Consider the following 115,343-nt stretch of genomic DNA (forward strand, 5'->3'; position numbering starts at 1 on the left):
TATGTAAACATTTGTTCTGTTGTTTAGTAAAAAAATTTGCGCGTCTAACTCATCACTGAAAGTAACGAGAATGCGACGCGCAGTTATTCAATATAATTCCCGTTACTGTTGCAATGGCAGCTCCGGCTGCATCCATATGAAGTCCCGCTGCCAGCACCAGATTTCCGATCACATTTAGAATAATTCTGAAATTTGTCAACCACCAAAATTACTATTGAACCGTAACCTGGAAAGTTCTATAATGAGTTCCGATATCAGAACTCGGAAAAGATAAATTGTTTCCGATGACGGAAATTTAAAAAATACAAGGTGGAAATTACAATGAATATTACCGTTTATCTTGGAGCTTTGGAGGGAAATGATCCGGCACTTGGAGATGCTGTCCGGGAACTTGGTACATGGATTGGAGAAAGCGGAAATTCTTTGATATATGGTGGATCGAAGTCCGGCCTTATGGGACAGATAGCAGAAAGTGTGCTGAATGCCGGAGGAAAAGTAACAGGCGTGGAACCACAGTTTTTTATAGATTCTGAACTGCAGTATGATGAGATCACAGAACTGATCGTTACGAAAAATATGGCTGAAAGAAAAGCAAAAATGATTGAACTTGGTGATGCATTTATTGCATTTCCGGGAGGCACCGGTACTCTGGAGGAAATCACAGAAGTTATGTCCATGGTTTCCCTCAAACACCTGGATGCCCCCTGTATTCTGTATAATCTGAATGGATATTATGACAGCCTGAAGCAGCTTCTTAACCATATGATCAAGATGGAGCTGTCCTCAGAAAATCGTCAACAGGGAATTTATTTTGCTGATGATCTGGAAGATATCAAAACATATCTGACTGCAGTAACCAGCCCGAAATAAAATTCAATATCAAAGTAACTGGTCGGTATGTTGACAGCAGACTTCTGAACAGTTACGTGTCAGATGACAAATAAAGGTGCACAAACCTCCGCGCAATGCACATCTAAAAACTCATAAAAAAGTACTTCGTCCACAGGAAGTACTTTTTTATACCTTTATACCGAAAAGAAAATATTTTAGTAGCCTGATTCAGTTAATTATGAAAGTACCGCATCCACCAGTCTTCGCGTATATTCTTCCTTTGGTTCATTAATGATATCATCGGGAATTCCGCTTTCCACTACTTTTCCCTCATACAGTACCAGGACCCTGTCGCAGAACATCTGGACAAGAGCCAGATTATGGCAGATAAAGATAAAAGACAGCCCCTTCTTCTCTTTCAAGTCTTTCAGAAGCTCCATGATCTGTTTCTGTATGGTTACATCCAGGGCACTGGTTGCCTCATCACAGATCAGAACTTTTGGTTCCACTGCCAGGGCTCTTGCGATCGCAGCCCGCTGACACTGTCCGCCACTTACCTCATGAGGATATCTTTTTGCATATTCCTTCTCAAGACCGCACTGCTCAAGCAATTCTGCTACTCTTTTCTCTACATCAGCCTTTTTCATTCCACGGTTGCGGAGGCTCTCACCGATCCCGTCACCCAGTGTCCTTCTGGGATCAAAAGAACCCACCGGATTCTGAAAAACCATCTGTATATCTCCATATACCTTTTTCAGCTGACTTTGCTTCAGTCTTGTAATATCTTTTCCTTCAAATTTCAGTGTGCCCTCTGTGATATCAGTCAGCCGGGTGATCAGCTTTGCTATGGTACTTTTCCCACTGCCGGATTCTCCTACGATTCCCAGCGTTTCTCCTCTTTCCAGTATAAAGCTTACATCATTTACTGCTTTAAAAGGATTTTTTCCTCTCTGGGTAAATGTTTTTGTTAAATGTTCTGCCTCTAAAAGTATGCTCATACTCTGACCTTCCTTTGCAGCTTTGGTACAGCCTCCAGCAATTTCCTGGTATAGGGATCCTGGGGATAATCCAGTACACGGTCTGCTGTGCCATATTCTATTGTTTTACCATTTTTCAAAACCAACACAGTATCTGCCATTGCCCGGACTACTCCGATATCATGTGTCACGATCACGATTGCAGTTCCAAACAACTCTCTTAACTTAAGCATTTCCTTTACAACCTGACGCTGTACAGACACATCCAGAGCACTGGTCGGCTCATCTGCAAATAAGATAGGCGGATTCATAAGCATGGCGATTGCAATACCTGCTCTCTGATTCATTCCGCCAGACAGTTCAAATGGATAACTGTCCCACACGCGCTGGCTGTCCTTAAAATTCAGTTTGTCAAACAGATCCATTGCTCTGGTTTTGGCCTCACTTCTTGTTATCTTCGTATGCGCACGCATACTTTCATAAATCTGTTCTCCAATGGTGCGTATCGGACACAGAGAGGCACCTGCGTCCTGAAAGATCATTCCGATTTTTGCACCTCTGATCTTTCTTTTTTCTTTCTCCGGTATATCCAGGATATTCTGATCCATATATCGGATATCTCCTCTTGTCACAAGACCATCCGATCCCAGAAGTCCCATTGCAGCTTTGATCAGAGTGCTTTTTCCACTGCCTGATTCCCCCACAAGACCAAGTATTTCTCCATGTTCAAGGGAGAAGCTCACATTATGAACCACCGCTTTCCCGCCAAATGATATCTCTACGGAATCGTAGGTCAGTATTTTTCTATCCATCTGCAAACCATCCTTGTTAATCCTTACCAAATCAGGGGCAAAATAGTTACTGTTCACTCCGTTCTCAGTAACGTAGCCAAAATTCATTCCAGATTGCCTGCGGCAATGGAATTTTGGCTTGTATGTCTCGGGATTTTGGCATATTCATGTCAAAACACCTCGCGGAATAGTGATATGTGAACAGTAACGCAAAATATCATCTGACCCTGAAATATCATCGTTCAAATGTTCTTCATTTATTCTTACAGTTTAGTTGATATCCAGATCTGCAGTCAGTTCATAATAATCACATGGATGTGCAATCAGTCCTGTTACATTAGACTGCATGATCATACTCATTCTCAGGTGAGAACAGAATACATAGGCATTATCATCCAGGATTGTCTGCTGCATCTGAATCGCCAGATCTGAACGCTTGTCTGCATCAAATTCTTTCTTCATCTGTTTTTCCAGATCTTCCAGTTGATCACTATGATAGTGTCCGTTATTGCTTGCAGATTCATCCAGTGTACAGGAAGTGAAGAAATACTCCGGATCTCCTGTAGGTGCAGTTACCATGGCACTTGCATATACATCCCATAATGTAGGGTCTTTACGGATAGTATTATTATCAGAGGTACAATTTATCTGAACATCCATGCCGATTTCTTTCAAAGTTGCCTGTGCAGACTCTGCAAGAAGCGGGAGCTCCTGACGGCTGGGATAAGTAAGCCAGCGGATCTCCAGTTTCTGTCCGTCTTTTTCACGGATACCGTCACCATCATAATCCACCCATCCTGCTTCCTCCAGAACCTTCTTTGCCCCATCAGGATCATAGCTCTCTGTTGTCAGATTCTGTCCGCCAAAAGAAAAGCTATCCGGGAAAACACCCACTGCAGGATATCCGTATCCTTTCAGGAGCACAGATACAAAGCTTTCCTTATCAATACCCATGGCAATTGCTTTGCGCACTGCAGGGTCAGATGTTACAGGACTTTCAAAGTTCATCCATGCATAGAATGCACGGCTTGTAGCTGTACTGGTAAATGTAAAATCATCATTTTCAAATAAGGGATAGCTTGCATATGCCATACCATAGGCAGCATTGATCTCCCCTGCCTGAAGAGCCATTGCCAGTGTATCACCGTCAGAAATTGTGCGGACAGTGATCTCGTCCACATTTACATCTCCGTTCCAGTAATTTTCATTTTTTGCAAGATTAACATGATCATCTGTCACCAGTTCAGTTGCCACATAAGGGCCTGTACCGATCACAATCCCATCATCACTGATCCCGGCCTGCATATCAATAATGCATCCATAAGGATCACTGAGATAATTGATAAGTGCAGGCTTCGGTTCTGTAGTCTTTATGGTAACAGTATTTCCATCTGCCTCGATGGTATCAATGCAGAGATCTCCTGCTGCACGCTCATGATTGGCAACCAGAGCCTCCAGGCTTTCCTTTACTGCCTCTCCGTCACAGGCACGTCCATTGGAGAACACAACTCCGTCATTCAGTGTGATCTTCCAGGTCAGCTCGTCAATATTTTCATACTCTTTTGCGATCCATGGCTCTATTTCCATTGCATCGGAATAACGGAAAAGCGTTTCCCCTACTCCATAACGGATACACGCCCATCCTGCATATGTATTTTGTGGATTAATATCTGCCTCTTCATTTTCCGCATTAAAGGTGGTATCGCCAAATACAAATGTCTTTTTATCTGCAGCCAGTGTTGGCATAACAGTCATTCCTACAGCCAGCCCCAGGGCAATTGCCATTGCCAGAAATTTCTTTGCTCTCATTTTCTTTTCTCCTTGTGTTTTCAATATTACTTATCATAAACGACTGTTCTTCGGATCCAGATAGTCACGGACTGTATCACCTAATAGATTGAAAATTGCCACAGATATAAAAATTGCAATTCCAGGTGATAATACTACCCATGGATATGTCTGGATCATACTTCGTCCGCTGCTCATCATACTTCCCCACTCAGCCATGGGAATCTGTGCTCCCAGTCCAAGAAATGACAGACCTGCAAGCTCCATCATCATAGTACCGATATCAAGCATGGCTGTTACCAGAACAGGCCCCAGCATATTGGGAAGAATATGCCTGAGCATAATCTGACCTGAGCTGTCACCTGCCAGTATGGCAGCATGAATATAGGGTTCCTCTTTTAATGCCAGAGTCTGCCCTCTGGCAATACGTGAATATTTCGGCCAGCTTACTACTGCCAGTGCTATAACAGCATTCTGAATGCCTCCCCCAAGAATAGCCGCAATCGCCATGGCAAATACAAGCCCAGGGAAAGCAAGACATACATCTGAAATCCTCATCATAACAGCATCTGCAGCTCCGCCAAAATATCCGCAGCATACACCCACAGCTGTTCCCAGCACAAAAATCACAGCAACCAGAATAAAGGTAGAGAAAATACTGGCTCTTGCACCACTTATCACTCTGGACAGCATATCTCTCCCATATGTATCTGTTCCCATAGGATGCTGAAGACTGGGAGGCTGAAGTGCACTTGCCAGATCCTGTGCATAAGGGTCATATGGACAGAGATGCTCTGAAAAAATTGCAAGTATTACAAGCCCTATTGCCAGAATAAGAAAAAAGATCAGCTTTTGTTTTATATGGTTTTTCTTAATCTTCTGTACACGCACTGTCACATTTTTATTCTGCTTTTCACTCATTGTTTCACACCTCCCAGACGGATTCTCGGATCCAGGAACCGGTATGACAGATCTGTAAGCAGATTTACTACAACATAGATGATCGCCATCCACATAACATATGCCTGAATAATAGGATAATCACGCATGGAGATGGCATCTACTGCCATCTTCCCAACTCCATCCCACAGAAAGATGGATTCTACGATTGCAGTTCCTCCCAGCAGATTTCCCACTGACAGCATCAGCAAGGTAATGATGGTTACCAGCGAAGCCTTCATAATACTTTTCCAAAGAGTGACAGAAAACTTTACTCCTCTTGCTTTCGCTCCTGCCACATAGTCTTTGCTTAATTCGTCCAGCACAGTTGCACGGACCTGTCGCAGATACTTGGCTGACATGGCAATTGCCAGAGTGATCGCCGGCATTGCCACACTCTTTAAACTTACATCTTTGGATATAACCGGAAAAATCCTCAGCCTGATTGCAAGAAAATACATCAACAGCAATGATACAAAAAAATTAGGAAGACTGTTTCCTATAAAGCTGCATAAACGGATCAGATAATCCGTTATCGTATTCTGTTTTACTGCTGACAGAATCCCCAGAGGGATTGATATGATGATGGTCAGCAAAATAGATGTCACTGTAAGAAGCAGCGTTGCCGGAAGCTTCGATATGAACGTATCAAAAACCGGAAGACTGGATACATAGCTGTTTCCCATATCTCCATGAAGCAGTTTCCCAAGCCACACAAAATACTGGGTCAGAAATGGTTTGTCCAGTCCCAGCTGTTCTCTGGCTGCATTTAACTTATCTTCTGACAGGATCTGTCCTGTATTTTCCATTTTTTGTGTTACTACATCACTTCCCGCAATCCGCATCATGCCATAAGAGAGAAAAGTAATCGCAAACAAAATGGGAATCAGCTGAAGCAGTCGTCTGAATGCGTATTTTTTCATTTGAATATCTCCATTTTATAATTTTTCAAAATTATACTCCTAATTAGCCACCATTCAGTTTAACAAAAGCAAAAATAGCCCACAACCCACCCTGGGGGTTATAAGCTATTCTTAATTTGAATATCTATCTTTGTTTTTGGAATACCTATGATCATTTAATGCTTTGGCAATCTATTCTTTAAAAATCCCACAAGTTCAGCCACACTCTCGTCCATCTCTTCTCCTTTGTGGAGTATAAAGCCAAAAATCACTTTACTGTCTCCAAGATCCAAAGGAATTCCCGGTGTAGTTCCTTCTTTGTTTTCTGACAGGTAACTTCCGCTTATATTTGCCACCTTACTGTTCTTCAGCATTTTTTCCATAATATAATCACTGTTGGTCAGCACGGAAATGTCAATGTCCTTCCATTGGAATGCATCTTCTTTTACAGCACCGATGTCAAAAAATTCATCCTGATAATTCTGTATAAAACGGATTCCTTCCAGGTCTTCCAGTTCTGCCCTCTCTTTGCCGGAATTGTAAAGCTCTGTCAGCCCTCCCGGATACAGCATTACATCTGTTTCATAGATAGGTTCGAAATACATTTTGTTTTTTGACAGTTCATACAGGAAATTTTCCTTCTGCTGACTGAGGATATATACAAAACCAATGTCATCCATATAATCCCGTACCCTTTCCATTACACTTTTTACGCCTGCTGTTGTTACCTGGAAATGGTACTTTTTTTCATAGGTTTCATTATAAAAGTCTACAAACTGATTTGCAAACCAGGAGCTGGGATTTAAAGATATCCGGATCCATTTTGTCATTCCGCTGGAAGCCATATTTTCCAGAACATTTACTTCATTTATAATTTTCGACGCATATTCATAAATCTTGTGTCCCTGCACTGTCAGTCTGATTCCTCTTGGCAACCGTTCAAAAAGCTGCATTCCCAGAGTATCTTCCAGTCCCTTGATCACCTTGCTGACACTGGGCTGTGTAGAATACAGATTTTTCGCAGCATCACTGAATGAACCAGTCTGTGCACATACTACGAAATACTGTAATTGTTTTAAATCCATAAAGATTTTGTCTCTCTTTCTGTTTTTATCCGCCATTAAATCTTTTTTCTGTTTTGAATTTTATCTCTGTACATTCTGTGATCTGCCATAATACGGATATCGCCAACCTCAGGGCTGTGCTCCGGATAAATAGCATAGCCACAGCTTGTATCCACATGCAGTATATGTCCTTCTATCACAAAGGGCGCATCAATTGCATTCTTTATTCTTCTGACCATCATTTCACAGAATTCATCATTTATATTGCCCTCCTCAATGATCAGTGAAAACTCATCTCCCCCGATCCGGAAAGCATAATCTGTATTTCGTATACATTTACGCAGTCTCTGGGAAACCGCCTTCAGTAATTTGTCTCCCATATCATGTCCATACGTATCATTAACCGGTTTAAACCTGTCCAGATCCAGATAAAACATTGCGAATTTTTTATGGAATTTACCATTTTGTTTTAATTTTGTGGAAAGATAACGCTCATTGTAAAGTCCGGTCAGTCCATCTGTATTTGCCAGCTTCTCAAGTTCATGCTTCTGACCAATATCCTGAACGATCAGCATAACTTTCGACAGTACGCTTCCTTTCCATTCCACAGGAATCACTGACATTACTTTGTAAGAAGACTTATCAAAATTACAATATTCAAACGTGTACAAATCCTCTTCCGACAAAATAACCTTTCTTAGATGTTCCGGCGAAAGCAGATATTCCATCTGTGCATTGATTGATTCCGTAATAACCACATATTTTTGAGACATATAATGAATAAATTTCAGATAATCTCCTGTAGGCTGATAAACTGCGTCATTGTTCATTTCATAATAGTCATACCGTCCACTGTCCAGATCACAGACAGCAAAGCGCTCCACAATTCTGGTAACACCCTGGAGAAGCTGATCCATGGCAATATTCTGCCTCAGCATCTTTCTGCGCTCTTTTTCCGCATTCTTCGAATCTGTCACATCACGTAAAAAGATCATGGCATGTTTGGGATTTCCATTCTCATCTGTATCCCCTGCCATCACTACATTTCTGGCAATACGCTGTTCTCCGTTAATCATCACCTTACATTCCTGGCTTAATTCTCCTTTAATCTTGCCCAGTTCCTTTATAATATATTCCCTGTTATAAATTTGTGCGACTGCCACTTTACTCTCCGGACAGACATAATTATCAAGAAACCTCTGTATCAGCTCATCCCATGTCTGACTGTTTCTGAAAATTTCCAGAAGTGGATTCTCTACTTTCATGGATTCAAAAGTATTTTCCTGAAGATCGACATAATATTCACACATATTCAAATCAGTAAAAGCACGATGAAAAGCTTCTTCTCTTGCTTCCTGTTCTGATGCTTTCTTACGTTTATCAATGTTAACAATAACCCCCACCAACTGACTGAGAGAACCATTCATACGCCGGACAGCCCTGCAATTTGTATTAAACCACTGATAGTTTCCATCCCGCATTAAAATTCTGTATTCTCCCTCATATTTTTCATGCTGAAAATCGCCAGGAACTCTTTCCATAAATTCAATGATTTCAGAACGGTCATCCGGATGTATTCTGCCCAATACAGCTTCTGCAGTGTTCGGTATTTCACTATTATCTTTAAATCCCAGCATATGGCAGAACGTGTCACTCAATGTCACCTTTGATATTGTTTCTTCCTGATCATAATCTATACTCCATAAACCATTCTCCACCATTTCATTGATCAGTTCCAGATTCTGAGTTGAACGGTCAGACCTGGCAGATAACACCCATACCGGCCGTCCTTCATTATCCTCAGCATCTGTTTTTACGATCCTGACTAATATGGGGGAGCCTTTGCTGTCCATAAGATACATTGTATAGAATCCATGCAGATTCCTGAATTCTTCAGCAGAAAGGAAACACTCCTGATCATTGCAGATCACATTGCTCAAATAGCCACCGGATACTTCCATAAATTCATTAAGTTCATATCCTAAAATCTGCAGAAAAAAATTGCTTATCGTCCAGATACTAAGTTTTTCATCATAATAACCGGCAACTGTCCCTACAGGGTCATTCTGAGTCAGTACATATTTAAAAGCTTCCTGAGCAGAAGCATTGATATCTGTATCCATATCCGCATCTTTATTTGCCATATATATTTCGATGTTATTCATTTTCCCAAGCATACTTTCATGCTCTGACATAATATTCTCAACCTCTCTCCAACATACAAAAAAAGAATAATGTGCAGCTTTGCGCCACAGCCTTTCGACTGCTTTGCCTATACTGAATCCTGAAACAGTATCTCTGTTTTATATCTTCATGAACTCAATATACTATCCTTTTTAATTTTTTATTACTTTTTGCCTTCTAAAGCAAATTAATATTTTGGGGAATTGCAATAGATTATTATCACATATTCTTATAATAATATCAACCGCCTTTTTTCTATTTTACATTATTATTTCATAAGAAAACAAATCCGACATCTTACAAATAAAGATGCCGGATCCGTCTTGTTATTACTATTCAATTTATCATCCTGCCAGATGCAATACTTCTAATAAAAGTACCCAACTCAAACCATAATATGTCACAACTGCCACAAGGTCATTGATCGTAGTGATCAGCGGACCGGATGCAACTGCAGGGTCAATCTTTATCTTCTTAAAAAACAGCGGAATACATGTACCAACTGCACTGGAGATCAGCATTGCCAGCAGCAGTGCTGCGCCAATACATCCTGATACTGCATAGGAAAACAGAAGTGTTTTCCCCTTAAACAGATAGATATACAATCCTATCAGTATAAAGGACAGGAATCCAAGAAGACTGCCGTTACACAAGCCTATCCTCATTTCCTTCCATACCAGTTCCAATTTCTGCTTTCCTGTCAGTGATTCATCCATGAGAACACGAATTGTTACAGCCAGTGACTGTGTACCGACGTTACCTGCCATATCCAGGATCAGTGACTGGAAGCACATAATAATCGGAAGTGCAGTTACTACTTTTTCAAAAATTCCTACCACAGAGGAAACAACCATACCAAGTCCCAGAAGAATGATCAGCCATGGCATACGTTTCTTCATACTCTCTTTCAGCGGCTCTTTCAGATCCTCTTCTGCAGTCAGACCGGCCAGCTTCGCATAGTCATCACCCATCTCATCATCAACCAGGTCAATGATACTGGCAGATGTGATAACCCCCAGAAGCTGATTATCATTGTCAAGAACCGGAATTGAATCCTCAGAATAATCCTTCAGTTCTTCAATACAGTCATCAATGCTTTCCTCCGCGTATACATACGGATAAGAAGTCACCACCAGATTCTCAAGCAGATCATCCCGTCTTGCAATGATCAGTTCTTTCAGGTTGATCGCCCCATAAAATTTCTGCTGCTCTGTCACTACAAAAATAGTAGAAATATTGTCATTTTTTGCAGCCTGCTCGATCAGACTGCTCATTGCCTGCTTAACTGTCAGTTTATCTGTGATCACAATATAATTTGTTGTCATGCGGCTTCCGATCTCATCCTCATCAAAGGATGCGATCATCTCCACATCACGTCGAACCTCAGGTTCAAGCAGATCGATCAGTATTTTTTTCTTTGTTTTTTCAACTTTATTTAATACATCTGCAAGAGCATCTGTCTCCATTCTGGATAAAATGGCTGCTGCTTTTTTCACATCCATTTCATTCAGATACTCTGCTGCATTCTCCTCATCTGTATATTCAAAAATATCAGAAAGCATATCTGTGTCCAGAATACGGTACAGTTTGTATCGCTCCTGTACAGTCAGAACCGGTAATACATCAGCCAGGTCATTCTCATGATAATCCTGCAGTCTGGCTACCATAACAGCCGGAGATGTGTTGCTGCGGATAATCTTCAGAATTTCTTTTGAATAATCCTGTACTCTTTTTTCCATTACTTTTTCCTCCGTTATTTACATAAAAGTACACAAAAAGAAAGCAGTCTGTTACACTTGTTATGTTTACTGCTACCTTCTCTATACATTTTCCAGCACAACAAATGAGTAAGTTCTGTCATCACTTACTCTTGTCCTCTGTCAAATATGTAATTGCATGATTCGGGAGATTTCATAATACAGGATAAGATATAAAAAGACGTGGTAATATATGACTACAGCAGAACAGAAGGGCTGCTATACTCATATACTCTTTTTATTTCAGATCCTGTGCTACTACTTCGCCCATGAGAATCGCAATTATCCATTCTGTTCCACCTGCCTTTTCTGTCAAGCGGATATTCGCAATCCGCTTCGCTACTTGCTCATAACCGAATAACTGCTCCGCAGTTTATTCGGTTAAATTTTCAAATTATCAATTTGTTCAAAACTGAAATGCACTGTTATTGTAACCGCCCCACACTGAAAAAGCAACCCTGTTTTACTATTTTTTACATTAAATTTTGTTAATATTAACGTAATGACAGGTTTGCTTCTTTTGCAGACAAATGTTACAATAAAATCACTTTATCAACACTATATTTCACATATTTACAGGAGAATATTTTTTATGTCATTTATCAGTGCTTTTGATGTAATGGGGCCGAACATGATCGGCCCTTCCAGCTCACATACCGCAGGTGCGGCACGTATTTCCTATCTTGCCCAAAAGATGCTTGAAGGTCCCTTAAAAAGAGCTGATTTTATTTTGTACGGTTCCTTTGCCAGAACCTACCACGGACACGGCACAGACCGTGCTCTGCTTGGGGGCATCATGGGTTTTTCCACAGATGATATGCGCATCCGGTATTCTTATGAGCTTGCACACGAAAATGGTCTGGAATTTTCTTTTACTCCAAATGAAACAGAAACAGATATCCATCCAAATACTGTAGATATCTGTATGGAAAATGAAAAGGGCCAGAAAATGACTGTCCGTGGAGAATCTCTGGGCGGCGGCAAGGTCCGCATCGTGGAGATCAACCATGTACAGGTAGATTTTACAGGCGAATACAGTGCTGTGATCGTGATTCATCAGGATACCCCGGGGGTTGCGGCTTATATCACAAAATGTCTCAGTGACCGCAGGATCAACATTGCATTTATGCGCCTCTTCCGCGAGGGAAAAGGTGATATTGCCTACACCATCGTAGAATCTGACGGCAGACTTCCGGAGGACATTGTCCCCGTGATCCGTGAAAACCCTAATATTCACGAAGTTATGATCGTACAGATGTAGAAAAAGGAGGATTTTTATTATGGATTTTAAAAATGCACAGGAACTGCTCACACTCTGTGAAGAAAAAAATCTTCCTATTTCAGAGATCATGCGAATCCGCGAAATCGAACTTGGGGAAACAACAGCTGAGACTGTGAAAGAAAAAATGACCCGGGTACTGGAAATTATGAAAGAGGCCGCACGTTCTCCCATCCACAAGCCGGTAACATCCATGGGTGGTCTGATCGGTGGTGAATCCAGAAAACTAAGTCTGCATGCACAACAAAAAAAGGAGCTCTGTGGTGATCTCCTTCAAAAGGCAATTACTTATGCCATGGCAACACTGGAAACCAACGCTTCCATGGGTCTGATCGTAGCCTCTCCCACTGCCGGTTCTGCCGGAATCGTTCCCGGACTGATGCTTGCAATGCAGGAGCATTATCATTTCTCTGATGCCACGATTATCCAGGCATTATTTAATGCAAGTGCTATCGGATACCTGGCAATGCGCAATGCCACAGTCGCAGGTGCTGTAGGCGGATGCCAGGCTGAGGTTGGTGTTGCTTCTGCCATGGCAGCTTCTGCTGCTGTGGAACTGATGGGCGGTACCCCAAAAGAATGTACTTATGCCGCATCTACTGTTCTTATGAATATGCTGGGCCTGGTCTGTGATCCGGTAGGCGGTCTGGTAGAATATCCTTGCCAGAACAGAAATGCAGCAGGTGTGGCCAATGCGGTGATCGCTGCTGAAATGGCTCTCGCCGGAATCCGCCAGCTGATTCCTCTGGATGAAATGATACAGACTATGTTTGCAGTAGGCAGGAAGCTTCCTGCTGAACTGCGTGAAACTGCAATGGGTGGATGCGCCGTCACCCCATCTGCGTGTGAAGCATGTCATATATGCAGATAATCTGTTTCATCATTTATGCTTTCTATTCTGGCAAGTGTAATTGCCTATTACATTTGCAAATGGCTGGATAGAAAATAGCAGCTGGTAGTCAGCCTAGGGAATAAGCCACCCTGCCAAAACGGAATAGAAAATCCCCAGAGTTCGCACCTCCGGGGCTTTTTGCTGTGTTACTAATGAATTAGTTTCATCATTTCGCCTATCGGCATTATTACATATGCAGATTTTGAAATCAATATGCATATGACTCAGTTCTTCAATAAAACCAATTTTCTTCATCCGTCTTAAGCAATGCACTCTTCGCCAGCTGATCTGCCTCTTCATTGTAGTGATTGCCTGTATGGGCTGCTATTTTACAAAAAGAAATCTTTACTTTCTTTCCTGCTTCCTGCATATAGGCTGCGTATTTGCTGGTCAGTGGTGTTTTGGCTCTCCATACACCTGTTACCCATTTCTCTACCCCTTCATAATCATAGCGGATTTCCACAGCCGGATATTTGTTTTCTATGGCCCAGTTTACTGCAGTCATGGAACCAAGCATCTCTCCTGCCACATTTCGGATGGCAACTCCTGCAGGGTCACTGCCACTTCCGGATTTGCGGATTTCCTGTCCGTCCGGTGTAAGGATCACACAGCCAAAAGCATATCTGCCAATGCTTTTCTCAAAGCTTCCGTCCACATAGGCAATGACCATATTTTCAGGTACCTCCACGATTCCTGCTGCTTCTTTTGCTTTATCACCGGACACATTTCCTGCTGTCTCCATGTTCAGAAAAGCCAGTGCTTCCTCTTTTTCTGTAAATCCCCGAAACTCAGCTCCTGAATATCCGCTTACTGCCTTCTGGCACTCCGCCCATGTAGCAAAAAGTCCTGTTTTATGTCCCTTGCGTACTGCATATATTTTCTTCTTTGCCATAAAATCCTCCTGAACAATCAATATTTTGACTCACATTACTTTACTATATTTTGATTAATACTATATAATCTTTCTTTCTATCAGGCAAGTTATACAATGGAAATTTCTCAAAAAAACGTGCAGATACATTTTTAAATCGAGATAAACTTTCAAGCCTGAAGTTATCTGTCGACTTCAATGTTTCTGCACGTTTTTTATAATAACAGATATTTTTAATCAATACCTTCTGTTAATCTGTAGCAATTACATAAAATACTGCATTCCTCTTTATCTGAATTTATAAAGCCTTATGATACAATTCCACAATATCCTGTTTCCTGGAGGATCTTGGATTTACTACAATATTTCCGCTCTTCATAGCATCATCCGCCATGGCATCAATCTTGCTTTCAATCTCCTCATCAGAAAGCTTTTCTCCCTTCTTCGCCTGGCGGATGGCTGTAGTCAGGTCTTCCGGGATTCCGATATCTTCGTTTAATTCCCGGATGGCATCCACCAGCATCAGCGGTTCAAACTCGTCCTCATATGCCGGGATCGGACTGATATAATTGTAAATCTTCAGATATCTGCCCTGATCTGCCAGCGCATTATATTCTGCAATCACAGGGAGAAGAACTGCATTTGCCACTCCATGTGCCACATTAAAGAAAGCACTTACCGGATGACTCATGGCATGAACATTTCCAAGTCTTGCAAAGGAAAAGGCGATTCCTGCAAAAAGAGATCCCGTAAGCATTGCCTCTGCAGCCTCCAGATCTGTACGTCTTGCCACAAAACGGCGGATATTTCCACCGATCAGCTCCATTGCTTTCTCTGCCATTGCGTCAGAAAACGGAGATGCTGCTGTGGAAACATAAGCCTCCTCCGCATGGATAAATGCATCGATTCCGCATGCTGCTGCCACAGATGCCGGAGCAGAGGTGAGAAGCTCAGGATCCAGGATCGCATATGCAGGAAGAAGTTCATAACTGAATACCGTCAGCTTATAATCTCTGCTGTGGTCAGTGATAACAGAAAATGCCGTAACCTCTGAGCCGGTTCCCGCAGTAGTCGGGATTGCGATCAGCGGAACAATTTTTCCGGGAACCTTATGTGCCCCCTCATATTCTGTAATGCTTCCGCCATATTTAGCCGTAACTCCCACTGCTTTTGCCACATCCATAGGAGAACCACCGCCCAGCGCAACGATAAAATCTGCGCCGGAATCCTTATACGCTTCTGTCGCTTTTTCCACTGTGGTAACAGATGGGTTTGCTTCCACATCTGTAAAAATATCCACTGCCATTCCGGCGTCTTTCAGATAATCCGTCGCCTTATCCACAACTCCCATTTTCCGGAGAGTTGGTCCGGAGATCAGCATTGCATGAGAGCCCCCAAGCTTTTTGGCACATTCCGGAAGCTTTGCCAGAGTACCAGCACCGACTGTAATATTCTGAGGAATAAAAAATTCAAATGGATTCATTAATTTCTGCCTCTTTTCCTGTGATTTTTCAATATCATTTAATTATATCTTTATGCCATAGAGGAAAGCACCCTGTCAATAGCCGCATCGATTACCACATCAAGCTCTTCATCATCAGCCTCCGGCATAAGACTTGCTGCATCCTCATCAGAGATCAGTTCAATAAGTTTACCAAAGTCTTCTTTATATTTACGTTTACAGATCGCATAAAATACAACTCCAAGTAAGCTCCAGCCGCCTACCATGATCCATTCCTGAAATACCAGACTTCCACCGGAACCCGGAATACAGTAAACCAGAAGCATCAGCCCTGACATGACTACTGCCATAAAGCCTACAAATTTGTAGTGACCTACTTTGTAAGGTCTTGCCATATCCGGTTCCTTTTTACGAAGGATCAGGAAAGATATAGAGACCATACAGTATGCAAGGCAGCATCCGAAGTTACCTGCATCACAGATCCAGACCATCATCGTCCTTCCTGCAAAAGGAGCCAGCATAGTCAGGGCACCGATCAGATACAGAGAATTAACCGGAGTTTTGTGCTTCGGATGAAGCTTTGCAAAAAACGGAGGAATCATGTAGGATTCTGCCATAGAGTACATGGCACGGGAACCGCCAAGGAGGAAGGAGTTCCATGATGTAATAATACCACACATTCCACCTACAATGATAACCTTGGCCATAACCTTTGTCCCGAAAGCCTTGGCCATGGCATCTGCCGTTACAAGTCCTGTTCCCTGCTGAGACTCAATGATCTCTGCCGGATTCAGGATAAAACCTACTGCAAGAATCACCAGTGAGTAAAATACAACTGCCAGCACAACAGAGAGGATCATCATTTTACCGATTTTTTTCAGCGGAACATTGATTTCCTCTGCTGCCTGTGGGATAACGTCAAAACCAATAAAGAAAAACGGAGTGATAACTGCAACCTTAATAATACTTTTCATTGCTTCGCCGGTACCGTTTCCAACAAACATCTGTCCCTGAAGATTATCCACACTTCCTGTAACCACAGAAGCCACGATCAGAATAATTCCGGCACCGCCGATAATACAGGTAAGAACAGTCTGCAGAACTGCCGCAGTCTTTGCTCCATTAATGTTAATTATCATAATAAGAAAAGCAATCACAATCGCCACGATCAGCCAGGATGCATAAACATCAAAGCCTGCAACTGTATAGAGATATCCTTTCAGGAACCCCGGCCACAGATAAGTGATGATTGTGGGAAATGCACATGCCTCAAAGCAGGCAACACTTACATATCCAAGAATGATCGCCCAGGTGCAGATAAAAGAACCTGTAGAACCCATTGCCCTGTAGCTGAATACATGCTCACCACCACACTGAGGCATGGCTGCTGTAAGCTCTGCATAGGTCAGACCTACGAAGAAGATCATGATTCCACCGATTGCAAATGCAATAGCTGCACCAAGCACACCACCGGATTCAATCCAGTTACCTGAGGAAACTACCCAGCCCCAGCCGATCATGGCACCAAATGCAATTACAAGTATGTCCCATGCACCAAGTACTTTGTCAAATTCTGATGTTTTCTGTTCCATAGATCAGACCTCCTTTTTCCCATATTTTTTTGCAATCAGGTCTTCCAGATATTCTGCTGTTCCCTGAATTCCCAGAAAATCACTGTTAATAAGAATATCCCTGTTATGTCTGTCACCACGGTTACTTCCTGTCAGTGCCAGATGTCTCTTATGATAACGTTTATCCTTCTCATCCAGCAGAAGCTTTGCATCCTTTTCCGAGAGATTATGGCTTTCCATAATGTTGTGGACGCGAACATTGTTAGGTGCATAGATAAATGCTCTCACAAGCTGGATTCCTTCTGTATCTTTCAGAATATAATCTGCAGACCGTCCGATAATCACGCAGGCTTCTTTCTGCGCCAGCTTCCGGATGATCTGCTTCTGTACATGAATGGCGCGGTCTGTCAGATCCGCATATTTGGAAAAGGAACCTCTCACATCTCCCTGTGCACCTTTACCTGCGATGGTTCCGCCTTCCTCTACTCTGTCCATAATGTCTGTAGGGATGCCTACCTCTTTAATGATCTCATCCACAAGATCCCGGTCGTAAAATTTAATGCCCAAATCCTGTGCGATCTTCTTACCGATGGCATTGCCCTTGGCTCCGTATTCACAGCCAATCGTAATTACCAGATGCTTCATGCTTTTCCCTCTCACACTCAAATTTTTATAAAGATGTTAGAGTCAAAAGTCTTATCGTGCAAGCACGAACCACTTCTTGATCTTTTGACTCTGATATCACAAAAGGGCGCACGAATATAATTCGTGACGCCCTTGTCCTTTTACTGTATCACTCCGTTGCCGGATTTTTATTTTTCCAGAGATTTAATTGTATCTTCGATGATTTCTACAGCTTTGTCGCACTCTTCTTCTGTAACAATAAGCGGTGGGATCATACGGATGATATGCGCTCCGATAGCTGTGATCAGAAGATGTCTGTCAAGACAGCCATGTTTTACATCCACTCCGCCGATAGTATCATCAAATTCCACACCTACCAGAAGTCCCTGATGTCTTACTTCTTTTACATGAGGAAGCTTCTCAAGCTTAGCTGCAAAGTAATCGCCAACCTTCTTTGCATTTCCAGCCAGATCTCTGTCCAGAAGCTCATTCACCTCAGCCAGTGCAGCTGCACAGCTTACCGGATGTCCGCCGAATGTAGTTCCATGGGAACCAGCTGTGAAAGCTTTGGCAACCTCTGCTGTTGCACAGATGGCACCGATTGGCATTCCACCGCCCAGAGCCTTTGCCATAGATACAATATCCGGTTTGATACCATAATTCATATAGGACATAACAGCACCTGTTCTGCACCATCCTGTCTGTACTTCATCGATCAGAAGAAGCATATCGTTCTCATCACAGAATTTACGAAGTCCCTGCATGAATTCCATTGTTGCAGGATGTACACCACCCTCGCCCTGTACAGGCTCAACCATAATGGCAATTGTGTTCTCTGTACATGCATCCTTGAAAGCCTGAAGGTCATTGTACGGTGCATAGGAGAAACCATAAGTCATAGGTCCGAATCCAACCTGGCATCCATTACCCGGCTGACCTGTTGCAGACATGGCACCAAAGGTTCTTCCATGGAATCCCATCTTTGCAGTTACGATATGATAACGGTTTGGACCATACTTTTCAATACCATATTTACGGGCCATTTTGATCATTGCCTCGTTAGCCTCTGTACCTGAGTTCTGATAGAAAATCTTGTCCATTCCGATTGTCTCGCAGACCTTCTCAGCAAGCAGCGCCTGCGGGATTGTGTATGGATAGTTGAATGTATGCATAATATCATCTAACTGATCCTTTGCAGCAGCTACAACCTTAGGGTTACAGTTTCCTGCGCTGTTTACTGCAATACCGGCGTAAAAATCAAGATATGGGGTTTTATTCTCATCATAAATGTACATGCCTTCTGCTGTCTCTGCAAGGAAATCAAATCTCTCATAAGTCTCGATCATGTACTTGTTTACTTTGTCCTTAATGTCCTGAAAAGTTAATCCTGTGTCTTTTAATTTCATAGCTGTGTCCTCCTGCATCCTTAAGATAATAAAAAAAGCAAAGACAAACTGACCCGTATGGGTAAGCGCCTTTGCTTAACTTTTTCTGTGTATTATTTTGTACATCCTTACAATATCACTGCCCTTATGATTTGTCAACATGTTTTTTTGAACATTTACATTTTTTTACAAAAAGCTCTGTATTCTCCTTATTGTACATCCAATATTTCCTGCATATTCGTGGGATATTATAAAGGTTTCTCAACAATTCATAACGACACAGCCTCTTCATGAAATGGCAGACTGACAAACCATTACATACATTCTTTCTTTTCAGATGTTCATTTCCAGGTGTATCTTTTTTATCGTTTTCGTACATTATATTGCACATTTTACACTCATACTTCGGATAAACTCACCTGCTCCACTTTAGCAACAGAATCCCTCATACAACTGCATCAATGATAATCCAGAAAGAAACAGGTACAGCAGGCTTTCTCCTTCCCTGTGTTCCGATAGACATGCTCCTGATCTGTTTCAAACTTAAACACCTGATCTCTGTTGATTTCATACTTCTCACCATGACATTCCAGAGTAAGCACCCCCTCCATAACAGCCAGATATTCTCTTGTCTTCTCCCCATGGCTGCCACTGATATAAACACCCCCCGGTTCCACCTCGATCCGGTACACCTCCACCAGACGGGTATCCTCATAAGGCAGACAGGTCCATACCCTGTACTGTCCTGCTACCTCCTTGGTAGGAACCAGTTCTGCCGGCGTCACCAGACAACAGTCCACCCTCGGCGGCTGAATCAGCTCCTGAAACTCTATCCTCAAACCACTGGTAATCTTCCCCAGCACACCCAGAGAAGGATTGGCAGTCCCTCTCTCAATCTGAGCCAGCATGCTCTTACTCACCCCCGTCTGCTCAGACACCTGATCCAGACTCATACTCTTGGATTTCCGAATCCTCTTCAGATTCACCGCCACATTATTCGATAAATAATCCATATGTTCCCTCCTTGTCAAGCGGATATTCGCAATCCGCTTCGCTACTTGCTCATAACCGAATAACTGTACTATTTCTTTTTTATATCAGCAATATAGAAATCTGTCAATTCCATTACTGTTTACCCCGTTCTCTGCAACGTATCCCAAATTCATTCCAGAGCACAAATTTTATAGCAATTATCCAAAACCCCGTTGACAACTTCCTCTCTCCAAATGTATAATGTAACCCAAGAAAACAATTGTCCACCCTATCCGGACAATAAATATCTCTATCTATCAGCCAAATGCCATGACAGGGAGGAGTACACAACCCCGGAAAGCACAGAGAGGAAGCGGTCGGTGCGAGCTTCCGCAAACGAGTTGTAGAAGTAGCCCTCGAGCAGTGAACCCAACCGCATATTCAGTCTGATGCTCCATAGATCCGGACAGATATGCCAAGTAGGCTTCAACGTCAGTTCCACGTTACAGGAACACAGTATATCAGTACTGACAAAGTGCAGAGCCAGACTCTGAATACAGGTGGTACCGCGGAAGATTATTTTTCGCCCTGGGCAAACAAGCCCAGGGCGTTTTTTACTATATTTTATTTATCATTTATCACAATAAACTATTTACACTCACAGCCAAGCGGATATTCGCAATCCGCTTCGCTACTTGCTCAGCAGAATCAGCGCAGCGCCATTCTGCCCCACCCTGTATTGGCCAATACACAGCTCAGAAATTTATTTGTTTGGTGTGCATTTGCAGGAGTCGTGTAGATCTTAGTGCCTGGAAATCTGCGTTGTTCAGAAAAATCTCACTGTCTGAGCGCAGCGAGTTTGAGATTTTTCTGAACGCTTTTAGCAGATTTTCAGACACTTAGATCTACTAGGCTCCGAAACCGCACACCAAACAAATAAATTTCTGAGCGTCCCCATCCACATACACAAAGGAGGTTTACCCAAATATGAAACAAATATCCGGCAACAAACTCTTAGTCAAAGCCTTAAAAGAAGAAGGCGTAGAATACCTCTTCGGCTATCCCGGAGCCTGTACCATCGACATCAGTGACGAACTCTACAAACAGGACGACGTGAAAATCATCCTCCCCCGTCACGAACAGGCCCTTGTCCACGAAGCAGACGCCTATGCCAGAACCACCGGCAAAGTCGGCGTATGTCTGGTAACCAGCGGTCCCGGCGCAACCAACCTTGTAACAGGACTTGCAACAGCCAACTATGACAGTGTTCCCCTTGTATGCTTCACCGGCCAGGTAGCCCGCCACCTGATCGGTAACGATGCATTCCAGGAAGTAGACATCGTAGGAATCACCAGAAGCATCACCAAATACGGCGTTACTGTCCGCAGACGTGAAGACCTTGGCAGAATTATCAAAGAAGCCTTCTATATTGCCCGCACCGGCCGTCCGGGACCTGTCCTCATCGACCTTCCAAAGGACGTCATGGCAGAACTTGGCAGCGCAGAATATCCTAAAAATGTAAACATCCGCGGTTACAAACCAAACACAGATGTCCACATCGGCCAGCTCAAACGTGCCATCAAACTTTTAAATAAAGCAAAACGTCCCTTATTCCTGGCCGGCGGCGGTGTAGTAATCTCCCGCGCCCACGAAATCTTCCGTGAAGTAGTAGAAAAAACAAAGGTACCAGTTGTCACAACTGTAATGGGAAAAGGCTCCCTCCCTACAGACCACCCGCTCTATATCGGAAATCTTGGTATGCATGGTGCCTATGCATCAAACATGGCAGTCAGCAACTGCGATGTGCTTTTCTCCATCGGAACCCGATTCAATGACCGAATCACCGGAAAGCTTCATGAATTTGCACCACATGCCCAGATTATCCACATTGACATTGATACTGCATCCATTTCCAGAAATATTCAGGTGGATATCCCCATTGTTGCTGATGCAAAAGAAGCTATCACAAAGATGAGTGAATATGTACAGGAATGTCCTACCGGCAAATGGCTTGAGCAAATCCAGGCATGGAAAGAAGAACATCCATTGAAAATGCGTCCAAACGATGTGTTAAGTCCCATGGATATTCTGAAAGAGATCAATGAACAGTTTGAAAACAGTATTATCGTAACAGATGTAGGACAGCATCAGATGCTTGTTTCCCAGTATGCTGAAATCACAGAGGGTAAGCAGATGATCATGTCTGGTGGTCTGGGAACCATGGGCTATGGTCTTCCGGGCGGTATCGGAGCCAAAATCGGGAATCCTGACAGACCGGTCATCGTTATCTCAGGTGACGGCGGTGTACAGATGAACATCCAGGAGCTTGCAACTGCAGTTCTGGAAGAGCTTCCTGTTATACTGTGTATCTTTAACAATGAATATCTTGGAATGGTACGCCAGTGGCAGAAGCTTTTCTACGGCAAGCGCTATGCCATGACCAACCTGCGTGCAGGAGCACTTTCCCGCCGCACTGAAGGTATGGAATATCCACAGTACACCCCGGATTTCATTAAACTTGCAGAGAGCTACAGAGCAAAGGGAATCCGTGTCACAAAGAAAGAGGAAATTGGGGCAGCCTTTGAGGAAGCCAAAAAGAATACAAAGGCACCTACAGTAATCGAATTCATCATTGACCCTGAGGAAATGGTTTATCCTATGATCAAACCAGGCGGAACTCTGGAAGATATGATTATGGACTGTTGATCAGGAGGAATATTATTATGGATAAAGGAATGAAAAAAAGATGGATTTCTCTCTATGTTGAGAACCAGGTAGGTGTTCTGTCCAAAATTTCCGGTCTTTTTTCCGGAAAATGTTATAACCTGGACAGTCTTACAGTAGGAACAACAGAAGACCCTACCGTATCCCGAATGACGATCGCAACTGTCAGTGATGATGAGACTTTTGAGCAGATTAAAAAGCAGTTAAACCGTATGATTGAGGTGATTAAGGTTATTGACTTCACCGACGTATTTGTCCGCATGAAGGAGATTCTGTATATTAAGGTTTTCAACTGCTCCAAAGAAGATAAGGTTGAGCTATTTCAGATTGCCGAAACCTTCAAAGCAAAGGTCATTGACTACGGCAAAGACAGCCTGCTTCTGGAATTTGTCCAGACAGCAACCAAGAATGATGCAGTAGTGAAACTAATCAAGGAAGAATTCCACAGAATTGAAGTGGTGCGTGGAGGAAGTGTAGGAATTGAGTCTATCAGTATGATGGAACGTTAAATCTCACTATCAATCATTTCTTACAGGATATAGAGTTACTGTTCACTCCGTTCACAGTAACTCTATATCCTGTATTTATTTTCAAACATGCTATAAAACATTGCAGTTTTTTATCAAATGTGTTATTGTTTACGGGAGCGTTATTCGGAAGAAAATGCATCTGTTTTCCACATCTGGCAGTCTGGTGGAGCAAATCATCCACTTCGCAGTCTGGTTAAATTTGTGAGGCGACCTGTAAGGCGTCTACACACTGGAAATTTTTACCGGAAGATATTTCTTATTTCATATCTTTTTATTCTGATGCAGATTTTTCAAAACGCTTAATCCCCATACTCTAAACTGTCTGAAAAGCAGGGGACGCATTGCGCCGTTTTATCAGACCAAAAGGAGAATTTATATGAACGCAACAACTACAACAACAAACGTAGCAAAAAAGAGTAACACTCTTTACATGGTAGAACTGGCTATGATGATTGCCATTATTCTGCTCATGTCCTTTACCCCGCTGGGTTACCTTCGTACTCCCGGCTTATCCATCACTCTTCTCACCATCCCGGTAGCTGTAGGTGCCATTATTCTTGGACCGAAGGGCGGAGCTGTATGTGGATTTACTTTCGGTGCAACCAGCTTCTATATGGCTGTTACAGGAAGTTCTGCTTTCGCAGCTGCACTTTTTAATATCAGCCCGGCAGCAACCTTTATTGTATGTATCGTGGCACGTGTACTGGAAGGATGGATCACTGGACTTATTTTTGCAGCATTACATAAATCACCGGCGAAGAAATTTTCCTATTACATTGCTTCACTGGCATGTCCGTTACTGAATACCTTCTTCTTCATGGGCTTTTTATGTCTCTTCTTCTACAACACTGATTATATTCAGGGTATTGTTTCCACCCTTGGTGTAAGTAATCCGATTGTCTTTGTGGCAGCCTTTGTAGGAGTTCAGGGACTGATTGAGGCAGGTTTCTGCTTTGTAGTGGGAAGTATTGTTTCCAAGGCACTTTCTGTAGCACTGAAACGTGCATAATATTTAACCGAATCAAGTAAGTCCCCTGCTTCAATTGCGAAAAGCAATAAGCAGTGGGTGGGGACTTGCTTGTATCAGGAGGAGTGCAAGCTCCTTCTGATAAACTGCGGAGCAGTTATTCGGTTATGAGCAAGTAGCGAAGCGGATTGCGAATATCCGCTTGACTAAAAAGTCCCTGATTACATTGTCACTGTAGTCAGGGATTTTTTATCAGAAGGAGATTTTTATGTCATTACTAAAAGAGATTTCTATTACAGAGTTTACAAATTTACGCATCGGTCATGCCTCGAATCATGACGGGCAGACCGGTGTAACTGTTCTTTACTTTCCACAGGGAGCAAAGGTGGGGTGTGATATCAGCGGCGGTGGTCCTGCCTCCAGGGAAACACCTCTCACCTCTCCTGTCACCGCCGACAATCCCATCAACGCTATTGTATTATCCGGCGGATCTGCCTATGGACTGGCTGCCGCTGACGGTGTGATGAACTATCTGGAATCACAGAATATAGGTTATAACACCGGTGCAGCGCTGGTTCCCCTTGTGTGTCAATCCTGCATCTATGACCTTTCCTACGGAAACCCTAAAGTACGCCCAACTGCAAAAATGGGCGAGGAAGCCTGCCGTCAGGCATTTTCCGGAACAGATACCAGAACCGGAAATATCGGTGCAGGTACCGGTGCAACTGTGGGAAAACTCTACGGCATGAAACAATCCATGAAATCCGGGCTTGGGATTGCCGCTGTATCTGCCGGTGATTTCCAGATGGCTGCAGTGGTAATTGTCAATGCAATAGGGGATATTTTTAATCCGAAAAATGGCCAGAAAATTGCCGGACTAAAAACACCTGACAGAAAAGACTTTCTGGACAGTGTCCAGGAATTATACCGTTTTATGACACCTCACGATCAGTTTACCGGCAACACCACCATCGGGGCAGTGATCACCAATGGGGCATTTTCAAAATCTGAGCTGAACAAAATTGCCTCTATGACCCGCTGTGCCTATGCCAGATGCATCAATCCTGTAGCAACTATGGCAGATGGCGATTCCATCTATGCAGCAAGCATTGGTGATGTTTCTGTGGATATTAACATGGCCGGAACCCTTGCTGCAGAAGTCATGGCACAGGCTATCCAGAATGCCATCCATACCTCTCAGATTCCGGATGAAGAATTTCTGAAATATGTATAGCAATCCACTATAAAAGCGCAGAGATTATACTTTTTTCTCTGCGCTTCTATTATTATTCTTTCCTGTCTTCATTTTTCATTTGTGCTTTTGCCTTTCGCCCGATCCGTGCACTGCTGTTCATAATACTGGCTCGGGTAATCTTATCATTTCCAAATTTCATACGTATCTCATCCATGGCTGCATCCAGCTTTCTGCGGCGTTCTTTTGTTTCTGTATCTTCAAACAGTGACATCTGTTCAAAGGAACCGTCCGTGAGACCGGTCAGTGACACACCGATCAGGCGCAGTGGCTGTCCTTTCCAGAATTCTGTAAAAAGTCTGGTCGCATTTGCATAAATTTCATCTGTAAGATCTGTAGCATTTTCCAGCTTTGCCTGATGAGAACGGTTTCGGAAATCTAATGTCCGGAAAGTAACAGAAATACAGCTACACTTCTTTCCTTTCCTGCGCATTCTGGTGGCCAGAACATCACACTGTTCCAACAAAATGGGCAACACCTGTTCTGTGGAAGTAATATCATCGTTAAAAGTAGTTTCTACACTGAAGCCCTTTGCCTCATCCGGTACTGCCTTTACAGTTGAATGATCGATGCCTCTGGCATATTGCCAGAGCTGGTGTCCCGGCTTTTCCCCCAGCCAGCACTGCACATTGGCTTCCCGTTCTCTCGCCAGATCACCGATAGTACGGATTCCCTGATTCAGAAGCTTCTGCTCGGAAGCTTTTCCCAGAAACAACAGGTTACGAATAGGAAGGGGCCACATTTTCTCCGAAATTTCATCCGGGAACAAAGTGTGTACTCTGTCCGGCTTCTGAAAATCCGATGCCATCTTTGCCAGCAGCTTATTGGTAGAAATTCCCACATTTACTGTAAATCCCAGTTCTCTGTGAATCTTGTCTTTCAGCTCATAAGCTGCAGCTACAGGGTCAGGATAGATCAGAGAAGTGCCTGTCATATCCAGAAATACCTCATCAATGGAAAAGGATTCCATTACAGGCGCAAAGGAAGCACAGATTGCTTTAAATGCCCGAGAACATTTATCATATAATTCAAAATCACTGGGAACGATTACCAGATTGGGGCATTTCCGAAGAGCCATAGCCACAGGCTCGCCGGTCTGGATCCCGTATTTTTTTGCAGGGATAGATTTGGCAACCACGATACCTGTCCGTTTCTTTGGATCTCCTCCTACGCAGGAGGGAATTTCCCTGAGATCCGGCAGTCCCTGGCTCACCCTTCTGGCTGATTCCCAGGAAAGAAATGCGCTGTTTACATCTATATGAAAAATTAGCCGTTCCGTACTTTTCACAGTTCTGCCTCCTCTGCTCCTGCCGCTTAATCATAAGTCAAACGGATATTGGCAACCCGCTTCGCTACTTACTTTTATCTTAACACAAACGCAAAGGCAGAACAACCAATTGCCGAAATCATCAGAATGATTGTTACTTTACCGTAAATCTGCAAAACTGCGCACAGCCTGTACTCTGTTTCTGTTCAGAGTGTACATACATTCCCACTGTACAGCCGGTAAAACCGCCTGCCGCTTCTGTACACATATGGCTGATATCCACCTCCCTGATTATACATTGCGATTTTTCTTCCGTCTCAGGCCGAATCAGCCATACCTGTGCCAGGCTTTGGTCTACGCTCAATCTCAGGGTCTGCATACCTCTTTTCTCTGTTTTCTTTTCTGCAAGTATTTTCTCTGTTCCATTGATACATACTGTGACATAGATATAGCCGTCTGCCCCTACTTCTCCATATTCTGCCAGAAGATAATTCTGAGAATTCTGAAGATAGGCAATTCCGGCTCTGTCACCTTTTTCTCCTGCTTTTAACAAAAACTCCGTCTCTGCCTGAAATCTATGGTGCTTTTGTCTCACCGCAACATACGAAGGACTCCCATTATCCCCAATTGCCACAGCTTTTGCAGGAAGTTTTAAACATTCTTCCTGTTCATCTATTGTATAAGCATTCGGCTGGGGATTTCTGAGCATCATAAAATCCGGTGGAAGCTTTTTATCTGTCATATTTTTGAAACTGTAATTTCTGACTTCATTCAGCTCTCCGGGCATAGAGTTATCCTTCTCACCAGGCAGACAGATTTCCTTTTCCAGCATTCCTACTCCCGGGTTTACCACCGGCCAGTCATCCTCCCACTCTACCTTTGCCAGAAAAGTCTCTCTTCCCAGAAATGTCTTTCCGTCCACAGGTCTGCAGCCCAGAACAACCATAAACCAGTTTCCCTGTCCATCCTCAGTCAGATCGCAATGTCCTACACAGTTAATCTCCGCATTTTTTCCCAAATGTCTGTGCGTCAGGATCGGATTTGTCCCTGCATATTCATAGGGACCAAAAATATTTTTACTCCTGGCCACCATTTCACTGTGATGCTCCGCTGTTCCACCTTCTGCATGAAAAATATAGTAATAACCATTTCTTTTATAAAGATGAGGACCCTCCGGCCAGATTGCATTTCTCTGGAATCCATATAAAACAGGATGCGCCTCCCCTTCTAGCCTGAAAGTCTGCAAATCCAGCTTCTGTATCCATATTTCGCAATCACCATTGTACCTGCCGCCACGGGAATTTTCTCTCTGTCCGATATAATAACAGGTTCCATCCTCATCAAAGAATAAGCTAGGGTCGATTCCCCTGGCATTTTCCAAAAAATGAGGTTCTGACCATGGACCCTGGGGATTTTTTGCAGTTACTATAAAATTTCCGCCGCCAGATACATTGGTAGTGATCAGATAAAAAGTTCCCTTATGCCACCGAAGTGTAGGAGCATAAATCCCCTCATTATGTTCACAGCCCTGTAAGGGCAGCTGGCTCTCCCGTGTCAATATATTGCCGATCTGCTCCCATTGTGCCAGATTTCTGCTGCGAAATACAGGAATTCCCGGAAAATATGCAAAAGTAGATGTAACCAGATAAAACCACTCTCCCACCCTGCATATGGACGGATCCGGATAAAAGCCACTTAAAATCGGATTTTTACAAGTTATCATTGATCATTTCCTCCCGTAAATCAAATATGAAGTCTGTAGACTCTCTTATATGCTTTTCAGAAAACCCTATATCAGTGAATGCCAGATTATAAGATCTGGCACTCTCCATTTATTTTACAATATATTTTTATTTTTGATAAATTTTCTACATAGGTACATTCTGCATTGAATATCAGGTTTCTGGCTGCATTCATATAATTCACATAATCTATATTAGTGGTATACCACACATTCTCATGGCCTGAAATCTTTCTGCAGAAGCTTTCCATTTGCTCCCATGTCTGTTCCCGGTCAAACTCAAAGCTGTGTCCCCATACATAGAGAAGAGGAAGCTTCTGATAATCCGGTTTGTGCAAAAACTTTTCTGCAATTCCTCTGAATGCATCATTGTGATGACAGGACGGAGTCCACCTCATAAAATCCTCCGGAATGCGGAAATTTTCTGTAGACTCCACAGTCCTGCTGTATGCAAACCCAAGATTCTTCAGGGTATTGATGACCCTTTCGTCATATTCTCCAAATGCATAAGAACATCCCCTGATAATCCTTCCCGTTTCTCTCTCCAGACTGCATCTGTCCTGATAAAATTCCTGAACCAGTCTTTCCTGCGAAAGATGTGTGGGATACTCATGTGCAACACCATGACAGGCAATTTCATGTCCCTGATATAAGCTTTTCAGTTCTTGTGTTTTTATAAATCCTTCTGTATCCAAAGTCCCTGAGTTCAGATGAAATGTTGCTTTCAGATTATATTTATTAAAAATATCAACCAGTCTTCTATCAAAAATCTGGCCATCATCATAGCTGAATGTAACTGCCCGGTCTTTCCACTGCGGATAAAACAATTCAAATTTCATAAGCTCAGTCTTCTTTCTCCCAGATTACCTTTACAGGTTCTGTTCCGGTAAGCTCTATACTTCTTTCATCCGGCTGGCTGCAGCCTGCAAAAATCTCATATTTCCTGCCATCCTCTACGCGTTCTCCATTTTCATCTACCACTGTAAATGCCTTTTCCCAGACAGGAACCATAACTTTTCTGCGTTCTCCTGCTTTTATAAAAATTCTCTGGAATCCTCCCAGTGCAGGATTTGGAATTGCATTTTTACTGTCAAGATTTTTTACATAAATCTGGACAACTTCCTCAGTATCTACATTACCCTTATTATATACTTCTGCCTCTACTGTTATCTGCCGTCCGCACTGTCTTACCTCTGCATTTTCTACTTTTACATTACTGTAGGTAAGTCCATATCCAAAGGGGAACTGTGCTTTTCCTTCCATATAACGATAGGTTCTGCCTTTCATGGAATAATCTGTAAATTCCGGAAGTTCTTCAAGGCTCTCGTAAAAGGTAACCGGAAGTTTGCCGGATGGGGAGTTTTCCCCAAACAGAATTTTTGCTGCCGCTTTTCCGCCCTGGCTTCCCGGATACCACAGAACCATAACTGCATCAAATTTCTCTGCTGCATAGCTCATATCAATATCACTTCCTGCCATCAGACAGAGAACCACCGGTTTTCCGGAACCAGCCATTGCTTCCATTAAATCAATCTGGGACTGAGGAAGCTTCAGGCTCTCTTTATCTCCGGATGCATAGCTGTTTCCGGTATCTCCTTCTTCACCCTCCAGTGTCTCATCCAGACCTACACAAAGAATCACCACATCACTGTTTTCTGCAACGATCTTAGCTTCCGCAAGACGATCTCTGCTGAATGCCAGAGGTTCTGTTCTGTCTCTAAACAACTCGCTTCCTACAGAGCTAAGAATTCTCACATCCTCACCTACATAATCCTGGATTCCCTCCTGGATTGTAATATATCTGGATGCAGTTCCATGATAATTTCCAATCAAAGCCTTTCTGCTGTCTGCATTAGGTCCCACAATTCCGATTGTTTTGATATTCTCTTTTTTTAATGGAAGAATTCCATTATTCTTCAAAAGTACAAAACTCTTCGCTGCTGCTTTCTCTGCTGCTGCCAGATGTTCTGCTGATTCTACTTCCCTATAGGAAATATTATCATATTCACTGCCATCAAATAACCCAAGAAGATATCTGGTAGTAAAAAGTCTTACTGCTGATTCTGTAATCCTTTCCTCTGTGACAAGCCCCTTTTCATATGCTTTCATAATATGAAGATATGTATTTCCACAGTTCAGATCGCATCCATTATTGATAGCAAGTGCTGCTGACTCATAAGCCGTATTAGTCACCATATGATGTTCATGGAAATCTCTGATCGCCCAGCAGTCTGATACAAAATGTCCCTGGAACTTCCAGTCTCCCCTGAGCTTTTTCTGCAGTGCCGGGCTTCCGCAGCATGGTTCTCCGTTTGTACGGTTATATGCTCCCATAACTGCTTCCACATCCGCTTCCTCCACCAGACTTTCAAATGCAGGCAGATACGTTTCTTCCATATCTTTTGCAGATGCCTTTGCATCAAACTCATGTCTGATCGCTTCCGGTCCGGAATGCACTGCAAAATGCTTTGCACATGCCGCAGCTTTCATAGTTTCTCCATTACCCTGAAGTGCCTTTACAAAAGCCACTCCCAGTTCCTTTGTCAGATATGGATCTTCTCCATAAGTTTCATGCCCTCTGCCCCATCTGGGATCACGGAAAATATTTACGTTGGGAGACCAGAATGTCAGTCCTTTATAGATATCTCTGTCCTCTTCGCTGGAATATGCATTATACTTTGCACGCCCTTCTGTCGCTACAATATCTGCCATCTCAGCTACACAGTCTCTGTCAAATGTAGCAGCCATTCCGATTGCCTGAGGAAAAACAGTTGCCTGTCCTGCTCTGGCCACGCCATGAAGTCCCTCATTCCACCAGTTATATGCCGGGATTCCAAGTCTTTTTATGGCCGGCGCATCATATCTTAACTGACTGGCTTTTTCTTCCAGTGTCATTTTGGATACCAGTTCCTGTGCTTTTTTTCTTGCCTCGTCTCTGTTCATACAAGCCTCCTAATTTTATGCATTGTTTTTATGCATCATCCTTTTACTGCACCTGTAGTCAGGCCTTCTACAATCTGGTTACTGAACAGGCAGTATACAATAACGGTTGGTGCGATTGCGATAATGATTGCTGCGAACATCTGTACATAGTTTGTGGCATATGGTCCTACGAAATATGTAAGTGTTACAGGCAGTGTTTTCTTTACCGGATCTGAGACAAATACCATAGCCAGCAACAGCTCATTCCAGTTACCTACGAATGTCATAAGACCTGAAACAAAGAATCCTGTTCTGCAAAGGGGAAGTGCGATCCTGAAAAAGCATCCATAAATTCCACATCCGTCAATGGATGCTGCCTCAAATAATTCTCCAGGCATAGATTTGAAAAATCCTGTCAGAAGGAAAATAGTCATCGGAAGAGAAAACGTAATATACGGGATCATCAGACCTACTCTTGAGTTAGTCAATCCCATCCCTGCAAAACGTACGAACAGCGGAATCAGGATACAATGTACCGGAACCATCATTCCGATCAGGAAAAATGTGTGTGCTGCTTCTGATAATTTCCAACGCATTCTTGCAATGGCAAATGCTGCCATTGCTCCAAAAAACAGACTGACTACAAGTGTGATCCCACAGACCAGTACTGAGTTTACAAGTGCAGTTCCAAGCTTACCCATTGTCCATGCCTGCTGGTAATTTTCCCAGTGAAATACTTCCGGCAGGGCAAATGGAGCTGCCATTACGCCTGCATTATCTTTTAATGAAACACTTAACATCCATAACAGCGGAGCCACATAAATCACAGCAAGTGCAATAAGAAATATATAAAGAATTACTGTAACAGGCTTTACCGGTTTTCTTGATTTTTTTGTCTGCATCTCTGTTACCTCCTAGCCCTCGTAAGTTTCAACTTTAATTACTTTTTTAACCAATAATGTTACGATCAGACACATAACCAGTAAGACTACAGAAATCGCACTGGCATAACCATATTTAAAATAGTTAAAACCTTCTGCATAAAGTTCTGTCGCAAGCACCTCGGTTCTGTGGTTCGGTCCACCCTGAGTCATGTTATACACAAGGTCAAAGAATTTAAGAGAACCGATACAGTTCAATGAAAGTGAAGTTACCATCATTGGTTTAATCAACGGAAGTGTAATGTAACGGAATGACTGTGTCTTTGATGCGCCGTCTATATAAGAAGCTTCATATATGTCTCTGGAAATTCCTGTAATCTGAGCCATATAAAGCATCATATTCTGTCCAACATACTGCCATAAGGCAACAAACGCAATCACCCACATGGGAAGTACAATAAAACCTTTGGAATCCATCAGCCAAAGAGGGCCTTTGATTCCGAACTGTGCCAGCAGATTATTGATACCGATCTTTGGGTTAAACATAAATGCCCATAAAAGACCTAAGGCTGCTGAGGAAAGAACGGATGGAAGATAATAAATATTTTTGAAAAGGTTTCTGCCTTTCTTAATATTGGTAAGCATAACTGCAAGACCAAGGCCGATCACCTGCTGAGTGATAGCAGAAAAGATCATAAAGAAAATAGAGTTTTTTAACGCAATTTTAAATGTAGAATCTTGAAAAAATAGCTTTTTATAGTTTGCAAGTCCGGTAAATTTGGGCGGTGTCAATGCCGCATAATCGCATAAAGAATAATAAACCATCTGCACCATAGGGATAACCAGTACCAGGACAAACATGATCAGTGCCGGTGCGATAAATATGAAAATAGCCTTCTTATTACGTAAAATTTTATCCATAATTGCCTCCATTTAAAAACTGCTGCGGAACTTTTTTCTTCCGCAGCAGCCATGTAAATTCTGTACTATCTATCCACAATTATTTCCAGACGTTTTCTTCATAGAAATCCTGTACTGTCTGGAAGGCTTCTTCCGGAGTCTGGTTTCCAAGGAATATATCAACCATTGCATTGTCGAAGCAGTCACCTGCTTCTACAGATGCCAGAGATTCATTGTAGAATCCAAAAGTACCAGTTGCTTTGTCCATAATATCCTGAACATATTTCAGCTGTGCAGGAGCTTTGTCATAGTCAATGTCAAGATCTTTAATGATCGGGAATTTTCCTCCTATTTCTGCTGTATATTTCTGTGCTTCTTCATCTGTAAACATCTTCATCAGTGCAATTGCTGCATCCTGATGCTCTGTTGTAGAGCTCATCAGTAAGTTGTCTGTTTTAACGATCATACGGTTCGGATCATTCGCTCCTTCGATTTCAGGGAACTGGAATACACCGCATTTGCCCTGGAAATCAGGATTATTGCCATTGATCTGAGCCATAGCCCATGATCCCTGTACCAGCATTGCTGCATCTCCATTGTAGAAGTTTGCTGTAGCCTGATCATTGGAGTCACCAGCTGCTGTTTCCTGGAAATACTGAGATAACTCTTTTAATTTCTCACCTGCAGCAATACAGTTATCGTCTGTCCAGTTTGCTGTATGATCTGCGATTGCCTGAAGATCTACACCTGAACGGTCGCAAAGATAACCTGCGATCATTGACAGGCACCATGCAGTTCCTGCGGAACAGGAGATTGGTGTAATACCAGCATCCTGCAGTTTCTTACATACATCGATCAGTTCATCATAGGTAGTCGGAACTTCTACTCCGGCCTTCTCAAAAAGCTCTGTGTTATAGTATACACAGGCAGCTGCGAAGTTTGTAGGAACTGCCATAATCTTTCCATCATAAGTCAGTCTGTCAAAGATTCCATCTGTAAATGTTGCGTACCAGTCTTTTTCCTGATTCTCAAGAATATCTGTCAGATCTGCTGCTGCTCCTGCATTTACATATACATCCATGTTGGGTCCCGGGTTACAAATGTATACATCCGGTGTCTGTCCTGCTGCGATCAGGGCATTTAATTTTCCGTCATATTCTTCCAGATTTGTTGTGATCGGTGTTACATGGTATTTCCCTTCATATTCTGTATTGAAGCGATCAATAACATCTTTGTATCCTTTGGAAACCAGATCCTCTGTAGCTTCCAGGTCATCCCAGAACATCCATGTGATTTCCTCTGTGTCATCTGCATATGCAGGCACTGCTACTGCCATGGTTCCCGCTACCATAGCTGCTGAAAGTAATACTGAAAGTAATCTCTTCTTGTTCATTTTTTTAATCCTCCTTTTGATTCATTACCTCGTTTCTTGATGGTTCTACTATATCAGAATGTCCTGTGATTGGCTCCATAATTCTTGTCATTTTGCTATCAATTCTTGCTATTTATCCGCTACTATTTTCTTCAATATGTCAATTTTAATAGATTTTTACATTCTTTTTTATGTATTTTGACATATGTTTTTATTATTTCAATTTTTCCAATGTTATATATTGCCATTTACACATGTTTTTGATACATTATATACACAAACATCAAAAAGCAATATTTGCTATCAAAAGCAATAATTAGATGTGAAAGGAGTCCATATGATCCATAATTTACAGGGAATTCATGAAACCGTTGATTACAAAGCAGATACCCAGATCTGTCTTTATTACAATGAGGAAGCCGAAAACTATCCGCCTCACTGGCATCCCTCATTCGAAGTAATCATGCCTGTTATTAATGACTACCGGGTTGTCTGCGGTCATAACGATTATCATATCAAAGAAGGAGAAATTCTTGTTATATGTCCCTGTATGCTTCACGAGCTCTTTGCTCCGGCTACAGGAGAAAGGATTATTTTTCAGCCCGGCCTGAGCCACATCAAGCTAAAAGAGCTAGATCTGATCACACCACTCCTCAGTCCCGCCATTCTGGTCACCAAGGAAGAATATCCACAGATCTATGAACACATCCACCGTCTTATGTTGGAAATCAAGGATGAATATATGAATTTCACCACCTATTCTGAACTTTCCATCATTGCAAAATTCCTGGAAATCCTTGTGGATATTGGCAGAAATCACAAAGCTTTTCATCAGCAGGACGGAGACCGTGATATTCATCATCAGAAAGAATATATGGAGAAATTTCTGTTTATCACCGACTATATCAGCAACCACTTTTCTGAAAACCTTACTCTGGAGGAGGTTGCCAGTCTGGCAGGCTATAGTAAATATCACTTTGCCCGCCTTTTTAAACAATATACTAATTCCTCCTTCTACAAATTTCTGAACCAGAAAAGAATTGAATACGCAAAATCTCTTTTGCTGGATCCGGAGCTTGCTGTTACCGAAGTGGCAACACAATCAGGCTTTTCCAGCCTGTCCGCCTTTTTACGTATGTTCAAACAATTAAACCTGTGCACTCCCACAGAATTCCGAAATATGTATGATTCACAATTCCAAAAAACACCTGCTTCCGGGAAAAAGTAATCCCGGAAGCAGGTGTCTGTATTTTCTGCTTTGCAGAAAATTCACCCCAGATATTCACTGATAACTACATTTCGCAGTTTTCTGGTCAGAGGAAAGGTTCCTGCATCTTTTTTTTGCATACCCATGAGAATGGTCATGTCTTCCTTGGGGAAATTGGCAAAATACATGCCAAGCCAGCCATCCCAGCCGTATTCACCTTCCCTGGCAAACATAACAGCCTGTGACGGATTTTTGCAGACACGCATCAGGTTGCCATAGCTGAAACCATCCAGTCCGATCCACTGATCAAAATCCTGTTGTCCCACAGGCAAGAGCTGTCCGCTGCACATATAGCGCAGGGTTTCAGGCTTAAGGATCTCATGTGTGCCTGTTTTTCCCCCATTTCTCAGCATTCTGGCAAATTTCATATAATCATCCAATGTGGACACCAGTCCTGCACCGCCGGCCTCGTATGCCGGTGGTTTTGCCATATCATTTCTCACAGCCAGATTATTACCTGTATAAAGCTGCATGCCTTTACTTCCATCCTCAGCTGTGACTGTCTCATAAGCCTTTGCCAGACGGCTTTGTTTTTCAGCAGGCACCCAGAATGCAGTGTCCTTCATTTCCAGAGGAGCAAAGAGCTCATCCTGCATAAATTCCGACAGTTTTTTCCCTGAAATCACTTCGATCACAGCCCCCAGAACATCTGCGGAGGTTCCATATCTCCATCCGGTCCCCGGTTCAAAGGCCAGTGGACACCGGGCCAGTCTGTCTGCCAGTTCCCGGGTAGTCATAGGTCTCTCTGTATCCAGACGGTCGCAGGCTTCTGCAAATACCTTATCCACTGCTTTTCCCGGTTCCGTACAATCATCCGGATAAACCATCCCTGATGTCATATTCAGCAGGTCGATGATCCTGAGAGGCTGCTTTGCAGGGCTGGTTCCATGAATATCTGCTGTTTTCAATTCCGAATATGAAGGCAGATACTCGGATACAAACTCCCCTGGATCCAAAAGTCCTCTTTCCATCAGGATCATAGCACATGCTGCTGTCACAGGCTTTGTCTGAGAATAGAGACGGAATATGGTATCTCTGGAAATTAATCTGCGATTTTCTCTGTCAGCCATCCCCTCCTCGCAATAGAGGAGCTCTTCTCCTCCTTTTTCTACCAGAAGATTCACTCCCATCACTTCACAATGATCCACCGCCTGTTTCATTACCTTACTGATCTTCTCTTTTATATCCATGTCATAATACCTCGTTTCTGATTTTTATGGTTCACTTTTTTCTTGTATTCAGATATTTTTTCTTCTGTTACAGTCTTACCTGTGCCTGCTGCCTGTTTTCCTCCCTGAATGCCCTGGGAGTCATATGATATCTTTCCTTGAATACCCTGTGAAAATAACTGTTATTCTCGTATCCCACTGCTGCAATAATGTCACTGATGGCCAGATCTGTGTCACACATCAGCTCTACGGATTTATTCAGACGTTTCCTTTGAAGCAGTTCCTTGAAATTAAAGCCTGTGGTTTTCTTGATCATCTTGCTGAGCACATGCATGGGCAGATGAAGCAGTTCACACAGCTCAGTGAGAGTTGCAGTTTTGTATTTCTGTTCTATGTAATCCAAGGTTGTCATGGAAATCATGTTTTCGTACTGATTTGGCACACGCATTTCCACATACTGTACAGAATCCACCAGATACAGAAAAATCAGTCCCATAGTTGTCTGATTAATCCGGTTATTTTCCCCTTTTCCTGTCACCAGAGAATAGATCATATTCTCCAGCAGATTCTGGATCTGCAGAACCTCTGAGACTTTAAAATATAGATATTGCCCCCTCTCCTCATCCTGCCGGAGAATATTTACCAGAAAATCTGCCAGCACATTGTTTCGCCCTGTCATGGAATAAGCCACATCAAAAAATTCCGGAAGGATCATAAAATTAATGGCAATATCATTCTCCCCTGCAGGCAAAAGCTCATGTCTGGTATACTGGTTGAGAAACAAAAGTTCACCTTTTCCAACCACTACTTTCTTGCCGTCTATTATATTGGTAACAGAGCCTTCACATACATAAAGCACCTCAATAAAATTATGTCTGTGAACAGGAAAATGAACAAACCGGGTATGGGTACGCACAGTGATCAGCTTGCCCTCATCCAGCATCTTTCTGCTGTCTACAATGAAATCCCTGCCTGAGGTATATAGCTCCTTATCCACCTCTGCGCTGCCATCCAGAATTTTCTGTTCTTCCTCTGTAATTTTCTTTAAATGATCTAATAATTCCTGCTGCATGGATTCCACCTTCCGTATGTTTCACAATAATCTGTAAATTCTGTTCCTCACTGCAATTCACAGATATCAGGTCAGGAACAACATATCTTTTTTCAAACACACTCTAACTTCATTATATACGATTCATTTTTTTCATACAACCACAAAAAGAAACGGAGCTAATGCCCCGTTCCCTTTTGTATTTTTATGGAATTTATCAGGTTATCTGATTAGTACAGTTTAGCCATCTCTTCGATGTTTTCTGTGTTGAACTGTAATGGCTCGCCAAGAACGATTTCTGTGCCGCCGTCATCAGCTTCTGTGATTGTGTAATCACCAAGGTCACCAGCTGTGAATGTTTCATCCAGTGCGCCTGTGATGTCGCCGTTGATCAGAGCTGCTGTTGCATATGCGCTGAGTTTACCAAGGCCCTGCATATCCCACAGATAGAAGTATGGGCAGGAATGAGCATCATCATCACCTGTGTACTCCTGCATTTCAGAAGGAAGTCCAAGTCCTGTCAGTTTGCAAGCAGAATCATTATCCTGAAGATATTTAGCTGCTGCTGCGATACCAACTGTTGTAGGTGCACAGATAACTTTCAGATCCGGATATTTCTCAAGAAGAGCTGCTGTCTGGTCTGTAGATTTCTGAGGTTCGTCATCACCATAAGCAACCTCTACCAATTCCAGTTTGCTGTATTTGTCATCGCCTTCCATAATGGATTTCATTGCATCGATCCATGCATTCTGGTTAGCAGCCTGGGAAGTAGCAGAAAGAACTGCCCACTGTCCTTCTCCACCGGAGATATCAAGAACTGCATCCAGAAGAGCCTGTCCAACCTGTTTTGTACCAGCCTGGTTTACGAATATCTGACGGCTGTCTTTATTTGGTGCGGAGTCGAAAGAGGATACTTTGATTCCAGCATCCATAGCTTCTTCCAGTTTAGCCTGAAGAGCATTAACGTCATTTGCAGAGATGCAGATTGCATCCGGTTTCTGGGAAATCAGGTTATCCAGAACTTTGATCTGAGCATCAGCTGTTGCAGCTTCCGGATAAACAACATCTACTGTGCCACCTTCTGCCTCTACAGTTTCCTTAAAAGAGTTTGCTGCGATCTCAAAGAATGCGTTACCAGCGGATTTACCAACCAGTGCGATTTTTTTGCCGTCTGCTGCTCCACCGTCTGCCATTACAGGTGTAGCTGCTGCGAGAACCATTGCTCCACAAAGAATTGCGCTTACTAATTTTTTGTTCATGTTTTTTTCCTCCCTTGGATGAATAAAATATTATATAGCTTTTATTTGCAACTGCCCTTCATCCATTACCCCAAAGGGCAGCTACTGACTGAGTATTTCTGTCCGGATCCCACTCTGCAGATCCTGACTGCTTTATTTTTTTACTGCTCTTTTCACATTTTCAATAATATTCGGAAGTGCTACTGCACAGATCAGAAGTACACCGATGATCAGCAGAATTACCTGTGCATGTACGTTTCTCTGTCCAAGACCAACTCGCAGACATACAATAATGAATGCGGAGATCAGACCGCCTGCCAGGTTACCTTTTCCACCTGTGGAAGAAATTCCTCCGAATACTGCCATTGCGATGGCATCCATTTCAAATCCATTACCTGTGGTGGTGTTGGCACCATAGGATGATGCTACCAGAAACAGAGCACACAGTCCACAGAAAGTTCCCATAACTGTGTAGATAATAAAGCGGATCTTTTTTACATGGATTCCTGAGTAATATGCTGTGAGACGGTTTGTACCAATGGCATATACCCTGCGTCCGAAGGTGGACTTTCCAAGGATCACTGCAAAGATTACTGCAAGGATCAGAACCAGGAACAGAATGTATGGTATTTTTCCTACTTTTCCACCAATAAGACGGAAACCATCTGTATTGGATGCTGAGATACTTCCACCACTTCCCAGTACGATCTCGGCAATACCACGGAAGATAATCTGTGTTGCCAATGTTACGATCATCGGAGGCAGCTCCTCAAACTTTGTAAGGATAAAACCATTGACTGCACCGCAGACAGTTCCCACGATCAGTGCTGTAAGAATTACTACGATAAATGGTGCTCCTGTATTACACATCATACAGCTTAATGTAGCAGACAGACACACGGTTGCACCTACGGAAATATCAATCTCTCCCAGTACCAGGATGTATGCCATAGGGATCATCAAGAATACCTCAGCAAGATATACCGGCATCTGACGGAGCAGATTCTCTAAATTATAATACTCTGAAAAGCCTTTACAGAAAATGTTAATCAGGATAAACAGGACTACCAGGATGCCTTCCCAGCTGAATATCATATGTTTGATCGGACTTTCCGGCACATTGTTAATACTTCTTCCAGATTTTCCAGCCATGAATTACATCTCCCTTCCTTTTAATGCATTTCTGTCAGCAATTCGCTGTAATACTACGTTCACTACAACTACCACCAGGATCAGTACACCCTTGATCGTATTCTGCCACAGAGCACCGATTCCTACCAGAGGAAGTGCCTTGGCAATGGTTGCCAGGATCAGGGAACCTAAGAGAGCTCCCACTACAGTACCGCGGCCACCGCTCATGCTTACACCACCGATTACGCAGGCTGCGATAACATCCATCTCACCGCCGTACTGCATGTCCGGCATGGCTGATGCATAGATGGAAACCTGAAGGGCTCCGCCCAGACCTGCCAGAATACCCATGATGGTGTAAACCAGTAAATTAATATTTTTTACATTAATACCGGAAACCTCTGCTGCACTGGGATTACTTCCTACTGCATAAATCTTACGTCCTGTTCTTGTCCATTTCATGAACCAGAAGAAGAATACATAGCAGAGGATGATGATCCAGATAACACAGTTCAGTCCCAGAAATTTAGATGTTGCAAAATTTTTGAAGCTTCCAAGTGCTGCTGCACCTGCCCATTCACCACCGTGGGATACCAGATATCCCATAGCACGGAATACATACATAAAGCCCATGGTTGCAATAATCGGAGGTACCGCTGCTCTGGAGATTACCAGACCAACAACTGCTCCGCAGGCTGCACCGATAGCAATGGCGATTACAAATGCCAGGAAAGTATTGGAAATATGTCCGTATTTCAATAACATACCAATGGACATACCGGACAGTGCCAGGGTTGACATGATAGAAATATCAATACCGCCAACCAGCATAACACATAACATACCAAGTGACATAACCAGTGTGACTGCGTTATTTTTCAGAAGCTCTATGATTGATTTCGGTGTCAGGAAGGATGGACTGATTGCTGTGACTACCAGACACAGAAGGATCAGGATCACTGCCAGCAACGCTTCACGAGAGCCTGTAATTTTCTTCATGATGGATTTCTTTTCCATTATTTAGCTGCCCCCTCTCCTGCATTCTGGCTTTTCTCCATAGCCAGTTCAAGAATTCTCTCCTGTGTTGCCTCGTTTCTGTCCAGTTCACCGGTTTTACGTCCATTACACATAACGATGATTCTGTCTGCCATTCCCAGGATCTCAGGCATTTCTGAAGAAATCAGGATGATGGCATAGCCTTTCTTTGCCAGATCTCCCATAATCGCATAGATCTCAGCCTTTGCACCAACGTCAACACCCTTGGTAGGCTCATCCATGATTACGACCTTCATTTCCTGGCTCAGAGCCTTGGCAACAACTACCTTCTGCTGATTACCGCCGGAAAGTGAGCTTGCAGGCTGGAAAATATCCACAGCCTTGGTATCCACTTCCTCCAGAAGCTTCTTTGCCAGATCTCTCTCTGTCTTTTCATCATTTAAGCCGTTCTTTGCATATTTACTGATTGTTGGAAGAGTAACATTTCTTCCCAGTCCCCAGCTCATGATCAGACCCTCTTTCTGACGGTCCTCAGGAAGAAGGATAATTCCCTTTTCCATTGCATCTGAAGGCTGTTTGATGTGGACTTCCTGACCTTCCAGGTATATCTTACCTTCATCCGGTCTGGTAATTCCACAGACACTTTCAACTACCTCTGTACGTCCTGCACCTACCAGACCGGTAAGTCCTACGATTTCTCCTGCATGAACGTTAAAGGATACATTTTTATAATAACCGGTTCTGGAAAGTCCTTCTATACGAAGCATTTCCTCTCCGATCTCTACCTCTGGTTTAGGGAACAGATCCTTGATCTCACGGCCAACCATAGCTTTGATCAGATCTGCATTGGTAATTCCATCTACATCGTAAGTTCCGATATACTGGGAATCACGGAATACGGTAACTCTGGAAGCCAGACGGTACATATCTTCAAATCTGTGAGAAATAAAGATAATGGAAACGCCCTCTTCTTTCAGCTGATCTACGATCCTGTAAAGCTCCTCAGACTCTCTTCTTGTCAGTGATGCAGTGGGCTCATCCAGAATAACGATCTTAGCATGTGTGGAAAGAGCCTTGGCAATCTCTACCATCTGCTGCTGTGCCACACTTAAGGTACCCATCTCAGCCGTAGCATCAAAATCTGCATTCAGCTGTTTCAGAAGCTTGTTGGCTTCTTCATTCATGGCTTTCCACTGAATCATCTTATGTTTGATGATCTCATGACCCATAAAAATATTTTCTGCTACAGACAGATGTGGATAAGATGTGGGGTGCTGATAAACGGCTGCGATTCCTGCTGCCTGCGCATCCTTCGGTCCCTTGAAGTCTACCTTCTCACCGAAGAGATACATCTCTCCCTCTTCTGCTTTATGTACACCGGTAATAACCTTGATAAACGTAGATTTACCTGCACCGTTTTCGCCCATCAGTGCATGAACTTCACCGGGTTTTAATTGAAACTGAACATTGTTCAATGCCTTCACGCCCGGAAAAATCTTAGTGATGCCTTTTAACTCAAGAACATAATCAGACACGGTTATTGATTCCTCCCTCTTTCTTAATGTAGCTTTATCATAGCATCACGTTTCTTTTTGGGTAATGGGAAAATATTTAGAATCAGGGTAAAATATTTTCCTGTTGGTATTGTAAGATTATACAAAAGAAGTTTTTTAACAGGTCGTATTTTATACCTTTTTATGGTAAAATAGTTATGAAAAATGTGGTCATCCCGTTTCTATGACCATAAGGAGCAAAAACTTCTACACATATATAATGGAGAAATGATATGAAATTACTGATCGTAGATGACGAGGAGCTAACCCGTACCGGTGTGATCTCCTCTATTGACTGGAAAGCATTGGGGATTGGGGAAGTCCTCCAGGCTGACGATGGAATAAATGGTCTGGAAATGGCAAAGCGACACCGCCCGGAGATTATCCTCTGTGATGTGCGGATGCCCCGCATGACCGGTATTGCCATGCTGGAACGGCTGGAAAAAATCCTGCCGGATACCATCCCTATTTTTATGAGTGGATATTCCGATAAAGACTATCTGAAAGCCGCCATCAAATTAAAGGCTGTAAACTATATCGAAAAGCCACTGAATCCAGCTGAAATCCGTGAGGCTGTGCTGGAAGCCATAGAGCTTTATACAAAGAAGATCCGCTCACACAGAGGCGAAACTCTGCAGTCTATGGAAAACGCCTCCCGCCTGGCCCAGCTTCTCACCACTCCGGGAATAGATTCCCTTCAGGCTGCAGAGCAGCTGGCAGAAGAGCTCGCTCTCCCCTATGGATCAGGTACCCAGGTTACATGCGTGATCATCCGTCTGCGCACCGCCCCTGAATTTGTACAACCTTCCCCGGAAGAGATTTACCATGGTTTCCATAATCTGCTTCAGCATTATCACAGTGACTGTGTGTATGTGGCAAAAAAGCTTCAATTTCTGGTATATTTTATCTTCAGCCCGGATTCTTTTTCTTCACTTATGGCATCAGATATTCAGAATTTTCTGGAAGAACAGTTTGGCTCCTATGAAGATCATTTTATTGCTATGGGCGAAAGCTACCATGGGTTTTCCAAGGCATATCAGGCTTATACCTCTGCCGTGATCCTGCTGGAAAGCAGCTTTTTCTTTCCGGCAAACTCCTATCTTACACCAGAGATTTCCCAAAATTCTTCCAGTGCAAAATCTGCCCCCGGCTTTGCTCCGGAATCGCTTCTGTCAGAAGCTCTTTCTTCTCAGGACTCTGACAAATGCGGACAGATTTTAAAAGACCTTGAAGAACAGTATTTCCGGAATACACAGGTTCTGCCTGACCAGACCAAGGATCTGTACTATAAGCTTTTTCTTTCTCTGGAAAATGCCCGCAGACAGCAAAAGCTGCCCTTACATTCCTCAAATTCCGGAAGCATGATGTCCCTTTTGGAAAACTGTTTTACCTTTCAGGAGCTTCATAATACTTTGTGCAGCCAGGTGGACAACTATTTTTCTGATCTGCAGGATGCTGTCCCTGAGAATTCCACCATTTTCCTTATCCGGGACTATATCAGCAAAAATTACGGGAATGAGACCTTATCCGTCAAGGATATCAGCGATCATGTGTTTTTGTCTGCCTCCTATGTATGTACCTTTTTCAAAAATGAAACCGGGCAGACTCTCAATCAGTATCTGACCGAATTCCGAATGGAAAAGGCTAAGGCTCTTTTGGCAGATCCCCGATATAAAATTGCAGACATCTCTTCCAGAGTCGGTTACAGTGACGGAAATTATTTCGGAAAAAGTTTCCGCAAATATACCGGACTGTCGCCTTCTGAATACAGAGAAAAATCAAACAGATAGGGGGATCAAAATGACACAGAAAAATCCCCGGGGATTCCGGGCGTGGTATGGAGATCTAAAGCTTCAGAGCAAATTCACCCTTGCCCTCACTCTGATTGTTGTAGTGCCTGCTATTCTGGTTGCTGTATTTTTTTATCACCAGCTTTATGACATGGTGGTTTCCAACACAATCCGCAAAGAACAGATCAGTTCTGCCAAAACTGCACCTCTTATTGAAGACACTGTGGATGATGTAACTGCTGCCTATGATGATCTGGCATCCATTCCTTTTTTTAAAACCATCTTTCACAATCCGGTAAGCACTCCCCTGGGATATGTGACCCACGGGGAACAGGCAGAAGAATTTAAAGAAAAAGTCAGCGCAGTCTGCGACAGTCACCAGATCAAGGGAATCCGAATTTATGTGGATACCCCGGCAGACCAGAACAGTCTTCTGGTCAGTGAGAATACCTGTGATCTATTTCTGCCGATTTCCCAGGCAAGGGGAACCTACTGGTATGGCATTTTTCAGGGCAGTCATATGACAGAGCTTTACTGTCCTCCCTTTTATCTGGGCGCAAAGGAAAAAGAGAGCTATGGGGATCTGGCCTATATCCGTAAGATCTCGGTTAATTATTACAATACAGTCTACGATGCCTATGTTGCTGTTTATTATTCCAGTTCCACTTTCGAAAAAATACTTTCAGAAAATCTGGCTCTTGAGGGAAGTGTATCCTATATTATTAATGACCGTAACAGTGCTGTGGCTTCCTCTGATGACTCCCTCTCCGGTATTTACTGGCTGGACTATGATACCATCAAGGACTCCTTTATGTCCTCTAATAATTTCATCGAGCAGAATATTCTGGGGGAAACTGTATACGCAGGCTTCTACAGCATTACTGTTCCTAACTGGTACATGGTAACAATCCTTCCTTCCAGACCATTGATCACCCAGAGTAATCAGCTGATCTTTCAGCTGCTGTTTATCTACCTGGCAATCCTGGTCTTTGCCATTATACTGGCCAGCCTTTTGTCCCGTTCTATCACCAGCCGCCTTTCCTCCGTGATCCGGCAGATGAAAAAAGTACGGCAGGGACCACCGGTACCTATGGATAGTCCTGTTTATCACGATGAAGTAGGTGATCTCATTGACACCTATAACTATATGACCCGAAAAATGAATGAACTGATCCAGAAACAGGCAAAAGCTTCTGAAGACCTGCGCATCGCAGAATTCAATTCCCTACAGGCCCAGATCAACCCACATTTTCTGTATAATACTATGGATATGATCAACTGGCAGGCCTTGCAGGGACATACGGAGGAGGTCAGCACAGCTGTACAGAATCTGTCCCGGTTCTATAAGCTCACCCTGAGCCGCAAGAAGGGAATCTCCACCATAGCCCATGAGGAAGAGCATGTTTCCATTTATATAAGTCTGCAGAATATGCGATATCATGACAGCATTGACCTGATCTCTGATATTCCTGATGAGCTGATGGAATATCAGATTCCCAAGCTGACCCTGCAGCCTGTAGTAGAAAATTCAATTCTCCATGGTATTCTGGAAAAAGAAAGCAAATCCGGCACTATCGTACTCACCGGATGGCTGGAGGATCAGGATGTGGTTCTGCTGATCTCCGATGATGGTGTGGGAATTTCTCCGGAGAAAATGCCTACAATTCTTTCCGGCACAGGCCACAGCCGCACCGGCGGTACCAATATTGCTATTTACAACACGCACCGAAGGCTGCAGATCCTGTATGGACCAAAATACGGACTTACCTACACAAGCAAGCCCGGACAGGGCACTGAAGTACAAATCCGTATTCCTGCAAAAAAAGAAACCTGACAATCTGCCGGGTTTCTTTCTTTTTGAATATGTGTTTTATATGATTCCACTTTCATGGAGAAATCTTACTATTTTATTATCTTGTAACAATATCTACCGGTACATTGAAAATCTTTGCAACCTTCAGAATTGTATCGATATGTCTTCCTGTAGCAGCTGCCATATGATGTGTTGGGCCAGCTTCACTCCAACGGTTAACAAATTCTCTTGCACCGCAGGTGAAACGTGTTCTCATATTTGTATCACCAAAGGAAAGAATCTTACCTTCTTCATTTACACCTTCAGCGACAACAAATTTGAAGTGTCCGTCTGCATCCTGTGTGATTGCCAGATAAGTAACAGGACCTGTGTATGGATAGAACTGTGTCAGATATCCGCCGCCTGTCTTACCGTGGAATACTTTTACGATCTTCATGGTTGGCTTCTTATCAGAGATATCAGCATCACCGCTTCCGGAATGACCGATAATACAGATATCATCATTGAAGTCAATGGAGTACATCTCAGAAAGCTGTCCTGTTCCTGAAATGGTCTTTAAGATACTCATTGCCATGGCAACCTTCATATCCCCTTCTACAGCGCAGGCTGTACCCTGTTTGATCAGCATGGAAAATGCCGGGATCAGCATACTGTCCAGAACTCCTGCTTTACCCTGTGCAAATCCATCATAATGGGAAGCGATCATTCCAAGATGCTCGTCCTTTACCCATTTCTCAAAGGCTACCACATATTTTGCCATATCCCATACTTTCTCAATGGTTCCGCCGCCTTCGATCTCAAAGGTATCCAGGATTTCCTGCGCTTTTGCACGGATAGTATCTTCATCTGTAATATCATCAGCAATAGCCCACATTTTCTCCCAGTCAAACTGTTTGGTATACAGGAACATTCTGTTGTACAGATTTGTCTCATCAATATAGAGATCCATCATACCCGGATATGGTCTTCCGATCTGTGCGATATTGGTATCACGGAATCTTCTTCTTACCTGAGCAGCCTTACACCAGTCTTCGATCTCTGCCTGAACTCCAGGATCTCCACCTTCTACAACACCTGTGATCACCGCATGTCTCTTGCCTGCTCTCTCCAGGTCTGCTACAGCTTCGCCTACTGCACCGCATGCATACCCCTCTCCTAACCAGGAGGCAATATCGGTATGGTCATAATCCAGGGCTTTCAGCTTCTGCACATTCACCAGAACAACCGGTACATCCAAGTCACGGACTGCCGGAAGCATGTTATAGGATGTGGCATAGGTAAGCATCTGAAGAAATACCAGATCAACATCAGCTGCACGGAACTTGTCCCCTGCTTCCATTGCCTGTTCCTTTGTAGTTACCATTCCACCGTCAATAATCTCTACTGTATCCGGGATTGTTTTCTTGAATGCTGCATACTGTGACTCAAATTCCGGTACCAGTGACGGGAACTGAGGCAGATATGCACCTAAAGCGATAGAAAATACACCAACTTTTGCCTTTGTGTTTACTAACATAATATGATTCCTCCTGTTTTCAGAGCGGGGATTCATTATGCATTATGCAGTCTGCATTCCTGCTCTTTTATTATTTATAAACTTTTACACCAAAGGACTCATGAATGATAGTACGAGCCTCTTCGATTGTTTTAAACTCTTCTGCTTTCAGCATCTGTGCTGTGATATTTCCGATTGCAGTAGCCTCTCCTGGGCCTGCATGAATTTCTTTCTTTGTTGCCTTTGCAGTCAGCTCATTGAGATATCCTGCGTTGGAGCCGCCGCCTACGATATGGATACGGCTGTAAGTTCTGCCTGTCATCTCTTCAAGCTCTTTTGCTGTTTTTGCATAGCATTCTGCAAGGCTTGTATAGATAACTGTTGCGATCTCTCCCAGAGTTTCCGGAACCTTCTGTCCTGTTCTGCGGCAGTAATCCTTAACTTCCTCTGTCATATTGTCAGGAGAAAGGAAGCACTCATCATTTGCCTCTACTCTTGACGGGAAATCCTTTGCTTCCTCTGCCATTGCACATATCTCTGCAAAGCTGTATGCATCATTTACTTCATGACGTACAGACTGGATCATCCAGAGTCCCATGATATTCTTCAGATAACGGAAACGGCCTGCATAACCACCTTCATTTGTGAAGTTCATCTCACAGCTCTTCTCTGAACAGTCTGCTTCTTTTCTTTCAATGCCCATCAGTGACCATGTTCCGGAACTGATATAGATAAAGTCATCATCATTTGCAGGAACTGCCAGTACAGCGGATCCTGTATCATGTGTTGCAGGTGCAACTACTTCCAGATCAAATCCCACTTCTTCTCTGATCTTATCTGACAAATGTCCAATGCTTGTGCCAGGCATGATCAGTTTCTGGAACATTTTTCTCGGATAACCGAGCATATCGATCAGTTCATAATCCCAGTCCTTGGTGATCGGGCTTACAAGCTGTCCTGTTGTAGCCTCTGTGTACTCACAGGTTTTCTGTCCTGTAAGAAGGAAATGGAAGTAATCCGGCACATGAAGAAGTGTCTCTGCCTGCTCCAGATATTCCGGATGTTTCTTTTTCACTGCCATCAGCTGATAGATGGTATTATAATCAGCTTTCTGGATACCTGTTCTTGCATAGAGATCTTTCAGGGAAATAGCCTTATAAACTTCTTTATCCATTCCCTCTGTACGGTGATCACGATATCCTACTGTATTTCCAAGAACTTTGTCATCTTTGTCAAGCAGTACGAAGTCAACACCCCAGGTATCCACGCCCATGCTTACCGGAATCTTACCGATTTCTTTACATTTTTTCAGCCCATTTACAACCTCTTTAAAAAGACGGTCAAATTCCCAGCAAAGTTCTCCGTCTTTCTTTACCATTCCATTTTCAAAACGGTAAATCTCTTCCAGAACCATTTTTCCGTTTTCCATATGTCCAAGAATATGACGTCCGCTGGATGCTCCGATATCTACTGCTAAATAATATGTTGCCATTTTAAATCCTCCTCAATATGTAAGATCATTGTAATTGGAACAGTTATTGTTTGCCCGTAAACAATAACCAAAAACACTCTCTCCATACTTGATAATACCATTTTAAACTATTTCCAGCCCCAGTTTAAGAACCTGGTTTGTTTAAAAAAGAGTCCTTATTTGCTAACTCCCGGCTTATCTTTCATATGAAGCGCTTTATTGCTTAACTTTTTCTATTTTTCAGACTTTTCTTTTCTTACTTTTTCGCGCTGCTTTGTAAGATCATAGTAATCATCTGTAATAAAACCATGTCTGCGCATTGCATCAAATACTCTCTGCTGTTCAGCGGTCATCTTCATTCCTATGGAGTTATTGTAATCTGTCAGGACACAGCCGGTCTTCTCGATCAGCCAGAATAATGGGGAATCATCCTCCGGGATCAGCTTCCAGATTTCATCCTCGGTCTGTGGCAAAAGCTCCATCAGCCTGTGAAGATGTCCCCCCTTACTGATAGGACGATAGTCTCCGTCCGGAAGAATAATTCCGTCAGAAAAATTAAGATCTGTCTTTTTCTTTTCCTTCAGCAGTTCTTCTGTCACCTTCATTTTATCGTCTCCCAGTAACCAGTAACGCCGCACAGCCATGGGCAGTGCGGCGTTATTTTAACTATTTACCGTTCTTTCATTATCACTAATTAAAAATTAGTCATAAAGGTTAGGAGCGATGGTTTCATCTTCCATGTTAGTGGAATCATACCAGTAACCAGCTGTAGGAACATCTTCAAGCTCCTGTCCGTTAGCTGCTGCTGTCAGAGCGTAGATTGCATAGTATCCCATCATCAGAGGAGACTGTGTAACTGCACCAAGAAGTGTACCATCCTGTACAGCTGTTTTGATTGTTGTACCAGCATCGAAACCAACACCGATTACATCACCGTTTGCTGCGTCAGATCCAAGAACGTTCAGGTTGTTGTTTGCTGCAAGAACACCTTCTGCAGAAACCTGGTTGGAACCGAAAACTGCGATACAGTTTTCCTGGGAAAGGATTGCCTGAGCCTCTGTGGAGCAAAGCTCTACAGTTGTCTGTGCAGGAACACCTACCTGGATAACAACATCTGCATCAGCTTCTTCAGCGTCAGCGCCTTCTGCTGCGTTTACATAGAAATCATTACCTTTAACTGCTACTGTTTTGCCATCAGCTTTAACAAGTTCGATCATTTTGTTAATGAAACCTGTACCACGCTGCTGGATGTTCTGAGCTGTAGCATCCTGGTTAACTTCACCGATGATAACCTGTCCCTCAGCGTTTGCAATAACGTCTTTGATCGCATCATACATATGCTCAGCTGCTACAGAACCAGCCTGTGCATTGTCTGTACAAACTTCACAAACAACAGATCCTTCCGGAGCATCAGCAATACCTGTATCGAATGTTACAACCGGGATTCCCTTTTCAACGCAAGTATTCAGAGCGTCCTGTACAGAAGATGTATCGCATGCTGCAATACCGATTCCTTTAGGATTGGAAGCGATTGCTGTGTTGATCATGTTAACCTGGTCAGCAATATCAGATTCACTGTTTGGTCCCTGTGCTGTATATGTAACGCCAAGTTCTTCAGCTGCTTTCTTCATACCTTCCTGAGCTGCATCCCAGTATGTAGACTGGAAAGATTTAACCATCATCGGGAATTCATAAGCTTCAGCTGCTTTCAGATCTTTGAACTGCTCTGGCATATCATCTGCTGCCATAACACATGTAGCTGACATTCCTGCTACCATTGTTGCACACATAACTAATGCGATCACTTTCTTTGCTTTCATTTAATACTTCCTCCTTTTAAGAAAAAATTATATAGTTTTTATGATGATACCCCAGAAGAACTACTGCCTTTCACTACTCTTATCCCTATTTTCATGAAAAGCAGCCTTGCTCCTCCGTTGTTTCATTATCCCTTACATTTCTGCGATTCCTATCGCAGTATGGCTACCCGGCTATTAGTGGGAGCCTTTCTTTTCTTTCATAATATCGATCAGGACTGCTACGATCAGAACGATACCTGTGATGATCTGCTGCCAGTTTGCCTGCAGGCCGATGTATGGAAGACCTGTCTTTAAGAGCATGATGACAAAGATACCAACAAATGTACCGATTACGGAACCGTAACCACCTGTTGCTGCAACACCACCTACGAATACACCGCCGATGGCGTCCATCTCAAGTCCGGCACCTGTACCAGGCTGTACAGTAGGTGTAACTGCTGCATATGCGATAGCTGCAAGACCTGTAAACAGACCACAGACTACATATACCATTACATGGTAGAATTTAACGTTGATTCCTGAAAGAGCTGCTGCTTCTTTGTTGGAACCGATTGCAATGGTGTAACGTCCGAATTTTGTCTTATTCAGTACGAACTCCATTACCAGAACCAGGATAACCATCCACAGAAAACCGATTGGATAACGGGAAGCGCTTCTTCCTGTACCAACTGTAATTTTGAAGATTGTGTGGAACCATCCACCATCCTGTGATAATGCCGGCCATGGTGTAGCACTGCAAAGAGAACCAGCACCACGGGTAATCATACAGGTACAAAGGGTAGCAAGGAATGGAGGCAGGTTCATAACACCAATCAGCACACCATTTGCTGCTCCTACAATAAGTCCAAGTACAATGCAAAGTAACATTGCTGCTGCAACCGGAAGGTTGTTATTTCTTATCAGAGATCCTGAAATCAATGCGTAACATACCATACCAGTACCAATTGACAGGTCTACACCTCCGGTAATAAGCGGGAATGTAACACCTATTGCCATCAGAAGGTCATAGTATGAGAAATCCAGCATACTGAGAAGTGTAGTGTATTTTCTGAACTCAGCACTTCTGAAAGAGAAGAATGCGGCCAGTACAATGATAACCAGCAATACAATAAATCTCTGATCACTTAAAATACTTTTTTTCTTCTTAGTCATGACTTTCCTCCTTAATCAATATTTCGTGTAGCCTTACTCATAATGTGTTCCTGTGTAGCTTCGGAAATATCAATATTTCCAGTTACTTTACCTTCACACATGATGATGATTCGGTCACTCATTCGGAGAACTTCTGTCATTTCAGAAGAAATCATAATAATGGATTTACCTTCTGCAGCCAGTTTGTTCATTAATTTGTAAATTTCATTTTTGGCACCAACGTCGATACCTCTGGTGGGCTCATCGAAAATAAGGATCTCACTGTCTCGTGTCAGCCATTTTGCGATAACCACCTTCTGCTGGTTACCACCGGAAAGATTGACTACCAACTGATCGCAGCTTGGAGTTTTAGTTGCCAGTTCTTTTACATATCTCTCTGCAACTTCTTTTTCTTTCGCCTTATTGATCAAAAGACCACTGGTAAATTCTTCCATAGTTGCCAGTGTCGTATTCTCTGTTACAGATTTCTGTACAACACAACCATATCTTCTTCTGTCCTCTGACAGATAACCGATACCGTATTTAACCGCATCCTGTGGACTGTTGATGGTAACCTCATGAAGCTGTCCGTCCTTGCCCATAATGGAAATCTTTCCACTCTGTTTCGGGTCAGCTCCGAATAATGCTCTGGCAGTCTCTGTACGTCCTGCACCCATCAGTCCTGAGAAACCAAGGATTTCTCCTTTACGAAGCTCAAAGCTTACATCCTGAACCATCTTACCTGCATTCAGATGTTCTACTTTCAGAACAACCGGTGCATCCGGTGCAACCATGCTGTGTTCCTTCGGATCTTCGTAAATAACACGACCAACCATCATGTTGATGATATCTTCTTTTGTACTTTCTGCTGTAACCAGTGTTCCCACATAACCACCGTCTCGCATGACTGTTACACGGTCTGTAATCACCTTGATCTCATCCATACGGTGTGAGATATAAACAATTCCCAAATTTTTCTTACGCAGGTCACGGATAATCTCAAATAAATCAGCGATTTCCTTCTCTGTCAGTGCAGCGGAAGGCTCATCGAAAACAATAACCTCCGCTTTATGGGAAATTGCCTTGGCGATCTCGCACATCTGCTGCTTACCTACTGTAAGGTTTTTCATCTTTTCTCTTGGATTGATTTCAATATTCAGATCCTTGAAAAGCTTCTTAGAATCTTCGATCATTTTCTTGTCATCAATACGTAATCCCTTCTTTGGCTCACGTCCGATGAAAATATTCTGGGCAACTGTCAGGTCACCTACCATGTTCAGCTCCTGATGCACGATTACAACGCCTGCATCCTGTGCTTCTCTGGTACTGTGAAACTCTGTTTCCTTACCCTTATATGTAATACTGCCTGAATCTTTCTGATAAATACCGGTAAGAACCTTCATCAGTGTAGATTTACCGGCACCGTTTTCTCCCATAAGTGCATGTACTTCGCCGCGTTTCACCTCGAAATTAACGTGATCAAGGGCATGAACTCCAGGAAAGGACTTATCAATGTCCTTCATAGTTAAAATAACTTCACCCATTGTTACATCCTCCCTTCCGATCAGTTCTTTCTGCGTCTTGCAGATACGTCGACGTAAACTGCTGCGATTACAATGAGACCTGTGATGATCATCTGCTGTCCTTTACCAAGGCCAAATGCCATGATTCCCTGCTGAAGAAGTGAGATGATAAACACACCGATTACTGTACCGCCGATAGAAGCAAGTCCACCAACCATGGAAGTACCACCCATTACACAACCTGCAATTGCTTCGTTGTTGTACTGGTCGCCGTATCCAGGCTGAACAGTTGTATAAGCTCCTACGAAGAACAGTCCTGCGATTCCAACCAGAACACCGCAGATTACATAAGCAAGCATCTTCCATTTTCTGGTATTAACACCGGAAAGGCGAACCGCTTCGCTGTTAGAACCAAGACAAAGGATATAACGTCCCGGTTTTGTGTTGTAAAGAATAATACCGCAAAGCACAGCTGCAATCAGGAAAATTACAAGTCCTACAGGGAAGCCCTTGTAAGAAATGATATTTCTGAACCATCCATTTACAGGATCTGAAGACTGTGGCCAGCTTACAGACTGAGTTTTGGTAAATACAGATGCAAGACCTTTTGCAATGTTCATAGACGCCATGGAAATAATAAACGCCGGAACTGACATGTAAGATACCATAAAACCATTAAACATACCAAAGGCAAATCCGATCAGCACACAGATCACCATTGCCAGGGCACATGGTACATGGTAAGCTGTCATGCAGTATCCTGAGATCAGGGCACAACAGAACATTACCGGTCCAATGGAGAAATCAATTCCTCCGGTTGCAATTACGAATGTTACTCCAAGTGACAGGAAGCCAAGGAAGTATACATAGTTCAAAGTAGATTTAATACTGTCAGACACAGGGAATTTACTTCCCAGAACTACTTTGAAAACAATGAACATAAGAATCAGAATACAGACAAGCAGGATTCTGTTCAGTCCAAGCTTCTTAACCACTGGATTTTGTTTCAACTTTTCCAAGTTATACACCCTCCTTACATTTTATCTCTCTTGTTGTTGAGTCTATCTTACCTTAATACCAGGATAATTGTAATGGAATATCTTCCAAAAAAAGGTTAAATATTTCCTGTCTGTGCATAGGAAATATTTAACCTTTTCTGTAACATAATAACCATTTACTTTTACATTTGTCTGATATATATAATAAGAAGTTTTTTAGTAAAAAGGGAAGATCAGCCGCTCAATATCACTGTCATACATATTGTCCGGTGTCACCAGTTCACAGCCGGAATCAATATTTTTCGCCACAGAGTCTCCGTTCAGCATATGGATTGTCTCCTCCACTCCCATATATCCCATACGGAAAGCCTTCTGAACAATAATCCCCTTGTAAACTCCCATTTCCATCAGATTAATGGCCTCCTGGGAGCAATCCACACCGACTACTGTAATCCTGTCCTTTGCCCCTGCATCACTGACTGCACGTCCCACGCCTACAGCAGAATATTCATTCATTCCTGCGATCATTTCCAGATCTGGATATTTCTTCATCAATTCATTGGTCAGCTCATAGGATTTTTCAAAAAGGGAGTTACAGTAAACCACCTCTACAATATTTTTTGCATAATCCCCCAGGCCCTCTCTGAAGCCCTGTTCTCTTTCCACTGCAGTAGAAACCCCTTTTACATGACTGACTATGGCAAGCCTGGAATCCTTATCCAGCAGGGTTCTGGCATATTCCCCCAGACGTCTGCCTGCCTCCACATTATCTGTGGCAACAGTAAGATCCTGAAGCTCTTCCTCTGTATAAGAGTCAATATAGGTAATGCGGATTCCCTTTTCCTTTGCCTTTTTCAGCAGTTTATCTGACGCACTCATACTGGAAGGAGAGAACAGGATGGCATCCGGTTCCTTTTCAATGGCTGCCTTAAGCAGACGATTCTGTTCTTCAATATTTTCCTCTTTGTCCGGTGCCATAATCTCCAGTTTTGAGCCATATTCCTCTGCAGCCATTTTACATCCGGAAATCAATGATGACCAGAAATCATTGGCATCATCCTTAATCTTTGGAATATAGATCAGAGAACACTCTCTGGTTTGCGTCACTCCGGGAGACATCAGCCCTGTCACAGCCACCAGAAGTGCAGCCATAAGGATTATTATAATGATAATCACTTTTCTATATTTTCTCATGGACATCCTCCTGCCTTTTGGGGATCACAACAGTAGCTGTAGTTCCCTTTCCTTTTTCACTGTGATAGATAATTCCATATTCCTTTCCATAATAAAGGACCAGACGCTGCTGTACATTGTATACTCCCACTCCGTTTGAGTGGTAATTGACCTTATGCTTATCATAGATATGCTTCAGTGTTTCCTCATCCATGCCTACGCCGTCATCTGTAATATCAATAATAATCCGTTCTCCCAGTTCATAGCCATGAACCTTGAGCATTCCCTTGCTCTCTTTGTATTTCAGGCCATGATAAATAGCATTCTCCACAATGGGCTGCAGCACCAGACGGATGATCTGTGCATGGGTGATCCGTGGATCCACATTGATCTCAAATTCCAGCTTATCCTTATATCGCATTTTCTGAATCGTAAGATAACTTCTTACATACTCGATTTCCTGCCCAATGGTCACCAGTTCATTTTCAATACTGATACTTTGCCTGAGAAGCCGCGCCAGAGAAGCAGTCATAAGTACTACCTCTTCATTCTTTTTTCCTTCTGCCATCCAGATAATAGAATCCAGTGTATTATATAAGAAATGAGGATTGATCTGGGACTGAAGTGCTTTCAGTTCAATTTTTCGTTTCTGCTCCTGCTCCTGAATGTTCTGAGCCATCAGATCCTGGATCTTGTGAGTCATCACATTAAAAGACCGGGTCAGGCTTCCGATCTCATTATCCGAATACACCTCAATTTCCGCTGCAGAAAAATCTCCCTTCTGCACTCTTTTCATAGAATCGCGTAGCTTCTGGATCGGGAAGGTAATATTTCTGGCAATCTCGCTGGAAATCACCAGGGCTACTGCGATCAGTCCCAGAGCTACCAGCACATAAATGCTTCTGGCTTTTCTGCTGTTTTTCAAATGCTCAGACATATTCATACAGCCTACAATGGTCCATCCGGTTGTCTCAGAATGGGACAGAGCATATATTTTCTCATCATCACCCTTTCCTGCTGTAACCACATCTGTTTTGGCATTCATAATCAGGGAAATATTTTCCGTCTGCAGTTCATTATAAAGCTGTTGCTGCTGTGGATGATACACAATATTCCCATCCTGGTCCAGAATAAACACATAGCCTTTGGTTCCCACACTGTTCTGCGTACACAACTCACTGATGGCACTGTAGTTCAGGTCAATAAAAACTACTCCATCACTGTCTCCTTCTCCTGTATAATTACGGATTCCTCGGCTGAGAGTGATTACCCAGGGGCGCTCCCCACTGATCACATTCTGCACATGGGAAGAGGTCAGGTTATAATGATCATATTTTCCCACAGCATCTGCATACCAGTGCTGAGTATCAAGCTTCAGGTTCTGATTACGGGTAGACATCCCGTTATTAAACAGGGATGAACTTCCATTTTCTCTGCGCACAATTCCAATGTTGCGGATGTCAGACCTGCCCTTCAGTATGGTCTTAAACTGTTCTGTCAGACGCTGTCTGCACTGATTATACTCCTTCAGAGAGAGAGCATCTATTCCGCTTTCACTGTACAGATATTTATAGGCATCTCCGCTTCCAGCTACCAGGGACGCAATATTATCCATATAGCTGATATAGGAATCTATATTCTGATTCAGTTGCCCGATAATTTTCTGTGTATACATAACGGAGTTCTCATAAATGGAGGAATTGGTATATCTCAGAGAAACAACAGTCACTACCAGCACTGCACTTAACACCAGAATTGAAACTGCACAGAATATTGAGTTCTGAATACTCTTAAATTTCACAGGAAGCCTTGCAGCTATTCCTTTTTTCTTCATCGGCGTTTCTCCCTTGCATATTCAGTAGGTGTTTTCCCTGTTATCTTTTTAAAGGAAATTCCAAAATAATGAGGGTCTGAGAAGCCTACCTTTTCTGCGATCTCATAATTTTTCATAGTGGTATTCTCCAGAAGTTCCTTGGCTTTCTCCATCCTGACCCTGGTCAGCACTTCAATAAAAGTCTCTCCTGTCATTTCCTTAAATATGGTACTGAAATAGCTGGTGCTGATATTCAGATAAGAACAGATACTGTTCAGGCTCAGGCCCGGATCCATATAATTTTTCTGTATATAATCCATTGCCAGCATTCCCTGTCTCTGTCCGCTGGAGCTGTTCAGCTCCTGCAGTTCGTCAAATACCTCCTGTGCATACTTCTCCACCAGGGCCGCTGCCTGAGAGAACATTCTCTGCTCTGTAACTGCTTTCAAAAGAGTCTCTCTCTGGGCTATAATCTTTTCCGGCTCCTCACTGAGAGACTGACAGGTATTTCCAATTGCACGGATCACCTGCTGCAGATAAATGCAGGCATAACTTTTTTCCACTAATGCGGATTTAATCTCTGTCTCAATCTGTCCCAGTGTTTCTTCCATAAGCCTTCGGTCTCCGGACTTGATTGCCTCTGTAAGTGTTTCCAGATCATTTATCAGGAAAATAGAATTGTCTGTTTTTTTCTCTTCCATATCAAAAAGCAGATTTCCACCCAAAAGATAACGGTAATCAATGGCTTTGGCAGCCAGCCTGTAGGAATAGATCAGCTCATAAGGCGACCGCACCCAGCTTCCGATTCCAATGGAGGTCTCAAGCCCGATTACCTCCTTTACCTTCTTCTGGATTTCATGGCAGATTCTGTGGATGCTCTCAGAAAATTCCTTTGTCCTGTTTCCGGCAAAGATGATACACACACGGTTGTTTCCCTCCTGGTATACCACTCCCGCCTTCTCCCGTACCACAATCTCATCACCTACATTAAACAGCACAAAAGCCATAAGTGCACTCTCCTGCTGCTTATCCATATCCATCTGGTACATTTCCGAATACGTATCTATATCAAACACTGCCACTCTGTAGCTGGCAGCCTGGAAAGTAATTCCCATTCTCTCCAGCTCATCCAGGCTGACCTGTACTTCTCTGGTACATTTCACCAGACAGTCCAGCGCCTTAGAACGGATTACATTTGCATTCTTATGATAATCCTGGGAAACCTGAGTCAGAGACTCCATCTTCCTCTGTTCCTTTTTCCTGGAATCCAGTTTTTCCTTCATATTTTCAATAACCTTGGTCAGCTCCATGGCAGTAACCGGCTTCAGCATATATTCGCTTACATTATACTGTATTGCTTTTTTTGCATACTCGAACTCACCGAAACCGCTGAAGATCACGATCAGAATATCCGGATAATTATCATGGAGAAAATGGCTCAGTTCCATTCCATCCATATAAGGCATGAGAATATCTGTGAGAACAATATCTACCTCATGTGTTTTTACAAACTCCACAGCCTGTTTACCGTTCTCACAGTCTCCTATCAGTTCACAATCCAGCTTTCCCCAGTCAATGTTCTCCCTGATGGCATCCCTGACAAGGATTTCATCATCCACCAATAAAATTTTGTACATAGAATTATATCTTCCCCCATAATATCGTTATCCCGCAAACATTTGCCATATGCCGTTCATAAATCATGCCTATGGTATCTCATAGTTCATTACATGTAAAATATCATACCATATTTTGACGGTTTTTACAATTTTATGTATCTGGTTTTTAGCAAACTTTGCTCATTCCACAAAATATTTCACAGATATCATCTGTAAATATTAACAATTCCTGATCAGCATAAAAAAATAAACATTTTACGGAAAATATTGCCTTGAATAATCTGCCCGAAGCCTGTAAACTGATGAGTAGTAATAAGCGTGTACTGTGTTGTTATATGCAGACAACATATAACAACGCAGTAACTATGAATGTATTGTTGAAAGGGGAAAAATTATGTTAAAAGGTATTCCTGAAATTTTATCACCAGAATTATTAAAAGTATTATGTGAAATGGGACATAGTGATCGTCTTGTCATCGCAGACGGCAACTTTCCTGTAGAATCTATGGGCAAGAATGCAATTACAATCCGCTGTGACGGACATGGCGTGCCGGAGCTCCTGGATGCCATCCTTCAGCTCTTCCCACTGGATACTTATGTAGAGAAACCTGTAAATCTTATGGAAGTTATGCCTGGAGATACTGTAGAAACACCAATCTGGGATACTTACAAAGAAATCGTAGCAAAACATGATGACCGCGGTGCAAAAGCAATCGGAAATATTGAACGTTTTGAATTCTACGAGCAGGCAAAGACAGCATACTGCATCATCTCTACCGGTGAGAAAGCTCTGTACGCAAATGTTATGCTTCAGAAGGGTGTTGTTATCAATAAATAATTCTGAATAACAAACACTTCTTACTTAATGATCAATACTCCAGGCAATCGGAGTGCTCCTCTGAACTGTCTCAATTATACACATACACACACATTTTCCTAAAAAAAGAACAGCTGCACACAATGTGCACTGTTCTTTTTATGTTGCATTATTTTTTCTTTTTCAGGAAGTAAAACAATAATCCTGCAAGGAAAACCGCCCCTGCAATACTGATACAAATTCCGGCAACATTTCCACCCAGGGAAGCGCTTATATTCCCGGAAGATGCTTTCTCTGCCTTTTCTGTGGGAGCTACCTCTGTTGTCGGGGTTGCCTCCACAGTGGGGGTTGCTTCTGTAGTCGGAGTCACTTCCACAGTAGGGGTTGCTTCTGTAGTTGGGGTTGCTTCTACTGTGGGGGTTGCCTCCGCCGTTGGGGTTGCTTCTACTGTCGGAGTTGCTTCTACTGTAGGAGTCGCCTCTGCTGTTGGGGTTGCTTCTACTGTTGGAGTTACCTTTGCTGTAGGAGTTGCTTCCGGTGTAGCAGCTCCGTTCTCAGCAGAAGCAGCTTCCGGTACGGTCGTCATATCACCAGAAGCTGCCGGCTTATAATCTGTGCCCTTATCCAGATTCAGCCATCCCTCTGTGCTGCTTCCTTCTTTGTCATCTATGGATGTCTTTCCCCAGCTGCTGCCATCTTCGCTCTCTACATACTGGGAAATATGGACAGAAGTACCATTTGCAATTTCTCCTGTGCCAGACACCTCTCCAAACTTTTCTCCAGGTCCGTTATAGAGTACAGCAGCTTTATCCTGGCTGTTTATCTTTACATCAAAATCTGCATCCTGTCCGCCAAGTACCTTATATTCTGATTTTACAGCCTCAGACCGGGACACAGGATCCAGGTTATCCATAGGTACATAGCCATTCATTCCATGATACTGGGTATATCCCCATTTTTTATTATCTGTTCCGGTTTTCTCTCCCTGGATTCGGATTGCTATCCCATTAGGGATAAGTTCACCATTAAGCTTTGTGCTCTGAGGATCTGCCTCTGAATAGATATCAATTCCTCCCTCCGGGCTCTCCACAAGCATGTAATAATCAGTCACATAATCCGGATTCTGGCTGGTACCCTCATCTGCCCATACACATACTGTCATGGTAAATATACATATCAAAAACCCCAAAAGTGTTCTCAATGTTTTCTTCCTTGTCTTTTTCTTCATGATTATTTCCTTCAATTTTCATCCTTCAGCACTTTATATACGATGATCCCGTATACCTGCTGTATACCTTGCCATAGGGTTCCTTTACATACGCTTTTACTGCATAGGAATATAATACACCTTTTTGGGCTTTCTTGTCCAGATAAGAAGTAGAAGTTCCTTTAGAAATTGTCGCAAGTAATTTGTATTTTTCGCCCTTCTTCTTTCTGTATATCCGATATCCGTCACAGTTTTTCTGCGCCTTCCAGCGAATACGGATTCCATTTTTCTCTTTTTTTACAGAAGATACCTTCTGCAGTGCAGGAGCTGCCTTTATAACCTTTCCCGGAGTATACGCACTCATATAGGTTCTGGTGCTGGATTTGTACCATGCCCGCACTGTATAGCGGTAAGAAGCAGTGGCTGTTATCTTTTTATCCTGATACTTCAGCACTGTTCCCTTTACTGCTGCCAGCTTTGTCCATTTTCCTCCGGACGCTGCCTGGCGATAAATGTTATACCCCTGGGCACCGGTCACCTTTTTCCAGGTAATCTGATTATATCCATTATTGTTTGCCTTTGCAGTAAATGCCGGGGTATCCAGCGTACTTTTGGTATTCAGAGTTCTGGTATGCGCCTTGATCCTAAAACTATAGCCTGAAGATACCACATCCTTCCACTCAGCGCTGGCAGATGCCCCCTTGAAAAAGGTCTGGTTCTCTGTCACTCCGGCTGTAGAAGTAAACCATACAGAATCATTGGTATTCTTATACCGGGTACTGTTCTCCACACCAAACTGAATTGTTTTGGAACCGGCATTTGTCAATACTACTGAATAGGAAGAACCTGGCATAAGAACTACTTCCGGAACCTCCACTGTCTGCACGCCTGCAAGATCCTGGGTGTAAGTAACCGGAGCAGAATATGCAGGAGTTCCACTGAAAGGATCTGAAGGATCTGTCAGATTGGTATACACCTGAATCCGGTAAACCGCATCATCACTCATGGTCACTACATTAACTTCCCCCAGTGCCTCATCTTTCTCCGGAGCTGCTTTGGCTTCAAAAACAGCTGCTGCAGACTGCCCGGTCTTAATACCGGCCTTGGAAATTGCAGAAGAGCCATCGTAGAAATAATTATTGGGATATTTTTCATCATTTACAGTAACCGCCTCTGCAGTAACCAGATTACTAATGTTCTGATCCTGGTAAGAGAGATAAAAATAACCATCCTCTCCCCAATCCGTGCCCCAGCTGTTTTTGACGATCCAGGCACCATCCTGTGTAACCTTGGAGGAAGTCTTAAAATTCGCCTTGGAATAATTGTCATCCCAGCCAACTACAGTTACAATATGATTAATATATCTGACAGGATTATCTCTGACAGGATAACAATAGGCTCCTGTATCCGGGTTGTAATAGGAGGCAGACATATCAAACATAATAGACACTGCCTGGTCCCGGGTGATCATTTCCTTCATTCTCTCCTGAGAATAGTCAGAAAAGCTGGCATTTTTCAGATGTACCACACTGTTATATGCTTTAATATCCGGGATGACCTCTGACAGATCCTGGGTATGGGTATCATCTGTAGGCAGCGGCACATCTTCCTCTGTGGTCATTCCGGACCAGGTAGAAAGAAATAATGCTGCCAGATAATCATTTCCCCCAATTTTATGATAATCTCCGGCTACCCCATTCTGGTCATAGGGAGTATTTCCCAAGGGATCATTCTGTCTGTTGGAAAAAAAATAGGATAAATGTTCTTCTGACAGATCATAGTTTCCCTTTCCCTGGGCCAGCAGAGAAGACTCCAGAAGAGAAGCCATGCCAAAAGCCCAACAGGTTCCAAAAGGGTGCTGATTTTTTACTGATGTAATATAGCCATACTTTCTGGAATCATAAAACGATGGAAAAGCTGATGATCTCATTCCATATGCCGCAGGTACAGAGCTTAAGTCACTGTCTACCTGAGGACCGGGATCCAGTTCTGTCAGGCTTCTGATCGGATCCAGCTGTTCCTCCCTCTCTTCCTCTGTGAGAGGCCGTCCTTTGATATACCGGATTTCATCAGTATCTCCAGTTACATCCTCTTCTGCATCCTGAAATTTATCTTCACTGTCATCTGCAGTAAAGGTTTCCTCTGTGATATTAAATTCATCCTCTGCTATGGGGACATCAAACGCATCCTCTTCATTCTCTATGGGCAGCTGCACCTCTTCTGCACCGGAAGCAAACAACTCACCTGCAGAAACAGGCACAGAAGATATTGTTACAGCAAACGCAAGGAGCAGAGAAAAAGTCCGCTTTCCGGCAGCTCTTCTTTTCTTCAAATCCGTTCCTCCTTTTCTGATAAAGTAATATAAAGTAAAGCGGACATTCGCAATCCGCTTCACTACTTGCTCATGAACGCAGTCGCTTCGCGATCTGCATTCAAACACTTCATGATATCTTTATGTATTGAATTTTATTATATCTATTTATCCGGAAAATGTAAACAGTAACGTAAATACCCGCCTCTCCGAAAAAGGAGAGACGGGTATTGAGGTTTTATCATGTTATTTACTTATTATAACTGTTTCACCTTATTATTTATAAAGTGGTCCGTAGTTCTTGCATGCTCTGAAGTCTGCACCTTCTTTGTCCATGCCGAATGCATTCCATGCTGCCGGACGATAGATATCTTTCTCAGGAACATTGTGCATGGATACCGGGATTCTCAGCATAGAGCACATTGTGATAAGATCTGCACCGATGTGTCCGTAAGAGATTGCACCGTGGTTAGCACCCCAATTGTTCATTACATCATAAGCTGTTTTGAACGGTCCTTCTTTTCCATCACATCTTGGAGCGAACCATGTACATGGCCATGTATAGTCTGTACGTTTCCACAGTTTATCAGATACTTCTTCAGGAAGAGCTACTGTCCATCCTTCAGCAATCTGCAGAACCGGTCCAAGTCCTTTCACAAGGTTCAGACGGATCATTGTTGCAGGCATCTGAGCTTTTGTTTCATAACGGCTGGAGTATCCGCCTCCACGGAAGTATCCGTTGTCAGCCATACACCATTCTGTGTTATCCATGATTGCTTTCTGGTCTTCTTCTGTGATATCCCACCACTGTTTCATAACAGCATTGCCATTTTCATCTTTAGCTTCGCCGTTAGCATCGAGGCAGGCAGCACCGGAGTTGATCAGGTGAAGGAATCCACCAGCTTCTTTAGCTACGCCTTCAAGGTCATATCCTGTAGCTTTCTTAACAGCCTCTGGGCTCCAATATGTACGAACATCAGCGAAAATCTGTGCTCTGTTTGTCAGAAGTTTCATGAACATCATTCCAAGTCCGTTCAGAACATCGTTCTCTGTAGCCAGGATGTATGGCTCACGTGCTCCGTTCCAGTCAAAGGAAGTATTCAGCATAGCTTCTGCAAAGTCACCATTCGGATAGAAGTCTGTCCACTGTCTCTGTCCCTGGAAACCAGCTGCCAGAGCGTTGTGTCCGATTGCTTCCTCGGAGAATGCAGGATCAAGATTGTCACAGCCGTTCATCAGCTCTTTGATGATAACTGCCATCTTAACAACAAACTCGAACTGCTCTTCTTTCTTCTCAGCTGAGAACTGAAGTTCTTCAGGGTTCTTGTCCCATCCGATCTTACAGGTCTCTTTTGCCCATTTCAGAGCTTTCTCAAATTCTGCGTGATCATAGATGCCTTCTGTCATACGACGAATGATTTCTACCTCATCAACAGACTCAACTCTCATTCCAAGATAAGATTCGATGAAATCGGAATCAATGATAGATCCGCCGATACCCATTGTTACAGAACCGATCTGCAGATAAGATTTTCCTCTCATAGATGCTGCTGCAACTGCTGCACGGCCGAATCTTAACAATTTTTCTTTAACGTCTTCCGGAATAGATGTGTCATCAGCTTCCTGAACATCATGTCCGTAGATACCAAATGCCGGAAGTCCTTTCTGTGCATGTGTTGCAAGTACAGATGCAAGGTATACAGCACCAGGTCTTTCTGTTCCGTTGAATCCCCATACAGCTTTGATTGTCTGTGGATCCATATCCATTGTCTCAGCACCGTAGCACCAGCATGGTGTAACTGTAAGAGTGATATCTACGCCTTCTTTACGGAATTTATCTGCACATGCAGCGCTCTCACCAACACGTCCGATAGTTGTATCAGCGATTACAACCTTAACCGGTTCTCCGTTGGAATATCTTAAATTCTCTTCGAATAATTTGGCAGCTGATTTTGCCATGTTCATTGTCTGATCTTCCAGAGATCCACGAACATCCAATGCTCCTCTACGACCATCGATAGTAGGTCTGATTCCGATTACCGGATAGCTGCCAATTAATCTGCTCTTTGCCATAATAAAAATACCTCCTGAATTTATTTTGTGTCTTTACCCCTATTTATCAGGAAAACACAGTACTTTTAAAAATCATGGTTTTTCCTGACTGTTTCTGTTACTATTATACATTTGCATTCCATAATTTACTTGTGTTATAATAGCAAAAAATAGTACAATATTCGCTTTTTCTGTAATGATTATAAAATTTCTGTAAATTTCTGAAAGGAGGAGATTTTTTTGCATGATTTAGGACGTAATGAGGACCGGCCAAGAGGAACCTATTCCTTTCCTTTTGAGTTTCATCACATTGACCATACCCATCCCAGATATGTCATGTCTTATCACTGGCATGTAGAATATGAGATCATACGGATCCTGAAAGGGAAACTCACTGTCACTTTAGACGAAAAAAGTTTTGTTGCAAATGAAAATGATGTTATTTTTATACATAGCGGAATTCTCCATTCCGGAATTCCTGAAGACTGTGTTTACCAGTGCATTGTTTTTGATATGAATACTTTTCTGAAAATCAATTCTGCCTGTGCAGAATATATACAGATGATTCTTCACCAGGAAATGATGATTTTTCCTCATTTTACAGAAGAACAACCGGAGATTCTTTCCTGCATCTCCTCTCTTTTTCGCGCAATCAGTGAGAAAAGAACCGGTTATGAGCTGATTGTATTTGGACAATTTTACCACTTTTTTGGTCTTATTTTTAGTAATCATTACTGTCTGGACAATCCCACACAAAACCGCAAAGATTACAAACGTATTCTGCAGCTAAAACAAGTGCTGGAATTTATTGAAAAGAATTACGCCAACCCTCTGACTCTGCAGCAGCTTTCTGCCTCTGTGTCCATGTCTCCCAAATACTTCTGCCGGTTCTTTTCGGAGATGACTCATCAGACACCAATGGATTATCTAAACCGGCAGCGGATCGAGGAAGCCTGTTACCAGCTGGCAGCCACCGATGATTCCATCACTGAGATTGCCTATAGAAATGGATTTAATGATCTCAGTTATTTCATCCGGACATTTAAGAAATATAAGGGAACTACCCCCGGAAAATACAAACGAAGATAAAATCACCACAGATATTTTCCCTCCAGACCTGAAATTTGTCCCATTCACTAAAAAGGGGGGATGTAAAAAACTCGATTGAGTTTTTTCGCATCCCCCTTTTTATGTACTTCCTCTGATTTTATTCAACAGAAGCTATGGCAAATGTCTGAGCGACATTTTCTTTTGTAACAGAAGAAATCCCTGATTCAAATTGGATTTTAAGAAAACAGACTTTTATTATTAATCTTTTCTTTTGCTACTGTATTTATTCTAGCAGACCAACATATATATTTCAATTAGAATCGTTCATCATTATCTTGGATAATCTGACAGCAAAATCCCACCTGCATTTCCTTTTATGTTGCTTTTTGGTTATTTTTTATATTTTTTTCAAAAACAACGCCACATTTCAGTACATTTTGATTGACAAAACAACAGATAAGAATTAAAATTATAGTTACAAAATCCAATATTTTTTGGTTTCGAATCAATTTTATTATTAATTTTTATCCAATCACATTTCAAAGAACAAGGAGGTATCTTATGAAAAAAATCATCAATGCACCGGAGAATTATGTAGATGACATGCTCAAGGGTATCTATGCAGCCCACTCAGATGAAGTCAAATATACTGCTGATGATCTGCGCTGCTACTGCAGAGCAGAAAAAAAAGACGGTAAGGTAGCAATCATCACAGGCGGAGGTTCTGGTCATCTTCCTCTGTTCCTGGGTTATGTAGGCGATGGATTGATCGATGGCTGTGGCGTAGGCGGCGTTTTTCAGTCTCCTTCCCCAGAGCAGATCTATAACATTGCCAAAGAAGTAGAAGCCGGTGCAGGTGTATTGTATCTGTACGGAAACTATACAGGAGATATTATGACCTTTGATATGGCCACTGATCTCTGCGATATGGACGATATTGAATGTAAAAGCATCGTTGGTGCAGATGATGTAAATTCTCACAAAGACCCTGCCACACGACGCGGCGTAGCAGGAATCTATTTCATGTTCAAAGCCGCAGGCGCACGCGCTGACGAAGGCGGCACTCTGGATGAAGTTCTTGCAGCTGCACAGTTAGCCAAAGATAATACCAGAACTGTAGGTTTTGCCTTAACACCATGTATCATTCCAGAAGTAGGCCACGCCAACTTTGAATTAAAAGAAAATGAAATGGCTATGGGTATGGGAATCCACGGCGAACCCGGTGTATGGAACGGACCTTTAAAAACTTCCCGCGAAATCGCTGAAGAATCTCTCAACACTCTTCTGGGAGACATGCCATTGGCAGAAGGCGAAGAAGTTTCCATATTAATAAACGGGCTGGGAGCTACTTCCATTGAAGAATTATACATTTTATCTAATGATGTTACAGAGATTCTTCATTCCAAGGGAATTAAAATCTACAGAACAATCGTAGGTGAGTACGCTACTTCCATGGAAATGGCAGGTGCTTCTATCTCCATCTGTAAAATGAATGATGAAATGAAGAAATATATGGATCACCCTGTAAAAACTCCATTTATCTGTCAGAAATAATAAATATAAGGGGGAACAAAAATGGACAAAATCCTTTTCGAACAGATTCCCGACTTATTTACCAGTGTAGGAAATCTGTTTATAGAGAAAAAAGAAGAATTATGCGAAATGGATGCTCGTCTTGGTGATGGGGATCTGGGACTTACCATGAGCAAAGGCTACGGTTCACTTCCGGATATCATGCGCACAGAAGCAGAAGGCGCTGCCGGAGATATTGGTAAGCTTCTGATGAAATCCGGTATGAAGATGTCATCTTTGGTTCCTTCCACAATGGGCTTTCTTATGTCAACCGGCATTATGGAAGGCGGAAAAGCCTTAAAAGGAAAAAACGAAATAGATGCCTCTGGCCTTGCCGCTTATCTTACAGGATTTGCAGCCGGTGTACAGAAACGAGGCAAATGTGAGCCAGGTCAGCGCACGATCTACGATTCCATTCTCCCCGCAGCACAGGCTGCGGAAAAAGCTGCAAAAGAAGGCTGCTCTTTACAGGATGTTATCACCCATGCATTAGCTGCTGCCAAAGCGGGAGTCGATGCCACCAAAGACATGGTGCCGGTCTTCGGAAAAGCTGCTGTTCATGCCGCACAATGTGTAGGAGTTGAAGATCAGGGAGCTGTGGCTGGTTATTACAAAATCTTAGGATTAAGTAAATACATATGTGAATAATTTTCAAAGACAGCCGCAGTCCCATAACAAGGGTTGAGGCTGTCTTATTTTTCCAAAAGAAAGGAGGAATTTTTTTGCTTGCAATTTCACGTCAAAACCTTATCAAAGAGCTTTTACAGGAAAACAAAAGCGTGACTATCGCAGATCTGGCAGTGCGTATGAACGTAACCCGGGAAACCATCCGGCGTGATCTGCGTGCCATGGAAAAAGAGCATGAGCTGATCCGCACCCACGGAGGAGCCTATATTCTGGACGGCGTCCAGAATGATCTGGATATTTCCACCAGACAGGTTTTAAAAATCGAGGAAAAGAAGGCCATTGCTTTGAAATGTGATGCACTGATCCAGACAGGAGAAATTATTTATCTGGACAACTCTACCACAGCCTGGTTTATTGCCAACAAAATATCAAACAGGAAACTTACGGTTGTTACCAATTCACTTGAAATAGCCAATATCCTTTCCACCTCCCAGACCATCCATCTGTTTCTCATCGGCGGGGAATATTCCCAGAGAACAAAAAGCTTCGAGGGCAGCAGTGCCCAACGCAGTCTAAGGCAATATTTTTTCGATAAAGCTTTCATTTCCTGCCGAAGCGTAAACATGGAATCCGGGATCACCGATACCAGTGACAATTCTGCAGTCCTTCATCAGCTGGCCCTTTCCCACGCCAAGCAAAAATATCTTGTGGTCGATCACTCCAAGCTGGATAATATTTCCTTCTCAAGCGTTTCCCCTCTTACAGATCTGAACGGTATTATTATGGATACTGAATTTTCTCCTGAGTGGAAACAATATCTGGACACACACAATATCCGTTATTACTGACCTGATACAAGTAAGTCCCCTGCTTCAATTGCAAAGAGCAATAAGCGGGGGACTTATTTGATTCGATTAGAAAGGGGAGCGGAATATTTTCCGCCCCCTTTCATAATACACTTATTTTTTATCTACATATTTCTCAACCGGTTTGATACCCATCTTCTCGAAGGATTCTTTAAAAGGTTCATATGCAATACCTTTTTCTGTGATAATACCTGTAACCAGACTGTGGTCTGTTACATCAAAAGCAGGATTTACAACTCCCACTCCCTCAGGAGCCATACGTTCCTTATACCACATTTCCGTAACTTCCTCTGCTTTTCGCTGTTCGATATGAATTTCATCTCCGGACTCCAGAGTCATATCAATGGTAGAGGATGGTGCACATACATAAAACGGAACTCCATAATGTTTTGCAATGATGGCAACGCCGCTGGTACCAATCTTATTTGCAAAATCTCCATTGGCGGCCACACGGTCACAGCCAACAAAAACAATCCCTACTTTTCCGCCCTTCATCGTATAGGATGCCATATTATCGCACTGCACATATGTGTCAATGCCTGCAGCCTGCATTTCATAAGCGCTTAACCTGGCTCCCTGTAAAAGCGGACGGGTTTCATCACAGTAAACATGAAGATCTTTCTTCGGATCCCATCCATGTTCCAGGGCAATATACATCGGAGCCAGGGCTGTTCCATATTTCGCTGTAGCCAGTGTACCTGCATTACAGTGAGTCATAATGCCCACGCCTTTTCCCAGTTTCTCAAGAAGCTCAAAACCATAAGTACCAATATTTCGGCTGATCTGGATATCTTCTTCTCTGATTGCATCTGCTTCCTTCATCAGGCGGATCTTCAGATCCGGAATATTCATATGGTCTTTCTCTGTAAGCATTACATTATGCATACGATTGAGGGCCCAGGAAAGATTTACAGCTGTAGGTCTGGATGAGTTAATGTATTCCATCATCTCAGTACATTCTTTTACAAATTTGTCTTTATCCTCTGTTTCAATCTGATCAGCCAGAACATAATATGCATATGCTCCTGTAACGCCAATAGCCGGTGCTCCTCTTACTCTCAGTGAATAAATAGCTTCCCAGATATCCCCTGCCTTGGAAATGCTGAGGTATTTACACTCGTTCGGAAGCAGTGTCTGATCCAGGATCACAATTTCTTTTTTGTTTTCCGCAAGTTTCACGGTATCCAGATTAAGTGCATTTTCCATAACATCCGTCTCCTTTATCAAATATTCTTTTATGCATCAACCTTTGCAATCGCATCCTTCAGAGTACCAAGGAAGCATTTGCCACACTTTTTATCGCCTCTGTTTTTAATAAAGTCAACCGCTGCGGTAATACAGATTTTCTCTGCACGTGCCCGTTTTGCTTCATCTTCAATACTGGTAATATCCTTTACATTTGCCATACCAACAATACGGCGGATCAGCTCCAGTCCTGTTACAGCAGAAGTATCTTCAATGATGGTAGCCATATAATACTTCCTGTACAGTTCATTCTTGCACATGGTGTCTGTCACATGTTCTTCATAGTATTTTTCCATTTTCGCTTTTGTCATATTAACAACATCTACCAGAACGTTCTCTACCCAATTGCAGAATTCTTCTGCACCGGCAGCATCCCCATTGGCCCATGCAAAGATCATATTCGCGATCACATTACCAATATCATATCCCATAGGTCCGTAGAAGCAGAACTCAGGGTCAAATACCTTTGTGCTTTCTTCATTAATAAATACAGAACCTGTATGTAAATCTCCATGGATCAGTGACTGTGCCCTTGTCATAAAATCCATTTTCAGTTTTGCCACTTCACAGTGAAGCTCCTGGTCATCATAAAGAGTTTCTTTTACAAACTCAGCAATAGGAGGAAATACATGATTACGTTTCAGCTCATCATTATATGGTTCTGTATACACCAGCGCTTCTGTAATATCGCATAATTCCGGATTAATAAATTTACGCTGTAGTTCTTTTTTCTCCTGATGGTCCATCACAACATCTGTAGTTCCCATCAGAACCTGTGCCATAAAAGTAGAGATCTGATCTGCAAATTTCGGGAAAATCTTATGTTCCAGCATTGCTGTACGCATAATCTCATGATCGCTGAGATCTTCCATACCGCAGGCACTCATAACTGTATCATAGAAATAAATCTCCGGTACATATCCAGGTGCAAGTTTTCCTTCAAGAACAAGAATCTCTGATTCAATTCTGTTTCTGTCAGTATCCAGCTTCATATCAGAGGAAATACGGGCTTCCATCCCTGCCTGTTTGATAATCACGCTGTGTCCTTTTCCATCTGTTACTTTAAATACATAGTTAAGATTTCCATCTCCGATTTCCTTGCATTCCATGCTGTCTACATCCCAGCTTATCTGAGGAACCTTAACTTTTGCATATTCAATTGCATCGTCCGTTTTCATAAGAAAATAAGAATCAAATTTTGACATGATCTTTTCCTCCATCATTTATCCCATTATCTGTTATAAACTATCAATCTTCTTTTACAGTGATATATGCTGCAACCAGTGCCAGGCAGAGAACTGCACCCTTAACTGCCGGAAGTACGTAGTATACAACGCCGCACATTGTAAGTCCGTTTTCCAGTGTAGAAATAAGGAGAGCACCTACAACTGTTCCCAGAGCATTTGGTCTTTCAGCTCCACCTACGGAACGTCCGATAAATACTGCTGCCAGTGAGCTCATCAGATAGCTGTCACAGCTGTTGATCTGAGCTGCTGAGTTACGGGAAGTAACAACGATACCTGCAACTGCAATAAATACTGCCGCGAACATACCTGCCATAAATCTGTATTTCTTAACATTGATACCGGAAAGCTTTGCCGCTGTTTTATTTCCGCCCATAGCATATAAGTAGCGGCCATGTTTTGTTCTCTCCAGAAGTACCCAGCATACAACTACACAAAGAATCATAATAATAATGATATATGGAGATTTTCCGATATTCATAGAAGCGGTAGTCCATCCTTTTCGGAGTGGAGAATTATCTCCGCCATGTAATGCTCCGAACCATTTCGGTGCACTCAGGCCGGCAGATACAGCACTTCCGCCTGTAAACGCAAGACCAAGTCCTGCATGTACGAACTGCAGTGCACAGGTTGCCAGCATGTCCGGAATCTTACATACCAGTATTAAGAACATTGTCAACAGATACATTACCATTGTAAACACAATAGTAAGAACAATAGCCAGCCACAAGGGAGCGCCAAACCACAGAAACAGTGCTGCAAAAACATAGGCACTGAAGGTACCCAGCGTACCGGCTGACATATCAAATCCATCCGGTGCCATAGATACAGTTGCTGCAAGAGCAAAAATTGTAACTACTGACATGGCACGGAGAATATTCATCAGGTTATTCACTGAAAAAAATGCCGTGCCCTTAATTGTTGTAAAGATAATAACTGAAACCACAAGCACAATTACCGCTGCCCAGCTCAGCAATCCTTTTCCAATCGTTTTCATCTTTGAATTCTGAACCATATTATTTTCCTCCCAATACATTGATGCCTGGTATCATTTCTGATATCAGCCTGCAAATTTCTCCTCTGAACCAGTTGCATAATGCATGATCTCGTCTTCGGTAGTTTTTGCAGTTTCCAGCTCTGCCATAATCTTTCCGTCAAACATAACATACATACGGTCAGTAATTGACAGCAGCTCTGAATTTTCACATGTAGCATAGATGACACAGTTGCCTTCCTTTGCGATCTGATTGATCAGATGGAAAATTTCCTGCTTGGCACCAACGTCTACACCTTTTGTCGGTTCATCAAATATATATACATCGCAGTCTGCAGCCAGCCATTTGGCAACTGCAACCTTCTGCTGATTTCCTCCCGAAAGATATGCAACCCTCTGTTTTATCGAAGGGGTCTTAATGCTAAGGCTCTGCACATACTCTTTCGCCTTTTGAGCCGTCTTGCGGTCATTTACAAAAGACAGGGTGCAGAAATCTCCAAGACATGCTGCCGAAATGTTAAAGGTTACAGTTTCTGCAACAAGTACTCCCTCCTTACGCCTTTCTTCCGGCACCAGGGCAATTCGGTTCTTTACTGCATCAGACGGATTTTTGATCTTTAGTTCTTTACCATTCAGAGTAATGGTACCTCCTGATTTGCGATATGCACCGAAGATTGTTTTACACAATTCTGTTTTACCTGCCCCCACCAGGCCTGCAAGTCCAACAATCTCTCCTTTTCTTACATACATGGAAACATCCTTCACACGACCTTCATGCTCATTCAGATGCTCCACAACAAAGGATTTTTCTCCAATCTCACAGATTTCTTTTGGAAAGTTTTCTTCAAAAGAACGTCCCAGCATTTTATCTACAATTTCTTTTGAAGTTGTCTGTGATGTGATAGGAGTGGTATCCACGATCTGTCCGTTTCGCATAACCGTGTAGGAATCACAGATCTGAAGAACCTCCTGGATACGATGTGTAATAAAGATAATCGCAATGTTTTCTGTTTCTCTCAAATGTCTTACAACACGGAACAGTTCCTCTGTTTCCGTATCTGATAATGGTGCTGTAGGCTCATCCAGAATCAGGAAATTACATGAATTCTGAACCGCACGTGCTATCAGGACCATCTGCTTTTGCGCCAGCGTTAATGTGCCGCACCATCTACGCACATCAATGTCAATATTAAGGCGGGCCAAAGCCTCTTTTGCATCTTTTCTTATTTTTCCGTAGTTGACAAACTGTTTGTGTCCCATGTTCATGACCATATCATTAAACATTACATTCTCAGCAACTGATAATGTGGGAACCAACGCCATATCAACTTCCTGATATACAATCTGGATGCCAAGTTTCTTCGCGGCAGCCGGATTTCTCAATTCCACCACATTTCCATTATATAAAACATCTCCTGTGTAATCAGGATTTGAACCTGCCAGAACTTTCATCAATGTTGATTTTCCAGCTCCATTTGCTCCCATAACCGCGTGGATCATACCTGTATGAATCTCAAAATCAACATTTGACAATGCTTTTACACCAGGAAATTCTATGGAAACATTTCGTGTTCCAAGTGTGATTTTATCCATATATTCCCTCTTTTCCGTAATTCTTTTCCGTCGCAGATAATCCAGTACGGAAAAAGTGGCGCCGGAGCCTTGAACCCCGACGCCTCACTTTACTTAGATATTTTCACTAACAAGTACCGCCTTACAAAAGGATCAGTGTCCAAGTGCTTCTACCATCCAATCGCAGGTAGGCATCCAAGAAGTATCGGAATAATCTTCTCCAGCAACTTCTGCCAGGTTTTCAATATTTATGCCGTCCTTAGAAGTAACCATTTCCTGGGTAACAATAACTGAAGGAATTTCCATCCAAGCTCCCGGATCTGCATAATAGCAGGAAGCCGCTTCAATATCCTCATACTGATCTGCCATTTCAAGTGCTAATACACGACATGCAAATTCTCCATTGGATGTCCAGTTTGTAGTAGCGCAGGCTTTCCAGTTTTTACCTTCCTGCATGAACTGAATATCTTCATTACAGATATCTACGGATACCATTGGGATATCGGAATCAGCTTCACGAAGAGCCTGGTATACGCCCTGTGCATATGCATCATAGCAGCACCAGATACCATCAATATCGCCTTCGCCATATTTCTGTAAAGTAGCAGCAGTTACATCACGCATAGATGAAGTAGCATTCTGATCATCAATCGGTGCGATTCTCTCAACTGTTTTAATCTTTCCATCTGTTTCAAATGGTTCATAACCTACCTGACGACGGTCAAATGGGCTGTTATATCCGGCACCCTGCTGAACCTGAAGAATATTTACAGGCTCGCCTGCCTCTGTTTTGTCAGGATACATATCAAGGATAGCCTGAACCAGAGATTCTGCAAATCCTGCATCCTGCTGGAAGAACTGTGTAACACCATCAATCTTGGCTGTCTCACCATTTGCATCTTTAAATGGTGTATCGAATGTAACGATCTTCAGATCCGGATACTGTTCCAGAATTCCTGACAGGAAATCATATGCGTATTCCTGACCACCATGGGAAACCATCAATCCATCATAACCACCCTGCGCGCACTGTTCAATTGTACTCTTCCATGTATCCGCATTATCATTGCAGAAGAAAGTGCTTGCTTCCATTCCAAGCTTCTCTGCTGTTGCGGTAAATGAATCCGACCACATCTGGAAGATTGTTGCAGATGACATATACATAATGTATGCAATCTTTTTACCTTTTAACGGTGACTCTGTGGTGCTTTCTGTTGCTGTGTCAGCCGCTGCATCATCTGCTGCATATACCGGAACTGCTGCAGCCACCATTGTTGCTGCAAGTAACGCTGCGATTATTTTTTTCTTCATGGATATTCCTCCTTTTTTGGATAATTTGACGAAGCGTTTTTGTTTTTGTGAGTTTATATTAACATATATAAACAATTTTGTAAACCTAATAATGTGTTATTTTGTTCGTTTTTTTGTTTTTCAGTACATTTTGACAATTGCATCAACCATATTTTGAACAATTTTCATGTTTCAATTCTGCTTTTTATGTAAAAGAATCACAAAATCCTATTTAGCTTGTGCATAATTACTAACAGTAATTAGTAATTTTGACTAATAACTTTTGAATTGTTAAGTTTTTTTCAATCTTTTTGCCACAAAAAACAGCAGTTATCTGCACAGATAACTGCTGTTTTGGCATGAATGTTGTTTTTTGCCCGTTTTTGTTGTATTCTTTAAAATCCAGGCTAAACCCTCAAATATAAATGGATATTTCCTTCAAAGGCATCCTTTTTGTAATATTGTGCAGGCATAAAATGCGGTTTCCGTTGTTGCGATCACAGCATATGCCTCTTTTGCTTCTTTGTAAAAATCTTTTCTTGAAATCATCCCGCAGGCTTCTTCACCTCTTGGATCATATTTTGCCACAATTTGTTTAAATTCATCCCAAACCGGACATTTAAGCTCAGCATGACGAGGCTCTTTATCCATAATCAACACCGGCTTGTCCACAAAATCATCCAATGGCATCAACGTAAGAATGGCATCCATAAGATCTGTGGCTTTTAATCCATCGCAACGTACCAGTATACTGTTTTTTGCCATAGATGCTGCTGCAAAATTAGCATCTCCTATGACCAGCTTGTCTCCATGTCCCATTTCAGCCAGAACCTTCAAAAGCTCAGGCGAGAGAATTGGTGGTATGTACCTTAACATAAATTCACGTCCTCCTTTTTTGTTTCATAGGACTATTTTACGTCTCTCTTTATTTTCAGTCAATTGCCAGTATTGCCGATTTTTTATTTCTCTTTTTTGGTATTTTGCCATTTTTGATTGACAGACTTCAGAAACTGTTCTCCATATTTCGCATATTTATGTTCCCCTACCCCTGAAACGCTCAGCATTTCTTCTTTATTTTGAGGCTTGATCATGCACATATGTACCAGTGTTTTATCTGAAAAGACAATATAAGGAGGCACTTTTTCTTTTCTTGCAATTTCCATGCGAAGCTGACGCAGTTTTTGAAAAAGAGGTTCATCCTCCTCCTGCAAAATGCCTGAAGCTTTAGACTTATTGTTTTCTTTGGATTCCTTTTTCTTAATTTTTTTCGGCTCTTCCTTTGCCATTTTCATAGTCAGAATATATTTTTCATTCAAAAGCAATTCCGAACGGTCTGTAAGCTTCACCAATGTATATTCATCATTGGAAAGCCTGATGTATTCTTTTTCCAGAAGGAAATTAAAAATCTGTCTCAGCCTGTATATGGGGATTTCTCTGCATTTTCCATAACAACTATTCTCCTCCATATGGTACTGGCGGATTTTTGCTGTGTTAGCACCGCGCAATGTATCCAGGATCACATTTACTCCATATCGCTGTCTGCACTCATCCACACATCTGACAATACTACATGCTTCTGCAGACACATCTACTTCTTCAAATTCCGTAAGACAGTTCTGGCAATTTCCGCAATAATTAGAACCATACTCTCCAAAGTATCTCAGAATATATTCTCTGAGACATTCATGGGTAAAACAGTAAAATGTCATTTTCTTCAGCCGTTCCTCATCCCGCTCCTGCACAATAGCTCTGGTTACAGGATCCAGTTCCTGATTTTCCTGATTATTTTCAATAAAAAAGCGATTGGTGATCACATCCTGCCCACTGTAAAGCAATATGCATCTGGCCGGTTCTCCATCACGCCCTGCACGTCCTGCTTCTTGATAATAGCTTTCCATATTTTTAGGCATGTTATAATGAAGCACATACCGGACATCAGACTTATCAATTCCCATTCCAAATGCATTGGTGGCAACCATAATCTGGCAACGGTCATAAATAAAATCATCCTGATTGTTCCGTCTTTCTTCATCAGAAAGCCCTGCGTGATATCTGGTTGCAGAATATCCCTCCTGAATCAGCTTCTGGCACACTTCTTCCACAAGCTTCCTGGAAATACAGTATATGATTCCACTTTCTGTCCTGTGTTCTGATACATAATCCCTTATAAATTCATATTTATCCCTGGGTGTTTGCACAGAAAAAAACAAATTCTGCCTGTCAAATCCCGTAGTGGTCACAAAAGGCTCCTGAAGCTGAAGGATATCAATAATATCCTCTTTAACCTCCTGTGTGGCAGTAGCTGTAAAGGCACTTACAACCGGACGGTTAGGAAGCCTTTCTATAAATTCCATGATTTTCAGATAGCTGGGGCGAAAATCCTGTCCCCATTGAGACACACAGTGAGCTTCATCCACTGCAATCATGGAAATCTTTACATGAAGGGCAAAATCCAGAAATTCTTCATTAAGCAATCTCTCCGGAGCTACATAGATAATAGGGTATCTTCCTGCTTTCGCAAACCTGAGCACTGTATAATACTGCATTTCACTCAATGAACTGTTAAGAAATGCAGCCAGTATTCCAGCCTGATTTAAGGCACTTACCTGATCTTTCATAAGAGAAATCAAAGGAGAAATCACCAAAGTGATTCCTCCCATCATTAGCGCCGGAATTTGATAACACAGGGATTTTCCTGCCCCTGTAGGCATAATACCCACAACATCCCTTCCGGAAAGAATGGCATCAATCACCTCTTCCTGTCCTTCTCTGAATGTATCGTATCCAAAATATTTTTTCAGTATTTGATTTTTTGTCAAAATTTTCAAATCCTTTCCAGCCAGTAACTGCAGGGTCATTGCAGCCACACAAGTTTCTCACAGTTTCTACATTATGTCACCCAAAACAGTCAATCCATATTCTGCCAGACTGTGATCTTCTTCTGAGGTACCACCGCTGATTCCCAGGCCGCCTATGATGGTATTACCACATTTTAACGGCACTCCACCTCCAAATATTGCAATCTTTCCGCTTTCAAGTGTATCCACTCCATAAAATGTACCACCCGGCCCGGCAAGCTCACCCAGTTCTCTGGTAGACATTTTTACGGCTACTGAGGTATATGCTTTCTTTACAGCTACATCATAGCTTACCAGATAAGCACCATCCATTACATGAACTGCAATTGGATTTCCCTCAGGTCCACAGATTGCGATCACAGAATTCATGCCCCGGCGTATGGATTCCTCTTCAATTTTTTCAATCAGCGCCTTGGCTTTTTTGAGAGTTATTCTGGACTGGATCCCCATCTGTGCCAGCACTTCACGGACAACTTTTTCATCAATCCCATTGCTTATCTCTGAAATTGTATTCTGCGTTTTCACTTTCTGTTTTTCCACATCCTGCTTTTTTATATTTTGTTTCTCCACATTTTGATCCTCTGTCAGTCCCAGGGCATCGGATAACTCCACATATTTCGCAAGAAGGGATAAATAGTCTGATAATCTGTTCAGATATTTCTTGCTTTCCGTATCTGCTCCAAATTTCACAGCAACCTGTGCCAGACACCGTTCCGTTCTTCTGGCTACCGCCCGGGTTACGTTTATTTCTGCTGCAGTCCTGTTCTGCCCGGATACTTTTTTTCCAGCCTGCTGTCCGCATAATTCTTCCAGTCTATCCGTCTCTTTCTCAAGATTGTCAACAATCTCCTCATTGACTTTAAAATCTCTGCTGTATGGGTCCTCTACTCCCGCTGCGATCAGATCCAGATTATCCTGTATACTACTCAGCATTTTTACCGTTTCTTCCCATTTCAGCATACACTTTACCAGCCCAATATGACTGTTCAGCTCATCAATTGCTCCTACAAGCTGGATACGGTCATCCGACTTGGAGACGTTTTTGGTACGGGCCATATCTGTAATTCCCTTATCTCCCCGTTTTGTATATATGCTCATATTTTTCATCTCCTGTAATGTGCAGAATGTTTCCGATTAACTGAGTTTCTGATTTCAGCGGCAATAAATTACCTTTTTCAAGAGCCCGGCACAATGTCCGGGCCCAAAGGGCTTTCAGCAAGCCCTATAAACTGGTCAAAATAACCACAGTTTTTTATAAATCCTAATGATATCTTCTTTGGCTGGTACTCTGGGGTTATTGGCTGTGCAGGCATCTGCCAGTGCAGCATCTGCCATCTTATCAATCGCTCCAAAGTATGCATCTGGTGTAATCGTTCCCAGTTCCTGAATGGTCAGCGGAATGTTCATCTCTTTCTGCATAAACTGAATCCAGTTTACCAGGGAGCGCACTGTCATAACCTTATTATAGTTACTGAGTCCAAGGATATGGGCTACATTGGCATATCTCTTCACTGCCGGAAGATATTCTATCTGGCTTTTACTATGTTTATTAATATCAGAGTTGAATTCAACAATATGAGGAAGAAGCATAGCATTCGCTCTTCCATGCGGAATATGAAACATAGCTCCCAGCTGGTGTGCCATACTGTGAGTAATTCCAAGTCCTGCTGTATTAAAAGACAATCCGGCCAGACAGGATGCTACATGCATTTTTTTACGGGCATGCATGTCACTGCCATCCAGATAGGCACGTAGCAGGAATACTCCACAGATTTCAATTGCTTTCTCTGCAAGAGCAGAAGAAAACTCATTATGCGCTGTACTGACATAGGATTCCAGCGCATGGGTAAATACATCCATACCTGTATCAGCTGTGATAGCCGGCGGTACACTTTTCACAAGCTCAGCATCCAGGATCGCCTCATCTGCAGTCAGACTGTCAGCAATCAACGGATATTTCACATGTGCCTCTGTATCGTTTACAACAGCAAAAGATGTAACCTCAGATCCGGTACCGCTGGTAGTAGGAACGGCAATCAGACCTACTTTTCCATAATTATTGATCTTCAGGGCAAACTCACGGATTGCTTTGGAAGAATCAATGGCAGAACCGCCTCCAACTGCAACAACTGCCTCAGGCTGATACTGAAGGAACTTTTTTACGCCTTCTGCAATCTTATTCAGTGGTGCATCCGGCACCACATCACAAAAAATATCATATTCAATTCCTGCACTGCTTAACGGTGCGGTAATAAGATTCACCATTCCGCTTTGTACTACAAATGGATCGGTAATGATCAAAACCCTTTTATATGGGATTTCTTTCAGTCTGTCCAGGGCATTATCGCCAAAATGGATGGCTGTTTTCATTTCGAACGTACTGAAGTTATTCATTTATAATGCTCCTTTTCCGTTACTGCCCACTTGGTGCGCAGTAACCCTTTCTCTGGTTTCAGACAGGATATCTGCACTCTATACCCAGTTTTTCAAAGTATATCCTCCACCTGTCCTCTGGTCTTTTATCAGTTACAACCATATCTACTTCTTTCATACTTCCTGCAACTGAAAAAGCTTTTTGGTCAAATTTCGTACTGTCTATAACCAGAATTTTCTTGCGTCCTGATTTCATCATAGCTCTTTTGGTTGAGCCAAATGCCTCCTGTGATTCCATAATCCCCCATTCCTGATCCAGAGCTTTGCAGGAAATGATAACCTTATCTACATAATAAGACCGGATAGATTCATCAGTTTTAGAGCCAAGGAAGGCCAGATAGCCTTCCTTCATGACTCCGCCTGTTGAAATAATATTCCATCCGGACACATCTGCCAGCTCCAGCAGGATCTCCAGGGAATTTGTGATCACAGTAAGTCTTTCTTTTCCTTTCAGTGCCTTTGCCACAAAAACTGCCGTGGTACTTGCATCCAGAAAAATATGATCTCCATCGTTTACAAGAGAAGCTGCAATTTCCGCCATTTTCTGCTTTCCCGAAACATTCTGGTTTTTACGGACATTAAAAGGTAAATCAATGCTTATATCCTCATTTATTACCGCTCCACCGTAACTTTTTATGGCAAGGCCTTCTTTTTCAAGCTTGTCCAGATCACGGCGAATGGTCTCTTCAGAGACATTATAAAGCTGGCTGAGTTCACTGACTACAACCCGCTTCTCTGCCTGTAGTTTATCGAGAATCAGTTTCCGTCTCTCCAATGCAAGCATACTCGTTGCCCCCTTTACTGAGGAATTTTCCAAACATTTAATACCGAAGATTCAATAATCAAGAGAATATTAGTAATCCCGGATTTTACAAAATACTGTCAATCATTCGTCTGTCAGGATGTGCGATCACGGAAGAATCCAGATACATTCCCTTTGCAGATACCAGCTGCTTTGCTCTCTCAATAGAAGCCTCTACAGCTGAAACCTCACCTGTAATCATCATATATGATTTTCCACACATACCTTTTGCAATACGAAGTTCGATCAGATCAACGATTGCTGTTTTCGCTGCCTGATCTGCAGCCTCAATGATAGAAGCCGCATCATAGGTTTCCAGAATTCCCAGTGCACTGATTTCATCCACCTGTGTGGTTCCATAGATAGCCGGGAAAATAGATTCATGAGGATTACCCAGTACGAAACTGTCAATACACTTATCCTCATATGTAGTAACTGCTGCATCAACAGCTGCCTTTACCGCACTTAAGTCACCGGTAATAATCGCAATATATTTACCAGGACATACGGTCTGAGCCTCGATGATCTCTACCTCAGATGTTTTTACCATAGCATCTGCTGCGGTAACGCCGGTAGCTGTAGTTTTAAATTCAATCATTCCGATTGCTTTACTCATTTTGTGCACGTCCTTTCTAATTTACTGCAATTATGATATAACGGTCTGTCACTTCTGTCACTTTTCCATTGACAGAAGCATGGATTCCTACGCTTAAGCCCTGTGCAGGCTGAGCGATCATCTGTCCTCTGGTTACCGTATCACCTGCTTTTACTATTGCCTGAGCAGGTGCTCCGATATGCTGGCTCAGAAGGATTTTTACTTTCTTAACCTGTACCAGATCTTCATGAAGAGGTGCATCCTTGTCATATTTTGTAAGACCAAGACGTGCCATAAGACGTTCTTCAGGAACTTTACGATATTCTCTTGATTCCTGAACCGGCTTTGGCTGTACGCCCTGAGGCGGTCTGATACCTGCTTTTCTAAGTCCGCCCTTCATATCAGCCAGAAGGCTTCTGGGTGCCAGACTCTGAGGACAGGAATACATCTCACATACACCGCAGGAGCTGCAGAAGGATGCATCAATATATGGATTCAGATCCCTGAAATCCTGATTTGCTGCTGCACGCATAAATTTTGCCGGGTCAATGGGATGTCCCAGATTATGTCTGGGACATAAATCAGTACATGTATTACACTGGCAGCAGATAGATGCTGCACGTTTTAAATCTATGGAAGAAGTCCGCTGCTTCTTCGCTACGATAAGATGGTCTTTTGGCAGTACCAAAATCGCATTTGTTGTCTTAGTCACCGGATCAGAACCATTTCCGATACGTCCCATCATTGGGCCGCCGACAAAATAGACCGGATCTTTTACTGTTGTATTTCCAGCCTGGGCAACAACTTCCTCCAGTGTACATCCCAGAGGAACTCTCACTGTAACCGGATCACTTACCTCAGCAACAACAGATACATATTTATCAGTTACCGGCTGCTTCTCCTCAACCGCACGATATACGTTATAAACAGTTTCTACATTGAATACGGCTACTCCCTGCTCAATAGGCAGTCCGCCCGGCCGTACCACTCGTCCTGTAGCTTCATAAATAAGTACAACTTCATCGCCCATGGGATATACCTCATCCAAAAGATGAAGTCTCATTCCCGGGAACTCCTCAATGTGCTGGTTCAGCGCATTGATTGTCTGTACATAAGATTTTTTAATTCCAATGATTGCTTCAGAAGCCCCTACCGTTTCCTGGATCATATGGAATGTTTTCATAATTTCATATGCATGTTTTTCCAATAACTGTCTGTGTAATTTCAGTAATGGTTCACACTCTGCACAGTTCATAAGAATGGTATTTGCCTTATCTGTGAGCTTCATATAGGTAGGAAATCCCGCTCCACCGGCACCTACTACACCATTCTGCTGTATAATATCCTGTAATTCTTTGATTTCCATGGCGTTACTCCAATCCCGCACCGTCATCAATGATTCCGACTATGGCCGCATCTACCGGTGCTGTTTCTACGCCGCAGCCAATTCTTGCTGCGCTACCCTGTGCCACCAATACATATTCTCCCACTCCTGCTCCGATCATATCGATCGCAACAAGCTGGCTGAGGTCACCCTTCATATGATGCACAGGCTCGATGATCATAAACTTATTTCCTATTAATTTTTCACATTTACGGGTGGAAACAACACTCCCAACCACTTTGCCTACTATCATATGAGCCTCCGAATTATTATTGTTATGTCAACTCATTCACCGATAACCGTATAGCTGTTCCTCAGCATATACGGTTATCAAATGAATGAATATATTATTTAATGATCGTTACTGTATTGCCTGTGGCAATTTTTGCTGCATTTGCTTCATCTGTGTCAATATGCATTTCCAGAGTAAAGCTGTCATCCACACGGATCTTAACCTGATTAAAGATAGTTCCTCTTTCATTATCAGCTTTCACGGATACGATATCTCCATCCTTTACACCAGCAGCCTGAGCATCCTTCGGAGACATATGAATGTGACGCATAGCCACAATACAGCCTTCCTTCAGATAAATAGCACCCTTAGGTCCTACGATAGCAATCGGAGCACTTCCGGCAATATCACCTGATTCACGAACCGGTACATTCATTCCCAGTTTGATCGCATCCGTAGCAGATACCTCAACCTGTGAAGCCTTACGTACAGGTCCAAGGATTCTCACATTCTCAATAGCACGAAGCTTCAGCCCTACAATAGTAACAGTCTCATTAGATGCAAACTGTCCGCCCATAAGTGCTTTCTTCTTTGTAAGCTGATATCCAGGTCCGAATAATGCTTCTACATGCTCCTGTGTCAAGTGAATATGTCTTGCGGAAACTCCAATAGGAACAACAAAGCCATTTCCCGTTTCTTTATTCTGGTCAATTGCCTGAAGTACCAATCTGGTAATCATTTCAATATTATTTGTTTCCAAGAATACACCTGCTTTCCGTCAGAACTGACTTTAAATTATTTTAATACAGGCAGGATTTTCTCTACATCTGTGTGTGGTCTTGGGATTACATGTGTAGCTACTAATTCGCCAAGTCTGGATGCTGCTGCACTTCCGCTCTCTACTGCAGATTTAACTGCTCCTACGTCTCCACGAACCATAACTGTTACAAGTCCGGATCCGATTTTCTCTGTTCCTACTAATGCAACATTAGCTGCTTTACACATCTGGTCAGCTGCCTCGATTGCTGCTGTAAGTCCTCTGGTTTCAACCATTCCTAATGCTTCCTGTGTCATGATTTTTTCCTCCTTATGAAATACTGTTCCACGAATTTCTTCTTTTACTGTTTCTTTTTTTATTGCCGTTTTCTTCGATGTTTCTGTAGTTTTTGCCGCCGTTCCAGCTGCTGCAGCTTTTGTTTCATTTGACGTTTCTTTCTTCACAGCAGTTTTTGCTTTTGAAGCTGTACTCCCTGTTCTTCTGGGAGCAGCAGCCTTTCCGGGAGCTTTATTCTCTGCTTCAGGTTTCTTTTCTTCAGCCATCATTCATCCCCCTGTTTCGCCTGGTTCTTCCAGCGGCTTGCACTTAATTCCACAATCTTGACAATCTCTTCATGTGGTCGGGCAATCACTGCATAACTTACCGGTTTCTTAATCGCGCCTGCCACAGCAGCCTCTACAGCTTCTGTTACGGCAGACACATCGCCTTCAATTATAATAGTAACCAGTCGTCCGCCCAGCTTACGTTCCCATGACGCCAGCTCAACGTCTGCAGTTTTACACATGATATCAAGAGCGTCAATCGCTGCTACAACACCAGTGATTTCTATAAAACCATATGATTTACTCATGAGCGAACTCCTTTTAGATCACTGCACAATGTGATATGTACAGCACTCTATAATTTATACTACCGTGACTGGTCAGATGCTTGGAAGGATTTTCTCTACATCATTGTGAGGTCTCGGAATTACATGTGTAGCTACTAATTCGCCAAGTCTGGATGCTGCTGCGCTTCCGCTTTCTACTGCTGCCTTAACAGCTCCTACATCTCCGCGAACCATAACTGTTACAAGTCCGGATCCGATTTTCTCTGTTCCTACCAGTGAAACCTCAGCTGCCTTTGTCATTGCATCAGCTGCTTCAATTGCTGCTGTAAGTCCTCTGGTTTCAACCATTCCTAATGCTTCCTGTGCCATTTTCTATTCCTCCTGAATTTCCTGAATCAACGATAACTGTTCTTGTTCTGCAGCTACGTTTTCGGTTTTCTATTGATGTCTTATCATAACTGTTCCGTATTCAGCTGAGTACTGAACAGTTACATCTTATCTTATAATTCAAGGATATGCAACTGTTATTGCTTATCCAGGGCGCTGATCTTCAGCATTTTCTCCGTTCCCTCTTCGGGATTCGGAATGATATAATGCTGTACCACACCAGTCATTCTGTTCGCAACTTCCATGCCTGCTTCCACAGCCGCTGTAACGTCCGTTACACTTCCTCTGAACTTGATGCAGACAAGGAGCGGCACCGGCAGGCTGTCAGCATTAGCTGGTTTATTCTTATCGAACACTTCCAGACGGACATTTGCTGCCTTGCATCCGGCATCGCCTGCTACAAAGGCTGTTGTAAGTCCAAATACCTCTAAAATTCCTACAGCTTCTGCCATTTCGTTTCTCCTCTATTGCCAGGCCTGTTATTTATTTACTACCGCGATCTTCAATCCTGTCATAGCCAAGTTTGTCTGAAGCGCCTCATTGATCTGCTCTAACGGGAATTTGTCAGTGATCAGTTCGGACATTGGCAGACCGATTGCATTTGCTCTCTTGAGGAAATCAAAGGTTGTAACATAATCTCTCAGAGTATATACCCAGGATCCAACCAGATTGATTTCTTTGGAGCAGAGATCAAAATGAGGATTGATCACTGCATCTCCACCATTGATAAAGAATCCAAGTTCGCAAAGACCGCCGCCATTGCGGATAAATTTATAAATATTTGCATGAGCCTTCGGGTTACCTGTACACTGGAAAGCGAAATCTGCAAGATGTCCGCCCTGTGCTTCCTTAACAGCCTCAGCCAGTGCTTCTGTTTCCTTGAAGTTCATAAAGTTAACGCTTGTTGTTGCGCCCATTCTTTTGGCAAACTCAAGACGTTTCTCATTTCCGTCTACAGCGCAGATATTTTCGATACCCATAGTACGAAGTACTGCGATACAGATCAGACCGATCGGTCCGCATCCCTGTACAACAACTCTGCTGTTGAAACGAAGGATTCCTGTTGTTTTTGCTCTCTCTACTGCATGTACAAGTACAGCACATGGCTCAATCAGGATTCGGGAATCCAAATCCAGATCACTTACATTAAAGAATGTAGTTCCAAAGCTTCCGCCTCTTAAGAAGATGTAATCTGAGAACCATCCGTTAAGATGTATATCATCATCCGGAAGAAGTCCGTATACGTCAGCACCGCCTACGTTTTTCTTGTTCAGGTCAAACATTGTGATATCAGGATCATCTTTAAAGATCATACAGGTAACAACCTTGTCACCAACCTTAACCGGTTTTCCGGCTGTATCTACTTTAACATTTTTACCCATTGCAACGATCTCACCTGTTCCCTCATGTCCGAGAGCTACAGGGATCAGATTAAACGGATCTCTCTTGAATTCATGTGCATCTGTACCGCAGACACCGCATCCCTCTACTTTAACCAGGATGTCATCATCTCCGATTGGAGGAATCGGGTATTCTTTCAGTTCAAAATGCTCTTTTTCTGTTAACACTGCTACTCTGGCTGTTTTAGGAATTGCACCGCTGTTGCTGGATGCAGCTGCTGCCGGTGCTGTTCCTGTCATGCCGGAGAGAACCTGTTTTACGATTTCTTCAATATTCACGTTATTCATATCCATGTTCTTTTCTCTCCTTTAATACACTGATTAACGAATGCATAAATTGTCTACCATTACGCAGCGTCTTCTCTTTGTAAATGTGCTTGCACTGGTAAGACCCTCGCCTGTACGGCTGGCAATTGTAAAGGTAGCATATCCTTCACCGCCAAATCCAAGTGCTGAATAAGACGGAGCATTCTTTACAAGAATTGCTGTATCAATTGCTTTTGCATATTTTGTGATATTATCGATATTCTTTGAATGAATATGCGCGGAATGGCGATTGCCATGCTCCAGCCATACTGCCTGTTCTACGGCATCATCAAAGTCTCTGGCTCTTACAACACCCAGGATTGGCATCATAAGCTCAGTTGTGATCAGCGGATGTTCCTTCGGTCCTTCAAATACAATACATCTGATATTTGCCGGCGCCTGTACACCGATCATAGAAAGAAGAGTCTTTGCATCACGGCCTACGCATTTACGGTTCAGTTTACCGCCTGCAAGAACAACTGATGTCAGCTTATCCTGCTCTTCCTTGGATGCAAGATAGCAGTCATTTTCGCTTACCAGGTAATGCATCAGTTCATCTACAATAGAAGATACTGCAACAATTTCCTTCTCAGCAATACATGGAAGGTTATTGTCAAATGTACATCCATTTACAATGTCCTGAGCTGCTTTACGGATATCTGCGGTCTCGTCAACCAGTGCCGGCGGGTTACCTGCTCCGGCTCCGATACCACGTTTACCAGAAGAAAGCACTGCAGTTACTACACCAGGGCCACCTGTTGCTACGATCAGATGAATATCCTTATGCTTCATCATAGTGTTGCTTGTTTCCAGAGTAGGTTTTTCAACTGTAACTGCGATATTGTCCGGGCCACCGTTTTCCAGAGAAGCCTCGTTCAGCAGATTGATCGCATAAATAGATGTTTTGACAGCTGCAGGATGAGGATTAAATACAACTGTATTTCCGCCTGCAAGCATACCCATAGTGTTGCACAGTACTGTCTCACTTGGATTTGTACACGGAGTAATGGCTCCGATCACACCAAAAGGTCCCATCTCAACAAGAGTCAGACCTCTGTCTCCTGTCCATGCAGTAGTTGTAATATCTTCTGTTCCAGGTGTCTTATCAGCAACAAGAATATGTTTCAGGATCTTATCTCCTACATTTCCCATTCCTGTTTCCTCAACACCCATACGTGCCAGAACTTCTGCATTATCTTTGATTTTTTTACGAATACAGGTAATAATTTTCTCTCTCTGATCCATGGACATCTTCTTAACGATCTGCTGAGATTTCTTCGCAGCCTCGATAGCATCATTCATATCTTTGAAGATTCCATGTTTACCGGTCGGAGCGTCTGCAATCTGCATCTTTGCCATTACTTCCTGTACAATTGACTGTACCATGTTCTCATTAATTGGCATGAGACTGTCCTCCTTAATCATTCAAATATTTATTTCATTCCCAGCTGTTCCATTACTCTTTTTGTGATCTCAGCAACTACCTGTGCATCGTTCTGTGCAGGAGTTTCTTCTGTACATCCACAGTCACCGCCAACAAAATCATACTGATATCCAGGGAATTTTTTGAATTCGCCGCCATCATGACATGCTCCGCCACAGTTATGGCAGTTCATACCGCTCTTGTTCTGGCAAAGGTTTGCCGGATGTTTACCAGCCATACCGAATTTACGACGGATTTCATACAGTTTCTTAATATTCTTCTCATCGAATTCCTTCGGGCCACCCAGTAATTTACTCTGATACAGAAGCTGTGCATAGAATTCTACAGATTCCATTTTCATGTAAGCTGCATTCAGGTCTGTGCTCCATGTCAATGCTCCGTGGTTTTCAAGAAGAACTGCATCAAAATATGGAAGATATTTTTCAAGATTGTCCGGAATCTCCATTGTAGAAGGTGTACCATATTCAGCGATCGGAACGCATCCAAGAGCGATAACTGCCTCTGGCATGATCGGCTGTGTAAGTGGAATACCTGCAATTGCAAAAGATGTTGCATATATAGGATGTGCATGTACAACAGATCCTACATCCGGTCTCTTCTCATATACTCTCATATGCATCTTGATCTCGGATGATGGTTTGAATCCCGGATTAGCCTGGATCACATTACCCTGGGCATCAACTTTACAGATAAACTCTGGTGTCATGAAGCCTTTGGAAACACCTGTTGGTGTGCAAAGGAATTCATTGTCATTTAATTTTACGGAGATATTTCCGTCGTTAGCTGCTACCATGTTGCGGTTGTAGATTCTTCTTCCGATGTCACAGATCTGTTTTTTGATTTCAAATTCGTTTACCATGCTCATTTTCCTCCTTAAGGCATTTGGTTCTTTGACGTTTCTTCACTGATCATAACATAATCCGCATAAAAAGTCAAGAGAATAGCGTTGTTTTGTGTTGTTTTTTACATCTTTTCTGTGTTGTTTTTGTTTGTTTTATATTTATGTGGATTCTGGATTCCACATATAATATTTATTTTTATCCTCCGATCTGGCAGTCAAGTGCGCAGACAGCATGTACTGCTTTTTTAAGGGTTTCCATATGCTCTTTTGTCGGAGGTTCGATATCTCCCATGAGATAGGGTCTTCCAAGGCCTTCATATTTATCCTGTCCTAATCTGTGGTAAGGCAGAAGATGTATCTTATCCACTCCGGGAAGAGTTGACGCAAATCTGGCAATCCCCTGAATCTCCTCTACCGTATCATTAAAAGTAGGAATTACCGGCACCCGGATCACCAGGTGAGTCTTACCTGAAACAGCAACCTTTCTGGCATTCTCCATCATCAATTCATTGGATTTCCCGGTAAAGGCTTTATGTTTTTCATGGTTTGTGTGCTTAATATCCATCAGATAGGTATCCAGATAAGGAAGGATCGCTTCTATGGTCTCCCAGGGTGCGCAGGCCATACTCTCAATTGCTGTAGTGATTCCCCGTTCCTTTGCTGCACGGAGCAGATCCCTGGCAAAATCAGGCTGGCACAGGCACTCGCCTCCCGAAAGCGTCATACCGCCCCCCGAACGATAGTAATAAGGCCTGTCCCTTTCCACCTCTTCGATCATCTCTCTGACTGTAGCGTCATAACCAATCACCTTATTTTCTCCCAGAACCTTCATATTCTGAATTCTGTATTCCTGGGATTCCGGGTTACAGCACCATTTGCATCTGAGCACACAGCCCTTCAGAAAAACAATAGTTCTTATTCCAGGTCCGTCATGGATAGAATATCGCTGGACATCAAACACCCTGCCCTTTGTATCCAAATAGTCCATGTTTTCCCCTCTCTGTTAAAATCCCTGCTCTGTACGGCGGATAATATCATCCTGCAGAGATCTGGAAAGTGTTGTAAACAGTGCACTGTAGCCAGCCACACGTACGACCAGATGTTTATACTTCTCAGGATGTTCCTGTGCATCCAGCAGAGTTTGTCTGTCAACTACATTAAACTGCATGTGCATGCCCTTCTGGTCAAAGTAGGAACGGATCAGTGCCACAAATTTCTCAAGTCCCTCCCGTCCTGAAAGAGCAGACGGATGGAATTTCTGATTAAACAAGGTTCCATTGGATACAATAAAATGATCCAGTCTTGCAACAGAAGATGCTGCTGCTGTCGGTCCCTTTACATCCTTGCCTGCTGACGGAGAAACTCCATCTGCCACAGGAGTATGTGCATATCTGCCGTCAGGAGTAGCTCCTGTCTGTCCGCCCAGCGGAACATTTGCAGATACCGGATAAAGTCCTGCCTGGAACTGTCCGCCCCTTGGATTCTTATAATTCTGAAGAGGCTTGGTATATGTATAGGCAACCTCTCTGGCAAAATAGTCAACCTCCGGAATGTCATTTCCGAATTTCGGAACCTCATCGATCATGTCGTGGATTTCTTTGAATCTGGAAAGCTTATCCGGTTCCGGCTTCATGCCGATCAGACTGTTAAGCACTGCAGCCGCTGTAGATGCATCCACATTCCGTCCTGCCGCCTTCATAGCCTTCAGGATCTCTGTTCCAATATCTCCGGCAGACTGGGCATCCAATCCTTTATCGTAGTTCCATATCAGTGCTTCTTTCAGCTCTTTCATGGAAATCTTCTTTTCATCATAAACCAGCTGGCGTACTGCAAAAAGACCATCTGCCATATTTGCGACACCAAAGCCCTGTGGTCCTGTGAAATTATAAACTGCACCGCCTTCCTGAACGGATTTGCCTTTTTTCAGGCAGTCATCCACCATACAGGAAAGGAATGGTAGCGGACATCTCTCCGCATGTGCCACATCAATGGCATTATCCGCATTTACAAGAAGTGAAATACAATATTCCATCTGTTTCTTGTAAGCATCAAAGAATTCCTCAAAGGTGTTCATCTGAGTCACATCGCCGGTAGGAATACCCACCATCTCACCCTTGTCCATACCATTGGAGAAAACAAGCTCCAGCGGACGGCACATATTGAAGAATGCAGCATCATGCCAGCCTTCTGTCTTACCTGCTTTCTGCGGTTCCACACATCCGATAATGTTATAGTCACGGGCATCTGCCAGGGAAAGTCCTCTGTTCTGCAATGCCGGAATGATCACCTCATCATTGTAATATGCCGGCAGTCCGATTCCTGTTCTGGTAAGCTCTGCAGCCTTGATCAGGAATTCATGAGGGGAACCGTTCCACACTCTTACAGAAAGGGAAGGCTGAGGCAGTCTTACATGCATGGAAGCCTGAATGCACATAATAGAAAGATCATTTGTCACATCTTCCCCTTCACTGTTCTGACCACCTGCGATCAGGTTCTGGAAAAGGCTGTAACCTGCAAATCCCTCTGCTGATGCCGCATCACGGCATTTATTCAGATCATTCAGTTTCACCCAGATACAGTCCATCAGTTCCTGTGCGTACTCTCTGGTAAGAGCACCTCTCTCCACATCCTTCTTATAATATGGATACATATACTGATCAAAACGTCCTGGAGAAATAGAGTGGCCACTGGATTCCATTTGTAACAGCTGCTGTATAAACCAGAATGACTGGCAGGCTTCATAAAAGCTGTCTGCACCCTTTCCCGGTACTCTGCTGCAGTTTGCAGCAATCTGAAGCAGTTCCTGTTTTCTGACAGGATCTGTACACTGTGACGCCATTTGCTCTGCAAGCTGTGCATAGCGATGTGCATAATCAATCACTGCCTGGCAGCTGATCAGTACAGCTTCCAGAAAATGAGATTTGCGGGCATAATCACCATCACCTACATTGCATTTTTTCAGTTCTTCCCGGGTTTTCTCCATAATACCCTCGAAACCGATTTCCAGTACCTCCCAGTATTTTACAGTAACATGTCCTACGCCATTATAGAAATAATTTCCAGGTGTAAAGATATTATGTTCGATAGCCTTAATGGCTTCCGGTGCCATATAGGAAGTAGCAAGTTCACTGGTTGTTCTTCCCTTCCAGTATTTATCTGCTTCCAGCAGATCAGCTTTAGTCTGCTCTGCAATATCAAATGGGTCAGCTGTTCTGGTAGCAACTGTGTCCAATTCAGCCTCCAGCCATTCATAGGAAAATTCCGGGAAGGTCTGACATCCTCTGGGAGCAATGGTACTGCTTCCTACAATCAATTCATTATCGCGGATGATAATCGGAATATGATGCAGAATATGTGCAAATGCTTTGGCCCTACGGGTAATGATCGGTTCGCCTTCCGTCTCCTTATAAGATTCCGTCAGAAGCTTCGCTCTGGAAGATTCAATCACCGGCATATGCTCATAAAGAGCATCTACCAGCTTCTGGATTCTCGGAGATTTGGGAATATCTGATGTTTGAAATTTTTCCATGTTTCTCCTTTCTCATGAAAGAGGAGTTTTTATCTTCGCATTGCCATTCCCGGCGCTCAGACAAATTTCTTTCACTTTTTTTCATGTACTCATGTAAAATCATTATACCTCATTCGCCTCATAAGGTCAACAAAAAACAACATATTCCAAACTGTTTCTATGTTGTTTTTTGTTTGAATTGTTTGTAAAATTTAGTTGTTTTTATTCCGAACCCCAATTGACAACCTTTCTTCTTTCTGTCATAATTGTTATATATATTTTTTCAGAATATCTCTGCAAAACAGTCATTAATTTTATTTAAAAGGGGATGATCCTTACGTATCTTGCAGATATCCATACACATTCCATTGCAAGCGGACACGGTACTTCCTGCACAATTTCCGATATGGCAAAAGAAGCCGGACGCAAAGGTATGAAGCTTCTGGGCATCACTGATCACGGTCCCGGTACTCTTGCTTCCGGCACATCTTCTTATTTCCGCGGGTTGCCATTCTGCCCCAGAAAGCGTTTTGGTGTAGAAGTACTTTATGGCGTAGAACTCAATATTCTGGACATTCAGGGACATGTAGATCTAAGTGATGAGCTGTTGTCTAATCTGGACTACGCTATCATAAGTATGCATGGCCAGAACTACAGATCCGGAACTGTCAAAGAGAATACTCTTGCATACCAGAATGCAATGAAGTATCCTGCCGTAAAGGTTCTGGGCCATTGTGATAACCCGGCTTTTCCGGTGGATTACGATGCACTGGCTTATACAGCCAGCAGAGAAAATGTAATTTTTGAAATCAACGAAGTCTCACTGACTCCCGGCGGATACCGCGGTGACACCAGGGCAAATAACGCAGAAATCCTTCGTTGCTGCCTTAAATATCAGCTTCCCATTGTTTTATCCAGCGACAGCCATGGAAAAGAGCATGTAGGAGATTTTACCTATGCAGCAGAGTTCGTTCACCAAACCGGCTTTCCCGAATCATTGATTCTGAACAATCAGATTCCCAGACTGAAGGTATTTCTTCAAACCCGTTAGTTGTTTCCAATATGTGTTCATACCATTTCTTATGCAGGTATACAAAAAAAGATCATCAACAGATATTTCTCATATAAATATCCATTGACGATCTTTTTTATTTTCACCGGTCAGCCAGCCTTACTGCTGATCTGCACGCATTTTCTTCATCAGCTCAGCCAGTTCCTGATATTTCCCGGTCACATATCCATAGTTCTTTCTCTTATGAGGAAGCTGACAGTTGGTACAGTCCTTCAGCCCACTGTCTGTATATCGAAAATTCCCACCGCATTGATCCCCCAGTGCATATAAAGGGCAATAACAAAACAAACAGTTAAAATCCTCAGGATCTGCTCCCTTATGGCAGGGAAAAAACTCACATTTTTTATGACTGAAAAAAGAATACTCTTTATCTTCCCAATATGGTTTTTCCATATCTTATTCCCTTCTTCCAAATAGGCAGACAACAGATCAATCTATGATTTTCTCCATAATAAAGAGGGAGCGATGCTACTCCGGGGTAGAAGATTAATCCGTTCATGAGTGCGCGGAGGGAACGAATATTTCCGAAGTAGTATCGCCTGCCATTTAATCATGTATAATTCATAAAGAACAGGCGCATTCCATAAAAAATGTCTGCCTTCGAAAAAGCAGACAACGCTCCGAAGCTGCGGATTCAACGGAGTTGGTTGTTACACTTTACACGGAAGTTTAACCTCGCCATACTAAGCAGGTTTCCTGGCTCCAGGCTCATCGCTCCTCTCTCCTTCTCATGCTATGGCACAATGGATCTGCGAGATTTGCTCCTCTGTTACAGTGACCGGATCGCTCAGGTTTCTCACCTGATTCCCTCTCTCTGTACTGTATAAATAACAGTATCAGCACTTAATATGTTCTATATGGAATTATACTGTCCTTATAATAGCATCACTGTTAGAGAATGTCAACTATTTGTCAAAGTTTTTCAGAAACTTTTTTATATACTTTTTAAAAATTTTTTCAAATAAAAAACCAGGCAACAACACATATGGACGTCACCCGGTCTTTCCTCATTATTTTTTATCGGATATAATCTTTTGCAGATTATACAAGTCTTCTTACTGATACAATTGTTCTGTATGCAGCGTTGTCGCTGATCTTAATGCCGTCTACAGAGTTGGATGCATGTACAATACGTCCATTTCCCATATAAATTGCCACATGGCCGCCATAACAGATCAGATCACCTGGCTGCGCATCTGCGTAAGATACTTCTGTTCCACAATTCTGCTGTTCATAAGAAGTTCTCGGAAGGCTTACTCCAAAGTTGGCATATACACTCTGTACAAATCCAGAACAGTCTGCACCACTTGTAAGACTTGTTCCTCCCCATACATATGGATTTCCCACAAACTGTGTAGCATAATCCACTACAGAAGAGCCTGAGCCTGAACCAGAAGAAGAATTGTCAGAATCAGAAGACTGTTCTTCTTCATAATCTTCCTTTGATACTGTATTGTCAGAATCAATAACATTGCCATACTCATCATATTCCACATCCTCACCGGACTGTGCATTATCAATGACATTGCCATCTTCATCATATTCTACATCGTCTGATTCCTCATAGGTATCTTCGTCTGTATCCTCATCTGTATTTTCAACCGGATTTCCATCCTCATCATACTCTACATCTTCTGAGTTTGCAGCTTCCTCTGCTGCAGCAGCTTCTTCTGCCGCCTGTCTTGCAGCTTCTTCCTCTGCCTGACGTCTGGCCTCTTCCTCTGCCGCAATACGCTCTGCTTCCAACTGCTGGATCTCTGCTGTCTGCTCTGCCAGAAGATTTGCATATTCTGTTGCCTGCTGCTGTGCATATGCGATTTCATTTTCATAATCAGCAGACTCAGATTTTTTCTGATCAATCTGGCACTGAAGAGTATAAGACTGCTCTTCATAAGAAGATTTCATCTCTTCCAGCTCTGCCTTATCAGACTCATACTGTGTTTTTAAATTATTTACTTCATCAATGGTCTTCACATATTTGTCCAGATTTTTTCTGTCCTGTTCATACATCTGCTGGGTATTCTCAGCTCGTGTAAGAAGATCACTGAGATCTTCGGAATTCAACATCATCTGGAACCATGCAGAATCACCACCCTGCTCATACAGACACTGGATACGCTTCTTCATACTCTCGTACTGCTTATCTCTGGCTTTCTGCGCTTTTGCAAGATCCTGTTTTGTTCTGATGATATCAACCTCTTTATTGCTGATATCATTTTTAAGAGTATCGATGGAAACCATAACATTAACAAGATTGGAATCCAACTCTGAAATTTCACTCTCAAGCTGTGCTTTTGCATTTGCCAGTTCATCCATGCGGGAATATGTGGCATCAAGCTGTTGGCTTGTAATCGCCTGTTCTTCTCTTAAATCATCTTCTCTGGAAGCGCTTACGCTTACGGCCTGTGATGCAGTCATAAGCAGTGCTAATGTAAGACATACAATTTTTTTCTTCATGGTCTCTCGTCCTCGTAACCTTTTATTTCTTTTTATGTAATAGTTTCGTAATATTTATTTTAAGTCTTATTCATATTAACACATCATTTCCATGAATGCAAGGCTTTTTTATAAATTATTTTAAATTTCCGTAACATTTAGTAATGTTTACGCAAAAAAGCAGCCGTCCCAACGGACAAGCTGCTTCTTTCATTTCATATTGAATTTGAATGCATCTCTCAATTTCTTAACTGAAAAGATCTGCCAGAATCTGATCTGCGGTCTTGCTCAGATATCCATCCGGATCAGAAAGTGTATTTCTGTTCCATCTGAAATAGTTTCCGTTACGGCTGTAATTACCGCTGGATGTGTGATATGCAGAACCATATTTTGCATATCCCGGATATCTGGACATATATTTCTGTGCCAGTGCAATTGCCTGACTTCCATACGTTCCATTCGGTGTAGGAGTTCCTGCGATCTGTACACCTGCATTTGGTGTAGAATGAACAATTACAAGACTCTTATCACTGCACTGTCCCAGAACAATCCATACATGGCCTTCATTATAACCAATATCACCAGGTTTGAATGTCCAGTCGGATTTTGACAGATCAGACTGTGTAAGAATGCTTCCCCAGCCTCTTGCCTTATAGGTAGATCCAACTTCACCGGAAACAACTGTATATCCGCTTCCAACTCCTGACTTCGTCTGCATCACCTGATATGCAGCCCAGCCAACAAAACCGGAACAGTCAAAACCTTTTGCTCTGTTTTCAGTACTCAGGTCTCTGTAATTATTATAATTATAATCTGCAGTCTGACTGTTATAGAAAGCAGTCATGGTAGGACTAAGTCCCTTACGGGTAGAATCATTCCATCCACCACCCCATACATAAAGGGCTTTTCCTACCGGAAGCAATGCTCCCGCAAGATAATTCTTAATCGTCTTACTTCCGTTTGATTCCGGAGTGATCAGCAAAATACCGTTGGAATCAAAAGTATATTTCTTACCGTCAATGGTAACCTGGCCTGTTGCCATTTCACCGGTCTTAGTATCAAAATAATATTTATTATAATTAATGGTCTGCCAGCCTGTCGCCATCTTACCGCTTTCTGTGCTGAAATAATAGTTCTTACCATCAATCTTCTGGAAGCCCTTTGCCATGATACCATCATCTTCTTCGAAGAATCTGGCTTCACCTTTTGTATTTTTTGCCCATCCTGTCAGCATGTAACAGGCACTTGTAAAATATCTGGTGTTCTTTTTGCTGTCTGTCAGAAACTCTTTACATGCAGCAACTCCACTCTTACTGTAGAAATAATATTTCTTTCCCTTCAGTGTCAGCCACTTGGTCTGCATAAATCCAGTAGACTCATCGAAGTATCTCTTTTGTCCCTTGGAGTCTGTCAGCCAACCGGTCATCATGATTCCGGCGCCTTTGCTGAAATAGCGCTTTCTTCCCTTGCTGTCTGTGGCCCAGCCCTTTACCTGTACGCCTGTGCTTGCATTAAAATAGTACTTCTTGCCGTCCAGCTCCAGCCAGCCTTTCTGTTTAGAACCATCCTTATTTATGTAGTATGATTTACCGTTAATCGTTACAAATCCAGTCTCTGTGTCGGCCTTAACCCGCGTAGCTGAAAAAAATACAGATACACATACAGCAAAAAACAGCAGGAACAGAAACGCCCCCCAGGTTCTGAACTTCTTGTTTACGTTTTGCATACATACCTTCCTTTTCTTTTTATTACATTTCATTATGTTTCATTTTCATGTTCAGAAATGTAAAGTCTTTACAATGTTGTTACGTTTGTATGACCCTATTATATTACACCTTCAACATACAGTCAACATTGAAGTAAAAATATGTTAAATTTTCACTAAATCACCACAGGTTTTTCCAGCAAAAAAGAGACAAAGCTAACAAAAAAGCCCTGTCTCTTTTCGATTTTACAGCAGATGTTTTCTCAATTCAGCCCCATCGGCAGAACTTAAATATGCAGGAGCCACGTCAAATACTGTCTTGGCACCTGTCTGACCTTCTTTGTTCATACGGTATGCTGCCCTCGCATAAGCAACCAGTACAGAAGAAGTAAACTCCGGATTTGAATCCAGTTTCAGGCTGTATTCAATCACATGATTGTTCTCATTATTCCATCCTGTTTTTCCGGAGCGGATCACAAAACCACCATGGGGGATTCCACTGTGATCACGCTTCAGCTCTTCTTCAGAAATGAAATGTACAGTTGTGTCGTAATCTGAGAAATAATTCGGCATAGTCTTAATATCGTTCTCGATCTGTGCCAGATCTGCACCTTCCTCTGCAACTACGAAGCATTCTCTTGTATGTTTCTGTCTTGTTGTAAGATCTGGATTCTCTCCGTTTCTTACCGCTTCCAGTGCTGCTTCAACAGGAATTGTGTACTGTTTTGCATCTTTTACACCTTTGATACGGCGTACTGCATCTGAATGTCCCTGGCTTACACCCTTGCCCCAGAATGTGTAATCCTTTCCGTTTGTAAGAATTGCATTTGCGTAGAGACGGTTCAGTGAAAACATTCCCGGATCCCAGCCTACTGAAATAATACCGATATGACCGCTTTCTTTTGCTGCCGCATCTACTGCTTCAAAATGTTCCGGAATTCTTGCATGTGTATCAAAGCTGTCAATTACGTTAAACATCTTTGCATATTCCGGCGTCTGTTTCGGAAGATCTGTTGCACTTCCACCGCAGATAATAAGAACATCTATCTTATCTTTCATTTTTTCAGCATCACTGACAGAATATACTGTTGCTGTCTCTGTAAGAATCTTAACGGTTTCCGGAGCACGACGTGTAAACACAGCCACAAGCTCCAGATCCGGATTATGTTTGATTGCGCACTCTACACCACGGCCAAGATTGCCGTAGCCCAAAATACCAATACGAATACTCATTATGATTTCCTCCTGTAACCTTTCTTCTATTATCGCAGCTATTTTTCGTCATCACGGCTGCGCATTATCACTTTACTATAGTAATATTTTCCATTTTGATTGTCAATCCATTAATGGAAGTTTTATAATTCCGTGTGCAGTTTGTGAACAGTAACCAATTTGTTACAAAAATCAACAACAAAATACACCTCCACCTGGACAGCAGAGACTGCAGGCCAGATTTGCCAGACAAAGCTTCATGCAGTAATCATCACCGCCGGTCGGCATGCCCCCAAAAGGATTCTGCATTTCCCGGTACCAGCTGCCGCCCCCTTCCATTCGCTGAAGAAGCATCTGATACTGCATATTATCCGGTTCCAGACGGACTGCCTCCCTGATATCGCTGAGAGCGTTCACATTATTTCCAAGCCCCATATTTGCCATTGATGAAAGGTAATACCACTGGCCATTACGCTGAGAAAGAGACTGCAGCACATTCATAGCCTCTCGGAAGTGACTGCTCTGAATATAATTTGCTGCCGCCTGCCTGCGAACACTTTCCTCATCCTGATAAGCATTGCCAGAATTTCCGGAATAAGCGCCAAAGCCTCCAAATCCACTATAAGAGTCTCCATAACTGCTTCCCTGTTCCCTTTCCCGCATGATCTGTTCATAGGCCTGCTGGACCTGTTTAAACTTCTCCTCAGCCTGTTCCCTGTTGGGATTATTAATATTTGCATCCGGATGATATTTGCGGCTCATCCGACGGTATGCTTTTTTTATCTCATCATCTGACGCGTCCCGGGACACTCCCAGCACACTGTACGGATCAATCATGTTTTTTCTCCCCTGCTTCCCTTCGTTTCCTGGCAATCGTCTCAAAACGACACCACACACCGGAATAAAGAATATTCCTCAAAATATCTGTATACTTTATAATAGGAAGCTTTTCAAATTCTCTGCAGGTCTGAGCCATCATCATGATCAAAAGCTGCCGTACCTGCTCATCGAACCCTTTCATTATATATTTTTCTGCAAAAGGGTTGTAATTTCCATTTTTTACATCTTTTTCCACATCATCATAGGCATCCAGAATATAAATGAATTTTCCAAGATAAAATCCCATTCTGCGCAGAGAGTCTTCCCACACATCCTTTTTCCAGGCAAAAATCTCCTCCATGATCTGGCCAAAACAGCCTGACATTTTGTCAATATCTGTTTCTCCTGCCTTTTCCATCTGAGATAATTTTTCAAGTAATTTTCTGATTTTCTCTGCTTTCTCCGGATACCGGCTGCTCAGCCGATTATTTTTCCTCTGCAGAATTTTCCCATATCCCAATGCAGCAAACTTTTTCTCATCTTCCCAGTCATCCATACATTTATAATATGTGAGAAGGACATTCATATCTGCTCCATATTCTGTGGCTGCATTTTTCCGGACCGGCTGTCTGCATACAGGATGGATCACACATCTGGTTGTTCCCTTTTGAGTCGGTGGTTCATAAAGTGCGCTGAGAAGTACAACCACAAAAGTCATATCATAAGTCAGGGTAATCTGCCCGGATATCCCATATTTTTCTCTCAGCTCTCTGCAGAGACCGCAGTAAAAGGATCGATACAGATCAAAATCCTTAAACCTGATCTCCGGTTTATTCATTACCACATAGCCAAACATTTTATTTCCTCTTGATAAACTTACTGTGACACTTCGGACATTCAATTTCTATCTTCTGACCATTTCCTCTGGGAATGCGGATCTTTTGTCCGCAGCCCGGGCAGGTGTAAATATGATGGGTTTTTCTCTGCTCCATCATACGCTTTTCTTTCATGAAACGGCCACGGATATTCTGGGTCATTGCCAGATATTTCTGATTTTCAGCATAACGCTTCTGAATATTTCTGGACAGAATTCTGACATAAGTATATATGATCAGTACAAAGCCTAACAGATCCAAGACTCCGCCTGCCATATTTCTTCTGCAGAAAGATCCGATCACAACTATAAAAAGCGCCACACCCAGGGTAAATCTTGATAACTGGTCTACACCATAACGTCCCTGCATAAATTTATTCAGTTTGTCTCTCATCCTTACCTCTTTTCAAGTCTCTCTGAAATCCCTTAAGGATTTTTGCCTGTTCAGCAGCAAAAGCACACCTTATTCTCTCACAAGAACCTTCTGAATTTCAGCAATATACATTGTATGGTAATCCTTCTGTGGATACCATTTTGTATCATTCTCTGTCTCATCAAAGCATTCCGGCTTAATAGTATCATGATACATTTTTTTACATACCATAATCATATCCGCCTCCTGAATGCCAGCTGTTCCATCTACAAAATAAGGAGTCAGTCCTGCCTCTGTGATCTTATCAATTCCCTTTCCGGAAACAGTTCCGCAGTAATTCAGTGCCTTACGATAATCCTCTCCCAGCACAGAAATCGTAAAGGTTTCCTCCCTGTCTACAAATTCCTTTGTATATCTCTGAGGGCGGATATAAACAGTTACTGCATTTTTTCCCCACATAACGCCCATGGCACCCCAACTGGCTGTCATTGTGTTGCATTTTTCCTCATTTCCTGCTGTGATCAGCAGCCATTCCTTACCAATCTTGGTAAACGGATTCATTGTCAGTTCCTCTGGTTTCACTTCTCTAAAGCTCATTTATTTTTCCTCTCTTTCATCTGTCATTACAAACCTGGAAGATATAAAATTTCAAATAATAGGATTCATCTGCAGACCACAGGATGGGATGATCCGGTGCCTGAGTTCTGTACTCCACCTGGCGCAGTCTCTTATGTACATTTTTTGCTGCCTGTCCGATGGTTCTGGTAAATAATTCATAATCCATAAAATGGGAGCAGGAGCAGGTTGCCAGAAAGCCTCCATCCTTCACCAGCTTCATAGCCCGAAGATTAATCTCCCTGTATCCCTTTACTGCATTTTTTATAGAATTTCTGGATTTGGTAAAGGCCGGCGGATCCAGGATCACTACATCAAACTTCTCACCCTTCTCCTCCAGCTCCGGAAGAAGCTCAAATACATCCTCACAGATAAATTTTACTCTGTCTGATAATCCATTTAACGCTGCATTTGCAGTAGCCTGATCTACAGCCAGCTGGGAAGCATCCACACCTGTCACACTGGCAGCGCCTGCAATTCCCGCATTCAATGCAAAGGAACCGGTATGGGTAAAGCAATCCAGCACTTTTGCGCCCTTACACAGCTTCTGGATGGCAAGTCTGTTATATTTCTGATCCAGGAAAAATCCTGTTTTCTGACCGTCTTTTACATCTACTTCATATTTGACGCCGTTTTCTTCAATCTGTACCAGGGTAGAAAATTCCGGTCCGATAAAGCCCTTGACCAGTTCCATTCCTTCCTGTCTGCGGACCTTCACATCACTTCGCTCATAAACTCCACGGATTATGATACCGTCCTCAGCCAGTACTTTTTTCAAAAGTTCAACAATCTGTTCCTTATAACGGTCAATTCCCAGAGCCAGGGACTGAACCACCAGCACATCCGAAAACTTATCCACTACAATTCCCGGCAGAAAATCTGCTTCTGCAAAAATAAGTCTGCAGCTTCCTGTATCCACTACCTTCTTACGGTATTCCCATGCATCCCTCACACGTTTTTCAAGAAATTCCTCATCAATCTCCTGCCTCTCATCTCTGGTAAAAAGACGCACCGCAATTTTGGAATTTGTATTGATAAATCCCTTTCCCATGGGATATCCATCGAAATCATGAACCAGCACTGTATCTCCATTTACAAAGCTGCCCATAATTGTATCTATCTCATTATCAAAAATCCACATACCTCCGGATTTCAGAAGTCTGCCTTCACCCTTTTTCAGGGTTACCACTGCAAAACCCATATTTTATCCTCCTGTTGCTCATAAACAATCCGTAATAAACTCTTTCTTCTTTCACTTTTACGATTCATTCTAACACAGAACTTTATTTTTTTCTACCCATTGTTTGTTCGCGTCCAAAATGTAAAAAGCAGCCAGTGAAATTTCCATTCCACTGACTGCCCTTATTTATCTTCTGCGCTCCTTCAAAAGAATACAGCGTTCCAGTCCACCGTAGCATCTGGCAATCTTTTTTACCTGATAGCCATGACTCTCCATATTATATCTGCTGAATCTGTTCTCCGGATGAACGGTACACATCAGATATACAAATCTGTCCGGATCCAACAGGTTTTCTGCAGCTTCCAGCATCCTGCCCTGAAGTCCATTTCCCCGGAAAGCAGTGTCCACTGCTGCCGAATCCATCACCGCCACCTGAGACAGCTGTCTGTCGTCAAATCCCAGGTAGGTTCCCAGATTATCATCCTTATCCGGATACTTGATAATAAAAAAGCCTGCAATCTCTCCATCTGAAGCTTCTGCCACTACACTAAAGCCCTTCTGCTCCAAATGTGCTCTTACATAAGCCTCATCATCTGCCACAAACCATTCCGGATGGATGTGGCATTTCCCGGCCTGCTCCATGATCCGCATAATCCCCCGGACATCTGCAGGCTCTGCTTTTCTGATCTGAAACCCCATAAGTCCTTACTTATTCCTCAACCTGTGCCTCTTCAGCAGCATCTGTACCATCTTCATTCTCCACAGCCGCCTCTTCACTGGTCTGTACTGTCTCATTATACAGCTTCTGGAAGAATTTCATAGTATCATCATACAGAGTCTGTCTGTCTTCATCTGTAAGTTCGCTAAGCTCTGGAACTGCCTGTACACCTTCACTCAGTCCGAAAAGGTCCTTCAGTGCCTTATCGATCATATTCAGCTCAGGAGTCATATAAAGCTCTGTACCGTCTGCCTGGTAGGACTCAGTTCCCTGTTTCAGTACATCCAGATATGCTTTCTCTACATCCTCAGAAAGAGTTGCTCCGTTTTCTGCATCCAGCACAACTGTGGAAACTGCAGTTTCATCACCCATAGCAGTCTGAAGAGAAGCTGCATCTCCCTCGTACTCACCCTTACAGAATGTCTCTGTCTGGGTAAATAATGTTTTCTGATCCTCTGTCAGAGAGGAGGTATCCAGTTCATCTGCTGTATCTGCAGTTTCACTGCCATCAAGGGATCCGTCTGTATCCTCACTGCCGTCCCAGTCCCCATTATCCATATCTTCTGTATCAGAGGAATCTTCGTTCTGGCTATCTGCACTGCCTGTGTCCATACCTGTCTCCTGTTCCAAAGCGGTATCCTCTGTGGAGCTCTCCAGTACATCTCCTCCAAGCACACTGTTATCTACGCTTCCCAGAATGTCATCTCCATCTGCGGAATCCCCTGCATTTACAGTATCATCTTCCTCTTCGTCCACTTCACCAATCTCATCACTGTTTCCGGAAGTATTCTGATCCACCTGTTCCAGAGTTGCTTTTACATCATCATAATCGTAATCCTGCTGTGCGATCTGCTCCAGAAGCTCTACGATCTTGTTGATCTGGTCAGAATCCAGAGTTACATTATTCTGCTGAGCCACATTCACTACAATGTTATAGATATCATCCGCATTCTGTACATTGTTCTGAATGACCTGCATCTTGGAATTGTTCATAACAGTAGTTGCATCATTCTTGCCTACCTCATCAGCCAGATTTCCTGTCACTACCATTTCCTCTGTTGCCAGTTCCTTCTTGGTGCTGTCCAGCTGCTCGCCTGTGGCAGTCTCATAAGCCATCTGGATTCCAGTCAGTGCGCCTGTACCGGAAACCTCAAAAGGACATGCTGCAACAACTTCACAATTCTTTACACCGGAAGTAGAAAGAGATGTAGCGATCATATTACAGGTTACCCAGTTCAGGTTTGCTGTACGGACTTTAATTCCGCCGGATGTGGTTGGCTTTACATAAGCACAGCTTACTGTCCTGGTTCCGATCTGCTCAATAGGAACGTATGCGCTCAGATGATCTCTCTCATCCTGATTGGTGATCGTCAGGATCTGTACCTGGTCACTGCTTACATTAAAATATTTCATCATAGTGTTCTTCTGTGCATCTGTAAGGTCAGCCCCCAGTGTTACAACCTTCATGGAATCTGCCATTGTCGGTATTGTGGTCCCGGAAACCACCAGACATGCACTGCAGAGCAATGCACCTAATTTCTTAATATTTTTCATATTATAACCTCCCTGTGTTTGAACAAAAGACCTCTGGTTCTTTTTCGTGGCTTTTATTATAACATATTTTTATTATAATTTGTATTTCTAATTTAATGGTTTCTAATTTAATATCAATTTAATTTCAGATACTTATGGTAAAATCCAGGCAAAGGTGGTATAATAATCCCATTAATATAACAGACGGCAGATTTGGCTGTTCTTTTAATGGCTTCAGCCGACTTAATGATTGAGAGGATGGTGCGGTTATGAATATTAAAATTGATGAATTATTAGCAGCTTTAAAGAAAAAAGAAGAAGAGCAGGATAAAAATACAGTTCTCTGGGTATTGGCGATCATCGGTGCTGTCGCAGCAGTAGCAGGTATTGCATTTGCTGTTTATCGCTTCTTTGCTCCGGATTATCTGGAGGATTTTGAAGAAGACCTGGATGATGACTTTGATGATTATTTTGAGGATGAAGAATAATCCAGAATATGATCAGCAGTCTTCGTTGACTGTACAGCAATCAGAAAGCTCCGGCTGAACCCGGAGCTTTTTTTAACGAAAGGATTTAAGTTATTTATGAAAAAAGGCGAAATATATGATGGCACAATTGAAAAAGTAGATTTTCCCAACAAAGGGACTGTGATGATAGGAGATCAGAAGGTCACTGTCAAAAATGGCATTCCCGGACAAAAGATCCGTTTTATGATCAACAAAAAGCGTTCCGGCAGGGCAGAAGGACGTCTGCTGGAAGTTCTGGAGAAATCTCCTCAGGAAACCAGAGACCCTGCCTGTTCCATTTTTCCGGAATGCGGCGGCTGTATGTACCAGACCATGTCCTATGAAAAACAGTTGGAAATGAAGGAACGCCAGGTCCGGGAGCTTCTGAACGCAGCATTGGAAAGCGCAGACTATAGCTGGGAAGGCATCCATGGAAGCCCTATGGAATTCCGTTACCGCAATAAAATGGAATTTTCTTTCGGAGACGCTTACAAAGATGGCCCCCTCACTCTTGGTCTTCATAAGAAAGGCAGCACCTATGATGTACTTACAGCATCAGATTGTAAGCTGGTTCATGAGGATATGACAAAAATCCTCTCCTGTGTCCACGAATATTTTTTGAAGCTGAATGCTTCCTATTATAAAAAGATGCAGCACACAGGTTATCTCCGACATCTTCTGCTCCGACGGGGAGTAACTACCGGAGAAATTCTGGTACATGTTATTACCACCAGCCAGGAGGAATATGATCTGGAGCCGCTGAAGAATCAGCTTCTCGCCCTTCCATTGGAAGGAAAAATCGTAGGCATCATGCACATTATCAACGATTCTCTCTCAGATGTGGTACAGAGTGATGAGACCCGTATCCTTTATGGTCAGGATTACTTCTATGAAACTCTGCTGGGATTGCGCTTTAAAATCAGCACCTTTTCCTTCTTTCAGCCAAACTCTCTGGCAGCTGAGGTTCTGTATTCCGTTGTTCGGCAATATATTGGAGATACCAAAGATAAGGTAGTCTTTGACCTCTATAGCGGAACCGGCACCATCGCCCAGCTTGCCGCCTCTGTAGCAGATGAAGTAATCGGTGTCGAAATTGTGGAGGAAGCTGTAGAAGCAGCAAGAGAAAACGCAGCACTTAACAATCTGAAAAACTGCAGATTTATTGCAGGTGACGTACTGAAGGTACTGGATGATCTGACTCAAAAACCGGATGTGATCATTCTGGATCCGCCCAGAGACGGCATTCATCCCAAAGCACTGCCTAAAATCCTCTCCTATGGGGTAGATCATATTGTCTATATTTCCTGCAAAGCCACCAGCCTGGCCAGAGATCTTCCCGCATTTCTGGAGGCAGGATATCGCCTGGAAAAAGCCTGCTGTGTAGATCAGTTCTGCCAGACTGTCCATGTGGAGACAGTGGCTTTATTAAAGCGTACCTTAACATCAGAATAATTTTCCCCCAGAAAAAAGAGCTCTCTATGTCAGATTCTTTTCCTCTGACATAGAGCGCTCTTTTGTATTCTTTTCTGCTCAGATTTTCTTCAGCTTTGCAAATCCGGCAAACATTTTTTTCACTCCTACTTTATCGAAATCTACTGTGACCTCGTAGTCTCTTCCTCCTTCTACGATATTTTTCACCACACCTACTCCAAATTTCACATGGCGCACAGTATCTCCTATCTGATAGTCCAAAGAATCCGCCTTGGTGACCTTAAACTGAGTTGCCTGAAAAGGCTTGGCAGCAAACACCTGCTTCATTTTGGAAAGACTGCTGTCTCCGGTTAGGGATTCTGAGATCTTCGGTTTCTTTTCTTCTACCTTATAGCCCAGATCCACCAGTTCCCTGGGAACCTCACGAACAAATCTGGATACCTTATTATACTGGACATCTCCGCGGATCATCCTCTGTCTGGCACTGGTCATGGTCAGCTCCTTCATTGCCCTGGTGATCCCTACATAACACAGACGGCGCTCTTCCTCCAGATCAGAACGGTCATCTGACATAATAGACATATAAGAAGGAAAAATCCCATCCTCCATTCCTACCAAAAATACATTGGGAAATTCCAGACCTTTCGCACTATGAAGAGTCATAAGAAGTACATAGTCCTGATCCGGATCTACACTGTCAATATCTGCGATCAATGCAATTTCTTCCAGAAATCCGGACAAAGTTGCAGGTTCTCCTCTCTCCTCCCCTGCTTCCTGATAAGCTTCCGTCTTGGAAATCAATTCATCGATATTTTCAATCCTTGCCCTGGATTCCTCTGTATCCTCTGCCTCCAGCTCCGTCACATAACCGGTAAGGCGGATTATTTCTTCCAAAAGCTCTCTGACTGTATAAGCCTCTGCCTTACTTTTCAGGCCCTGAATAAAAGTAACAAATCCATCAATCTTTGACAGACTTCTTCCTATAGAGGGAATCTCCTCTGCCACACGTAATGCATCATAAAAACTGATATCCATCTGATCTGCATAATCCTGCACCCTGCTCAGAGTAGTAGCTCCGATTCCTCTCTTGGGCACATTGATAATACGTCGCACTGCCAGGTCATCCTTGGCATTATTGATGGTTTTCAGATAACAGAGAAGATCTTTGATTTCCTTACGCGCATAAAAGTTTACTCCACCCACTATTTTATAAGGAATATTTGCCAGAAGACATTTTTCCTCAAAAAGGCGGGACTGGGCATTGGTACGGTAAAGGACGGCAAAATCCTTATACATTCCTTTTCCTTCCCGGCGCGCTCCGGCAATCTCTCCCACTACATATTCTGCCTCTTCATATCCATTCATAAACTGGCGGAAATGGATTTTCTCTCCCTCCTGATTCTCTGTCCAGAGAGTCTTGGGCTTACGTGCCCTATTGTGGGCAATGACTTCATTTGCAGCCCTGAGAATATTTTGGGTAGAACGGTAATTCTGTTCCAGCCGGATCACTGCGGCATCCGGAAAAACATGCTCAAAACCAAGAATGTTGCCAATATTGGCGCCTCGGAATTTGTAGATGGACTGGTCATCATCTCCTACTACACAGAGATTCTCATATTTTGATGCCAGCAGACTTACGAATTTAAATTGTGCAGTATTGGTATCCTGGTACTCATCTACCATAATATACTTAAAACGCTCCTGATAATTTTCCAGCACATCCCCACAATTCTGGAAAAGCTCTACTGTTTTCACAATCAGGTCATCAAAATCCAGCGCATTATTCTTACGCAGAGATGCCTGATATTCCCGGTAAATAGCAGCCACTTTCTTCTTATTGTAATCCCCTGCAGCATTCATCTCCATTTCGTCCGGAGTGATCAGCTCATCCTTTGCATGTGAAATCTGGGCTAGCAGGGAACGTTCCTTATAAATCTTGGTATCCACATTCAGTCTGCGGCAGATGTCTTTCATAAGGGTTTTCTGATCATCGGTATCATAAATAGTAAAACTGTTATCATATCCAAGTCTGTCAATATGCCTTCTGAGAATACGCACGCAGGTGGAATGAAAGGTAGATACCCAGATACTCTCTGAGCCAAAACCTACGATCTTATCCACACGTTCTCTCATCTCACTGGCAGCTTTGTTTGTAAAGGTGATAGCCAGAATATTCCAGGGATTGACCCCTTTCTCATCTATCAGATATGCAATTCTGTGAGTCAGCACTCTGGTCTTTCCTGAGCCCGCCCCTGCCAGGATCAGCAGTGGTCCTTCTGTATGAAATACTGCCTCCTGCTGTCTGGAATTTAATGTATTGTAAATATCTCTCATTTTCTGCTCCTGTATTCGATAGCTATTTCAGTTCTCTCCCAATTATACACAAAAGCGGACCATACCACAACAGTTTTCAACATACACCCCTGTTTGTCCATTGACAATCCACAATTAAATGCCTTATACTGACACTGACTTGCAGTAAATTGATTCTACTGCATACATACACTTTTGAGGAGGAATAAGTCATGAAAAACAACAATAGCATTAAAACCGTTGTAGCCGTTGGTATCGGTGCAGCGCTGTTCTTTGTACTTGGACGTTTTGTCGCAATCCCAAGTCCGGTACCTAACACCAATATCAGTCTCCAGTACGCAGTCCTGGCTCTGCTGGCCGTTATGTACGGACCGGTAGCAGGGGGACTTATCGGATTTATCGGTCATACTCTGATCGACCTTTCCTGGGGTGGAAGTCCATGGTGGAGCTGGGTGATCACTTCTGCTTTCGTAGGTGTGATCGTAGGTCTCTTTGCCAAAAAACTGAATGTACAGGAGGGAGAATTTGGCAAAGGAAAGGTTACTCTTTTCACAATTGCCAATATTGCAGCACATGTGATCGGATGGATCGTTGTTGCCCCTGTACTGGATATTCTCATCTATGCAGAACCTGCTAATAAAGTATTCGCACAGGGTGCTTTTGCAGCCATCTCCAATACGATCACAGCAGTAATCGTAGGCGGACTTCTGGTTCTGGCATATACCAAGACCATCGCAAAAAAAGGATCTCTGGATCAGGAATAAGCTTCAGACAAAAAGCCTTGTCATTTAGCGAAAAGCTTATGTGATAGGGCTTTTTCTTTTTCAGGACTCACCCTCTAAAGTACGTGATTATTATAGAAACAATTTTTCGATTATTATAGAAATTAATTTGAGGTTAAACAGATGACAGAACAAAACTTACCTGTTATTTCATTTAAAAATTTTTCATTTCAATACCGTGCCCAGAAAAAGCCAACTCTGACCGGAATTAATCTGGATATTTATCCGGGAGAACGTGTTCTCATTGCCGGCCCCTCCGGAAGTGGCAAGAGCACGCTTGCAGGCTGTATCAATGGTCTGAACCCTTTCTCCAATCCCGGAGAATGCACAGGTTCTCTTATTGTAGACGGTGTAGATGCTCCACACAGCAGCATCTTTGAACTCTCTGCACATGTAGGCACTGTACTCCAGGATCCAGACGGACAATTTATCGGTCTGACTGTGGGAGAGGATATTGCCTTTGCGCTGGAGAACAGCTGTATGCCACAAGAACAAATGCACAGTATCACCAGACATGCTGCTGAACTGGTGGGAATCCAGGATCACCTGGACTATGCACCTCACGAATTATCCGGTGGACAGAAACAACGCGTCAGCCTGGCCGGAGTCATGGTAGACCAGGTAAAGATCCTGCTTTTTGACGAACCACTGGCAAACCTTGATCCTGCTACAGGCAAACAGGCCATCGAGCTGATCGATGAGATCCAGCAGAAAACTGACACCACTGTTCTGATCATTGAACACCGTCTGGAGGATGTCCTCTGGAAAAATGTGGACCGGATCGTTCTGGTGAATGAGGGAAAAATCCTGGCAGACCTTCATCCCGACGAACTGCTCTCCACTACCCTGTTGGCAGATAACGGAATCCGTGAGCCTCTGTATGTGACCGCTATGCGTTATGCCGGAATTGAAATTGCGCCATGCAAAAAGCCCTCACATATAAATTCTCTGATTCTGGATCAGACAGATCAGAAAATGCTTCAAAACTGGTTTCATCAAAAAGAACTTTCTGAGCCTTCCGGCACACCGGAACCGCTCCTTGAGATAAAGAACCTAAGCTTTGGATATACCCGGAACCACCCCACACTAAAGGATGTAACTCTTACCATATACAAGGGAGAAATGGTCAGCATTGTAGGACGCAACGGTGCAGGTAAATCTACCTTGTCCAAGCTGATCTGCGGGTTCGAAACACCTGATCAGGGAACCTTACTTTTTAATGGCAAAGATTTCTCCGGAGAAAATATCCGTCGCCGCGCTAAATATATCGGATATGTCATGCAAAATCCAAATCAGATGATTTCAAAGACCATGATTTTTGACGAGGTAGCCCTAAGTCTGAGAAATACCGGTATGGCAGAAGACCAGATTCGCGAAAAAGTGGAAAATACATTAAAAATCTGCGGACTTTATCCCTTCCGTAACTGGCCGGTATCTGCCCTCAGCTTTGGTCAGAAAAAACGTGTAACCATTGCCAGCGTGCTGGTACAGGATCCGGAACTGATCATTCTGGATGAGCCTACTGCAGGACAGGACTTTCATCATTATACAGAGATCATGGAATTTCTCCGTACACTCAACCAACGCGGAGTTACTGTTATAATGATCACTCATGATATGCATCTGATGCTGGAATATACGCCCAGAGCTCTGGTCTTCTCTGATGGGCAGCTGATCGCAGACCGAAGTGCAGCCGCAGTTCTCTGTGATGAATCCCTGATCACTCAGGCCGCGTTAAAAGAAACCAGTCTTTTCACTCTCGCTAACCGATGCGGTATCACTCCGCCGGAAGCCTTTGTGGAACGTTTTATTGAAGAAGACAGGGAGGTACGGGACAATGGCCGCTAATACTGTATTAAATTATCTTCCAAGAAAAAGTGTGATTCACAGACTGACCGGAACTACCAAACTGGCATTCTTCCTGCTCTTTACCTTTGCAAGTATGATCACCTACAATACCTGGGTGCTGCTCGGACTCCTGGCAGTAAGCATAGCTGCTTTCAGACTAAGCAAAATTAAGATTCGGGAAGTACGGTTTATGATGATCTTTATGCTAGTGTTCCTGTTGCTGAACAATCTGTTTATCTTTTTGTTCGACCCCAATCAGGGAACCCATCTGTACGGCACACACCACGTACTATGCCATTTATTCTGGCGATATGACCTGACCGCAGAGCAGCTGTTTTATATGGTCAATATTTCTCTGAAATACTTTGTAGCCCTGCCTGTAGCCATCCTGTTTATCTCTGCCACTGATCCCAGCGAATTTGCGGCAAGCTTAAACAGTATCGGTATTTCCTATAAGGTAGGCTATTCTGTGTCCATTGCCCTGCGCTATATTCCGGATATCCAGAGAGATTATCACAGCATCAGCCAGGCTCAGCAGGCCAGAGGTGTGGAGCTGGGAAAAAATGAAAGATTCTTTTCCAGGCTAAAAAACTCCGTTAATATACTGCTGCCGTTGATTCTTACCAGCCTGAACCGGATCGATACCATCTCCAATGCAATGGAACTTCGTGGCTTCGGCAAAAACCAAAAACGCACCTGGTACACCCAAAGGCCTTTTGCACGCAGAGATTTTCTCACGCTGGCGCTGGGCGTACTGCTGTTATTGTTCAGTCTGACAGTAACTATAAAATGCGGACGTTTTTACAATCCATTTTGCTAATTCAGTAAAAAAAACATTTACAAGTAGTATTTGAAACTATATAATAGGGGACAGAGGTGATGAAAGATGACAATCGATGAAAAAGACATGATCAACAGTATTCTGTCCAGTATTTCCAGAATTGACTATATTAAACCGGAAGATATTCCAAATATTGACTTATACATGGATCAGGTCACAACCTTCATGGAAGAACAGCTGGCTGCCACCAAGCGCTACGGGGATGACAAGATTCTGACCAAGACCATGATTAATAATTACGCCAAAAATAAGCTTCTTCCCTCGCCGGAAAAGAAGCGTTATTCCAAAGAGCATGTACTTATGCTGATCTTTATTTACTATTTCAAGAATATCCTGTCTATCAATGACATACAGACTTTATTCACACCGATTGTGCAGAAATATTTCAAGTCTATGACAGAAAAGGATATGACCTATATATATAATGAAGTTTTCAGCATGGAGAAGGATCAGATCGAATCTCTGAAAAAGGATCTGCTCCGCAAATATAAAACAGCACAGGGGACTTTCAAAGATGCAGATGAAGAAGACCAGGAAATTCTCAA

General features: G+C 42.8%; 98 protein-coding genes, 2 riboswitches and 1 other annotated feature (1 of these 101 running past the window's edge). Of the genes, 22 read left to right on the forward strand and 76 right to left on the reverse strand.

Going from position 1 to position 115,343, the window contains the following annotated elements:
* Positions 1-52 precede the first annotated feature (52 nt).
* Positions 53-199, reverse strand: a complete 147-nt coding sequence (locus tag ACTNDS_RS06365) for a hypothetical protein (protein ID WP_441034507.1) — start codon at positions 197-199, stop codon at positions 53-55.
* Positions 200-321: 122 nt separating this feature from the next.
* Here ACTNDS_RS06365 and ACTNDS_RS06370 point away from each other — a divergent pair, with 122 nt between their 5' ends.
* Positions 322-870: a TIGR00730 family Rossman fold protein gene (locus tag ACTNDS_RS06370; protein ID WP_441034508.1), complete on the forward strand. Its 549-nt coding sequence runs from the start codon at positions 322-324 to the stop codon at positions 868-870.
* A 197-nt stretch (positions 871-1,067) separates the two neighbouring features.
* Here ACTNDS_RS06370 and ACTNDS_RS06375 read toward each other — a convergent pair whose 3' ends face one another.
* From ACTNDS_RS06375 to mgtE, 8 genes are all read right to left on the reverse strand, one after another.
* Positions 1,068-1,829 (reverse strand): ABC transporter ATP-binding protein, encoded by a 762-nt coding sequence (locus ACTNDS_RS06375; RefSeq protein WP_441034509.1) that lies wholly within the window; start codon positions 1,827-1,829, stop codon positions 1,068-1,070.
* Entirely contained in the window at positions 1,826-2,707 is an 882-nt protein-coding gene (locus ACTNDS_RS06380) for an ABC transporter ATP-binding protein (protein ID WP_441034510.1), read from the reverse strand. Before ACTNDS_RS06380 ends, ACTNDS_RS06375 begins: the two co-directional genes overlap by 4 nt.
* Positions 2,708-2,869: 162 nt before the next feature.
* Entirely contained in the window at positions 2,870-4,408 is a 1,539-nt protein-coding gene (locus tag ACTNDS_RS06385; RefSeq protein WP_441034511.1) for an ABC transporter substrate-binding protein, read from the reverse strand.
* A gap of 33 nt (positions 4,409-4,441) precedes the next feature.
* Complete coding sequence (gene nikC / locus ACTNDS_RS06390) at positions 4,442-5,308, reverse strand: nickel transporter permease (RefSeq protein ID WP_062807992.1); 867 nt, start codon at positions 5,306-5,308, stop codon at positions 4,442-4,444.
* Positions 5,305-6,249 carry a nickel ABC transporter permease gene (nikB, locus tag ACTNDS_RS06395; protein WP_441034512.1) on the reverse strand — a complete coding sequence of 315 codons (945 nt, stop codon included), beginning with the start codon at positions 6,247-6,249 and terminating at the stop codon, positions 5,305-5,307. Before nikB ends, nikC begins: the two co-directional genes overlap by 4 nt.
* A gap of 155 nt (positions 6,250-6,404) precedes the next feature.
* Entirely contained in the window at positions 6,405-7,313 is a 909-nt protein-coding gene (locus ACTNDS_RS06400; protein WP_441034513.1) for a LysR family transcriptional regulator, read from the reverse strand.
* Between the two features lie 35 nt (positions 7,314-7,348).
* Positions 7,349-9,487: a sensor domain-containing diguanylate cyclase gene (locus ACTNDS_RS06405; protein ID WP_441034514.1), complete on the reverse strand. Its 2,139-nt coding sequence runs from the start codon at positions 9,485-9,487 to the stop codon at positions 7,349-7,351.
* Positions 9,488-9,490: 3 nt separating this feature from the next.
* Positions 9,491-9,575: riboswitch (cyclic di-GMP riboswitch) on the reverse strand.
* Between the two features lie 245 nt (positions 9,576-9,820).
* Positions 9,821-11,215, reverse strand: a complete 1,395-nt coding sequence (mgtE, locus tag ACTNDS_RS06410; RefSeq protein ID WP_441034515.1) for a magnesium transporter — start codon at positions 11,213-11,215, stop codon at positions 9,821-9,823.
* A 610-nt stretch (positions 11,216-11,825) separates the two neighbouring features.
* Here mgtE and sdaAB point away from each other — a divergent pair.
* Complete coding sequence (sdaAB, locus tag ACTNDS_RS06415; protein WP_441034517.1) at positions 11,826-12,494, forward strand: L-serine ammonia-lyase, iron-sulfur-dependent subunit beta; 669 nt, start codon at positions 11,826-11,828, stop codon at positions 12,492-12,494.
* A gap of 19 nt (positions 12,495-12,513) precedes the next feature.
* Positions 12,514-13,383 carry an L-serine ammonia-lyase, iron-sulfur-dependent, subunit alpha gene (sdaAA, locus tag ACTNDS_RS06420; RefSeq protein ID WP_441034519.1) on the forward strand — a complete coding sequence of 290 codons (870 nt, stop codon included), beginning with the start codon at positions 12,514-12,516 and terminating at the stop codon, positions 13,381-13,383.
* A gap of 253 nt (positions 13,384-13,636) precedes the next feature.
* Here sdaAA and ACTNDS_RS06425 read toward each other — a convergent pair whose 3' ends face one another.
* The 6 genes from ACTNDS_RS06425 to ACTNDS_RS06450 form a co-directional block, all read right to left on the reverse strand.
* Positions 13,637-14,296 carry a ribonuclease H1 domain-containing protein gene (locus ACTNDS_RS06425; RefSeq protein WP_441034520.1) on the reverse strand — a complete coding sequence of 220 codons (660 nt, stop codon included), beginning with the start codon at positions 14,294-14,296 and terminating at the stop codon, positions 13,637-13,639.
* Positions 14,297-14,573: 277 nt separating this feature from the next.
* Complete coding sequence (locus ACTNDS_RS06430) at positions 14,574-15,758, reverse strand: iron-containing alcohol dehydrogenase (protein WP_441034522.1); 1,185 nt, start codon at positions 15,756-15,758, stop codon at positions 14,574-14,576.
* A 50-nt stretch (positions 15,759-15,808) separates the two neighbouring features.
* On the reverse strand, positions 15,809-17,329 hold the full coding sequence (locus tag ACTNDS_RS06435; RefSeq protein ID WP_441034524.1) for an APC family permease: 1,521 nt from the start codon (positions 17,327-17,329) through the stop codon (positions 15,809-15,811).
* A gap of 3 nt (positions 17,330-17,332) precedes the next feature.
* Complete coding sequence (locus tag ACTNDS_RS06440) at positions 17,333-17,953, reverse strand: cytidylate kinase-like family protein (protein WP_441034526.1); 621 nt, start codon at positions 17,951-17,953, stop codon at positions 17,333-17,335.
* Between the two features lie 167 nt (positions 17,954-18,120).
* Entirely contained in the window at positions 18,121-19,338 is a 1,218-nt protein-coding gene (locus ACTNDS_RS06445; protein WP_441034528.1) for an aspartate aminotransferase family protein, read from the reverse strand.
* Positions 19,339-19,775: 437 nt separating this feature from the next.
* The gene (locus ACTNDS_RS06450) at positions 19,776-20,330 is read right to left on the reverse strand and encodes a helix-turn-helix domain-containing protein (protein ID WP_441034529.1); all 555 of its coding nucleotides are present in this window, start codon (positions 20,328-20,330) and stop codon (positions 19,776-19,778) included.
* 280 nt (positions 20,331-20,610) lie between these two features.
* Positions 20,611-20,883, forward strand: a binding site (T-box leader).
* A gap of 393 nt (positions 20,884-21,276) precedes the next feature.
* Here ACTNDS_RS06450 and ilvB point away from each other — a divergent pair.
* From ilvB to ACTNDS_RS06470, 4 genes are all read left to right on the forward strand, one after another.
* Positions 21,277-22,995 carry a biosynthetic-type acetolactate synthase large subunit gene (gene ilvB / locus ACTNDS_RS06455; protein ID WP_441034531.1) on the forward strand — a complete coding sequence of 573 codons (1,719 nt, stop codon included), beginning with the start codon at positions 21,277-21,279 and terminating at the stop codon, positions 22,993-22,995.
* A 17-nt stretch (positions 22,996-23,012) separates the two neighbouring features.
* Complete coding sequence (gene ilvN / locus ACTNDS_RS06460; protein ID WP_019162659.1) at positions 23,013-23,522, forward strand: acetolactate synthase small subunit; 510 nt, start codon at positions 23,013-23,015, stop codon at positions 23,520-23,522.
* 397 nt (positions 23,523-23,919) lie between these two features.
* Positions 23,920-24,552 carry an ECF transporter S component gene (locus tag ACTNDS_RS06465; protein ID WP_019162660.1) on the forward strand — a complete coding sequence of 211 codons (633 nt, stop codon included), beginning with the start codon at positions 23,920-23,922 and terminating at the stop codon, positions 24,550-24,552.
* 226 nt (positions 24,553-24,778) lie between these two features.
* On the forward strand, positions 24,779-25,744 hold the full coding sequence (locus ACTNDS_RS06470) for a P1 family peptidase (protein ID WP_441034533.1): 966 nt from the start codon (positions 24,779-24,781) through the stop codon (positions 25,742-25,744).
* 52 nt (positions 25,745-25,796) lie between these two features.
* Here ACTNDS_RS06470 and ACTNDS_RS06475 read toward each other — a convergent pair whose 3' ends face one another.
* The 7 genes from ACTNDS_RS06475 to ACTNDS_RS06505 form a co-directional block, all read right to left on the reverse strand.
* Positions 25,797-27,050, reverse strand: a complete 1,254-nt coding sequence (locus tag ACTNDS_RS06475) for a DNA polymerase Y family protein (protein WP_441034535.1) — start codon at positions 27,048-27,050, stop codon at positions 25,797-25,799.
* A 133-nt stretch (positions 27,051-27,183) separates the two neighbouring features.
* Positions 27,184-28,752, reverse strand: a complete 1,569-nt coding sequence (locus ACTNDS_RS06480; protein WP_441034537.1) for a family 43 glycosylhydrolase — start codon at positions 28,750-28,752, stop codon at positions 27,184-27,186.
* 86 nt (positions 28,753-28,838) lie between these two features.
* Positions 28,839-29,609: a polysaccharide deacetylase family protein gene (locus ACTNDS_RS06485; RefSeq protein ID WP_441034538.1), complete on the reverse strand. Its 771-nt coding sequence runs from the start codon at positions 29,607-29,609 to the stop codon at positions 28,839-28,841.
* Positions 29,610-29,613: 4 nt separating this feature from the next.
* The gene (locus ACTNDS_RS06490; RefSeq protein ID WP_441034539.1) at positions 29,614-31,713 is read right to left on the reverse strand and encodes a glycoside hydrolase family 3 C-terminal domain-containing protein; all 2,100 of its coding nucleotides are present in this window, start codon (positions 31,711-31,713) and stop codon (positions 29,614-29,616) included.
* Positions 31,714-31,748: 35 nt separating this feature from the next.
* Positions 31,749-32,594 (reverse strand): carbohydrate ABC transporter permease, encoded by an 846-nt coding sequence (locus ACTNDS_RS06495; RefSeq protein ID WP_441034541.1) that lies wholly within the window; start codon positions 32,592-32,594, stop codon positions 31,749-31,751.
* A gap of 12 nt (positions 32,595-32,606) precedes the next feature.
* The gene (locus tag ACTNDS_RS06500) at positions 32,607-33,494 is read right to left on the reverse strand and encodes a carbohydrate ABC transporter permease (RefSeq protein WP_117850467.1); all 888 of its coding nucleotides are present in this window, start codon (positions 33,492-33,494) and stop codon (positions 32,607-32,609) included.
* Between the two features lie 79 nt (positions 33,495-33,573).
* Positions 33,574-34,866, reverse strand: a complete 1,293-nt coding sequence (locus ACTNDS_RS06505; protein ID WP_441034543.1) for an ABC transporter substrate-binding protein — start codon at positions 34,864-34,866, stop codon at positions 33,574-33,576.
* Between the two features lie 316 nt (positions 34,867-35,182).
* On the opposite strand from ACTNDS_RS06505, the gene ACTNDS_RS06510 reads away from it, so the two are divergent.
* A complete protein-coding gene (locus tag ACTNDS_RS06510; protein WP_441034545.1) occupies positions 35,183-36,073 on the forward strand; it encodes a helix-turn-helix domain-containing protein in 891 nt (296 codons plus the stop codon).
* 41 nt (positions 36,074-36,114) lie between these two features.
* On the opposite strand, the gene ACTNDS_RS06515 is transcribed toward ACTNDS_RS06510, so the two are convergent.
* The 6 genes from ACTNDS_RS06515 to ACTNDS_RS06540 all read right to left on the reverse strand — a co-directional run bounded on the left by ACTNDS_RS06515 (position 36,115) and on the right by ACTNDS_RS06540 (position 43,232).
* Positions 36,115-37,302, reverse strand: coding sequence for a serine hydrolase domain-containing protein (locus tag ACTNDS_RS06515; RefSeq protein WP_441034546.1), 1,188 nt, complete (start codon positions 37,300-37,302; stop codon positions 36,115-36,117).
* A 67-nt stretch (positions 37,303-37,369) separates the two neighbouring features.
* A complete protein-coding gene (locus tag ACTNDS_RS06520) occupies positions 37,370-38,353 on the reverse strand; it encodes an AraC family transcriptional regulator (RefSeq protein ID WP_441034548.1) in 984 nt (327 codons plus the stop codon).
* 209 nt (positions 38,354-38,562) lie between these two features.
* A complete protein-coding gene (locus tag ACTNDS_RS06525; protein WP_441034550.1) occupies positions 38,563-39,591 on the reverse strand; it encodes a substrate-binding domain-containing protein in 1,029 nt (342 codons plus the stop codon).
* Between the two features lie 132 nt (positions 39,592-39,723).
* Positions 39,724-40,722, reverse strand: coding sequence for an ABC transporter permease (locus tag ACTNDS_RS06530; RefSeq protein ID WP_441034552.1), 999 nt, complete (start codon positions 40,720-40,722; stop codon positions 39,724-39,726).
* Positions 40,723-40,725: 3 nt separating this feature from the next.
* Complete coding sequence (locus tag ACTNDS_RS06535; RefSeq protein WP_173742171.1) at positions 40,726-41,718, reverse strand: ABC transporter permease; 993 nt, start codon at positions 41,716-41,718, stop codon at positions 40,726-40,728.
* Positions 41,718-43,232 carry a sugar ABC transporter ATP-binding protein gene (locus tag ACTNDS_RS06540; RefSeq protein WP_441034554.1) on the reverse strand — a complete coding sequence of 505 codons (1,515 nt, stop codon included), beginning with the start codon at positions 43,230-43,232 and terminating at the stop codon, positions 41,718-41,720. Before ACTNDS_RS06540 ends, ACTNDS_RS06535 begins: the two co-directional genes overlap by 1 nt.
* 251 nt (positions 43,233-43,483) lie before the next feature.
* Between ACTNDS_RS06540 and ACTNDS_RS06545 the strand changes: the two genes are divergently transcribed.
* Positions 43,484-45,040 (forward strand): response regulator transcription factor, encoded by a 1,557-nt coding sequence (locus ACTNDS_RS06545; protein WP_441034556.1) that lies wholly within the window; start codon positions 43,484-43,486, stop codon positions 45,038-45,040.
* Between the two features lie 10 nt (positions 45,041-45,050).
* Positions 45,051-46,874, forward strand: a complete 1,824-nt coding sequence (locus ACTNDS_RS06550; RefSeq protein ID WP_441034558.1) for a sensor histidine kinase — start codon at positions 45,051-45,053, stop codon at positions 46,872-46,874.
* A 76-nt stretch (positions 46,875-46,950) separates the two neighbouring features.
* Here ACTNDS_RS06550 and ACTNDS_RS06555 read toward each other — a convergent pair whose 3' ends face one another.
* The 10 genes from ACTNDS_RS06555 to ACTNDS_RS06600 all read right to left on the reverse strand — a co-directional run bounded on the left by ACTNDS_RS06555 (position 46,951) and on the right by ACTNDS_RS06600 (position 59,914).
* On the reverse strand, positions 46,951-48,369 hold the full coding sequence (locus ACTNDS_RS06555) for an arabinose isomerase (protein WP_441034560.1): 1,419 nt from the start codon (positions 48,367-48,369) through the stop codon (positions 46,951-46,953).
* Between the two features lie 70 nt (positions 48,370-48,439).
* Positions 48,440-49,840, reverse strand: coding sequence for a rhamnulokinase (gene rhaB / locus ACTNDS_RS06560; protein ID WP_173742175.1), 1,401 nt, complete (start codon positions 49,838-49,840; stop codon positions 48,440-48,442).
* A gap of 212 nt (positions 49,841-50,052) precedes the next feature.
* Entirely contained in the window at positions 50,053-50,424 is a 372-nt protein-coding gene (locus ACTNDS_RS06565) for a hypothetical protein (RefSeq protein WP_441034563.1), read from the reverse strand.
* A 96-nt stretch (positions 50,425-50,520) separates the two neighbouring features.
* Positions 50,521-51,639 (reverse strand): substrate-binding domain-containing protein, encoded by a 1,119-nt coding sequence (locus ACTNDS_RS06570; RefSeq protein ID WP_441034565.1) that lies wholly within the window; start codon positions 51,637-51,639, stop codon positions 50,521-50,523.
* 174 nt (positions 51,640-51,813) lie between these two features.
* Positions 51,814-52,791, reverse strand: coding sequence for an ABC transporter permease (locus ACTNDS_RS06575; protein ID WP_173742178.1), 978 nt, complete (start codon positions 52,789-52,791; stop codon positions 51,814-51,816).
* Between the two features lie 11 nt (positions 52,792-52,802).
* The gene (locus ACTNDS_RS06580) at positions 52,803-54,314 is read right to left on the reverse strand and encodes a sugar ABC transporter ATP-binding protein (protein ID WP_441034567.1); all 1,512 of its coding nucleotides are present in this window, start codon (positions 54,312-54,314) and stop codon (positions 52,803-52,805) included.
* A 20-nt stretch (positions 54,315-54,334) separates the two neighbouring features.
* Positions 54,335-55,312, reverse strand: a complete 978-nt coding sequence (locus ACTNDS_RS06585; RefSeq protein WP_441034569.1) for an ABC transporter permease — start codon at positions 55,310-55,312, stop codon at positions 54,335-54,337.
* Between the two features lie 195 nt (positions 55,313-55,507).
* Positions 55,508-56,485, reverse strand: a complete 978-nt coding sequence (locus ACTNDS_RS06590; RefSeq protein ID WP_441034571.1) for a substrate-binding domain-containing protein — start codon at positions 56,483-56,485, stop codon at positions 55,508-55,510.
* The gene (locus ACTNDS_RS06595; protein WP_441034573.1) at positions 56,472-58,298 is read right to left on the reverse strand and encodes a cache domain-containing sensor histidine kinase; all 1,827 of its coding nucleotides are present in this window, start codon (positions 58,296-58,298) and stop codon (positions 56,472-56,474) included. The genes ACTNDS_RS06590 and ACTNDS_RS06595 overlap by 14 nt, the downstream gene beginning before the upstream one ends.
* Complete coding sequence (locus ACTNDS_RS06600; protein ID WP_441034575.1) at positions 58,295-59,914, reverse strand: response regulator; 1,620 nt, start codon at positions 59,912-59,914, stop codon at positions 58,295-58,297. Before ACTNDS_RS06600 ends, ACTNDS_RS06595 begins: the two co-directional genes overlap by 4 nt.
* Before the next feature lie 376 nt (positions 59,915-60,290).
* Here ACTNDS_RS06600 and ACTNDS_RS06605 point away from each other — a divergent pair, with 376 nt between their 5' ends.
* Entirely contained in the window at positions 60,291-60,734 is a 444-nt protein-coding gene (locus ACTNDS_RS06605) for an RbsD/FucU family protein (RefSeq protein WP_173742184.1), read from the forward strand.
* Positions 60,735-60,882: 148 nt separating this feature from the next.
* On the opposite strand, the gene ACTNDS_RS06610 is transcribed toward ACTNDS_RS06605, so the two are convergent.
* The 3 genes from ACTNDS_RS06610 to ACTNDS_RS06620 all read right to left on the reverse strand — a co-directional run bounded on the left by ACTNDS_RS06610 (position 60,883) and on the right by ACTNDS_RS06620 (position 66,304).
* The gene (locus ACTNDS_RS06610; protein WP_441034577.1) at positions 60,883-61,941 is read right to left on the reverse strand and encodes a hypothetical protein; all 1,059 of its coding nucleotides are present in this window, start codon (positions 61,939-61,941) and stop codon (positions 60,883-60,885) included.
* 25 nt (positions 61,942-61,966) lie between these two features.
* Entirely contained in the window at positions 61,967-64,252 is a 2,286-nt protein-coding gene (locus ACTNDS_RS06615; protein WP_441034579.1) for a C1 family peptidase, read from the reverse strand.
* Positions 64,253-64,507: 255 nt separating this feature from the next.
* The gene (locus tag ACTNDS_RS06620) at positions 64,508-66,304 is read right to left on the reverse strand and encodes an L-fucose isomerase (RefSeq protein WP_441034581.1); all 1,797 of its coding nucleotides are present in this window, start codon (positions 66,302-66,304) and stop codon (positions 64,508-64,510) included.
* 219 nt (positions 66,305-66,523) lie between these two features.
* On the opposite strand from ACTNDS_RS06620, the gene ACTNDS_RS06625 reads away from it, so the two are divergent.
* From ACTNDS_RS06625 to ACTNDS_RS06640, 4 genes are all read left to right on the forward strand, one after another.
* Positions 66,524-67,372, forward strand: coding sequence for an AraC family transcriptional regulator (locus ACTNDS_RS06625; protein ID WP_303241886.1), 849 nt, complete (start codon positions 66,524-66,526; stop codon positions 67,370-67,372).
* A gap of 522 nt (positions 67,373-67,894) precedes the next feature.
* Entirely contained in the window at positions 67,895-68,887 is a 993-nt protein-coding gene (locus ACTNDS_RS06630) for a dihydroxyacetone kinase subunit DhaK (protein ID WP_303241885.1), read from the forward strand.
* 21 nt (positions 68,888-68,908) lie between these two features.
* Positions 68,909-69,553 carry a dihydroxyacetone kinase family protein gene (locus tag ACTNDS_RS06635; protein ID WP_441034584.1) on the forward strand — a complete coding sequence of 215 codons (645 nt, stop codon included), beginning with the start codon at positions 68,909-68,911 and terminating at the stop codon, positions 69,551-69,553.
* Between the two features lie 74 nt (positions 69,554-69,627).
* A complete protein-coding gene (locus ACTNDS_RS06640) occupies positions 69,628-70,380 on the forward strand; it encodes a DeoR/GlpR family DNA-binding transcription regulator (RefSeq protein WP_303241883.1) in 753 nt (250 codons plus the stop codon).
* A gap of 111 nt (positions 70,381-70,491) precedes the next feature.
* Here ACTNDS_RS06640 and mtnA read toward each other — a convergent pair whose 3' ends face one another.
* The 23 genes from mtnA to ACTNDS_RS06755 all read right to left on the reverse strand — a co-directional run bounded on the left by mtnA (position 70,492) and on the right by ACTNDS_RS06755 (position 94,561).
* A complete protein-coding gene (gene mtnA / locus ACTNDS_RS06645) occupies positions 70,492-71,604 on the reverse strand; it encodes an S-methyl-5-thioribose-1-phosphate isomerase (RefSeq protein ID WP_441034586.1) in 1,113 nt (370 codons plus the stop codon).
* 29 nt (positions 71,605-71,633) lie between these two features.
* Positions 71,634-72,848 (reverse strand): S-methyl-5-thioribose kinase, encoded by a 1,215-nt coding sequence (mtnK, locus tag ACTNDS_RS06650; protein WP_441034588.1) that lies wholly within the window; start codon positions 72,846-72,848, stop codon positions 71,634-71,636.
* A gap of 43 nt (positions 72,849-72,891) precedes the next feature.
* The gene (locus ACTNDS_RS06655; protein ID WP_186994687.1) at positions 72,892-73,902 is read right to left on the reverse strand and encodes an ABC transporter permease; all 1,011 of its coding nucleotides are present in this window, start codon (positions 73,900-73,902) and stop codon (positions 72,892-72,894) included.
* 45 nt (positions 73,903-73,947) lie between these two features.
* Positions 73,948-75,474 carry a sugar ABC transporter ATP-binding protein gene (locus ACTNDS_RS06660; protein ID WP_303241879.1) on the reverse strand — a complete coding sequence of 509 codons (1,527 nt, stop codon included), beginning with the start codon at positions 75,472-75,474 and terminating at the stop codon, positions 73,948-73,950.
* Positions 75,475-75,606: 132 nt separating this feature from the next.
* Positions 75,607-76,764 carry a substrate-binding domain-containing protein gene (locus tag ACTNDS_RS06665; protein ID WP_173742194.1) on the reverse strand — a complete coding sequence of 386 codons (1,158 nt, stop codon included), beginning with the start codon at positions 76,762-76,764 and terminating at the stop codon, positions 75,607-75,609.
* 417 nt (positions 76,765-77,181) lie between these two features.
* On the reverse strand, positions 77,182-77,619 hold the full coding sequence (locus ACTNDS_RS06670; protein WP_173742195.1) for an RbsD/FucU family protein: 438 nt from the start codon (positions 77,617-77,619) through the stop codon (positions 77,182-77,184).
* Between the two features lie 83 nt (positions 77,620-77,702).
* Positions 77,703-79,562, reverse strand: coding sequence for a DNA helicase RecQ (gene recQ, locus ACTNDS_RS06675; protein ID WP_441034591.1), 1,860 nt, complete (start codon positions 79,560-79,562; stop codon positions 77,703-77,705).
* A gap of 66 nt (positions 79,563-79,628) precedes the next feature.
* Complete coding sequence (locus ACTNDS_RS06680; protein WP_441034593.1) at positions 79,629-80,699, reverse strand: cob(I)yrinic acid a,c-diamide adenosyltransferase; 1,071 nt, start codon at positions 80,697-80,699, stop codon at positions 79,629-79,631.
* Between the two features lie 135 nt (positions 80,700-80,834).
* Positions 80,835-81,995, reverse strand: a complete 1,161-nt coding sequence (locus tag ACTNDS_RS06685; protein ID WP_441034595.1) for a 1-propanol dehydrogenase PduQ — start codon at positions 81,993-81,995, stop codon at positions 80,835-80,837.
* Positions 81,996-82,053: 58 nt separating this feature from the next.
* The gene (locus ACTNDS_RS06690; protein ID WP_019162705.1) at positions 82,054-82,818 is read right to left on the reverse strand and encodes a DeoR/GlpR family DNA-binding transcription regulator; all 765 of its coding nucleotides are present in this window, start codon (positions 82,816-82,818) and stop codon (positions 82,054-82,056) included.
* Positions 82,819-82,903: 85 nt separating this feature from the next.
* Positions 82,904-83,452 carry a BMC domain-containing protein gene (locus tag ACTNDS_RS06695; RefSeq protein ID WP_173742199.1) on the reverse strand — a complete coding sequence of 183 codons (549 nt, stop codon included), beginning with the start codon at positions 83,450-83,452 and terminating at the stop codon, positions 82,904-82,906.
* Positions 83,453-83,468: 16 nt separating this feature from the next.
* Entirely contained in the window at positions 83,469-84,797 is a 1,329-nt protein-coding gene (locus tag ACTNDS_RS06700) for a 4Fe-4S dicluster domain-containing protein (RefSeq protein ID WP_019162707.1), read from the reverse strand.
* Positions 84,798-84,801: 4 nt separating this feature from the next.
* Complete coding sequence (locus tag ACTNDS_RS06705) at positions 84,802-85,068, reverse strand: EutN/CcmL family microcompartment protein (protein WP_019162708.1); 267 nt, start codon at positions 85,066-85,068, stop codon at positions 84,802-84,804.
* A gap of 94 nt (positions 85,069-85,162) precedes the next feature.
* Positions 85,163-85,786: a phosphate propanoyltransferase gene (locus ACTNDS_RS06710; RefSeq protein ID WP_330699333.1), complete on the reverse strand. Its 624-nt coding sequence runs from the start codon at positions 85,784-85,786 to the stop codon at positions 85,163-85,165.
* 56 nt (positions 85,787-85,842) lie between these two features.
* On the reverse strand, positions 85,843-86,121 hold the full coding sequence (locus ACTNDS_RS06715; protein ID WP_005427721.1) for a BMC domain-containing protein: 279 nt from the start codon (positions 86,119-86,121) through the stop codon (positions 85,843-85,845).
* A gap of 245 nt (positions 86,122-86,366) precedes the next feature.
* Positions 86,367-86,675: a BMC domain-containing protein gene (locus ACTNDS_RS06720; protein ID WP_019162711.1), complete on the reverse strand. Its 309-nt coding sequence runs from the start codon at positions 86,673-86,675 to the stop codon at positions 86,367-86,369.
* 72 nt (positions 86,676-86,747) lie between these two features.
* Positions 86,748-87,023 (reverse strand): BMC domain-containing protein, encoded by a 276-nt coding sequence (locus ACTNDS_RS06725; RefSeq protein ID WP_019162712.1) that lies wholly within the window; start codon positions 87,021-87,023, stop codon positions 86,748-86,750.
* A 155-nt stretch (positions 87,024-87,178) separates the two neighbouring features.
* Complete coding sequence (locus ACTNDS_RS06730) at positions 87,179-87,493, reverse strand: BMC domain-containing protein (RefSeq protein WP_019162713.1); 315 nt, start codon at positions 87,491-87,493, stop codon at positions 87,179-87,181.
* Positions 87,494-87,520: 27 nt separating this feature from the next.
* Positions 87,521-88,735: a zinc-binding dehydrogenase gene (locus tag ACTNDS_RS06735; RefSeq protein WP_019162714.1), complete on the reverse strand. Its 1,215-nt coding sequence runs from the start codon at positions 88,733-88,735 to the stop codon at positions 87,521-87,523.
* A 27-nt stretch (positions 88,736-88,762) separates the two neighbouring features.
* Positions 88,763-90,151 (reverse strand): aldehyde dehydrogenase family protein, encoded by a 1,389-nt coding sequence (locus tag ACTNDS_RS06740; protein WP_019162715.1) that lies wholly within the window; start codon positions 90,149-90,151, stop codon positions 88,763-88,765.
* Positions 90,152-90,180: 29 nt separating this feature from the next.
* Positions 90,181-91,050: a class II aldolase/adducin family protein gene (locus ACTNDS_RS06745; RefSeq protein ID WP_441034601.1), complete on the reverse strand. Its 870-nt coding sequence runs from the start codon at positions 91,048-91,050 to the stop codon at positions 90,181-90,183.
* A gap of 178 nt (positions 91,051-91,228) precedes the next feature.
* Positions 91,229-92,020, reverse strand: a complete 792-nt coding sequence (locus tag ACTNDS_RS06750; protein WP_441034603.1) for a glycyl-radical enzyme activating protein — start codon at positions 92,018-92,020, stop codon at positions 91,229-91,231.
* Positions 92,021-92,035: 15 nt separating this feature from the next.
* Complete coding sequence (locus ACTNDS_RS06755) at positions 92,036-94,561, reverse strand: glycyl radical protein (protein ID WP_441034605.1); 2,526 nt, start codon at positions 94,559-94,561, stop codon at positions 92,036-92,038.
* Between the two features lie 307 nt (positions 94,562-94,868).
* On the opposite strand from ACTNDS_RS06755, the gene ACTNDS_RS06760 reads away from it, so the two are divergent.
* The gene (locus ACTNDS_RS06760) at positions 94,869-95,591 is read left to right on the forward strand and encodes a phosphatase (protein WP_173742204.1); all 723 of its coding nucleotides are present in this window, start codon (positions 94,869-94,871) and stop codon (positions 95,589-95,591) included.
* Between the two features lie 120 nt (positions 95,592-95,711).
* Here the strand turns inward: ACTNDS_RS06760 and ACTNDS_RS06765 are convergent, their stop codons facing one another.
* The 11 genes from ACTNDS_RS06765 to ACTNDS_RS06815 form a co-directional block, all read right to left on the reverse strand.
* A complete protein-coding gene (locus ACTNDS_RS06765) occupies positions 95,712-96,005 on the reverse strand; it encodes a cysteine-rich small domain-containing protein (protein ID WP_186994693.1) in 294 nt (97 codons plus the stop codon).
* A 276-nt stretch (positions 96,006-96,281) separates the two neighbouring features.
* Positions 96,282-96,474: riboswitch (cobalamin riboswitch) on the reverse strand.
* Between the two features lie 179 nt (positions 96,475-96,653).
* Complete coding sequence (locus tag ACTNDS_RS06770; protein ID WP_433845435.1) at positions 96,654-98,069, reverse strand: NlpC/P60 family protein; 1,416 nt, start codon at positions 98,067-98,069, stop codon at positions 96,654-96,656.
* A gap of 226 nt (positions 98,070-98,295) precedes the next feature.
* The gene (locus ACTNDS_RS06775; RefSeq protein WP_441034608.1) at positions 98,296-99,774 is read right to left on the reverse strand and encodes an N-acetylmuramoyl-L-alanine amidase family protein; all 1,479 of its coding nucleotides are present in this window, start codon (positions 99,772-99,774) and stop codon (positions 98,296-98,298) included.
* 225 nt (positions 99,775-99,999) lie between these two features.
* Positions 100,000-100,986 carry a diaminopimelate dehydrogenase gene (locus ACTNDS_RS06780; RefSeq protein ID WP_441034610.1) on the reverse strand — a complete coding sequence of 329 codons (987 nt, stop codon included), beginning with the start codon at positions 100,984-100,986 and terminating at the stop codon, positions 100,000-100,002.
* A gap of 171 nt (positions 100,987-101,157) precedes the next feature.
* The gene (locus ACTNDS_RS06785) at positions 101,158-101,802 is read right to left on the reverse strand and encodes a DnaJ domain-containing protein (protein ID WP_441034612.1); all 645 of its coding nucleotides are present in this window, start codon (positions 101,800-101,802) and stop codon (positions 101,158-101,160) included.
* Positions 101,795-102,640 carry a DUF5685 family protein gene (locus ACTNDS_RS06790; RefSeq protein WP_441034614.1) on the reverse strand — a complete coding sequence of 282 codons (846 nt, stop codon included), beginning with the start codon at positions 102,638-102,640 and terminating at the stop codon, positions 101,795-101,797. Before ACTNDS_RS06790 ends, ACTNDS_RS06785 begins: the two co-directional genes overlap by 8 nt.
* 1 nt (position 102,641) lies before the next feature.
* Positions 102,642-103,052, reverse strand: a complete 411-nt coding sequence (locus ACTNDS_RS06795) for a hypothetical protein (RefSeq protein ID WP_173742211.1) — start codon at positions 103,050-103,052, stop codon at positions 102,642-102,644.
* A 69-nt stretch (positions 103,053-103,121) separates the two neighbouring features.
* Positions 103,122-103,628 carry a flavin reductase family protein gene (locus ACTNDS_RS06800; RefSeq protein ID WP_173742212.1) on the reverse strand — a complete coding sequence of 169 codons (507 nt, stop codon included), beginning with the start codon at positions 103,626-103,628 and terminating at the stop codon, positions 103,122-103,124.
* Between the two features lie 16 nt (positions 103,629-103,644).
* A complete protein-coding gene (locus ACTNDS_RS06805) occupies positions 103,645-104,847 on the reverse strand; it encodes a class I SAM-dependent rRNA methyltransferase (protein ID WP_441034616.1) in 1,203 nt (400 codons plus the stop codon).
* Between the two features lie 165 nt (positions 104,848-105,012).
* Positions 105,013-105,525: an N-acetyltransferase family protein gene (locus ACTNDS_RS06810; RefSeq protein WP_441034618.1), complete on the reverse strand. Its 513-nt coding sequence runs from the start codon at positions 105,523-105,525 to the stop codon at positions 105,013-105,015.
* Between the two features lie 10 nt (positions 105,526-105,535).
* Positions 105,536-107,098, reverse strand: coding sequence for a DUF1002 domain-containing protein (locus tag ACTNDS_RS06815; protein WP_441034620.1), 1,563 nt, complete (start codon positions 107,096-107,098; stop codon positions 105,536-105,538).
* A 248-nt stretch (positions 107,099-107,346) separates the two neighbouring features.
* On the opposite strand from ACTNDS_RS06815, the gene ACTNDS_RS06820 reads away from it, so the two are divergent.
* Together ACTNDS_RS06820 and rlmD are read left to right on the forward strand one after the other, a co-directional pair.
* Positions 107,347-107,565 carry a hypothetical protein gene (locus tag ACTNDS_RS06820; protein ID WP_019162731.1) on the forward strand — a complete coding sequence of 73 codons (219 nt, stop codon included), beginning with the start codon at positions 107,347-107,349 and terminating at the stop codon, positions 107,563-107,565.
* 96 nt (positions 107,566-107,661) lie between these two features.
* Positions 107,662-109,035 carry a 23S rRNA (uracil(1939)-C(5))-methyltransferase RlmD gene (rlmD, locus tag ACTNDS_RS06825; protein ID WP_441034622.1) on the forward strand — a complete coding sequence of 458 codons (1,374 nt, stop codon included), beginning with the start codon at positions 107,662-107,664 and terminating at the stop codon, positions 109,033-109,035.
* Between the two features lie 78 nt (positions 109,036-109,113).
* Here the strand turns inward: rlmD and pcrA are convergent, their stop codons facing one another.
* On the reverse strand, positions 109,114-111,348 hold the full coding sequence (gene pcrA / locus ACTNDS_RS06830) for a DNA helicase PcrA (RefSeq protein ID WP_441034624.1): 2,235 nt from the start codon (positions 111,346-111,348) through the stop codon (positions 109,114-109,116).
* A gap of 191 nt (positions 111,349-111,539) precedes the next feature.
* Here pcrA and ACTNDS_RS06835 point away from each other — a divergent pair, with 191 nt between their 5' ends.
* The 4 genes from ACTNDS_RS06835 to ACTNDS_RS06850 form a co-directional block, all read left to right on the forward strand.
* Positions 111,540-112,091 (forward strand): ECF-type riboflavin transporter substrate-binding protein, encoded by a 552-nt coding sequence (locus ACTNDS_RS06835; protein WP_441034626.1) that lies wholly within the window; start codon positions 111,540-111,542, stop codon positions 112,089-112,091.
* 141 nt (positions 112,092-112,232) lie between these two features.
* The gene (locus tag ACTNDS_RS06840; RefSeq protein WP_441034628.1) at positions 112,233-113,957 is read left to right on the forward strand and encodes an ABC transporter ATP-binding protein; all 1,725 of its coding nucleotides are present in this window, start codon (positions 112,233-112,235) and stop codon (positions 113,955-113,957) included.
* Positions 113,947-114,777, forward strand: coding sequence for an energy-coupling factor transporter transmembrane component T family protein (locus ACTNDS_RS06845; protein ID WP_441034630.1), 831 nt, complete (start codon positions 113,947-113,949; stop codon positions 114,775-114,777). Before ACTNDS_RS06840 ends, ACTNDS_RS06845 begins: the two co-directional genes overlap by 11 nt.
* A 66-nt stretch (positions 114,778-114,843) precedes the next feature.
* Positions 114,844-115,343: the 5' portion of a DUF1836 domain-containing protein gene (locus ACTNDS_RS06850; protein ID WP_173742221.1), read on the forward strand. Its footprint extends 118 nt past the window's final position; 500 of the gene's 618 nt are visible here — the first part of the coding sequence; the start codon lies at positions 114,844-114,846; its stop codon lies off the right edge, out of view.

This window comes from Blautia sp. HCP3S3_C12 (assembly GCF_052064155.1).
Taxonomy (GTDB): domain Bacteria; phylum Bacillota; class Clostridia; order Lachnospirales; family Lachnospiraceae; genus Blautia_A.

Bases quoted from the DNA above. Each gene is read 5' to 3' on its own strand.
- ACTNDS_RS06370 (WP_441034508.1), top strand. From the start codon at position 322: ATGAATATTACCGTTTATCTTGGAGCTTTGGAGGGAAATGATCCGGCA.
- ACTNDS_RS06375 (WP_441034509.1), bottom strand. From the start codon at position 1,829: ATGAGCATACTTTTAGAGGCAGAACATTTAACAAAAACATTTACCCAG.
- ACTNDS_RS06380 (WP_441034510.1), bottom strand. From the start codon at position 2,707: ATGAATTTTGGCTACGTTACTGAGAACGGAGTGAACAGTAACTATTTT.
- ACTNDS_RS06385 (WP_441034511.1), bottom strand. From the start codon at position 4,408: ATGAGAGCAAAGAAATTTCTGGCAATGGCAATTGCCCTGGGGCTGGCT.
- nikC (WP_062807992.1), bottom strand. From the start codon at position 5,308: ATGAGTGAAAAGCAGAATAAAAATGTGACAGTGCGTGTACAGAAGATT.
- nikB (WP_441034512.1), bottom strand. From the start codon at position 6,249: ATGAAAAAATACGCATTCAGACGACTGCTTCAGCTGATTCCCATTTTG.
- ACTNDS_RS06400 (WP_441034513.1), bottom strand. From the start codon at position 7,313: ATGGATTTAAAACAATTACAGTATTTCGTAGTATGTGCACAGACTGGT.
- ACTNDS_RS06405 (WP_441034514.1), bottom strand. From the start codon at position 9,487: ATGTCAGAGCATGAAAGTATGCTTGGGAAAATGAATAACATCGAAATA.
- mgtE (WP_441034515.1), bottom strand. From the start codon at position 11,215: ATGGAAAAAAGAGTACAGGATTATTCAAAAGAAATTCTGAAGATTATC.
- sdaAB (WP_441034517.1), top strand. From the start codon at position 11,826: ATGTCATTTATCAGTGCTTTTGATGTAATGGGGCCGAACATGATCGGC.
- sdaAA (WP_441034519.1), top strand. From the start codon at position 12,514: ATGGATTTTAAAAATGCACAGGAACTGCTCACACTCTGTGAAGAAAAA.
- ACTNDS_RS06425 (WP_441034520.1), bottom strand. From the start codon at position 14,296: ATGGCAAAGAAGAAAATATATGCAGTACGCAAGGGACATAAAACAGGA.
- ACTNDS_RS06430 (WP_441034522.1), bottom strand. From the start codon at position 15,758: ATGAATCCATTTGAATTTTTTATTCCTCAGAATATTACAGTCGGTGCT.
- ACTNDS_RS06435 (WP_441034524.1), bottom strand. From the start codon at position 17,329: ATGGAACAGAAAACATCAGAATTTGACAAAGTACTTGGTGCATGGGAC.
- ACTNDS_RS06440 (WP_441034526.1), bottom strand. From the start codon at position 17,953: ATGAAGCATCTGGTAATTACGATTGGCTGTGAATACGGAGCCAAGGGC.
- ACTNDS_RS06445 (WP_441034528.1), bottom strand. From the start codon at position 19,338: ATGAAATTAAAAGACACAGGATTAACTTTTCAGGACATTAAGGACAAA.
- ACTNDS_RS06450 (WP_441034529.1), bottom strand. From the start codon at position 20,330: ATGGATTATTTATCGAATAATGTGGCGGTGAATCTGAAGAGGATTCGG.
- ilvB (WP_441034531.1), top strand. From the start codon at position 21,277: ATGAAACAAATATCCGGCAACAAACTCTTAGTCAAAGCCTTAAAAGAA.
- ilvN (WP_019162659.1), top strand. From the start codon at position 23,013: ATGGATAAAGGAATGAAAAAAAGATGGATTTCTCTCTATGTTGAGAAC.
- ACTNDS_RS06465 (WP_019162660.1), top strand. From the start codon at position 23,920: ATGAACGCAACAACTACAACAACAAACGTAGCAAAAAAGAGTAACACT.
- ACTNDS_RS06470 (WP_441034533.1), top strand. From the start codon at position 24,779: ATGTCATTACTAAAAGAGATTTCTATTACAGAGTTTACAAATTTACGC.
- ACTNDS_RS06480 (WP_441034537.1), bottom strand. From the start codon at position 28,752: ATGATAACTTGTAAAAATCCGATTTTAAGTGGCTTTTATCCGGATCCG.
- ACTNDS_RS06485 (WP_441034538.1), bottom strand. From the start codon at position 29,609: ATGAAATTTGAATTGTTTTATCCGCAGTGGAAAGACCGGGCAGTTACA.
- ACTNDS_RS06490 (WP_441034539.1), bottom strand. From the start codon at position 31,713: ATGAACAGAGACGAGGCAAGAAAAAAAGCACAGGAACTGGTATCCAAA.
- ACTNDS_RS06495 (WP_441034541.1), bottom strand. From the start codon at position 32,594: ATGCAGACAAAAAAATCAAGAAAACCGGTAAAGCCTGTTACAGTAATT.
- ACTNDS_RS06500 (WP_117850467.1), bottom strand. From the start codon at position 33,494: ATGGATAAAATTTTACGTAATAAGAAGGCTATTTTCATATTTATCGCA.
- ACTNDS_RS06505 (WP_441034543.1), bottom strand. From the start codon at position 34,866: ATGAACAAGAAGAGATTACTTTCAGTATTACTTTCAGCAGCTATGGTA.
- ACTNDS_RS06510 (WP_441034545.1), top strand. From the start codon at position 35,183: ATGATCCATAATTTACAGGGAATTCATGAAACCGTTGATTACAAAGCA.
- ACTNDS_RS06515 (WP_441034546.1), bottom strand. From the start codon at position 37,302: ATGGATATAAAAGAGAAGATCAGTAAGGTAATGAAACAGGCGGTGGAT.
- ACTNDS_RS06520 (WP_441034548.1), bottom strand. From the start codon at position 38,353: ATGCAGCAGGAATTATTAGATCATTTAAAGAAAATTACAGAGGAAGAA.
- ACTNDS_RS06525 (WP_441034550.1), bottom strand. From the start codon at position 39,591: ATGAACAAAAAATTAGTAAGCGCAATTCTTTGTGGAGCAATGGTTCTC.
- ACTNDS_RS06530 (WP_441034552.1), bottom strand. From the start codon at position 40,722: ATGGCTGGAAAATCTGGAAGAAGTATTAACAATGTGCCGGAAAGTCCG.
- ACTNDS_RS06535 (WP_173742171.1), bottom strand. From the start codon at position 41,718: ATGGAAAAGAAATCCATCATGAAGAAAATTACAGGCTCTCGTGAAGCG.
- ACTNDS_RS06545 (WP_441034556.1), top strand. From the start codon at position 43,484: ATGAAATTACTGATCGTAGATGACGAGGAGCTAACCCGTACCGGTGTG.
- ACTNDS_RS06550 (WP_441034558.1), top strand. From the start codon at position 45,051: ATGACACAGAAAAATCCCCGGGGATTCCGGGCGTGGTATGGAGATCTA.
- ACTNDS_RS06555 (WP_441034560.1), bottom strand. From the start codon at position 48,369: ATGTTAGTAAACACAAAGGCAAAAGTTGGTGTATTTTCTATCGCTTTA.
- rhaB (WP_173742175.1), bottom strand. From the start codon at position 49,840: ATGGCAACATATTATTTAGCAGTAGATATCGGAGCATCCAGCGGACGT.
- ACTNDS_RS06565 (WP_441034563.1), bottom strand. From the start codon at position 50,424: ATGAAGGTGACAGAAGAACTGCTGAAGGAAAAGAAAAAGACAGATCTT.
- ACTNDS_RS06570 (WP_441034565.1), bottom strand. From the start codon at position 51,639: ATGAAAGCAAAGAAAGTGATCGCATTAGTTATGTGTGCAACAATGGTA.
- ACTNDS_RS06575 (WP_173742178.1), bottom strand. From the start codon at position 52,791: ATGACTAAGAAGAAAAAAAGTATTTTAAGTGATCAGAGATTTATTGTA.
- ACTNDS_RS06580 (WP_441034567.1), bottom strand. From the start codon at position 54,314: ATGGGTGAAGTTATTTTAACTATGAAGGACATTGATAAGTCCTTTCCT.
- ACTNDS_RS06590 (WP_441034571.1), bottom strand. From the start codon at position 56,485: ATGAGAAAATATAGAAAAGTGATTATCATTATAATAATCCTTATGGCT.
- ACTNDS_RS06595 (WP_441034573.1), bottom strand. From the start codon at position 58,298: ATGAAGAAAAAAGGAATAGCTGCAAGGCTTCCTGTGAAATTTAAGAGT.
- ACTNDS_RS06600 (WP_441034575.1), bottom strand. From the start codon at position 59,914: ATGTACAAAATTTTATTGGTGGATGATGAAATCCTTGTCAGGGATGCC.
- ACTNDS_RS06605 (WP_173742184.1), top strand. From the start codon at position 60,291: ATGTTAAAAGGTATTCCTGAAATTTTATCACCAGAATTATTAAAAGTA.
- ACTNDS_RS06610 (WP_441034577.1), bottom strand. From the start codon at position 61,941: ATGAAGAAAAAGACAAGGAAGAAAACATTGAGAACACTTTTGGGGTTT.
- ACTNDS_RS06620 (WP_441034581.1), bottom strand. From the start codon at position 66,304: ATGGCAAAGAGCAGATTAATTGGCAGCTATCCGGTAATCGGAATCAGA.
- ACTNDS_RS06630 (WP_303241885.1), top strand. From the start codon at position 67,895: ATGAAAAAAATCATCAATGCACCGGAGAATTATGTAGATGACATGCTC.
- ACTNDS_RS06635 (WP_441034584.1), top strand. From the start codon at position 68,909: ATGGACAAAATCCTTTTCGAACAGATTCCCGACTTATTTACCAGTGTA.
- mtnA (WP_441034586.1), bottom strand. From the start codon at position 71,604: ATGGAAAATGCACTTAATCTGGATACCGTGAAACTTGCGGAAAACAAA.
- mtnK (WP_441034588.1), bottom strand. From the start codon at position 72,848: ATGTCAAAATTTGATTCTTATTTTCTTATGAAAACGGACGATGCAATT.
- ACTNDS_RS06655 (WP_186994687.1), bottom strand. From the start codon at position 73,902: ATGGTTCAGAATTCAAAGATGAAAACGATTGGAAAAGGATTGCTGAGC.
- ACTNDS_RS06660 (WP_303241879.1), bottom strand. From the start codon at position 75,474: ATGGATAAAATCACACTTGGAACACGAAATGTTTCCATAGAATTTCCT.
- ACTNDS_RS06665 (WP_173742194.1), bottom strand. From the start codon at position 76,764: ATGAAGAAAAAAATAATCGCAGCGTTACTTGCAGCAACAATGGTGGCT.
- ACTNDS_RS06670 (WP_173742195.1), bottom strand. From the start codon at position 77,619: ATGTTAAGGTACATACCACCAATTCTCTCGCCTGAGCTTTTGAAGGTT.
- ACTNDS_RS06680 (WP_441034593.1), bottom strand. From the start codon at position 80,699: ATGAGCATATATACAAAACGGGGAGATAAGGGAATTACAGATATGGCC.
- ACTNDS_RS06685 (WP_441034595.1), bottom strand. From the start codon at position 81,995: ATGAATAACTTCAGTACGTTCGAAATGAAAACAGCCATCCATTTTGGC.
- ACTNDS_RS06690 (WP_019162705.1), bottom strand. From the start codon at position 82,818: ATGCTTGCATTGGAGAGACGGAAACTGATTCTCGATAAACTACAGGCA.
- ACTNDS_RS06695 (WP_173742199.1), bottom strand. From the start codon at position 83,452: ATGAGTAAAGCAATCGGAATGATTGAATTTAAAACTACAGCTACCGGC.
- ACTNDS_RS06700 (WP_019162707.1), bottom strand. From the start codon at position 84,797: ATGGAAATCAAAGAATTACAGGATATTATACAGCAGAATGGTGTAGTA.
- ACTNDS_RS06705 (WP_019162708.1), bottom strand. From the start codon at position 85,068: ATGATAGTAGGCAAAGTGGTTGGGAGTGTTGTTTCCACCCGTAAATGT.
- ACTNDS_RS06710 (WP_330699333.1), bottom strand. From the start codon at position 85,786: ATGATTACCAGATTGGTACTTCAGGCAATTGACCAGAATAAAGAAACG.
- ACTNDS_RS06715 (WP_005427721.1), bottom strand. From the start codon at position 86,121: ATGACACAGGAAGCATTAGGAATGGTTGAAACCAGAGGACTTACAGCA.
- ACTNDS_RS06720 (WP_019162711.1), bottom strand. From the start codon at position 86,675: ATGAGTAAATCATATGGTTTTATAGAAATCACTGGTGTTGTAGCAGCG.
- ACTNDS_RS06725 (WP_019162712.1), bottom strand. From the start codon at position 87,023: ATGGCACAGGAAGCATTAGGAATGGTTGAAACCAGAGGACTTACAGCA.
- ACTNDS_RS06730 (WP_019162713.1), bottom strand. From the start codon at position 87,493: ATGGCAGAAGCTGTAGGAATTTTAGAGGTATTTGGACTTACAACAGCC.
- ACTNDS_RS06735 (WP_019162714.1), bottom strand. From the start codon at position 88,735: ATGGATATGAATAACGTGAATATTGAAGAAATCGTAAAACAGGTTCTC.
- ACTNDS_RS06740 (WP_019162715.1), bottom strand. From the start codon at position 90,151: ATGCCAATTAATGAGAACATGGTACAGTCAATTGTACAGGAAGTAATG.
- ACTNDS_RS06745 (WP_441034601.1), bottom strand. From the start codon at position 91,050: ATGGTAAACGAATTTGAAATCAAAAAACAGATCTGTGACATCGGAAGA.
- ACTNDS_RS06750 (WP_441034603.1), bottom strand. From the start codon at position 92,020: ATGGACTATTTGGATACAAAGGGCAGGGTGTTTGATGTCCAGCGATAT.
- ACTNDS_RS06755 (WP_441034605.1), bottom strand. From the start codon at position 94,561: ATGGAAAAATTTCAAACATCAGATATTCCCAAATCTCCGAGAATCCAG.
- ACTNDS_RS06760 (WP_173742204.1), top strand. From the start codon at position 94,869: ATGATCCTTACGTATCTTGCAGATATCCATACACATTCCATTGCAAGC.
- ACTNDS_RS06765 (WP_186994693.1), bottom strand. From the start codon at position 96,005: ATGGAAAAACCATATTGGGAAGATAAAGAGTATTCTTTTTTCAGTCAT.
- ACTNDS_RS06770 (WP_433845435.1), bottom strand. From the start codon at position 98,069: ATGAAGAAAAAAATTGTATGTCTTACATTAGCACTGCTTATGACTGCA.
- ACTNDS_RS06775 (WP_441034608.1), bottom strand. From the start codon at position 99,774: ATGCAAAACGTAAACAAGAAGTTCAGAACCTGGGGGGCGTTTCTGTTC.
- ACTNDS_RS06780 (WP_441034610.1), bottom strand. From the start codon at position 100,986: ATGAGTATTCGTATTGGTATTTTGGGCTACGGCAATCTTGGCCGTGGT.
- ACTNDS_RS06785 (WP_441034612.1), bottom strand. From the start codon at position 101,802: ATGATTGATCCGTACAGTGTGCTGGGAGTGTCCCGGGACGCGTCAGAT.
- ACTNDS_RS06790 (WP_441034614.1), bottom strand. From the start codon at position 102,640: ATGTTTGGCTATGTGGTAATGAATAAACCGGAGATCAGGTTTAAGGAT.
- ACTNDS_RS06795 (WP_173742211.1), bottom strand. From the start codon at position 103,052: ATGAGAGACAAACTGAATAAATTTATGCAGGGACGTTATGGTGTAGAC.
- ACTNDS_RS06800 (WP_173742212.1), bottom strand. From the start codon at position 103,628: ATGAGCTTTAGAGAAGTGAAACCAGAGGAACTGACAATGAATCCGTTT.
- ACTNDS_RS06805 (WP_441034616.1), bottom strand. From the start codon at position 104,847: ATGGGTTTTGCAGTGGTAACCCTGAAAAAGGGTGAAGGCAGACTTCTG.
- ACTNDS_RS06810 (WP_441034618.1), bottom strand. From the start codon at position 105,525: ATGGGGTTTCAGATCAGAAAAGCAGAGCCTGCAGATGTCCGGGGGATT.
- ACTNDS_RS06815 (WP_441034620.1), bottom strand. From the start codon at position 107,098: ATGAAAAATATTAAGAAATTAGGTGCATTGCTCTGCAGTGCATGTCTG.
- ACTNDS_RS06820 (WP_019162731.1), top strand. From the start codon at position 107,347: ATGAATATTAAAATTGATGAATTATTAGCAGCTTTAAAGAAAAAAGAA.
- rlmD (WP_441034622.1), top strand. From the start codon at position 107,662: ATGAAAAAAGGCGAAATATATGATGGCACAATTGAAAAAGTAGATTTT.
- pcrA (WP_441034624.1), bottom strand. From the start codon at position 111,348: ATGAGAGATATTTACAATACATTAAATTCCAGACAGCAGGAGGCAGTA.
- ACTNDS_RS06835 (WP_441034626.1), top strand. From the start codon at position 111,540: ATGAAAAACAACAATAGCATTAAAACCGTTGTAGCCGTTGGTATCGGT.
- ACTNDS_RS06840 (WP_441034628.1), top strand. From the start codon at position 112,233: ATGACAGAACAAAACTTACCTGTTATTTCATTTAAAAATTTTTCATTT.
- ACTNDS_RS06845 (WP_441034630.1), top strand. From the start codon at position 113,947: ATGGCCGCTAATACTGTATTAAATTATCTTCCAAGAAAAAGTGTGATT.